The organism is Pseudomonas sp. QL9, assembly GCF_041409665.1.
GTDB classification, from domain to species: Bacteria; Pseudomonadota; Gammaproteobacteria; order Pseudomonadales; family Pseudomonadaceae; genus Pseudomonas; species Pseudomonas knackmussii.
Window position 1 is genome coordinate 4,197,447 of the sequence record NZ_CP166971.1, and the last position, 115,343, is coordinate 4,312,789.

70 protein-coding genes, 1 tRNA gene and 11 pseudogenes (2 of these 82 cut by a window edge) are annotated in these 115,343 nt (G+C 61.6%); 45 read left to right on the forward strand and 37 right to left on the reverse strand.

All coding sequences use genetic code 11. From position 1 onward, the window contains the following. Both ACA097_RS19700 and ACA097_RS19705 read left to right on the forward strand, forming a co-directional pair. Nucleotides 1–5,475: the 3' portion of a hemagglutinin repeat-containing protein gene (locus ACA097_RS19700; protein ID WP_371365415.1), read on the forward strand. Its footprint begins 4,464 nt before the window's first position; 5,475 of the gene's 9,939 nt are visible here — the last part of the coding sequence; the start codon falls outside the window, past its left edge; its stop codon occupies nt 5,473–5,475. After that, nucleotides 5,475–5,876 carry a hypothetical protein gene (locus tag ACA097_RS19705; RefSeq protein WP_371365417.1) on the forward strand — a complete coding sequence of 134 codons (402 nt, stop codon included), beginning with the start codon at nt 5,475–5,477 and terminating at the stop codon, nt 5,874–5,876. The genes ACA097_RS19700 and ACA097_RS19705 overlap by 1 nt, the downstream gene beginning before the upstream one ends. 213 nt (nt 5,877–6,089) lie before the next feature. Here ACA097_RS19705 and ACA097_RS19710 read toward each other — a convergent pair whose 3' ends face one another. Then, the gene (locus tag ACA097_RS19710; protein WP_371365419.1) at nt 6,090–6,557 is read right to left on the reverse strand and encodes a Bro-N domain-containing protein; all 468 of its coding nucleotides are present in this window, start codon (nt 6,555–6,557) and stop codon (nt 6,090–6,092) included. Between the two features lie 359 nt (nt 6,558–6,916). Here ACA097_RS19710 and ACA097_RS19715 point away from each other — a divergent pair. Beyond that, nucleotides 6,917–7,825, forward strand: a pseudogene (locus ACA097_RS19715) (hemagglutinin repeat-containing protein); the annotation flags it as partial. Here the strand turns inward: ACA097_RS19715 and ACA097_RS19720 are convergent. From ACA097_RS19720 to ACA097_RS19730, 3 genes are all read right to left on the reverse strand, one after another. Next, complete coding sequence (locus tag ACA097_RS19720) at nt 7,713–8,159, reverse strand: VENN motif pre-toxin domain-containing protein (RefSeq protein ID WP_371370544.1); 447 nt, start codon at nt 8,157–8,159, stop codon at nt 7,713–7,715. The pseudogene ACA097_RS19715 and the gene ACA097_RS19720 overlap by 113 nt on opposite strands. A 43-nt stretch (nt 8,160–8,202) precedes the next feature. Continuing rightward, nucleotides 8,203–8,445, reverse strand: coding sequence for a hypothetical protein (locus tag ACA097_RS19725; protein WP_371370594.1), 243 nt, complete (start codon nt 8,443–8,445; stop codon nt 8,203–8,205). Nucleotides 8,446–8,590: 145 nt separating this feature from the next. Beyond that, entirely contained in the window at nt 8,591–8,965 is a 375-nt protein-coding gene (locus ACA097_RS19730) for a transposase (protein ID WP_371365421.1), read from the reverse strand. A 323-nt stretch (nt 8,966–9,288) separates the two neighbouring features. Between ACA097_RS19730 and ACA097_RS19735 the strand changes: the two genes are divergently transcribed. The 10 genes and pseudogenes from ACA097_RS19735 to ACA097_RS19780 all read left to right on the forward strand — a co-directional run bounded on the left by ACA097_RS19735 (nt 9,289) and on the right by ACA097_RS19780 (nt 38,143). Next, a complete protein-coding gene (locus ACA097_RS19735) occupies nt 9,289–10,926 on the forward strand; it encodes a TolC family protein (protein ID WP_371365423.1) in 1,638 nt (545 codons plus the stop codon). A gap of 62 nt (nt 10,927–10,988) precedes the next feature. Beyond that, nucleotides 10,989–12,194 carry an EAL domain-containing protein gene (locus ACA097_RS19740; RefSeq protein WP_371365425.1) on the forward strand — a complete coding sequence of 402 codons (1,206 nt, stop codon included), beginning with the start codon at nt 10,989–10,991 and terminating at the stop codon, nt 12,192–12,194. A 321-nt stretch (nt 12,195–12,515) separates the two neighbouring features. Next, nucleotides 12,516–23,471: an Ig-like domain-containing protein gene (locus ACA097_RS19745; RefSeq protein ID WP_371365427.1), complete on the forward strand. Its 10,956-nt coding sequence runs from the start codon at nt 12,516–12,518 to the stop codon at nt 23,469–23,471. A gap of 177 nt (nt 23,472–23,648) precedes the next feature. Continuing rightward, nucleotides 23,649–30,950: an Ig-like domain-containing protein gene (locus tag ACA097_RS19750; RefSeq protein ID WP_371365429.1), complete on the forward strand. Its 7,302-nt coding sequence runs from the start codon at nt 23,649–23,651 to the stop codon at nt 30,948–30,950. A 63-nt stretch (nt 30,951–31,013) separates the two neighbouring features. Further along, complete coding sequence (locus ACA097_RS19755; protein ID WP_371365431.1) at nt 31,014–31,907, forward strand: OmpA family protein; 894 nt, start codon at nt 31,014–31,016, stop codon at nt 31,905–31,907. A 441-nt stretch (nt 31,908–32,348) separates the two neighbouring features. Further along, nucleotides 32,349–33,041 carry a response regulator gene (locus tag ACA097_RS19760; RefSeq protein ID WP_371365433.1) on the forward strand — a complete coding sequence of 231 codons (693 nt, stop codon included), beginning with the start codon at nt 32,349–32,351 and terminating at the stop codon, nt 33,039–33,041. After that, complete coding sequence (locus ACA097_RS19765) at nt 33,041–36,727, forward strand: ATP-binding protein (protein ID WP_371365435.1); 3,687 nt, start codon at nt 33,041–33,043, stop codon at nt 36,725–36,727. Before ACA097_RS19760 ends, ACA097_RS19765 begins: the two co-directional genes overlap by 1 nt. A 110-nt stretch (nt 36,728–36,837) precedes the next feature. Beyond that, nucleotides 36,838–37,095 (forward strand): annotated as a pseudogene (locus ACA097_RS19770) (transposase); the annotation flags it as partial. Nucleotides 37,096–37,688: 593 nt separating this feature from the next. Next, nucleotides 37,689–37,945: pseudogene (locus ACA097_RS19775) on the forward strand (DDE-type integrase/transposase/recombinase). Nucleotides 37,946–37,960: 15 nt separating this feature from the next. Beyond that, a complete protein-coding gene (locus ACA097_RS19780; protein WP_371365437.1) occupies nt 37,961–38,143 on the forward strand; it encodes an integrase core domain-containing protein in 183 nt (60 codons plus the stop codon). Nucleotides 38,144–38,238: 95 nt separating this feature from the next. Here the strand turns inward: ACA097_RS19780 and ACA097_RS19785 are convergent, their stop codons facing one another. Further along, nucleotides 38,239–38,907, reverse strand: coding sequence for a serine protease (locus tag ACA097_RS19785; RefSeq protein ID WP_371365439.1), 669 nt, complete (start codon nt 38,905–38,907; stop codon nt 38,239–38,241). 361 nt (nt 38,908–39,268) lie between these two features. Between ACA097_RS19785 and ACA097_RS19790 the strand changes: the two genes are divergently transcribed. The 4 genes from ACA097_RS19790 (at nt 39,269) to ACA097_RS19805 (ending at nt 44,058) form a co-directional block, all read left to right on the forward strand. Then, nucleotides 39,269–40,410, forward strand: a protein-coding gene (locus tag ACA097_RS19790; protein ID WP_371365441.1) for an IS3 family transposase whose coding sequence is annotated in 2 segments (ribosomal slippage) — nt 39,269–39,521 and nt 39,521–40,410 — 1,143 coding nt in all. Because the reading frame shifts where the segments join, the coding sequence is not laid out codon by codon here. A gap of 1,546 nt (nt 40,411–41,956) precedes the next feature. Continuing rightward, nucleotides 41,957–42,313, forward strand: a complete 357-nt coding sequence (gene tnpB / locus ACA097_RS19795) for an IS66 family insertion sequence element accessory protein TnpB (protein ID WP_371365443.1) — start codon at nt 41,957–41,959, stop codon at nt 42,311–42,313. Nucleotides 42,314–42,332: 19 nt separating this feature from the next. After that, entirely contained in the window at nt 42,333–43,757 is a 1,425-nt protein-coding gene (locus ACA097_RS19800; RefSeq protein ID WP_371365446.1) for an IS66 family transposase, read from the forward strand. Nucleotides 43,758–43,809: 52 nt separating this feature from the next. Further along, nucleotides 43,810–44,058 (forward strand): transposase family protein, encoded by a 249-nt coding sequence (locus ACA097_RS19805; protein ID WP_371370545.1) that lies wholly within the window; start codon nt 43,810–43,812, stop codon nt 44,056–44,058. Between the two features lie 153 nt (nt 44,059–44,211). On the opposite strand, the gene ACA097_RS19810 is transcribed toward ACA097_RS19805, so the two are convergent. Both ACA097_RS19810 and ACA097_RS19815 read right to left on the reverse strand, forming a co-directional pair. Further along, nucleotides 44,212–48,504 carry an autotransporter domain-containing protein gene (locus ACA097_RS19810; RefSeq protein WP_371365448.1) on the reverse strand — a complete coding sequence of 1,431 codons (4,293 nt, stop codon included), beginning with the start codon at nt 48,502–48,504 and terminating at the stop codon, nt 44,212–44,214. A gap of 1,376 nt (nt 48,505–49,880) precedes the next feature. Continuing rightward, nucleotides 49,881–50,842 (reverse strand): annotated as a pseudogene (locus tag ACA097_RS19815) (IS5 family transposase). Nucleotides 50,843–51,096: 254 nt separating this feature from the next. Here ACA097_RS19815 and ACA097_RS19820 point away from each other — a divergent pair. Next, nucleotides 51,097–51,183 (forward strand): annotated as a pseudogene (locus ACA097_RS19820) (hypothetical protein); the annotation flags it as partial. Nucleotides 51,184–51,261: 78 nt separating this feature from the next. Here the strand turns inward: ACA097_RS19820 and ACA097_RS19825 are convergent. Both ACA097_RS19825 and ACA097_RS19830 read right to left on the reverse strand, forming a co-directional pair. Further along, complete coding sequence (locus ACA097_RS19825) at nt 51,262–51,627, reverse strand: C40 family peptidase (RefSeq protein WP_371365451.1); 366 nt, start codon at nt 51,625–51,627, stop codon at nt 51,262–51,264. A 902-nt stretch (nt 51,628–52,529) separates the two neighbouring features. Continuing rightward, a complete protein-coding gene (locus ACA097_RS19830) occupies nt 52,530–52,859 on the reverse strand; it encodes a transposase family protein (protein ID WP_371365453.1) in 330 nt (109 codons plus the stop codon). Nucleotides 52,860–53,028: 169 nt separating this feature from the next. Between ACA097_RS19830 and ACA097_RS19835 the strand changes: the two are divergent. Next, a pseudogene (locus ACA097_RS19835) lies at nt 53,029–54,233 on the forward strand (ISL3 family transposase). Nucleotides 54,234–54,427: 194 nt separating this feature from the next. On the opposite strand, the pseudogene ACA097_RS19840 reads toward ACA097_RS19835, so the two are convergent. Beyond that, nucleotides 54,428–54,834 (reverse strand): annotated as a pseudogene (locus tag ACA097_RS19840) (transposase); the annotation flags it as partial. A gap of 544 nt (nt 54,835–55,378) precedes the next feature. Between ACA097_RS19840 and ACA097_RS19845 the strand changes: the two are divergent. After that, on the forward strand, nt 55,379–63,973 hold the full coding sequence (locus ACA097_RS19845; RefSeq protein ID WP_371365455.1) for an Ig-like domain-containing protein: 8,595 nt from the start codon (nt 55,379–55,381) through the stop codon (nt 63,971–63,973). Nucleotides 63,974–64,271: 298 nt separating this feature from the next. Here ACA097_RS19845 and ACA097_RS19850 read toward each other — a convergent pair. Both ACA097_RS19850 and ACA097_RS19855 read right to left on the reverse strand, forming a co-directional pair. Next, a pseudogene (locus ACA097_RS19850) lies at nt 64,272–65,528 on the reverse strand (IS66 family transposase). Nucleotides 65,529–65,758: 230 nt separating this feature from the next. Beyond that, nucleotides 65,759–65,860, reverse strand: coding sequence for a hypothetical protein (locus ACA097_RS19855; protein WP_371365457.1), 102 nt, complete (start codon nt 65,858–65,860; stop codon nt 65,759–65,761). Nucleotides 65,861–67,071: 1,211 nt separating this feature from the next. Here ACA097_RS19855 and ACA097_RS19860 point away from each other — a divergent pair. The 4 genes and pseudogenes from ACA097_RS19860 to ACA097_RS19875 all read left to right on the forward strand — a co-directional run bounded on the left by ACA097_RS19860 (nt 67,072) and on the right by ACA097_RS19875 (nt 69,264). Beyond that, nucleotides 67,072–68,228 (forward strand): annotated as a pseudogene (locus tag ACA097_RS19860) (IS3 family transposase). A 35-nt stretch (nt 68,229–68,263) separates the two neighbouring features. After that, nucleotides 68,264–68,401, forward strand: a pseudogene (locus ACA097_RS19865) (integrase core domain-containing protein); the annotation flags it as partial. 162 nt (nt 68,402–68,563) lie between these two features. Further along, nucleotides 68,564–68,640, forward strand: a tRNA-Thr gene (locus ACA097_RS19870). 384 nt (nt 68,641–69,024) lie between these two features. Then, nucleotides 69,025–69,264 (forward strand): hypothetical protein, encoded by a 240-nt coding sequence (locus tag ACA097_RS19875; protein WP_371365459.1) that lies wholly within the window; start codon nt 69,025–69,027, stop codon nt 69,262–69,264. Nucleotides 69,265–69,376: 112 nt separating this feature from the next. Here ACA097_RS19875 and ACA097_RS19880 read toward each other — a convergent pair whose 3' ends face one another. Then, nucleotides 69,377–71,761: an autotransporter outer membrane beta-barrel domain-containing protein gene (locus tag ACA097_RS19880; protein ID WP_371365461.1), complete on the reverse strand. Its 2,385-nt coding sequence runs from the start codon at nt 71,759–71,761 to the stop codon at nt 69,377–69,379. A gap of 645 nt (nt 71,762–72,406) precedes the next feature. Here ACA097_RS19880 and ACA097_RS19885 point away from each other — a divergent pair. Continuing rightward, nucleotides 72,407–72,834, forward strand: a pseudogene (locus ACA097_RS19885) (TrlF family ATPase); the annotation flags it as partial. A gap of 107 nt (nt 72,835–72,941) precedes the next feature. Here ACA097_RS19885 and ACA097_RS19890 read toward each other — a convergent pair. Beyond that, the gene (locus ACA097_RS19890) at nt 72,942–74,243 is read right to left on the reverse strand and encodes a type II toxin-antitoxin system HipA family toxin (protein ID WP_371365463.1); all 1,302 of its coding nucleotides are present in this window, start codon (nt 74,241–74,243) and stop codon (nt 72,942–72,944) included. A gap of 587 nt (nt 74,244–74,830) precedes the next feature. Between ACA097_RS19890 and ACA097_RS19895 the strand changes: the two genes are divergently transcribed. Next, complete coding sequence (locus tag ACA097_RS19895; RefSeq protein WP_371365465.1) at nt 74,831–75,868, forward strand: diguanylate cyclase; 1,038 nt, start codon at nt 74,831–74,833, stop codon at nt 75,866–75,868. A gap of 90 nt (nt 75,869–75,958) precedes the next feature. Here ACA097_RS19895 and ACA097_RS19900 read toward each other — a convergent pair whose 3' ends face one another. Beyond that, complete coding sequence (locus ACA097_RS19900) at nt 75,959–76,291, reverse strand: hypothetical protein (RefSeq protein WP_371365467.1); 333 nt, start codon at nt 76,289–76,291, stop codon at nt 75,959–75,961. Between the two features lie 12 nt (nt 76,292–76,303). Then, nucleotides 76,304–76,885: a hypothetical protein gene (locus tag ACA097_RS19905; RefSeq protein WP_371365469.1), complete on the reverse strand. Its 582-nt coding sequence runs from the start codon at nt 76,883–76,885 to the stop codon at nt 76,304–76,306. A 412-nt stretch (nt 76,886–77,297) separates the two neighbouring features. On the opposite strand from ACA097_RS19905, the gene ACA097_RS19910 reads away from it, so the two are divergent. The 4 genes from ACA097_RS19910 to ACA097_RS19925 all read left to right on the forward strand — a co-directional run bounded on the left by ACA097_RS19910 (nt 77,298) and on the right by ACA097_RS19925 (nt 79,193). Further along, on the forward strand, nt 77,298–77,639 hold the full coding sequence (locus ACA097_RS19910; protein WP_371365471.1) for a putative holin: 342 nt from the start codon (nt 77,298–77,300) through the stop codon (nt 77,637–77,639). A 1-nt stretch (nt 77,640) separates the two neighbouring features. Continuing rightward, a complete protein-coding gene (locus tag ACA097_RS19915; RefSeq protein WP_371365473.1) occupies nt 77,641–77,919 on the forward strand; it encodes a phage holin family protein in 279 nt (92 codons plus the stop codon). A 228-nt stretch (nt 77,920–78,147) separates the two neighbouring features. Continuing rightward, nucleotides 78,148–78,669, forward strand: a complete 522-nt coding sequence (locus tag ACA097_RS19920; protein ID WP_371365475.1) for a DUF2778 domain-containing protein — start codon at nt 78,148–78,150, stop codon at nt 78,667–78,669. A gap of 335 nt (nt 78,670–79,004) precedes the next feature. Further along, nucleotides 79,005–79,193 (forward strand): type VI secretion system tube protein Hcp, encoded by a 189-nt coding sequence (locus ACA097_RS19925; protein WP_371370546.1) that lies wholly within the window; start codon nt 79,005–79,007, stop codon nt 79,191–79,193. A 105-nt stretch (nt 79,194–79,298) separates the two neighbouring features. Here ACA097_RS19925 and ACA097_RS19930 read toward each other — a convergent pair whose 3' ends face one another. The 5 genes from ACA097_RS19930 to ACA097_RS19950 form a co-directional block, all read right to left on the reverse strand. Continuing rightward, the gene (locus ACA097_RS19930) at nt 79,299–79,586 is read right to left on the reverse strand and encodes a hypothetical protein (protein WP_371365477.1); all 288 of its coding nucleotides are present in this window, start codon (nt 79,584–79,586) and stop codon (nt 79,299–79,301) included. After that, the gene (locus ACA097_RS19935) at nt 79,583–80,287 is read right to left on the reverse strand and encodes a peptidoglycan recognition family protein (RefSeq protein ID WP_371365479.1); all 705 of its coding nucleotides are present in this window, start codon (nt 80,285–80,287) and stop codon (nt 79,583–79,585) included. The genes ACA097_RS19930 and ACA097_RS19935 overlap by 4 nt, the downstream gene beginning before the upstream one ends. Beyond that, complete coding sequence (locus ACA097_RS19940) at nt 80,284–80,880, reverse strand: PAAR domain-containing protein (RefSeq protein WP_371365481.1); 597 nt, start codon at nt 80,878–80,880, stop codon at nt 80,284–80,286. The genes ACA097_RS19935 and ACA097_RS19940 overlap by 4 nt, the downstream gene beginning before the upstream one ends. Beyond that, complete coding sequence (locus ACA097_RS19945) at nt 80,877–81,368, reverse strand: PAAR domain-containing protein (RefSeq protein WP_371365483.1); 492 nt, start codon at nt 81,366–81,368, stop codon at nt 80,877–80,879. The genes ACA097_RS19940 and ACA097_RS19945 overlap by 4 nt, the downstream gene beginning before the upstream one ends. Nucleotides 81,369–81,653: 285 nt before the next feature. After that, nucleotides 81,654–81,899: a hypothetical protein gene (locus ACA097_RS19950; RefSeq protein WP_371365485.1), complete on the reverse strand. Its 246-nt coding sequence runs from the start codon at nt 81,897–81,899 to the stop codon at nt 81,654–81,656. Between the two features lie 241 nt (nt 81,900–82,140). Here ACA097_RS19950 and ACA097_RS19955 point away from each other — a divergent pair, with 241 nt between their 5' ends. Both ACA097_RS19955 and ACA097_RS19960 read left to right on the forward strand, forming a co-directional pair. Then, complete coding sequence (locus ACA097_RS19955; RefSeq protein ID WP_371370547.1) at nt 82,141–82,359, forward strand: DNA-binding protein; 219 nt, start codon at nt 82,141–82,143, stop codon at nt 82,357–82,359. A 22-nt stretch (nt 82,360–82,381) separates the two neighbouring features. Then, complete coding sequence (locus ACA097_RS19960) at nt 82,382–82,648, forward strand: DNA-binding protein (RefSeq protein WP_371365487.1); 267 nt, start codon at nt 82,382–82,384, stop codon at nt 82,646–82,648. An 82-nt stretch (nt 82,649–82,730) separates the two neighbouring features. Here the strand turns inward: ACA097_RS19960 and ACA097_RS19965 are convergent, their stop codons facing one another. Genes ACA097_RS19965 through ACA097_RS19975 form a run of 3 tightly spaced genes read right to left on the reverse strand, consistent with a single transcriptional unit; the run spans nt 82,731 to nt 86,054 of the window. Further along, nucleotides 82,731–83,609, reverse strand: coding sequence for a metal-dependent hydrolase (locus tag ACA097_RS19965; protein ID WP_371365489.1), 879 nt, complete (start codon nt 83,607–83,609; stop codon nt 82,731–82,733). Nucleotides 83,610–83,652: 43 nt separating this feature from the next. Next, nucleotides 83,653–84,486 carry an SDR family NAD(P)-dependent oxidoreductase gene (locus ACA097_RS19970; protein WP_371365491.1) on the reverse strand — a complete coding sequence of 278 codons (834 nt, stop codon included), beginning with the start codon at nt 84,484–84,486 and terminating at the stop codon, nt 83,653–83,655. 41 nt (nt 84,487–84,527) lie between these two features. After that, nucleotides 84,528–86,054, reverse strand: a complete 1,527-nt coding sequence (locus tag ACA097_RS19975; protein WP_371365493.1) for a flavin-containing monooxygenase — start codon at nt 86,052–86,054, stop codon at nt 84,528–84,530. Nucleotides 86,055–86,198: 144 nt separating this feature from the next. Between ACA097_RS19975 and ACA097_RS19980 the strand changes: the two genes are divergently transcribed. Both ACA097_RS19980 and ACA097_RS19985 read left to right on the forward strand, forming a co-directional pair. Beyond that, nucleotides 86,199–87,458, forward strand: coding sequence for a CdaR family transcriptional regulator (locus ACA097_RS19980; protein WP_156958057.1), 1,260 nt, complete (start codon nt 86,199–86,201; stop codon nt 87,456–87,458). A 90-nt stretch (nt 87,459–87,548) separates the two neighbouring features. Continuing rightward, the gene (locus ACA097_RS19985; protein WP_371365496.1) at nt 87,549–89,006 is read left to right on the forward strand and encodes an ArnT family glycosyltransferase; all 1,458 of its coding nucleotides are present in this window, start codon (nt 87,549–87,551) and stop codon (nt 89,004–89,006) included. Between the two features lie 13 nt (nt 89,007–89,019). On the opposite strand, the gene ACA097_RS19990 is transcribed toward ACA097_RS19985, so the two are convergent. From ACA097_RS19990 to ACA097_RS20005, 4 genes are all read right to left on the reverse strand, one after another. Then, nucleotides 89,020–90,309 (reverse strand): MFS transporter, encoded by a 1,290-nt coding sequence (locus ACA097_RS19990; RefSeq protein WP_371365498.1) that lies wholly within the window; start codon nt 90,307–90,309, stop codon nt 89,020–89,022. 168 nt (nt 90,310–90,477) lie between these two features. Beyond that, entirely contained in the window at nt 90,478–90,648 is a 171-nt protein-coding gene (locus ACA097_RS19995) for a hypothetical protein (protein WP_160288049.1), read from the reverse strand. Between the two features lie 82 nt (nt 90,649–90,730). Then, a complete protein-coding gene (locus tag ACA097_RS20000; protein ID WP_371365500.1) occupies nt 90,731–91,861 on the reverse strand; it encodes a helix-turn-helix transcriptional regulator in 1,131 nt (376 codons plus the stop codon). Nucleotides 91,862–91,961: 100 nt separating this feature from the next. Further along, nucleotides 91,962–93,011 (reverse strand): Rieske 2Fe-2S domain-containing protein, encoded by a 1,050-nt coding sequence (locus ACA097_RS20005; RefSeq protein WP_371365502.1) that lies wholly within the window; start codon nt 93,009–93,011, stop codon nt 91,962–91,964. A 246-nt stretch (nt 93,012–93,257) separates the two neighbouring features. Between ACA097_RS20005 and ACA097_RS20010 the strand changes: the two genes are divergently transcribed. The 4 genes from ACA097_RS20010 to ACA097_RS20025 are packed head-to-tail and all read left to right on the forward strand — an operon-like array spanning nt 93,258 to nt 97,335. After that, nucleotides 93,258–94,076, forward strand: a complete 819-nt coding sequence (locus tag ACA097_RS20010) for an SDR family NAD(P)-dependent oxidoreductase (protein WP_371365504.1) — start codon at nt 93,258–93,260, stop codon at nt 94,074–94,076. Nucleotides 94,077–94,085: 9 nt separating this feature from the next. After that, nucleotides 94,086–95,003 carry an alpha/beta hydrolase gene (locus ACA097_RS20015; RefSeq protein ID WP_371365506.1) on the forward strand — a complete coding sequence of 306 codons (918 nt, stop codon included), beginning with the start codon at nt 94,086–94,088 and terminating at the stop codon, nt 95,001–95,003. 12 nt (nt 95,004–95,015) lie between these two features. Further along, nucleotides 95,016–96,122: a 3,4-dihydroxy-2-butanone-4-phosphate synthase gene (locus ACA097_RS20020; protein ID WP_371365508.1), complete on the forward strand. Its 1,107-nt coding sequence runs from the start codon at nt 95,016–95,018 to the stop codon at nt 96,120–96,122. A 1-nt stretch (nt 96,123) separates the two neighbouring features. Continuing rightward, a complete protein-coding gene (locus tag ACA097_RS20025; protein ID WP_371365510.1) occupies nt 96,124–97,335 on the forward strand; it encodes an NADH:flavin oxidoreductase in 1,212 nt (403 codons plus the stop codon). 296 nt (nt 97,336–97,631) lie between these two features. On the opposite strand, the gene ACA097_RS20030 is transcribed toward ACA097_RS20025, so the two are convergent. The 3 genes from ACA097_RS20030 to ACA097_RS20040 all read right to left on the reverse strand — a co-directional run bounded on the left by ACA097_RS20030 (nt 97,632) and on the right by ACA097_RS20040 (nt 101,704). Beyond that, nucleotides 97,632–98,615, reverse strand: coding sequence for a 5'/3'-nucleotidase SurE (locus ACA097_RS20030; protein ID WP_371365512.1), 984 nt, complete (start codon nt 98,613–98,615; stop codon nt 97,632–97,634). Between the two features lie 64 nt (nt 98,616–98,679). Beyond that, nucleotides 98,680–100,056: a DUF1329 domain-containing protein gene (locus ACA097_RS20035; protein ID WP_371365514.1), complete on the reverse strand. Its 1,377-nt coding sequence runs from the start codon at nt 100,054–100,056 to the stop codon at nt 98,680–98,682. A 22-nt stretch (nt 100,057–100,078) separates the two neighbouring features. Further along, entirely contained in the window at nt 100,079–101,704 is a 1,626-nt protein-coding gene (locus ACA097_RS20040; RefSeq protein ID WP_371365516.1) for a DUF1302 domain-containing protein, read from the reverse strand. Nucleotides 101,705–101,946: 242 nt separating this feature from the next. On the opposite strand from ACA097_RS20040, the gene ACA097_RS20045 reads away from it, so the two are divergent. Together ACA097_RS20045 and ACA097_RS20050 are read left to right on the forward strand one after the other, a co-directional pair. After that, entirely contained in the window at nt 101,947–103,704 is a 1,758-nt protein-coding gene (locus ACA097_RS20045; protein WP_084166683.1) for an FAD-dependent oxidoreductase, read from the forward strand. Further along, entirely contained in the window at nt 103,697–104,575 is an 879-nt protein-coding gene (locus tag ACA097_RS20050) for an SDR family NAD(P)-dependent oxidoreductase (RefSeq protein ID WP_371365519.1), read from the forward strand. Before ACA097_RS20045 ends, ACA097_RS20050 begins: the two co-directional genes overlap by 8 nt. A gap of 619 nt (nt 104,576–105,194) precedes the next feature. Here the strand turns inward: ACA097_RS20050 and ACA097_RS20055 are convergent. The 3 genes from ACA097_RS20055 to ACA097_RS20065 all read right to left on the reverse strand — a co-directional run bounded on the left by ACA097_RS20055 (nt 105,195) and on the right by ACA097_RS20065 (nt 107,473). After that, a complete protein-coding gene (locus ACA097_RS20055) occupies nt 105,195–105,950 on the reverse strand; it encodes an SDR family NAD(P)-dependent oxidoreductase (protein ID WP_371365521.1) in 756 nt (251 codons plus the stop codon). A 25-nt stretch (nt 105,951–105,975) separates the two neighbouring features. Then, a complete protein-coding gene (locus ACA097_RS20060; protein WP_043254299.1) occupies nt 105,976–106,677 on the reverse strand; it encodes an EthD domain-containing protein in 702 nt (233 codons plus the stop codon). A gap of 142 nt (nt 106,678–106,819) precedes the next feature. Then, complete coding sequence (locus tag ACA097_RS20065; protein WP_371365523.1) at nt 106,820–107,473, reverse strand: peroxiredoxin; 654 nt, start codon at nt 107,471–107,473, stop codon at nt 106,820–106,822. A gap of 306 nt (nt 107,474–107,779) precedes the next feature. Here ACA097_RS20065 and ACA097_RS20070 point away from each other — a divergent pair, with 306 nt between their 5' ends. Next, nucleotides 107,780–108,070: a GYD domain-containing protein gene (locus ACA097_RS20070; RefSeq protein WP_043254294.1), complete on the forward strand. Its 291-nt coding sequence runs from the start codon at nt 107,780–107,782 to the stop codon at nt 108,068–108,070. Nucleotides 108,071–108,156: 86 nt separating this feature from the next. On the opposite strand, the gene ACA097_RS20075 is transcribed toward ACA097_RS20070, so the two are convergent. Next, nucleotides 108,157–109,287 (reverse strand): LLM class flavin-dependent oxidoreductase, encoded by a 1,131-nt coding sequence (locus ACA097_RS20075; protein ID WP_043254292.1) that lies wholly within the window; start codon nt 109,285–109,287, stop codon nt 108,157–108,159. A gap of 236 nt (nt 109,288–109,523) precedes the next feature. Continuing rightward, nucleotides 109,524–110,708, reverse strand: coding sequence for an acyl-CoA dehydrogenase family protein (locus tag ACA097_RS20080; RefSeq protein WP_371365526.1), 1,185 nt, complete (start codon nt 110,706–110,708; stop codon nt 109,524–109,526). Between the two features lie 223 nt (nt 110,709–110,931). Between ACA097_RS20080 and ACA097_RS20085 the strand changes: the two genes are divergently transcribed. From ACA097_RS20085 to ACA097_RS20100, 4 genes are read left to right on the forward strand one after another with little or no spacing between them, the layout of a single operon-like run. Then, nucleotides 110,932–111,450 (forward strand): flavin reductase family protein, encoded by a 519-nt coding sequence (locus ACA097_RS20085; RefSeq protein ID WP_043254288.1) that lies wholly within the window; start codon nt 110,932–110,934, stop codon nt 111,448–111,450. 4 nt (nt 111,451–111,454) lie between these two features. Continuing rightward, the gene (locus tag ACA097_RS20090) at nt 111,455–113,116 is read left to right on the forward strand and encodes an FAD-binding protein (protein WP_043254285.1); all 1,662 of its coding nucleotides are present in this window, start codon (nt 111,455–111,457) and stop codon (nt 113,114–113,116) included. Between the two features lie 12 nt (nt 113,117–113,128). After that, nucleotides 113,129–113,884 (forward strand): glucose 1-dehydrogenase, encoded by a 756-nt coding sequence (locus tag ACA097_RS20095; protein WP_043254283.1) that lies wholly within the window; start codon nt 113,129–113,131, stop codon nt 113,882–113,884. A 13-nt stretch (nt 113,885–113,897) separates the two neighbouring features. Then, nucleotides 113,898–114,977, forward strand: coding sequence for a 2Fe-2S iron-sulfur cluster-binding protein (locus tag ACA097_RS20100; RefSeq protein WP_371365529.1), 1,080 nt, complete (start codon nt 113,898–113,900; stop codon nt 114,975–114,977). A gap of 85 nt (nt 114,978–115,062) precedes the next feature. On the opposite strand, the gene ACA097_RS20105 is transcribed toward ACA097_RS20100, so the two are convergent. Beyond that, nucleotides 115,063–115,343: the final stretch of a type II toxin-antitoxin system HipA family toxin gene (locus tag ACA097_RS20105; RefSeq protein ID WP_371365531.1), read on the reverse strand. Its footprint extends 991 nt past the window's final position; only the last 281 of its 1,272 coding nucleotides appear in the window; its start codon lies off the right edge, out of view; it ends in the stop codon at nt 115,063–115,065.

The following is a 115,343-nucleotide window of genomic DNA, read 5'->3' on the forward strand; positions in this document are numbered from 1 at the left end:
GTCGGCACGCTGAACAACCAGCGCGTGGTGCTGGTGGTCGACAACGCCGGCAAGTACACCGCGCAGATCATCGAGGTGGACTGCTACAAGTACCTCAACGACTCCATCGCCGACTGCTCCGGCAAGCGCAACCACGTCTGGGAAATCACCGAGCGTGACAAGCTCGAAGTGCTGCAGGCCAGCGCCGCGTCGTCGATCAACGCCGGCGGCAACCTCAGCATCAGCAGCGACTCGCTGAACAACGCCAGCAGCGTGATCAGCGCCGGGCAGAACATCTACGCCAGCGTCGGCACCCTGACCAACCAGGGCGTGGTCACCGGCGAGACCGAAACCTTCCGGGTGTTCAAATCCGAGCGGACGCGCGACGCCTCCAGTTGGGTCAACGAAGCCAACGCCTTCACCGACCAGTACTGGATCGAGAGCCCCAACTACGTCAACGATCCCCAGGGCCTGGCCAATGCCCTGAGCCACTTCATCTCGACCACCGAAACCGACCTGCCGCAGTACGGCACCGTGACCCAGCTGGGCAGCGATGACCAGACCTACGCCGGCATCATCCAGGCCGGTGGCAACGTCAGCATCACCGCGCGCAACGAGATCAACAACAGCGTCATCCGCAACAACTACAGCTACGTCAACCCGGGCCAGCAGACCGCCAACACCGGCGTCGGTGCCAGCGGGGTGCAGACGGTGGTGCCGATCAACGCGCAACTGCCGCCGGAGCTCGCCCAGCAGCACGTCAACCCGCTCACCCTGCCGGGCTTCAGCCTGCCGCAGGGGCAGAACGGCTTGTTCCGCCTGAGCGGCCAAGGCGGCAGTGGCGGCAGCGCGGAAAGCGTGAATGGCGCGGGCAATGGCGCCCTGGCGGGCACCGGCAACGCGCTGTCGGTGGGCGGCCTGAGCGCCCAGCGCGTGCAGGGTTTGCCCAGCAGCGCGGCGCCGAGCAACAGCCACAAGTACCTGATCGAGACCAACCCGGAACTGACGAGCCTGAAGAGCTTCCTCAGCTCCGACTACCTGCTCGGGCTGCTGGGCTACGACCCGGACAAGTCGCAGAAGCGCCTGGGCGATGGGCTGTACGAACAGCGCCTGCTCCAGCAGGCGGTGGTGGCGCGCACCGGCCAGCGCTTCATCGACGGCATGGCCAGCGACGAGGCGTTGTTCAAGCACCTGATGGACAACGCCATCGCCTACAAGGACAAGCTGCAGCTGAGCCTGGGCGTTGGCCTTTCGGCCGAGCAGGTGGCGGCACTGACGCACGACATCGTGTGGATGGAAGAGGCGGTGGTGAACGGCGAGAAGGTGCTGGTGCCGGTGCTCTACCTGGCGCAGAGCAACAACCGCCTGGCGCCCAACGGCGCGCTCATCCAGGGCCAGGACGTGAGCCTGATCAGCGGCGGCGAACTGAACAACGCCGGCACCCTGCGCGCGAGCAACAACCTCAGCGCCACGGCGAGCAACCTCAGCAACAGCGGCCTGGTCGAAGCGGGCAACCGCCTGGACCTGCTGGCCCTGGACAGCATCCGCAACAGCGCCGGCGGCATCATCAGCGGCCGCGACGTGAGCCTCACGGCGCTGACCGGCGATGTGCTCAACGAACGCAGCGTCACCCGCATCGACAGCGCCCAGGGCAACCGCAGCTGGACGGCGAGCTTCGCCGACAGCGCGGCGCGCATCGAAGCAGCAGGGCACCTGGACATCAGCGCGGGGCGCGACATCAGCAACCTCGGCGGCGTGCTGCAAAGCCGCGGCGACCTGGCGATGAGCGCCGGTCGCGACGTCAACATCGCCTCGGTACAGGTGGTCCAGGGGCAGGTCAACGGCAGCCGCTCCGCGAGCCAGAGCGTCCAGCAACTGGGCGCGCAAGTCAGCGCCGGGCGCGACCTCGACATCAACGCCGGCCGCGACCTCACGGCCGTGGCCAGCCAACTGAACGCCGGCCGCGACGCGCTACTGAGCGCGGGCCGCGACGTGACCCTGGCCTCGGCGGCGAACGAGAGCCATCGCTACGGCCATACGAAGAAGGTGACGGCGCAGGAAGACCATGTGCAGCAGCAGGGCACGTCGCTGAATGCCGGTGGCAATGCGTATGTGGCGGCCGGGCAGGACCTGACGCTGCAGGCGAGCACGCTCAGCGCCTCGGGCGAGGCCTACCTGTATGGCGCGCGCGACGTGAACCTGGTCTCCGCGCAGGACAGCGACTACAGCTACTACCGCAAGACCAAGACCAGCAGCTCCGGGCTGTCCAGTTCCTCGAAAACGACCATCGACAGCAGCAGTAGCACGACCCAGGTCGGCTCGCTGGTGAGTGCCGACAGTGTGGCCATTCGCGCCGGCCAGGACATCGGCGTGCGTGCGAGCGACGTGGTGTCCACCCACGGCACCAGCCTGCTGGCCGGGCGCAACGTGGTGATCGACGGCGCCACCGATACCTTCGAGAGCAGCCACGCGCAGTCGAAGAAGAAATCTGGCGTGATGAGCAGCGGCGGACTGGGTTTCAGCGTCGGGACGGCCAGCACCAAGGCGACCCAGACCGAACACACCGAGCAGACCCGCGGCAGCACCCTCGGCAGCGTGCTGGGCAACGTCGATATCCAGGCCGGCAAGGACCTGACCATCCGCGGTTCGGATGTGGTGGCCGGTCGGGATATCAACCTCATCGGTCAGAACGTCAGCATCCTCGCCGCGCAGAACGAGAACCGCAGCGAGCAGACCCACAAGAGCAAGAGCAGCGGCCTGACCCTGGCGTTGTCCGGCAGCGTCGGCAGCGCGATGGATGCGGGCTACCAGACCGCCAAGCAGGCGCGGGAGGAAGACGATAACCGACTCGCCGCGCTGCAGGGCATCAAGGCCGGGTTGACCGGCGTGCAGGCCTTGCAGGCGGCGCAGCAGGGTGGCATGACCGCGGCCAACGCCGAGCAGTTCTTCGGCGTCAGCGCCTCGCTCGGTTCGCAGAAGTCCAGCTCGAAGCAGACCCAGGAGCAGAGTGTCAGCCAGGGCAGCAGCCTGACGGCGGGCAACAGCCTGAACATCCTCGCCACCGGCGCGGGCAAGGTGGGCGAAGACGGCGACATTCGTATCCAGGGCAGCCAGCTCAAGGCCGGCAACGACATGCTGCTGGCGGCCAACCGCGATATCACGCTGGAGGCGGCGGCCAACACCCAGAAGCTCGATGGCAAGAACAGCAGCAGCGGTGGATCGATAGGCGCCAGCGTCGGTGCGGGGCCGCAAGGCGCCGGGCTCAGCATCTTCGCCAGCGCCAACCAGGGCTCGGGCAAGGAGAAGGGCAACGGCACCACCTGGAGCGAAACCACGCTCGATGCGGGCGACAGGGTCAGCTTGATCAGTGGCCGCGACACGACGCTCAAGGGGGCGCAAGTCAGCGGCGAGCAGATCATCGCCAACGTGGGCCGCGACCTGACGCTGCAAAGCCTGCAGGACAGCGACTACTACGAGTCCAAGCAGAAGAACGTCAGCGCCGGCGGCAGCGTGAACGTGGTGGGCGCCGGCGGTGGCGGTGCGAACCTGAGCGCGAGCCAGAGCCAGATCGACTCCCACTACAAGAGCGTGCAGGAGCAGACCGGCCTGTACGCCGGCAAGGGCGGCTTCCAGATTGAGGTGGGCAACCAGACACAACTGGACGGCAGCGTGATCGCCAGCACCGCCGACGCCGACAAGAACCGCCTGAGCACCGGCACGCTGGGCTGGAGCAGCCTCGACAACAAGGCCGACTACACCAGCCAGCAGCAGAGCGTCAGCCTCAGCAGCGGCAACACCGGCAGCGGCGAATTCGTCGGCAACCTGCCCAGCGGCATGCTGGTGCCATACAACCACGGCGACAGCGCGAGCGGCACGACGAACTCGGCCATCTCCAACGGCACCCTCGAGATCCGCGACAAGGCCAACCAGCAACAAGACGTGGCCAGCCTGAGCCGCGACGTGGAACACGCCAACGGCAGCATCAACCCGATCTTCGACAAGGAGAAAGAGCAACAGCGTCTGCAGCAGGTGCAACTGATCAGCGAGATCGGCACCCAGGCGATGGATATCGTGCGGACGCAGGGGGAGATCAAGGCAGAGGAAGCGGCGCGCAAGGAACTGGCTAACGCCGGGAACCGCAATCCAACGGCGGACGAAATCCGTAACAGTGCGATCTACCAGCTAGAGATGTCGCGCTATGGAACTGGCAGTGACTATCAAAAAGCCGCCCAGGCGGTAACGGCTGCCCTCCAAGGGCTTGTGGGCGGCGATATCGGTTCGGCCTTGGCGGGCGCGTCCGCCCCCTACTTGGCTGGCGTCATCAAGGCGCAGGCGGGCGATAACGATACCGCGCGGTTGATGGCGCATGCGGTGCTCGGTGCCTTGGTCGCGCAAGCGCAGGGCAATGCTGCAACGGCCGGAGCGGCAGGGGCGTTTACCGGCGAAGCGTTGGCTCCGCTGATTGCACAGCAGCTCTACGGCAAGAGCAGCGGTGAGCTCAGCGAATCGGAGAAACAAGCCGTCGTAGCGCTTTCGTCTCTTGCGGGCGGCTTGGCCGGTGGCTTGCTTGAAGGCGATTTCGCAGGAGCCGTCGCGGCCGGAAAGGCCGGGCAAAACACGGTCGAGAACAACGAATTCGGGGGCAGGGTTTATGCCGATCGGATGTTCGAGGCCTATGTGCAAGGCGGCGGCTGTGGCGGCGCAGCACGCCAACAGTGCCGCCAGGAATACGAAAACAAGGAACTCGCCAATGGCGGACTTGAAGTCGCCCTCGCCTTTTCACTCTTGCCGGTAGCCATCGTAGGTGCAGCAAGCACGCCAGCAGTACTCGCTGCAGCCAGAGTGGCGGTAGAGGCATGCAAGCGGGACCCGATTCTGTGCGTTAACGAAACCAGCAATGCCGTCGGCAGCCTGGCCGTCGGTGAAGCCTTGCCCGCAGGGCTTGTTGGTACGGCGGGGGTAAAACTCACCCTCGAGCAGGCGCAGAAGGTCCGTATTGCGCAGGAAGTGGAAAAGCAGATGGGGCAGAAGCTCTCAGCGGATGCTTATGAGGCTATGCTGGGGGGCGTTCCAAAAGGGGCTGCGCCTGTTGTAACTGCCGAAGGAAAAATCGGTAGCTCTGTATTTACCGATGTCAACCAGACTGCCAGACCAGCGGCTCAAGCGAATCCTAATCAGCCGACATTGATTTCGGATCGAATAGATGCAAAGACAGCTACTAGCGGGAAAATCTATCCGAACGGAAATATGGCAGATGCCCACGCGGAAATTGGTGTTATTCAGAAGGCATTCAGTGAGGGGAAAACAGCAGGCTCGGATATGTCTATGACCGTAGTGGGTAAGGACGTTTGTGGATATTGCAGGGGTGACATTGCTGCGGCAGCTGATAAGGCCGGGCTGAAGTCTTTAACTGTTCAAGCCAAAGATGACATTACTGGGCTTCCAAAAACTTACTATTGGGAGCCTGGAATGAAATCTATTAGGGAGAAGCAGTGATGGTTGTACTTGGCGGGTACCTGACTGCTTGTGAACATGGAAGAGCTCAGTTTCCTGTGATATACGACCCAAGTGAGCACGAAGTTCTGTCGGCTCTTTCTGATCTACGTTATAGCTCTGGGGTTTTAAGTTTGCAGATTAGGCCGGCGCCTGAAGTTGGAGCATATGAAGTGGTGCTTCACTCAGAGGGTGGGCGTTTTCTTGTGATGCTTAGTCAATATTTGGAAGATGGAGAGCATGGAGTCTCTACAATAAGAGGAGGCGGGATAGGAAGTGGGTTGGTTAGTTTTTCTGGCGAAATGTATCCTGCACAAGCAATCACAGATGATTTTGATTTGGTGTGCAAAGCCTTTAAGAGCTTCTTGCAGTTAGAGACCCCCTCTCCTGATATCTGGGTTTGATTAATAAACGAAAAGGGGACAGATTTATTTTTCGTGCTCTAAGGATGATCTGAAATAGCGGTATGATTTACGCGGCCAACCCGACTGACTGTACCGCGCGTACCCGTTTCTTCATGCATGGCTACGACCGTGTCGTGCCGGCGCCCATCAGGCTCCAGAGTTACAGCGCTCAAATAGATCTGCCCCCAATCCCCAGTTACTACATCCACCCACTCACTCAGCCATTTCCATCATCCGCACTGCATCGCCCAGCCGCCCCCACAGCGAGCCCTGCCAATCCAGCAGCCCCATCTCGCGGCCCAGCGCCTGGCTGATGCGTCGGCGGGGCAGGTAGGGGTTTTGCTCTTGCGCGTCGCGTAGCAGTGGCACCACTTCGTTGCTCAGCCATTGGCGCAGGCTGCGGTTTTCCGGGGGGTAGAAGTTGACCGCCAGCAGGGCGTAGACGCCGCTTTCGCTGATCAGCAGTTCTTCCTCGGTTTGGCCGTGGTAGGTGCGCAGGAGAGCCTTGCGGTGTTGGTCCGGGTCGAGCCTGTGGATGACCCGTTCGGTGACATGGCTGTTGGTGAGGCGTGCCAGGTCGCGGGCGACGAACCAGGCTTGGCGCTCGATCAACAGGGCGCGCAACTGGCGGTGGTGACGAAGGAAAAGGGACGGGGTGAGGACGGAATCGGAAGGGCTCATGCTGTCGCTCCTTGCTGCATCCAATAAGCCGCCACCGGGATTGCCGAGAGTAGGGAGGCGGACCGTGCAAGGGTGGAAAACCGGGTGTGTATAGGCACCGGTCGGACCGAAGTCCGCCTTGCACGGTTTGCCATAGACAGCCAGAGCCGATCCGGCTTGTTACAGCCGGACCTTCTCTGCTACCGCGCTTTCTTAACTGCAGGTTTCCACACCTGACCGCGAAAATCGCGGCGGGCGAAAACTACGCAAGAGGCGTGTAGGACCGCAACGCCGACGCAGTGTAGGAAACTTCCGGGCGCGTAAGCGCAAGTGGGCAGCGAGTTTATTTCTCGGCTGCTCCGATTGGCCTTCCTGCGCCTCGCACCGGCCAGCGCTTCATCGACGGCATGGCCAGCGACGAGGCGTTGTTCAAGCACCTGATGGACAACGCCATCGCCTACAAGGACAAGCTGCAGCTGAGCCTGGGCGTTGGCCTTTCGGCCGAGCAGGTGGCGGCGCTGACGCACGACATCGTGTGGATGGAAGAGGCGGTGGTGAACGGCGAGAAGGTGCTGGTGCCGGTGCTCTACCTGGCGCAGAGCAACAACCGCCTGGCGCCCAACGGCGCGCTCATCCAGGGCCAGGACGTGAGCCTGATCAGCGGCGGCGAACTGAACAACGCCGGCACCCTGCGCGCGAGCAACAACCTCAGCGCCACGGCGAGCAACCTCAGCAACAGCGGCCTGGTCGAAGCGGGCAACCGCCTGGACCTGCTGGCCCTGGACAGCATCCGCAACAGCGCCGGCGGCATCATCAGCGGCCGCGACGTGAGCCTCACGGCGCTGACCGGCGATGTGCTCAACGAACGCAGCGTCACCCGCATCGACAGCGCCCAGGGCAACCGCAGCTGGACGGCGAGCTTCGCCGACAGCGCGGCGCGCATCGAAGCGGCAGGGCACCTGGACATCAGCGCCGGCCGCGACATCAGCAACCTCGGCGGCGTGCTGCAAAGCCGCGGCGACCTGGCGATGAGCGCCGGTCGCGACGTCAACATCGCCTCGGTGCAGGTGGTCCAGGGGCAGGTCAACGGCAGCCGCTCTGCGAGCCAGAGCGTCCAGCAACTGGGCGCGCAAGTCAGCGCCGGGCGCGACCTCGACATCAACGCCGGCCGCGACCTCACGGCCGTGGCCAGCCAACTGAACGCCGGCCGCGACGCGCTACTGAGCGCGGGCCGCGACGTGACCCTGGCCTCGGCGGCGAACGAGAAGCGCCACTCTGGATCATCTGAGTCCCAAGGCTCGTCACCGAGGCCCCATATCCAGGATCCACCGGGAACCATCCCATGTCATTGTTTTCAGAAGCGTTCTTACCTGCCTGAGCCCCTGCGACCAGACCGCTGGAATCTCCCCCTGCCAAGCCGCCGGCTATGCCACTGGCCAATGCAGCAAGCGCAGATACAGTCTGCTTCTGGCTCTCGTTCAACTCATCTGGATTGGCCGTGTGATACAAGGCCTGCATGATGTAAGAGGTGCCTACCGCAGCGATCGAACCACCAACAGCACCTGCAGCCGACGAATTCCCCTGCGCAGAAGCAACCAACGCTCCTATTACGGCGTGCGCCATCACACGGGCCGACTCATCTTTACCGGCATATTCATGGATGGCACTAGCTAGGTAGGGAGCCTTGCCAATCCAGCAGCCCCAACTCGCGGCCCAGTGCCTGGCTGAAGCGTCGGCGGGGCAGATAGGGGGGTTGCTCTTGCGCGTCGCGTAGCAGTGGCACCACTTCGTTGCTCAGCCATTGGCGCAGGCTGCGGTTTTCCGGGTGGTAGACGTTGGCCGCCAGCAGACCGCCAACACCGGCGTCGGTGCCAGCGGGGTGCAGACGGTGGTGCCGATCAACGCGCAACTGCCGCCGGAGCTTGCCCAGCAGTACGTCAGGTGTTCCAGAACCATGCGCACAGCACGTTCGCGGACTTCGGGAGAGTAGGTCGTAGTCTTTTTCATGGCCTCATCTTCTCAAGAGTTGAGACCTCCACGAAACCCGGTGCGATTCAGCTTTTTGACGGGGACGGAGCCTCCCAAAAGCCGACGACCGCTGTCCAGCGGGGGCAGTGTAGTGGGCGTGTTTCTAACCCAATGGGTCGCGGAGTGCCGGGGAGGCGGTTTATTAAAACGTGAGCCAATTGCTGGCGTAGCCGACGCAGCTCCGCACTCTCGCCACGCTGCTTGCCGTTACCCGGAAAAGCATCGTCACCTTGCTGCTCGTATTGGCGCTTCCATTTGCCCAGCAGACTTTCGGCGATGCCCAGTGTCTGTGCCACATAACGAAGCGGTATACCAGCAAGCACCTGGACTACCGCCTCGCGTTTGAAGGATTCGGGAAAACTCGTTTGGTCTAGGTCATGAACATCCCTTGCGATGGACATTATCCACCATAAGTCGGTGTCCACTCAGTCCGGGACATACCACAGCATCCAATTCCTTAAGTCTTCGATGCCGCGTGAGACAAGCTTGTACGTTTCCCTGAGCTTGGGGCGTGCGGCTCGGCTTTTGGGACAAGTCTTGTTCATGGTGTCCTGCCTGCTCAGCAAAATTGTTTGTGTGCCAAGACCGAGGAGGTCAGGGCGCGATCAAGGTCGTCCGGCAGTGTCGAGGGGGACTTAAAGTCTGGCAGGCCCTGGGGCTTGCGCTGCGTTGTGAAATGTTATGCCTCCCTTCCTGTGCGTGGGGTGGTTTTGTTGAGGTGAGTATGAGCAATCTTCGGCGAAGAAATACGCTCGATGAAGGAGTCGCGATAGGGAAGTCGTTCTATGCCATTTCAGCCATCGCATTGGCTTTCATTGGGCTATTTAGCTCCAATAGTGTTGCTGGGGAGGCATTGCAAAAAGTCGAGAAGAGGTCTTCGGCCAGTGTCGGCAAGCCTGCATCTCAGGCTGTTGGTGCGCAGTTGGAGATTGGCGCCAATGCCGCTCAGTCTCCTTCCGCGCGAATCGTGCAAGACGTACGCAGCAGTGTGCCTCCGTTACCGGTTCAGAAGACTGCTGCCCCCGAGTTGGTACTTGAAAGGGCTTCTGTGGATGGCGCTGTATCTGGTGGGGTGCCGGCGGTTTCCGCACTGGCCTACGGCCGGGCGCGCGGCACAATCGTCACTGGTGAGCCGCTCTCGCACTCTGAGGTGGAGTTGCGGGAGATCTTTCTTCGGGTAGTACAGAAGGCGGCCGAGCGCAGTCCTGCTGTGAGGCGTGCGCTGGCTGAGCAATCAGCGTCACAAGCGGATATCGATGAGGCAAAAGGGCAGCGGCTACCCCAGATCGATATTTCCACGCAGAGCAAATCGATGGAGTTCGGTTCCGGGCATCGTAGTGAGGCCAATGGGCAAGCGCTTAGCGTCGGTATTAATACGCCAATATTCGACTGGGGGCGTATCCGAAAGACCATCGAGAGCCGTTCGTTCCTGGCCTCGGCGGCTGGCTCGGCTCTCGAGGCGGAACTTGAGGCGTCAGCCTTCGATGTGACGTCCAACCTCATCGAACTGGGTAAGCAGCGCATTATCGTCGATATTAGCCAAAAGTACGTAGATCGTATGGCGGAGTTGGTGAAGATGCTTCAGGGGATCGTTGTGGTCGATACCGGTCGGGTTAGTGAGTTGACCCAGGCGCGTGCTCGTTTACTTAATGCAGAGGCTTCGCGCAGCGCGGCGGAGTCCAAAGTTCGCGATATCGAGATCAGCTTGCGCAAGATGGTTGGCGACAGCCCCTTGCCGGCGTTACCTCGTTCGACCTATTGGCAATTGCGACTGCCAGAATTGGATTTGCTGCTGGCAGAATCAGTCGTACATCCGGTGGTTCGGCAGGCACAGGCGCAGGCAAGGTCCGCTGATCTGGAGGCTGAGGTGGTGCGCTCGGCGTCACTGCCTCAGTTGAATTGGACAATCAGCAAAAGCACGGGGGAGGATCTTTACGGGCGTGAGTCCCCCTGGCAGACGAGTTTGAACATATCCTGGAGCGCCTTCCGAGGTGGTTCCAGTCGTGCTGCGGAAAGGGCTGCTCGGGAACGCGCCGAAGCTGGCCGGCAAAATACCGAGCAGCAGGTGCAGGATCTTGAGTACCGTGTTCGGGCAGCGAGCCAGGATGCGCAGGCGTTTATCGATCGTGCCGAACTCTATCGTGGACTTTCGTTGGAGACGGACAAGGTTCGTAGCGCATTCTACGAACAGTGGTATCACCTGGGGCGTCGTACGCTGCTGGATGTTCTTATCGCGGAGGCGGATCACTACAACAACCAGGTGAGCGAGATCGTTAACCGCTTCGACGGTTATGGGGCTGTTATGCGGCAGTATGCCAGCTCTGGCACGCTATTGCGCTGGCTCGGTGTGGGGCGGCAGTAGGGCGAATTGCAGTTGGCTGACATGCCAGCGGGCGCCTTGGCTTTGGCGTGAGGGGGTCGCAAATGACTGAGCTGCGTTTTCTGGTGCTAGAGGATCATGCCTTTCAGCGAGTGGTGACGGTGCGGGCGCTGCAGCAGATCGGATATTGGGATGTTCTGCAAGCATCCGATGGTGTCGAGGCGCTGGCGCAGCTCCGCGCTGGTGGCGCGGTGGACGTTGCCCTCTGTGATCTACGTATGATTGGAATGGATGGCCTGATGTTCCTGCGCAAGGCGGGTGAAGAGGGTTTGGTTCGTGCTGTTGTCATCGTAAGCGAACTGGCGCCAGATTTACTTGAGGTGGTGGAGCGCATTCTGCTTCTGCAGGGATTTCAATTGCTGGGAAGTATCGAGAAGCCCCTTCGGCTGGCGCGCCTCAGGGCTGTGCTGGAGGGCTATCAGTCCTGTGCGAAGTCTGTAGATGAGATGGTTCTTGATCGTCTGAGGCGGCCTTCGCTGGAAGAGATTCTGGTGGGGCTTAGGCGTCAGGAGTTCCGGGCCTACTTTCAGCCAAAGGTGCATTTGGAGAGCGGCGAGAGCAACGGTGCTGAGGTGCTGGTGCGTTGGGTTCGTGATGATGGGAGTGTGCTTTCGCCCGGTGCGTTCTTGCCTCTTATCGCGCGCAATGGCTTGCTCGATGTGATGTTTGCCGGGTTGTTGGACCAGGGATTGGCTATGCTGCGGTTGATCCGGTCAAATGGGCGGTGTTTCCGCATGGCATTCAATCTTGATGCGTCCCAGATGGCCGATCACGGTCTAGTGAGCTGCATTCGTGCTGCTCTGGAGCGACATGGGCTTTCAGCATCCGGGCTCATGTTTGAGTTGACCGAGGCGGCATTGATTGAGGTGCCTGCAGCTAGTCTGGAAAACATGGTGCGCTTGCGCATGATGGGCTGCGGATTATCTATCGATGACTTCGGTATTGGGTATTCGTCACTTGAGCGCTTATGTCGGATGCCGTTCACTGAAATCAAGCTGGATGCAGGATTTATTCGCAATATGGTGCAGCACGATCGCTGCCGGGTAGTGGTCAGCAGCGCCTTGAAATTGGCTCACGATCTCAACATGGCGGTCGTCGCCGAAGGGATCGAGTCCGAAGAGCAGCTGAATTGCCTGAAGGCGATGGGGTGTGATGTAGGTCAGGGCTACTACTACGCCCGGCCAATGTCCTGCGTCGACCTTATGGCCTGGCTATTCAAGGGCGCGCGCGCGGCGTGCTGGCAGGTTTGAATCCTATCTGCCGAGCGTCCTGCTACGCCTTTGTTCTGGCTCGCAGAGCTCTCTGAGCCAGCGATCCTTCCACTGCATTTTTAGGCCTCTTTGGCCTCGCCCCCCCCCGGCAGGTGGTGGGCCTTACGGTCCTGTGCCTCCAAATATTGCGTCGCTCAGATCGCGCAGTCCTTTTGGGACAGTTCCTATGTCTCGTCTATCGATCGGAAAAGCATACTTTCCGAGTTTAGGGGTCCGTGTTTGATCGGCTTGGGCTCCTATCTCCATGCGCCGGCGACGAGAGGTCGGTGAGTCCAACATGTAACTTCAGGTGCTAGAGCAATGCGCGTAAGCGTTTCCGTCGTTGACGGTAATAAAGTCATATTGAGCTTGGATCTACCAAATGCCAAGCCACGTGACCCAGTTCGTGTCAAGGCCATTAAAGGTGGCAAATACATCCTTGCCGAGGCGGGTAAGGACTTTGCGCCCGAGAATATTACTGTCAAGCGCGTCGGTAAAGACCTTCATGTGGCGCTTGAGGGCTTCGACCCGGATCAGCCGCAGCTGATTATCGAAGATTTCTACGAGTACGAAGGCCAGTTGATCGGTATGGCTGAAGACTCTTCCTACCATGAGTACGTTGCAGTTGATGGCGATGACGACAGTGCCGTCGCCTTCTTGATGGATGGTCGATCCTCGCCGCTGGCCTTGGGAGGTGCAGAGTTGGCCGGCTTGGCTAGTTTGGCTATGTTGGCTGGTGGTGTTCTGCCCACTGCATTGCTGGGGCTGGGGGCGTTGGGGCTTGCCGGCAGCGCCTGGGCGTTGGGGCATGACAAGGGTGGTAAGGACCATAGTGGTAAGGGGGCGGTCGACCGAACTCCACCGGGGAACAATGGGATCGGTAGCGTCTTTGATGGACAAGGCACCATTCAAGGTGAACTCAGTAGTGGTGATGTTACCGACGACGGCCGCCCGGTCCTCAGCGGTGGCGGTCAGGAGCCTGGCGATAAGATCATCATTATCGACAACGGTAATGTGATTGGTGAGGTGGTCGTCGACGATGATGGAAATTGGACTTTCACTCCCGAGGTCGAGCTGGAAGACGGTGAGCATGAGCTAGTGGTGGTGGTTGAGGATCCGGACGGTAACTTCAGCGAGCCGTCACCTCCCACTGTCATCACCGTTGACACCACCGCCCCGGCTAAGCCGTCGATCGACTCGATCAGTGACGACGTGGGCAGCGTTCAGGGCGTACTGAGCAATGGCCAGTCTACCGATGACACCACTCCGACTCTGGCGGGTAAAGCAGAGGCTGGAAGCACCATTAGCATCTACGACAACGGCAGCCTGCTGGGTGAGGTTGTGGCCGATGCCAACGGTAACTGGAGCTTCACCCCGACCACTCCGCTGAACAACGGCGAGCACAGTTTCACCGTGATCAGCGAAGACAAGGCCGGCAATGTGTCCGAGCCGTCGGAAGAGTACGTGGTCATTGTTGACACCGTTGCTCCGGAGAAGCCGAGCATCGGCGATGTCGAAGACAACGTGGGTGAGATCACTGGTCCGGTAGACAGCGGCGAAAGCACCGACGACAACCAGCCGACTCTGTTCGGTGAGGGTGAGCCGGGTGACACCGTTACCATCATCGACAATGGCAATGTCATTGGCGAAGCGGTTGTGGGTGAAGATGGCACCTGGTCGTTCACGCCTGAAGAGGCGCTGGAAGATGGCGAGCACGTGTTCGAGGTCGTGGTCACCGATCCGGCTGGCAATGTGTCCGAGCCGTCGGAAGAGTACGTGGTCATTGTTGACACCGTTGCTCCGGAGAAGCCGAGCATCGGCGGTGTCGAAGACAACGTGGGTGAGATCACCGGCCCGGTGGGCAATGGTGAAGTCACCGACGACAACCAGCCGACCCTGTCGGGTGAGGGCGAGCCGGGTGGAAGCGTCACCATCATCGACAATGGCAATGTCATTGGCGAAGTAGTGGTGGGCGAAGATGGCACCTGGGTCTTCACGCCTGAAGAGGCGCTGGAAGATGGCGAGCACGTGTTCGAGGTCGTGGTCACCGATCCGGCTGGCAATGTGTCCGAGCCGTCGGAAGAGTACGTGGTCATTGTTGACACCGTTGCTCCGGAGAAGCCGAGCATCGGCGGTGTCGAAGACAACGTGGGTGAGATCACTGGTCCGGTAGACAGCGGCGAAAGCACCGACGACAACCAGCCGACTCTGTCCGGTGAGGGTGAGCCGGGTGACACCGTTACCATCATCGACAATGGCAATGTCATTGGCGAAGCGGTTGTGGGTGAAGATGGCACCTGGTCGTTCACGCCTGAAGAGGCGCTGGAAGATGGCGAGCACGTGTTCGAGGTCGTGGTCACCGATCCGGCTGGCAATGTGTCCGAGCCGTCGGAAGAGTACGTGGTCATTGTTGACACCGTTGCTCCGGAGAAGCCGAGCATCGGCGGTGTCGAAGACAACGTGGGTGAGATCACTGGTCCGGTAGACAGCGGCGAAAGCACCGACGACAACCAGCCGACCCTGTCGGGTGAGGGCGAGCCGGGTGGAAGCGTCACCATCATCGACAATGGCAATGTCATTGGCGAAGTAGTGGTGGGCGAAGATGGCACCTGGGTCTTCACGCCTGAAGAGGCGCTGGAAGATGGCGAGCACGTGTTCGAGGTCGTGGTCACCGATCCGGCCGGCAACGAGTCCGAGCCGTCGGAAGAGTACGTGGTCATTGTTGACACCGCGATGCCGTCGATCCCGACTATCGACAGCGTGTTCGATGATCAGGGCAACCTGACCGGTAATCTGACCTCCGGTGACGAAACCGATGATGCCAAGCCGACCATCAGCGGTACTGCCGAAGCCGGCAGCATCGTGGTGATCAAGGACAAGGGCGTCGAGATTGGTCGTGTGCAAGCGGACGAGAACGGCCAGTGGAGCTTCGAGCCGACCCTGCCGCTGAGCAGCGGTGACCATCAGCTGACTGTCGAGGCTATCGATGCTGCTGGCAATGTCAGCGCACCGTCCAACCAGTTCGACCTGGTCGTCGTGAGCGACGCACGGCCGACTGCGCCGGCGATCACCGCGGTCATGGACGATGTGGGCTCGATTCAGGGCAACGTGCAGAAGAACAGCGTCACCGATGACGCGCGTCCGACCATTGTGGGTACCGCGCAGCCGGGTGTGACCGTCTCCGTGTACATCGATGGCGCGCTTGCGGGCACCGTTCTGGCTGATGCCAAAGGTGACTGGAACTTCACGCCGTCTGCCGATCTGAGCGATGGTCTGCACAACATCACCGCCACCGCGACCAACTCGGTAGGCAACGTGAGCCCGGAAACCGGTGCGTACCCGATCGTGGTCGACACCGTTGCCCCGGTGACCCCGGGTGATACAGCTGCTGATCTGCTCGACGATGTGGGACAGATCCAGGGCGAGATCGTTGATGGTACCGTCACCGACGACAACACCCCGACCTTCGAAGGTACGGCTGAGCCGGGCGCCGTCGTTGTCATCTATGACAACGGCCAGGAAGTTGGCCGCGTGCCGACCGACAGCGAAGGCAACTGGAGCTTCACTCCGTCCACTCCGCTGGTCGATGGCGAGCACAGCCTGAACTACGAAGTGATTGACCCGGCTGGCAACGTCAGCGAGAAGTCCGATCCGATCGACTTCACCGTTGATACTGCGGCAGTGGAAGTCACTATCGAAGGCGTCAGCGACAACGTTGGTGAAGTCCAAGGTGTAGTTGCCAAGGGCGGCGTGACCGATGACGCGACCCCGACCCTTTACGGCAAGGCCACAGTGGGCGGCACCGTCAAGATCTATGACGGCGCAACCCTGCTGGGCGAGACCGTGGTTGGCGCTGATGGCAAGTGGAGCTTCACCCCGCCTGTTGAGCTGAGCGAAGGTCTGCACAGCTTTACTGCAAGTGTGACCACCGAAGCTAAGGGCGAGAGCGAGAAGACCGCGATCTTCGACCTCACCGTAGACCTGAGCGCCCCGGTCAAGCCGTCGATCGACTCGATCAGCGACGACGTGGGTAGTGTTCAGGGCGTACTGAGCAATGGCCAGTCGACTGACGACACCACTCCGACTCTGGCAGGTAAAGCAGAGGCTGGAAGCACCATTAGCATCTATGACAACGGCAGCCTGCTGGGCGAAGTTGTGGCCGATGCCAACGGTAACTGGAGCTTCACCCCGACCACTCCGCTGAACAACGGCGAGCACAGCTTCACCGTGGTCAGCGAAGACAAGGCCGGCAATGTGTCCGAGCCTTCGGATGCATACGTGGTCGTTATCGACACCATTGCTCCGCAGCAGCCGGGCATCGGTGGTGTCGAAGACAACGTGGGTGAGATCACCGGCCCGGTGGGCAATGGTGAAGTCACCGACGACAACCAGCCGACCCTGTCGGGTGAGGGCGAGCCGGGTGGAAGCGTCACCATCATCGACAATGGCAATGTCATTGGCGAAGTAGTGGTGGGCGAAGATGGCACCTGGGTCTTCACGCCTGAAGAGGCGCTGGAAGATGGCGAGCACGTGTTCGAGGTCGTGGTCACCGATCCGGCTGGCAATGTGTCCGAGCCGTCGGAAGAGTACGTGGTCATTGTTGACACCGCGATGCCGTCGATCCCGACTATCGACAGCGTGTTCGATGATCAGGGCAACCTGACCGGTAATCTGACCTCCGGTGACGAAACCGATGATGCCAAGCCGACCATCAGCGGTACTGCCGAAGCCGGCAGCATCGTGGTGATCAAGGACAAGGGCGTCGAGATTGGTCGTGTGCAAGCGGACGAGAACGGCCAGTGGAGCTTCGAGCCGACCCTGCCGCTGAGCAGCGGTGACCATCAGCTGACTGTCGAGGCTATCGATGCTGCTGGCAATGTCAGCGCACCGTCCAACCAGTTCGACCTGGTCGTCGTGAGCGACGCACGGCCGACTGCGCCGGCGATCACCGCGGTCATGGACGATGTGGGCTCGATTCAGGGCAACGTGCAGAAGAACAGCGTCACCGATGACGCGCGTCCGACCATTGTGGGTACCGCGCAGCCGGGTGTGACCGTCTCCGTGTACATCGATGGCGCGCTTGCGGGCACCGTTCTGGCTGATGCCAAAGGTGACTGGAACTTCACGCCGTCTGCCGATCTGAGCGATGGTCTGCACAACATCACCGCCACCGCGACCAACTCGGTAGGCAACGTGAGCCCGGAAACCGGTGCGTACCCGATCGTGGTCGACACCGTTGCCCCGGTGACCCCGGGTGATACAGCTGCTGATCTGCTCGACGATGTGGGACAGATCCAGGGCGAGATCGTTGATGGTACCGTCACCGACGACAACACCCCGACCTTCGAAGGTACGGCTGAGCCGGGCGCCGTCGTTGTCATCTATGACAACGGCCAGGAAGTTGGCCGCGTGCCGACCGACAGCGAAGGCAACTGGAGCTTCACTCCGTCCACTCCGCTGGTCGATGGCGAGCACAGCCTGAACTACGAAGTGATTGACCCGGCTGGCAACGTCAGCGAGAAGTCCGATCCGATCGACTTCACCGTTGATACTGCGGCAGTGGAAGTCACTATCGAAGGCGTCAGCGACAACGTTGGTGAAGTCCAAGGTGTAGTTGCCAAGGGCGGCGTGACCGATGACGCGACCCCGACCCTTTACGGCAAGGCCACAGTGGGCGGCACCGTCAAGATCTATGACGGCGCAACCCTGCTGGGCGAGACCGTGGTTGGCGCTGATGGCAAGTGGAGCTTCACCCCGCCTGTTGAGCTGAGCGAAGGTCTGCACAGCTTTACTGCAAGTGTGACCACCGAAGCTAAGGGCGAGAGCGAGAAGACCGCGATCTTCGACCTCACCGTAGACCTGAGCGCCCCGGTCAAGCCGTCGATCGACTCGATCAGCGACGACGTGGGTAGTGTTCAGGGCGTACTGAGCAATGGCCAGTCGACTGACGACACCACTCCGACTCTGGCAGGTAAAGCAGAGGCTGGAAGCACCATTAGCATCTATGACAACGGCAGCCTGCTGGGCGAAGTTGTGGCCGATGCCAACGGTAACTGGAGCTTCACCCCGACCACTCCGCTGAACAACGGCGAGCACAGCTTCACCGTGGTCAGCGAAGACAAGGCCGGCAATGTGTCCGAGCCTTCGGATGCATACGTGGTCGTTATCGACACCATTGCTCCGCAGCAGCCGGGCATCGGTGGTGTCGAAGACAACGTGGGTGAGATCACCGGCCCGGTGGGCAATGGTGAAGTCACCGACGACAACCAGCCGACCCTGTCGGGTGAGGGCGAGCCGGGTGGAAGCGTCACCATCATCGACAATGGCAATGTCATTGGCGAAGTAGTGGTGGGCGAAGATGGCACCTGGGTCTTCACGCCTGAAGAGGCGCTGGAAGATGGCGAGCACGTGTTCGAGGTCGTGGTCACCGATCCGGCTGGCAATGTGTCCGAGCCGTCGGAAGAGTACGTGGTCATTGTTGACACCGCGATGCCGTCGATCCCGACTATCGACAGCGTGTTCGATGATCAGGGCAACCTGACCGGTAATCTGACCTCCGGTGACGAAACCGATGATGCCAAGCCGACCATCAGCGGTACTGCCGAAGCCGGCAGCATCGTGGTGATCAAGGACAAGGGCGTCGAGATTGGTCGTGTGCAAGCGGACGAGAACGGCCAGTGGAGCTTCGAGCCGACCCTGCCGCTGAGCAGCGGTGACCATCAGCTGACTGTCGAGGCTATCGATGCTGCTGGCAATGTCAGCGCACCGTCCAACCAGTTCGACCTGGTCGTCGTGAGCGACGCACGGCCGACTGCGCCGGCGATCACCGCGGTCATGGACGATGTGGGCTCGATTCAGGGCAACGTGCAGAAGAACAGCGTCACCGATGACGCGCGTCCGACCATTGTGGGTACCGCGCAGCCGGGTGTGACCGTCTCCGTGTACATCGATGGCGCGCTTGCGGGCACCGTTCTGGCTGATGCCAAAGGTGACTGGAACTTCACGCCGTCTGCCGATCTGAGCGATGGTCTGCACAACATCACCGCCACCGCGACCAACTCGGTAGGCAACGTGAGCCCGGAAACCGGTGCGTACCCGATCGTGGTCGACACCGTTGCCCCGGTGACCCCGGGTGATACAGCTGCTGATCTGCTCGACGATGTGGGACAGATCCAGGGCGAGATCGTTGATGGTACCGTCACCGACGACAACACCCCGACCTTCGAAGGTACGGCTGAGCCGGGCGCCGTCGTTGTCATCTATGACAACGGCCAGGAAGTTGGCCGCGTGCCGACCGACAGCGAAGGCAACTGGAGCTTCACTCCGTCCACTCCGCTGGTCGATGGCGAGCACAGCCTGAACTACGAAGTGATTGACCCGGCTGGCAACGTCAGCGAGAAGTCCGATCCGATCGACTTCACCGTTGATACTGCGGCAGTGGAAGTCACTATCGAAGGCGTCAGCGACAACGTTGGTGAAGTCCAAGGTGTAGTTGCCAAGGGCGGCGTGACCGATGACGCGACCCCGACCCTTTACGGCAAGGCCACAGTGGGCGGCACCGTCAAGATCTATGACGGCGCAACCCTGCTGGGCGAGACCGTGGTTGGCGCTGATGGCAAGTGGAGCTTCACCCCGCCTGTTGAGCTGAGCGAAGGTCTGCACAGCTTTACTGCAAGTGTGACCACCGAAGCTAAGGGCGAGAGCGAGAAGACCGCGATCTTCGACCTCACCGTAGACCTGAGCGCCCCGGTCAAGCCGTCGATCGACTCGATCAGCGACGACGTGGGTAGTGTTCAGGGCGTACTGAGCAATGGCCAGTCGACTGACGACACCACTCCGACTCTGGCAGGTAAAGCAGAGGCTGGAAGCACCATTAGCATCTATGACAACGGCAGCCTGCTGGGCGAAGTTGTGGCCGATGCCAACGGTAACTGGAGCTTCACCCCGACCACTCCGCTGAACAACGGCGAGCACAGCTTCACCGTGGTCAGCGAAGACAAGGCCGGCAATGTGTCCGAGCCTTCGGATGCATACGTGGTCGTTATCGACACCATTGCTCCGCAGCAGCCGGGCATCGGTGGTGTCGAAGACAACGTGGGTGAGATCACCGGCCCGGTGGGCAATGGTGAAGTCACCGACGACAACCAGCCGACCCTGTCGGGTGAGGGCGAGCCGGGTGGAAGCGTCACCATCATCGACAATGGCAATGTCATTGGCGAAGTAGTGGTGGGCGAAGATGGCACCTGGGTCTTCACGCCTGAAGAGGCGCTGGAAGATGGCGAGCACGTGTTCGAGGTCGTGGTCACCGATCCGGCTGGCAATGTGTCCGAGCCGTCGGAAGAGTACGTGGTCATTGTTGACACCGCGATGCCGTCGATCCCGACTATCGACAGCGTGTTCGATGATCAGGGCAACCTGACCGGTAATCTGACCTCCGGTGACGAAACCGATGATGCCAAGCCGACCATCAGCGGTACTGCCGAAGCCGGCAGCATCGTGGTGATCAAGGACAAGGGCGTCGAGATTGGTCGTGTGCAAGCGGACGAGAACGGCCAGTGGAGCTTCGAGCCGACCCTGCCGCTGAGCAGCGGTGACCATCAGCTGACTGTCGAGGCTATCGATGCTGCTGGCAATGTCAGCGCACCGTCCAACCAGTTCGACCTGGTCGTCGTGAGCGACGCACGGCCGACTGCGCCGGCGATCACCGCGGTCATGGACGATGTGGGCTCGATTCAGGGCAACGTGCAGAAGAACAGCGTCACCGATGACGCGCGTCCGACCATTGTGGGTACCGCGCAGCCGGGTGTGACCGTCTCCGTGTACATCGATGGCGCGCTTGCGGGCACCGTTCTGGCTGATGCCAAAGGTGACTGGAACTTCACGCCGTCTGCCGATCTGAGCGATGGTCTGCACAACATCACCGCCACCGCGACCAACTCGGTAGGCAACGTGAGCCCGGAAACCGGTGCGTACCCGATCGTGGTCGACACCGTTGCCCCGGTGACCCCGGGTGATACAGCTGCTGATCTGCTCGACGATGTGGGACAGATCCAGGGCGAGATCGTTGATGGTACCGTCACCGACGACAACACCCCGACCTTCGAAGGTACGGCTGAGCCGGGCGCCGTCGTTGTCATCTATGACAACGGCCAGGAAGTTGGCCGCGTGCCGACCGACAGCGAAGGCAACTGGAGCTTCACTCCGTCCACTCCGCTGGTCGATGGCGAGCACAGCCTGAACTACGAAGTGATTGACCCGGCTGGCAACGTCAGCGAGAAGTCCGATCCGATCGACTTCACCGTTGATACTGCGGCAGTGGAAGTCACTATCGAAGGCGTCAGCGACAACGTTGGTGAAGTCCAAGGTGTAGTTGCCAAGGGCGGCGTGACCGATGACGCGACCCCGACCCTTTACGGCAAGGCCACAGTGGGCGGCACCGTCAAGATCTATGACGGCGCAACCCTGCTGGGCGAGACCGTGGTTGGCGCTGATGGCAAGTGGAGCTTCACCCCGCCTGTTGAGCTGAGCGAAGGTCTGCACAGCTTTACTGCAAGTGTGACCACCGAAGCTAAGGGCGAGAGCGAGAAGACCGCGATCTTCGACCTCACCGTAGACCTGAGCGCCCCGGTCAAGCCGTCGATCGACTCGATCAGCGACGACGTGGGTAGTGTTCAGGGCGTACTGAGCAATGGCCAGTCGACTGACGACACCACTCCGACTCTGGCAGGTAAAGCAGAGGCTGGAAGCACCATTAGCATCTATGACAACGGCAGCCTGCTGGGCGAAGTTGTGGCCGATGCCAACGGTAACTGGAGCTTCACCCCGACCACTCCGCTGAACAACGGCGAGCACAGCTTCACCGTGGTCAGCGAAGACAAGGCCGGCAATGTGTCCGAGCCTTCGGATGCATACGTGGTCGTTATCGACACCATTGCTCCGCAGCAGCCGGGCATCGGTGGTGTCGAAGACAACGTGGGTGAGATCACCGGCCCGGTGGGCAATGGTGAAGTCACCGACGACAACCAGCCGACCCTGTCGGGTGAGGGCGAGCCGGGTGGAAGCGTCACCATCATCGACAATGGCAATGTCATTGGCGAAGTAGTGGTGGGCGAAGATGGCACCTGGGTCTTCACGCCTGAAGAGGCGCTGGAAGATGGCGAGCACGTGTTCGAGGTCGTGGTCACCGATCCGGCCGGCAACGAGTCCGAGCCGTCGGAAGAGTACATCATCACCATTGACAGCATGGCGCCGGCCAAACCGTTGATTATTCAGGTGATTGACGATGCGAACCTCGTAACCGGTGACGTAGGCCATAACGGCGTGACCGATGATGTGCGTCCGCAGTTGAGGGGTACGGCGGAGGCTAATAGCACTGTGACTATTTACCTCAACGGTGCTAGGAACGGCGAAACCCAAGCCGATGCTGCTGGCAACTGGAGCTATACGCTTCCGTGGGACCTGTCGACTGGGTGGCACAATTTCACGGTCGATGCGACCGACGCGATGGGACACACCAGTGAGCTCTCCGATCCTTACCGCATCGAAGTGGACTCTGTGCAGCCCAGCCCTCCTGTCATCACGCAAGTCACCGATAGCGTGGGCAGCGTCACTGGTGCGCTGGAAAACGGCGAGACGACCGACGACAACCGGCCGACGTTCGCAGGAACCGCTGAAGCACATGCGACGGTGGAAATCTGGGGCGATATGGGCGAAACGCTGATCGGCAGCACCAAGGCCGATGCCGATGGCAACTGGTCCTTCACGCCGGCGAGTGCGATGCCTGAAGGTTGGGATCTGTTGTACGCGGTGGCGATCGATCCGGTCGGCAATCGAAGCGAGTTGTCCATGCCGTGGGAGATCGTCATTGAGTCGGCGCCGGTCGTTCGCAGCATGATGCATAGTGAAAAGATCCAAACGTCGGAGCTGAGCGAAACGGAGTCCGTGGTCGACCTGATCACGAACGCTGAGACGCATTCAGATTTCGAGATTGCCGATAGCGAAACGGGCGGCAGCAACCTCACGCTCACCGTGGACGACGTTCTGGCTCATGGTGGCAAGGACTTGTTCCATGACAGCGGGTATATCCAACTGTTGGTAAAGGGAGATGCCTCAGACACCGTCACCCTGGAAGACTTGATAGGCGACGGTTCGGACTCGACGGATTGGGCGAAGGCCACTGACGTGACGGTGCACGGCGTGACTTATGCCATCTACCAGCACTCCCTTGCGGATGCCGAATTGCTAGTCCAGCAGGGTGTTTCCATCAACCTCGTCTGATTGAGTCGATAACTTCAACAGCGCAGGCTGGAGATCCAGCCCCGCGCGGAGCCTTACCCCCGGCATGAGATGGGTCGGTGCACTCCAGAACTTTCTTGCCGGTTAAGACATGGGCCGAACTTGTGGGTGCACGTACCCGCCCGGCTCGTGTCTTCTTTTTCCCATTGAGACATAAAGATGACTTCTGAAACTTCCTCCTCCCGTTCCAACACCCGTAACGATGTGTATCTATCACAGATTCAGACGAGCGATGCGATTACCCCAGCGGCTGAGATGACTCGGCCTCAGGTCGGATCGGTTTATGACGACAAGGGTTCGATTACCGGCGACATTGCGCATGAAGGTCATACAGATGACACAATGCCGCTCATCCGCGGGGCTGGTGTGCCTGCCGGAGCGCTGGTTATCGTCTATGACAATGGCGCGGAAATCGGCCGTGTCTACGCTGAAGAGAGCGGAGAGTGGGCGTTCGCGGTGCAATCGCCGTTGGCCCAGGGGCGTCACGCTATTACCATCGAGTATGAGGAAAATGGTCAGCTGTCCGGTCGTTCGGAGGAGCATGTTTTCTACCTCGATGACCAAGCGCCGAATAAGCCGATCATTACGGCTGTGATAGACGATGAGGGTGTGCTGACCGGTAACGTTACACACAATGGGCGAACAGACGACTCGCGTCCGCAAATTGAAGGCACGGCGGAAGCCGGCGCGACTGTGCGCGTGTATGACGGCGCCAAGCTATTGGGTGAGACTGTCGCCAACGCGTCCGGCAACTGGAGTTTTACTCCATCTACCGACCTAGCTGACGGCAAGCATTATCTGCTTGTTGAAGCCCTTGATGAGGTGGGCAACAGCAGCGGCAAGACCACGCCGTACATCATCACGGTAGACACCGCAGCGCCGAACGTACCTGCCATCACCGCGGTACTGGATAACGTGGGCGAGATTACCGGCAATCTCGCCAACAACGGCACCACCGATGATGCGCGTCCGGAACTAAAGGGTACGGCTGAAGCCGGCAGCACCGTTAGTATTTACGACGGTGGCACGCTGCTGGGCCAGACCACGGCTGACGCCTCGGGTAGCTGGAGCTTCACCCCGGCGTCTGACCTGGACAACGGTGCGCATAGCTTCACCGCCGATGCACGCGATGAGGCGGGCAACACCAGCGGCAAGAGCGCTGCGTGGACCGTCACCATCAACACGACCGCTCCGACCGTGAGCATCACCCACGGTTACGACGATGTGGGTGGCACGCAGGGTACGTTCGTCAGCGGCACCACAGTGGATGACGCCACCCCGACGCTGCACGGCAAGGCCACGGCCGGCGGTACAGTGAAGATTTACGAAGGCACCACGCTGAAGGGCAGTGTCACCGCCGATGCCTCGGGCAACTGGAGCTTCACGCTGCCGGCGCTGAGCAATGGCCATCATGGCTTCACTGCGACGGTGACTACGGCGGCTGCTGGCGAGAGCGCCAAGACCACGGTGTTCAACGTCACCGTGGATACCGTCGCTCCGACCACGCCGTCCATCACGTACACCACTGAGAATGCGGGGCCGGTAACGGGCAAGTTTGCTCCCGGCGCCACTATCGATGATGACACTCCGTACTTCCAGGGCCGCGCGGAAGCCGGCGCTACGGTGAACGTCTATGACCACATGCAGACGCTGCTGGGTTCGGTTGTGACTGACGCCGATGGCATCTGGCGTCTCACGCTGCCTTCGTTAAGCGATGGCCTGCATAATGTGTCCGTCCGCGCGGTAGATGCGGCGGGCAATGTCAGCAGCTGGAGCAACAACGTGCAGTTCACGGTGAACACCTCGGTGCCAACCGTGAGCATCACCCACGGTTACGACGATGTGGGTGGCGCGCAGGGTACGTTCGTCAGCGGCACCACAGTGGATGACGCAACCCCGACGCTGCACGGCAAGGCTACCGCTGGTGGCACGGTGAAGATCTATGAAGGCACCACACTGAAAGGCAGTGTCACGGCCGACGCCTCGGGCAACTGGAGCTACACGCTGCCGACGCTGAGCAATGGCCTGCATAGTTTCACTGCGACGGTAACCACCCCGGCTGCGGGTGAGAGCGCGAAGACGGCGGTGTTCAACGTCAACGTCCAGGTCGACATCACCGCCCCGAACGTCCCGGTCATCACCTCTGTGCTGGACGACGTGGGCGCGGTGACCGGCAATGTCGCCAACAACGGCACCACCGATGATGCGCGTCCGGAACTAAAGGGTACGGCTGAAGCCGGCAGCACCGTTAGTATTTACGACGGTGGCACGCTGCTGGGCCAGACCACGGCTGACGCCTCGGGTAGCTGGAGCTTCACCCCGGCGTCTGACCTGGACAACGGTGCGCATAGCTTCACCGCCGATGCACGCGATGAGGCGGGCAACACCAGCGGCAAGAGCGCTGCGTGGACCGTCACCATCAACACGACGGCTCCGACCGTGAGCATCACCCACGGTTACGACGATGTGGGTGGCGCGCAGGGTACGTTCGTCAGCGGCACCACAGTGGATGACGCAACCCCGACGCTGCACGGCAAGGCTACCGCTGGTGGCACGGTGAAGATCTATGAAGGCACCACACTGAAAGGCAGTGTCACGGCCGACGCCTCGGGCAACTGGAGCTACACGCTGCCGACGCTGAGCAATGGCCTGCATAGTTTCACTGCGACGGTAACCACCCCGGCTGCGGGTGAGAGCGCGAAGACGGCGGTGTTCAACGTCAACGTCCAGGTCGACATCACCGCCCCGAACGTCCCGGTCATCACCTCTGTGCTGGACGACGTGGGCGCGATTACCGGCAATGTCGCCAACAACGGCACCACCGATGATGCGCGTCCGCAGCTGAAGGGTACGGCTGAAGCCGGCAGCACCGTCCGTATTTACGACGGCGCCACGCTGCTGGGCCAGACTACGGCTGATGGCTCGGGCAACTGGAGCTTCACCCCGTCGTCCGATCTGGGCAATGGTGCGCATAGCTTCACCGCCGATGCACGCGATGAGGCGGGCAACACCAGCGGCAAGAGCGCTGCGTGGACCGTCACCATCAACACGACCGCTCCGACCGTGAGCATCACCCACGGTTACGACGATGTGGGTGGCACGCAGGGTACGTTCGTCAGCGGCACCACAGTGGATGACGCCACCCCGACGCTGCACGGCAAGGCCACGGCCGGCGGTACAGTGAAGATTTACGAAGGCACCACGCTGAAGGGCAGTGTCACCGCCGATGCCTCGGGCAACTGGAGCTTCACGCTGCCGGCGCTGAGCAATGGCCATCATGGCTTCACTGCGACGGTGACTACGGCGGCTGCTGGCGAGAGCGCCAAGACCACGGTGTTCAACGTCACCGTGGATACCGTCGCTCCGACCACGCCGTCCATCACGTACACCACTGAGAATGCGGGGCCGGTAACGGGCAAGTTTGCTCCCGGCGCCACTATCGATGATGACACTCCGTACTTCCAGGGCCGCGCGGAAGCCGGCGCTACGGTGAACGTCTATGACCACATGCAGACGCTGCTGGGTTCGGTTGTGACTGACGCCGATGGCATCTGGCGTCTCACGCTGCCTTCGTTAAGCGATGGCCTGCATAATGTGTCCGTCCGCGCGGTAGATGCGGCGGGCAATGTCAGCAGCTGGAGCAACAACGTGCAGTTCACGGTGAACACCTCGGTGCCAACCGTGAGCATCACCCACGGTTACGACGATGTGGGTGGCGCGCAGGGTACGTTCGTCAGCGGCACCACAGTGGATGACGCAACCCCGACGCTGCACGGCAAGGCTACCGCTGGTGGCACGGTGAAGATCTATGAAGGCACCACACTGAAAGGCAGTGTCACGGCCGACGCCTCGGGCAACTGGAGCTACACGCTGCCGACGCTGAGCAATGGCCTGCATAGTTTCACTGCGACGGTAACCACCCCGGCTGCGGGTGAGAGCGCGAAGACGGCGGTGTTCAACGTCAACGTCCAGGTCGACATCACCGCCCCGAACGTCCCGGTCATCACCTCTGTGCTGGACGACGTGGGCGCGATTACCGGCAATGTCGCCAACAACGGCACCACCGATGATGCGCGTCCGCAGCTGAAGGGTACGGCTGAAGCCGGCAGCACCGTCCGTATTTACGACGGCGCCACGCTGCTGGGCCAGACTACGGCTGATGGCTCGGGCAACTGGAGCTTCACCCCGTCGTCCGATCTGGGCAATGGTGCGCATAGCTTCACCGCCGATGCACGCGATGAGGCGGGCAACACCAGCGGCAAGAGCGCTGCGTGGACCGTCACCATCAACACGACGGCTCCGACCGTGAGCATCACCCACGGTTACGACGATGTGGGTGGCGCGCAGGGTACGTTCGTCAGCGGCACCACAGTGGATGACGCAACCCCGACGCTGCACGGCAAGGCTACCGCTGGTGGCACGGTGAAGATCTATGAAGGCACCACACTGAAAGGCAGTGTCATGGCCGACGCCTCGGGCAACTGGAGCTACACGCTGCCGGCGCTGAGCAATGGCCTGCATAGTTTCACTGCGACGGTGACCACCCCGGCTGCGGGTGAGAGCGCGAAGACGGCGGTGTTCAACGTCAACGTCCAAGTGGACACTACAGCCCCGAACGCTCCGACCATCATCTCGGTGCTGGACAACGTGGGTGCGGTGACCGGCAACGTGGCCAACAACGGCACCACCGATGATGCGCGTCCGGAACTAAAGGGTACGGCTGAAGCTGGCAGCACCGTCCGTATTTACGACGGCGCCTCGCTGCTGGGCCAGACTACGGCTGATGGCTCGGGCAACTGGAGCTTCACGCCATCGTCCGACCTGGGCAACGGTGCGCACAGCTTTACCGCTGAAGCCCGTGACGCTGCGGGCAACACCAGCGGCAAGAGCGCTGCGTGGACCGTCACCATCAACACGACCGCTCCGACTGTGAGCATCACCCACGGTTACGACGATGTGGGTGGCGCGCAGGGTACGTTCGTCAGCGGCACCACAGTGGATGACGCAACCCCGACGCTGCACGGCAAGGCTACCGCTGGTGGCACGGTGAAGATCTATGAAGGCACCACACTGAAAGGCAGTGTCATGGCCGACGCCTCGGGCAACTGGAGCTACACGCTGCCGGCGCTGAGCAATGGCCTGCATAGTTTCACTGCGACGGTGACCACCCCGGCTGCGGGTGAGAGCGCGAAGACGGCGGTGTTCAACGTCAACGTCCAGGTCGACATCACCGCCCCGAACGTCCCGGTCATCACCTCTGTGCTGGACGACGTGGGCGCGATTACCGGCAATGTCGCCAACAACGGCACCACCGATGATGCGCGTCCGCAGCTGAAGGGTACGGCTGAAGCCGGCAGCACCGTCCGTATTTACGACGGCGCCACGCTGCTGGGCCAGACTACGGCTGATGGCTCGGGCAACTGGAGCTTCACCCCGTCGTCCGATCTGGGCAATGGTGCGCATAGCTTCACCGCCGATGCACGCGATGAGGCGGGCAACACCAGCGGCAAGAGCGCTGCGTGGACCGTCACCATCAACACGACCGCTCCGACCGTGAGCATCACCCACGGTTACGACGATGTATTGGCGACTACAGCCATCGGCAACTTCCTCAGCGGCGATACGGTGGATGACGCCACCCCAACGCTGCACGGTAAGGCCACGGCCGGCGGTACGGTGAAGATCTATGAAGGCACCACACTGAAAGGCAGTGTCACGGCCGACGCCTCGGGCAACTGGAGCTACACGCTGCCGGCGCTGAGCAATGGCCTGCATAGTTTCACTGCGACGGTGACCACCCCGGCTGCGGGTGAGAGCGCGAAGACGGCGGTGTTCAACGTCAACGTCCAAGTGGACACTACAGCCCCGAACGCTCCGACCATCATCTCGGTGCTGGACAACGTGGGTGCGGTGACCGGCAACGTGGCCAACAACGGCACCACCGATGATGCGCGTCCGGAACTAAAGGGTACGGCTGAAGCTGGCAGCACCGTCCGTATTTACGACGGCGCCTCGCTGCTGGGCCAGACTACGGCTGATGGCTCGGGCAACTGGAGCTTCACGCCATCGTCCGACCTGGGCAACGGTGCGCACAGCTTTACCGCTGAAGCCCGTGACGCTGCGGGCAACACCAGCGGCAAGAGCGCTGCGTGGACCGTCACCATCAACACGACCGCTCCGACTGTGAGCATCACCCATGGTTACGACGATGTGGGTGGCGCGCAGGGTACGTTCGTCAGCGGCACCACAGTGGATGACGCCACCCCGACGCTGCACGGCAAGGCTACCGCTGGTGGCACGGTGAAGATCTATGAAGGCACCACACTGAAAGGCAGTGTCATGGCCGACGCCTCGGGCAACTGGAGCTACACGCTGCCGGCGCTGAGCAATGGCCTGCATAGTTTCACTGCGACGGTGACCACCCCGGCTGCGGGTGAGAGCGCGAAGACGGCGGCGTTCAATATAAACATCGCGGCATTTTCGAAAATGATAGTGGACTTTGAAGAGATCGGCTCATATGACGCCCACTATTTGTCCACCGGGGAATCCTACTCGCTGGGCGGGTTGACGTTCACCTCAGTCGCAGACAATGGCGGTTGGGGGGGGCGTCCATATGCATATCCGTCCGGGGTGCTTGGTCGCGACGTTTGGACTGCAGAAGATGTGCCCGCGAACAGCGATGCCTTGCACATCGCTGGCAAGATGAAGATCTCATTGCCGGCCGGTAAGGTCGCCAACTCGGTCAAGTTCAATGCGGGCGACGTGAATAACGGTTTCACCCTGCTTCTGCTTGATCAGGCAGGAAACGTTGTTCATAAAGAGGTTTATGGCGCCTTTCCGGGAACAAAGGGGGTGGTCGACATCGATCTTTCTTCGACTGGGAAAACGTTCAGTAGCTTCCAGATACACACGGAGTACAACTATGGTCAAAACGGTAGTGATGTCATCTGGGTCGATAACATTGAACTCAATGTGTCGGCTGTGACTTCGACTTCGTTGTTGTTCAGTGCTCCAAGCTTGGATTGCAATGACACGTTCAATGTGCTGGATGCTTCTGACATCACGGGCATGCTCACCGGCGGTGAAGGAACCGATACCCTCAAGCTTGTTGGTTCAGGCGCGATGCTGGACTTGACCGCTCTTGGCGATAAGCTCAGTTCAATCGAAGTTATCGACCTCACCGGTACGGGCAACAACGCGTTGAAGTTGTCGGTAAGCGATGTGCTGGAACAGGGGGGCAAGGACTTGTTCCGCGTCAGTGGTGAAGTCCAGATGATGGTCAATGGCAATGCCGGCGATACTGTCAATTTGGACGACTTGCTCGGCAACGGCATGGATGTCGGTGATTGGGCCAAGGGCAGCAGCGTGACAGTGGACGGTGTGACCTACGTCAGCTATCAGCACTCAGGTTTGGATGCTGAGCTGTTGGTGCAGAGCGGCGTGACCGTCAACCTCGTCTAACCCCATCTCACAAAAACCGAAGAGGAAAGCGGGCTGGAGTTCCAGCCCGCTTCGAGGCTTATCATGAAAAATAAACTGATCGGCGCTTTGTGCGCAGTGCTTGTCCTGCCATCGGCCGCGATGGCGGCACGTATCCAACAGACGGATTTGTTCGGCGAGCCTTATCGCGCGGCTCTCCAGGTCGGCAGCGACCAAGCTCAGGTCGTCTACTACCGCCTGGGCGTGCCGGGAGAGAAGTTCGGAGCGGCGAACATCTATATCGACGAAGAGTTTCATACTGGGTTGTTGCCCGGAGGTTACACAGTGTTCTGCCTGGCGCCAGGTAGTCACGGGATGAGCGCCGTCCTGCGGGACGCTCCAGCGTACGCGGGCAAACATGACCAGCCGAAGCTGCAGTTCGAGGCGGGTAAAACCCAGTTCTTGCGGGTCGGCGAGAATGGTGAGAACCAACCGCTTGCCGTTCCACGCGAGCAAGCAGAGCAGGAGCTTGCCAACAATCTCCGTCAGGTTCATGTGCTTTCGCGCGCATCCGCCGTGCAGAGCTGCAAGTATGTCCATCAGCCTCAGGAGCGCTCCTACTCGCTGTCCAGTGACGTGCTCTTTGGTTTCGGCAAGGCTAGCTACGAAGACATTCGTGAAGATGGGCGCCGGGATGTCGGGAGCCTAGTACGTCGTCTGCACAAGGAAAATGTGCGTATCGACAAGATCGAGGTAGTCGGCCACACGGACCGTATCGGCAGAGGTGCCGCTAATGAGGCCTTAGGGTTGCGTCGTGCGCAGACCGTGCGTCAATTGCTGATCGATAACGGTTTGGCGCCGGAGAGTATTTCCGCCCGTTCGGCAGGTAGCCGCATGCCGGTCACGCAGGGTTGCCGAGGCGATCGGAAAGCGCTGATCGCATGCTATGCGCCGGATCGCCGTGTGGTCATTCATCTGAAAGGCTTGAGCGAGCAGTGATTGGTACCCGGAGTGACGGCAGCTATGCCGTCACTCCAGGCGGGGCGCAGGAACCGAACTAGCGCCCAAGGATAGTCGGTATGCGCAACTGGTCTGGGGCGACGGATCGATTGGTCGTTTTTAAAATTGGCAGGCGCTGAGGTCAGCCAAAATGCATGTGTACTTCAGACAGTTTTTAAGACGGCTTGGCTGCGCAACTAGGGGGGCGGGATGGCGGCTTGCGATGGGGGGCGTTATTTTTGATCGGACGTAAAGAATCAGGCAAAGATACAACCTCCTCCTATACTTGTGCTTTCCAAGGGGCTGAGACTGCGTAGGTATTACTAGCTCAGCTTTTTAGTGGCAGCAGTTACATGTCGCCGGATCTCTACTCCGGTGGGATTTGCGATGTGTTTGATTTGCTTGGCTAGGTAGACTCATTTTAGACATGGAGGAGCAGCGTTGAAGTGGTCAGTCGTGTCGCCATTGCGAATCGCTGTGTTGGATGATCACTCGCTCATCCAACTGGCGCTGAAGCTACGTTTGTCCCGCGAAGCGGATTTCAAGGTCGTTGGAGTCTACTCCAACAGTCGCGACCTGCTTACTGCGCTAGAAAACATCGAAGTCGACCTGCTCATACTTGATTACGTCCTAGGGGATAGCGAGCTGGATGGTCTGAGTCTTGTGCGCATGATTCGGCGGCGATTCCCCGATCTCTACATTCTGATTGCATCCTCGGCGGAGAAGCCGTCGGTGGTAAACCTGACTCTGAACGCGGGCGCCAATGGCTTTTTTGGTAAGTCCGAGCATGTTGAGTTGCTGCTGGAAGCGGTGCGCAAGGTTGCTGCAGGCGAGCCTTATGTTTCGCCCATGTTGGCCTACGAATTGGACCGTGGTCCGAGCGTTAACCGCGAAATAATCGATAGCGCAGAGGCTCAGGGGGTAGAGATTCTGCTAAAGGACCCCTTGCTTTCGCCGAAGGAGCAGGAAGTCTTGCGTTGTTGCCTTGAGGGAATGTCGGTGTCACAGATCGCCCGGAAGTTTTCCAGAAGTATGAAGACAATCAGCGGGCAGAAACAGTCCGCATTCCGAAAGCTCGGTGTCCGTACCGATGCCGAATTGTTCAAGCTTAAGCAGAACCTGAAGGATTTTTGATGAGGTTCGCCCCTGGGTTTGTCAAGATGTTGTGTTGCTCTCGTCAATGCTGTGTTGCTCTTTTGTTCCATTTTTTTTTATTTCTGTTGTCCGGCGCTCAGCCTGTACTGGCTTCCCCCGAGTTGGAAAATACCAGTACTTTGAAGCTGATTGGCCGTTCCGAGCTCGAAGATTTGCCCCTGGAATTATCCGCCGATGACTGGAAATGGGTACGAAGCAAGCGAGTGATTGTGCTGGGGACGGCTACGCCGAGCTTCGTTCCGCTTGAGATCATCTCCAATGGTATGTACTACGAGGGCGTAACCGCTGATGTAATTGATGTTGTTGGGAAGTTGCTTCACGTCGATATACGGGTAGTTCAGTTTCCTAATCGGGCCGCTGCGCTTAACGCCTTAGCGCAGGGCCTAGTTGACATCGTAGGGAGCGCCAACAACTACGAACCGATCTCATATCGAGTGCAACTCACGCAGAGCTATGTCAGCGACCAGCCAGTGCTCTACGTCCGTAAGTCGGAGGGGCGCTCGATATCGCCCCGTTTAAATGGCATGCGTGTCGCCGTCGCCGATGACTATCTTCCGCTCGAGCAGTTGAAGGCTGCGTATCCCGCAGCCGAGTTCTTAGCGTATAGTTCTCGCGAACAGGCCGTAGCAGCGCTGGCTTTCGGTAAAGCTGATCTCTATCTCGGCGACGCGTTATCTAGTAATTACTTTGTCAACCTCAACTACTTCAATGACGTGCGTGTGCTGTCGCGGTTGGACATCTCAACTGGGGGGTTTGCCTTCGCCGTGCGTAAGGACGCTGGCCGTTTGGGCTCAGTGCTCAACAGTGCACTGAAGGTCGTACGCAGCGAATACTCAGCTGGAATTCTGAAGCGTTGGTCCGGGGGAGGCGGTTCTATCGGTTTTTCCATGATAGACCTTTCGCCAGCGGAGCAACGTTGGATCACGAAGAATCCCATTGTTCGCTTTGTGGTTACGAGCGATACCGCACCACTTTCATACTTCGATACTTCGGGGCAGTTCAGCGGAGTTGGTGCCGATGTACTCAAGGCTATTTCTTTGCGCACCGGGTTAGAGTTTGAGCCAGTGGTGGCGGATGATTTGGTCGATCATCTCGATTACGTACAAAACGGCAAAGTGAACCTCAGTACACTGGTTCCCACTATTGGGCGTGAGGAATTCTTGCGCTTCACCCGGCCGATTCTGTCTACCTCTTACGCCATCATTACCCGAAACGAGCTCGGCCAGCCTGCCAGTTTGGAAGAACTGAAGCACAAACGCATCGCGTTGCCCCGCGGCCATGCTTTGCGGGAGTTGCTGCAGCCGTCCGCGGACTACAGCTATGTCGACGCCGCGACCCTGATCGATGCAATGGAGATGGTCAGGAGTGGACGGGCCGATGCTACCGCGACATTTCTTCCTGTGGCGCAGTACTACACCATGACCTTCCACAGCAGTGAGCTGAAGATTTCCAACATCATTGAGAATATTGTGGCCCCGCTGGCATTTGCTGTTCGCAAGGAGGATACCGAGCTCGCCACGATTCTCGACAAGGCTCTGTTGCGAATTCCGCCCGACGAGATTGATGTGTTTCAGAATCGTTGGCGACCCAGGGCTGAAGTTTCGCAGGGGTCGTGGGTGGACTATCGAGGTCTGATTTTCAAGATTGGCGGGGTAGCCTTTATCTTCATCTTGTTATCCCTCGCCTGGAATTTCTACATTCGCTCGCAGTTCAAGCGTCGGCAGCAAGCCGAGGCCGCCTTGAGTGAACAGGTGGACTTCATGAGTTCACTGATCAATGGTATTCCGCATCCGATATACGTCAGGGACCATGAGGGGCGCATGGTTACCTGCAATGCTAGTTATCTAAAGGTGTTCGGCAAAACGTTCGACGAGGTCATTGGCAAGACGTCGCTGGAAGGCACCAAGGTCAACCGCCAAGAGGCCCTCCAATTCTACGATGACTATATGCGGGTCATGCAGACTGGCGAACCTCTGGAGGTCGATCGAATTCTGCACCTGACTGGAGGCGAGCATAGTATCTATCACTGGATCTACCCTTACTACGGCTTTCAGGGACGGGTCAAAGGTGTGATATGCGGCTGGATCGATATCAGTGATCGTCGCCAGTTGACGGAGGACCTGCGGGCCGCTCTCGAAGCGGCGGATGAGTCGAGTCGCGCCAAGACCACCTTCCTCGCAACCATGAGTCATGAAATCCGCACGCCGATGAGTGCGGTAATCGGCATGCTTGAGCTGGCAATGAAGCACGCCGACCAGGGGCGATTCGATAGGCCGGCGATCGAGGTCGCCTACGACTCAGCCAGGGGCTTGCTGGAGCTGATCGGCGATATTCTCGATGTGGTACGTATAGAGTCTGGTCATATCAGCCTCAGTCCGAAGCGAGCGAACATCCGGGAGCTGGTTGAGTCAGTCGCGCGCGTGTTCGATGGCCTGGCCCGGCAGAAGGCTCTCATCCTAACCTTGCAAATAGATGCCAATGTCAATCGCGACGTTCTCGTCGATCCCATGCGTTTCAAGCAGGTGCTGTCCAATCTGGTTGGCAACGCCATTAAGTTTACCGACACTGGTGAGATAAAAGTGGTCATCAATGGTGAACTCGTCGAAGATGATCGGCTACGCGTGCGACTAAGTGTCGAGGACACCGGCATCGGTATTTCTGCTGAGGAGCTGACCAAGCTATTCCAGCCCTTTGTTCAGGCCAACCATGGGCGCACCTTCCGGGGCGGGACGGGGCTGGGCCTGGCGATTTGCAAGTCGCTTTGCGAGCTCATGGGGGGGGAGTTGAAGGTACGTAGTGATGTGGGCAAAGGCACCTGTGTGACATTGGATATCCCTTTCAATGTCCTAGCCGTTGTACCCGGAGTAATCCAGTCCGAGGGGGATGAAGGGGAGAAGAATTATCCTGCGCTCAATGTCTTGGTAGTCGACGATCAGCAGGCGAATCGAGTGCTGCTGACGCAGCAGTTGTCCTTCTTCGGTCAGTCGGTTAAAAGTGCAGAAAATGGCGAGCGTGGACTGGAGTTGTGGCGGTCGAATGCTATCGACCTCATTATTACCGATTGCAATATGCCGGTGATGAGTGGTTACGAGATGGCACGTGTCATTCGCGAAGAGGAGGAACAGCGTTCGTTATCTCGATGTGTCATCATCGGCTTCACAGCGAACGCCCAGCCGGAAGAGAAAACTAAGTGCCTCGAGGCTGGGATGGATGATTGTTTATTCAAACCTGTGAGTCTGAGGGGGTTGTCCAGTGTGTTGTCATCGCTCGTTGTTCAGCGGCCGGTGAGCGAGCGGGCTGTGGTCGAGTCAGTCGGGGGCGATAATGAAATAATTGCCGCGATACTGCGCGACTTGACTGGGGGGGACCCGGTGATGATGCAGACGCTGATCACCGAGGCGTGTGGTAGTTATACTCGCGATCTCGCTGAGCTGAAATCTCAGCTGCTCAGCTTCGTGCCAGAGTCTCTGGGTGATTTGATGCATCGTATAAAGGGAGGGGGGCGCATATTGCAGGCAGAGAGAATCATCGAGGCTTGCGAGCGAGTTGAGAATCTTTGCCAGAAGATGCCCATTGATCGAGATGCAATCATGGCGCATGCCGCTATAGTCCAGTCCGAGCTGGAGCGGCTAATTGTACAAGTGAGCGCTGTCAGATGTATCTGAATGAGGGCGCTGAAGCTAATGTGCCGCAGCGCTTCAATGATATCTGAAGTGGCCTAATGATTCTGGACACCCCGATCGGGCATTAAGCTTCGCCCACAGCATAGGTGTTCATGAGCAGAAGATCATTCAGTCCGGATTTCAAACTGGAAGCCGCCCGCCTTGTGGTGGATCAAGGCTATACGGTGCCGGCCGCCTGCAAGGCGATGGGAGTGGGGCCCACGGCAATGCGTCGTTGGGTGGCGCAGTTGCAACTGGAGCGTGGCGGTCAAACACCGGCGCATAGCAAGGCGCTGACAGAGGAGCAGCAGCGCATTCAGGAGCTGGAGGCGCAAGTCCGTCGTTTGGAGCGGGAGAAAGAGATTCTAAAAAACCGCCTCCCTGGCACTCCGTGGTGCATGGGGTTAGAAACACGCCTACTACACTGCCCCCCCCCTGGACAGTGGTCGTCGGCTTTTTGGAGGCTCCGTCCCCGTCCCAAAAGCCTGACCCAGGGGAAGCGGCGGACCCGTTAGTGGTGGCGCGTTTCGTGACCCCGTTTAGGAGTGTGATTTGATCCGAGTCCCCGTCCAGCACTTCCGGTGAATGGAGGGAACTCATGAAAACGTCCAAAGCGCAGCGTCATGACCGGCAGGCCGGCATCGATATCGGCTCACGCTTCCATGTGGTGGCGGTGCCTGCGACATCACAGAAGAGGTGGTGCAAACCTTTAACGCGTTAACTGCCGACCTGGAACGCATGGCCGCTTGGCTGGTTGATCTCGGGATCACTACCGTCGCATTGGAGTCGACTGGGGTGTACCGGATCCCGGTCTACGAGATTCCGGAGTCCCCTGGTCGGTAGGTTGTGTTGGCCAATGTCAGGGGGGGGCGCCGTGCCCGGGCGTTAAAGCGCCATCGTTGCCAATGAGCTGGAGCGTCGGTTAAATGTGAGCAGCCCTAACCAGGTGTGGTGCGGCGATGTGATGCACATCTGGGCCGGTGGCCGTTGGATCTATCTGGCTGCGGTGATGGGCCTGTATGCGCGCCGGATCGTCGGCTGGGCCATGTCCACCGGCCCGACTCACAACTGACCGGACGGGCTCTGCGGGTGGCCTACGAAGCTAGGGGCGTGCCTCAGCAACTGATGTTTCACTCCGACCAGGGCTGTCATTACACCAGCCTCGAATTCCGCCAATCGATCTGGAGCTACCGCATCCGGCAAAGCATGAGCGGTCGATGAAACTGTTGGGACAATGTGCCGATGGAGCGCTTCTTCAGAAGCCTCAAGTCGGAGTGGGTGCCAGCCTCTGGCTATGTCGATCAGGCCCAGGCGAAAGCTGACGTGCTGCGTTACGTGACCGACTACTACAACCATCAACGGCCACATAGCCACAACGATTATCAAACACCAGCGCGGCGCGAAGAGCAGGCTGGATAGACCTAAACCGGTGTCCAGTTGTACTTGACCACTACAATCCCGGTCCCTTTGCGACGAGAGTAGAATCGATAGGGTGTTTTCTCTTTTTATCGTACTCAGGTTCTCTCTTCTTCCGTTTTGCCTCGGTATTTTCGCTGAGCTTCGGCCTGGCGCTCCGAGAACAACCGCCATTCCCGTTGAATGATGTCATACGGCACATAGACACTGAGACTTCGGCTGCTTTGCAAGGAAGGTGGTAGTGGCGAATGCGGGAGAAAGATGCCGATCGTCATGCCTATTACCGCACCATCGGCAGCGTACACCGGCCCCCCCGACATACCTATCACCACGGGGGCATCGTTGAGCCCATAGGCGGTGTTGTCGCCGCTTCGGTCAAGATTGACCCGCAACGCCTTGTTTGTACCAGCCCCTTTGACCGTGATCAGCAGAGGGCTCAGTCCGACTGTCTTCAGCTCTTCGTCCGGAATTGGGGCGCGCCAGTCTGGTACTGGCCCTTCAGCGTCATGCCGAATAAATACTAGGTCGCAGCCTGTGCTGCAGCGATAGACGACGTTCTTCAGCAGAGGGATGTGTGCGGCGCTGACCGCGTACTGCTGGTTCCATTGCACTGCGCTGCCCTGAAACAGGTAGAAGGCCGGAGCACCGGAGCTGACCTTGAAGTAGCCAGGGAGCAGTTCGTTTGATGAGACCGGTCGCAGGGTTCCGTTGCAGCCGACGAGTAGGGAGCACATGATTCCCATTGTGATTGCTCTGAAAAGTCGCATGGCTCGTCCCTCATGATTATTTACGGTAGAAGAATAGGACGTATCTCATGGTAATTTCTGTCAACTAGTTCCGGGTTGGTGAAACTATTGATGGCTAATTACAAGGTGTTCCGGGAGGGGGGAGGTGCCCGATTTGATAGAGGAAAGTCCACCAAAGAGTGGTGGCCCGTAAGACCGGGGGCGGTCGTGCGTCGCATGTTTTTTGCGCAGTTGCGGACCGGGGGCATGCAGCTCATTGGGGCATGACGGCACCGCCGATTTTAGGTGAGTGCCGGGAGGGATGAGTCTGGCGCTTTGAAGTGGCCTAATGATTCGGGACACCCCGATAGGGCGTTAAGCTTCGCCCACAGCTGAGGTGTTCATGAGCAGAAGATCATTCAGTCCAGATTTCAAACTGGAAGCCGCCCGCTTGGTGGTGGATCAAGGCTATACGGTGCCGGCCGCCTGCAAGGCGATGGGGGTGGGGCCCACGGCGATGCGTCGCTGGGTGGCGCAGTTGCAACTGGAGCGTGGCGGCCAGACGCCTGCGCATAGCAAGGCGCTGACAGAGGATCAGCGGCGCATTCAGGAGTTGGAGGCGCAAGTCCGCCGCTTGGAGCGGGAGAAAGAGATTCTAAAAAAGGCTACCGCTCTCTTGATGTCGGACGCCCTCGACTAGTCAGGCTGGTCGAGGCATTGGGCGAGCAGTATTCGCGTACGGAACTGTGCCGGTTATTCCAGGTAAATCGCAGCAGTGTTTATGCGGCCCGAAAGCGGCAGGCACGCGTCTGCAGTCGACGAGAAGCGTTACGCCAGCGCGTGGTGGAACTGCATGCCCAGAGCCGCAGCGCGGCCGGTGCCCGAACGCTATCGGCCGCCTTGCGCAACGAGGGCTTTCCTGCAGGCCGTTACCTTGCCGCCCGGTTGATGAAAGAGGCCGGGCTCGTCAGTACACAACGCCGTAAACATCGCTACCGGGTTGCCAAGGAGCACAGTGCCATCGCGGCCAATGAGCTGGCGCGCCGGTTCAATGTGAGCCGCCCCAACCAGGTGTGGTGCGGGGATGTGACGTACATCTGGGCCGGTGGCCGCTGGATCTACCTGGCCGCCGTGATGGATCTGTATGCACGTCGGATCGTCGGCTGGGCCATGTCCAACCGGCCCGACTCACAACTCACCGGGCGCGCTCTGCGGGTGGCCTACGAAGCCAGGGGCATGCCACAGCAACTGATGTTTCACTCCGACCAGGGCTGTCATTACACCAGCCTCGAATTTCGCCAAATGCTCTGGCGCTACGGCATTCGGCAAAGCATGAGCGGTCGAGGAAACTGCTGGGATAACGCGCCGATGGAGCGATTCTTCAGAAGCCTCAAGTCGGAATGGATACCGCCCTCCGGCTACGTCGATCAGCCCCAGGCGGAAGCCGACGTGCTGCGTTACGTCACCGACTACTACAACCACCAACGGCCACACAGTCACAACGATTACCAGACACCGGCACGGCGTGAAGAGCTGGCTGGATAGACCTAAACCAGTGTCCAGTTTTACTTGACCACTTCACTTCTATCCTTGCTGAGTTCGGATAGAGCGGTCTTTGCGACTCGCAGTTCGTCCGAGCCCTATCTCATCTGCCCGTAAAGGGGGGGGCAGTCAGAACGTCGGAGCGGTTGAGCTCGGGGGGGGGGGCGCCTTTGTCGGTGATGCTGCCGGCCGCGCTCCCGGACGTCCCGCCATTGCCGATGTGCGGCTGACCGTTGTTTTCAATGGTTGTGTCGCCGTTCTGGCTATCGAGCAGGCCGGTACCAGCTTCTTTTGCTCAACGTGACTGCTTTGCCTCTGGTCTCGCAAGTGTCCTCCTGAGCGTCTCTTTGGGACTATTCCCATACCGCTATCCTGTGCGGAGCAGTAAGTTCCATTCATCCTCAGGGCTTCCAATGCATGCTGATGCAGCGCTGTGTGGCTGTTATCTGGCCTTAACTTTTAGTAATTACTGAGTGAGCGCAATAGCAATGATCACAGTATCTGTTTTGGACGAGAAGACCGTAACCACGACCAAGTCCTTGGGTAAGGCGGCAAATGCGTCTGTTCGTGTTCAAGCGATCTCGGGAGGCGGGTACATTATGGCCGACAGCCATGCTGGTTTTGCGCCTAAAGAAAATCACCGTCAAACGAGTCGGTAAGGACCTGCCCGTATCCCAAGATGGCGAGTGTCCAGATCGACCCGTCCTTATCATTGAGGAGCCTTGAGTGCGAAGGTCAATTGATTGGCAGGGCGGAGGATTCCAATTATTACGAATATATCTCTGTAATTTAGAATGATCGTGATCTGGAATTTTTGATTGATGGAGAAGCGACATCTGGAGTGCTGCAAGCGGACTCAGTCAATGCTTTTTGCAAAGGCCAAGTGCAAGGTCTTGAGCAATGGACTGTGTGCCTGCGGGAGTGGCTGGTAGGAGTATTTTTATATTGGTTAATTCCTTGATGTGCGTAGATGGAGCGGTTTTGCGCCAGTTCTCGATGCCGGTTTCTTGTGCTTAAGATTTTGATTAGATATGTTTAGATCAATTCTCTCGAACTTCTTGCCGTACTTTTGGGTTGGCAGCGTTGCTCTTGTGGGGTTCTATCAGCTGTTTAGCTCTGCCGGTATTAAATCTGAGCAGATTGCGGGCTTCCTCGCTATCTTAGTGGCGGTTATGGTGGTTTTCTTTTCTGGTGACCACTGATATGGAGTGGTGTGCGGACTAGGCTCTGTGAGTTCAGCAGCCTACTGTCTCTTAAATTAGGTTGTTCACGGAATACCGGGGTATCCCCAAAAAAGAACGGCGATCTGGTTAAAGATGTTTGTGCGACCAAACCTCTAAACCAGCACCGCCGTTCTGATGCCAAATGCTACTGCTTTCCCTCCGTTTTGGGAGGGGTTTTCTGCTGTCTCGATCGATTCCGATACCGACACCCTGCGGATCGAATTAGAGCCCGCCCCGTGGCATCGTAAGCGCTCCACGAACCCCATCTTCAACTGAGTTGTCCGCATCCTGATGCTGTGCTTCCGTTTTCCCAGTGGAGCCCCGTCATGATGCGTCCGGACGCCAAGGTCAAAGCCGTCTACCTCTATCCGAAGCCCGTGGACTTCCGTAAGTCCGTTGATGGCCTGGCGGCGCTGGTGGAATTGGATATCAAGGTGGCCGTGTTCGACCCCGTGTTGTTCGTCTTCCTCAACAGAACCCGCAACCGAGTGAAGATCCTCTACTGGGAACGCAATGGCTTCTGCCTGTGGTTCAAGCGCCTGCAGGCCGAGCGCTTCAAGACCAAGCCCGATGCTGAAGAGCCCATCGTGTTGACGGTGCGGGAGCTGAATCAATTGCTGGCAGGTTTCGACCTCTGGGGGAACCGGCCACACAAGGTGCTGACCCCGCGTTTCGTGAGCTGAGCCGGTATAATCCGGCGCCATGAAAATTGGCGCTGATTCTCTTCCCGACGATCCCGTCCTGCTCAAGGCCTTGGTTCTGCAATTGCAGGAACAGATCGCGCTGCTGCGCCACAAACTGTTTTCGCCAAAGTCCGAGCGCAGCCCCGAGGATGCCGAGTCCCCTCAACTGGCCATGTTCAACGAAGCTGAGGAGTTGCTCGAAGAGGCTGCTGGCGGATCGGGTGAGGCTGAAGTCGAAGAAGTCGTCGCCCCCGTGAAGCGTCGGGGCAAGCGCAAGCTTCTTCTAGCCGAGCTGCCGCGCGTTGAAATCGTCCACGAACTGCCCGAGCCCGAGCGCACTTGTGCCTGCGGCGCTTGCAAACAGGCCATCGGCGAGGAAGTCAGCGAGCAGCTCGACATTATTCCGATGCAGGTGCGGGTGATCCGGCATATCCGCAAGACCTACGCCTGCAAGGCCTGCGAAAGCGCACCGGTGACCGCCGACAAGCCAGCCCAACTGATCGAGAAAAGCCTGGCCAGCCCCAGCGTGCTGGCCATGCTGCTGACCACCAAGTACGCCGATGGCATCCCGCTGTATCGTTTCGAGAAGATGCTCAACCTCCTGCGCGACCAACTACTGGGCTACCCGGTGTTGCACTGCGACGAAACTCGGCTGCAGGTATTGCATGAGCCTGGGCGAGATCCCGCCGCGCAGTCCTGGATGTGGGTGCAAAGCGGCGGCCCACCGGGGAACCCCGTCGTCCTTTTCGACTACAGCACCAGCCGTGCGCAGGACGTGCCGTTGCACCTGCTTGCAGACTATCGCGGCTACCTAATGACCGACGACTATGCCGGCTACAACGCCGTGGCCGCGCAAGACGGCATCGAGCGCCTGGCTTGCTGTGCCCACGCCCGCCGCAAATTCATCGAGGCGCAGAAAGTGCAGCCAAGGGGCAAGATCGGCCGCGCCGACATGGCCTTGAACCTGATCAACAAGCTCTATGAAATCGAGCGCGATCACAAGGGCAGCGGCGACCTGGAACGCCATGCCGTACGACAGCAGCGCAGCCTGCCGATCCTGGAGCAGCTCAAGGCCTGGCTGGACAAGACCCAGCCGCAGGTCACCGCCCAGAACGCCCTGGGTAAGGCGGTGAACTACCTGGCCAGCAACTGGAGCCGGCTCGTGCGCTATGTCGAAGGCGGGCATCTGCCCATCGACAACAACCGCGCCGAGAACGCCATCCGCCCCTTCGTGATCGGCCGCAAGAATTGGCTATTCAGCGACACCCCCAAGGGCGCCACGGCCAGCGCGCGGATTTACAGCCTGATCGAAACCCCCAAGGCCAATGGGCGAGAGCCCTATGCCTGGCTGCGCCACGTGCTGGAGCGCCTGCCGGCTGCCAACAGCATCGAGGATTACGAAGCGCTGTTGCCGTGGAACTGCCCGCCGATAAGCGCATCCTGATTGCAAGGTCTCGTCAAAGGAAGACGGGGTTTATGGAGCGGATACGTGGCATCTGCCCCGCTGCGGCACTTGCCAGCAACCTTGTTCGTCAGTCCATGAGTACTGCACACGGCGGATCCGCGACCTGCCGATACTGGGGCGTCCGGTTGTGCTGCAGGTCCGTTTGCGGCGGCTGGTCTGCTCCCGTTGCGGTCAGCGCATGGAGTGGGTCAGTTGGCTGCAGCGGCATGCCCGTTTGACGCGACGCCTGGCCGACGCCGTGGCGCTGTGGTGTGCACGTTTATTCGTCTTGATGCTTTAGGACTAAGCGAGCCGTCCGCTATAGTTTTTTGATGATTATGAGTTAATGCCTTCGTCGCTCAATTCTCTCGGTTGGCACCTTTGGAGTAATTCCATCGCTGAAATTGGTGTTCTCTGTAAAAGACATGTACGATCTTGAATATATGAACTATCACTAAAATTTTTTCTCCAAGACGACAGTCGCACCATGCTCGTTCGCAGAGTTCGATAGCTGTCCTTGATAGGAAATATTCAGTGTCATCAGCGATGTTGGTTGCATCTCCAGCCCCAATTCGATCAGAGCGGCATTCTGTGCAATGGGAGCTCCGGACACGGTAAAGTCATCACCGCCGGTAAAGGCGTGGGTGGAGTGCGGCTTGATGTCGCCAAACGCATGGCGCCAACCCAGCATGCCGCGCACTTTATAGGTCGACTCATTGTGCTTGAAGCTCGAAGACTCACGCATACCGATGGTCGAGAACGTGACCTGGGTGTCTTGCGCGCTCGAGTGAATCGATGCCGGCGAGTCACCCTCGTCGAAGCTGTCATTGCGCATCCATATATTGGCTACGTTCGCAAAAGGCTCCAACTCATGCGAACCCTGTTCCCAGCGATAGGCTGATTCCACGAATAGCTGTAGGGAATCTGAGTCGTATTGACTTTTAAGTTGCGAGTGCAGGTCCGAGACGACAATGTTCCTGGTGGTGTTTGTTTTGTGGTGGCCATAAATCGCGGCAGACCGCAGATAGAGTTGATCCCAATGCGATCCCGCATAGAGACCGGCATAGTAGCTGTCGATGTCCGCGTCCGAGTCGCGCTGATTGAGATCCAGATTCGAGTTGCTGTATCCGGTCATCACCCCTACGCGCCAGTCACCAACCGGAGCATCGCCCCCGAGCATCACACCGCTGGTATTTCGTTTGAGTCGTGCGGAGTTGTTCGTTCCATCCAGTTCGCCCTTCGCTCCAAACCCTTTTACCCATATAACTGCGTCACGGGTCGAAGGATCATCGAGCTGCAGCACGCCCGCACTTTTATAGCTAATGACATTGGCTGCAACTGTAGAGTTGTTGCCCGATGAAGCCAGCAGACGATCACCGATTGCATCGCGAGCGAAATGACTGTCTTCGATCACGGCAGACTTTAGCGACGCATGCATCTCGCCGGAAATCTGATCGAGTGCATTGCGAATGCGTACCGGGTCGTTGGGCAAGCTGGCAATGGCATCGTATAGCGGATTGCCTTGTCCCAGACTTTCTGCTCCTCCAGCACTGGCAATCTGGTTATCGGTCAAGCCGAACTGTCCGAAACTCACGGTGTTTCTTGCCAGTGTTAGATAGGCGTGCGTGGGATCGTAAGACAGGCCGAGATCTATGAATGCATAGTCTGCTATGAGGCTGCCGAACTGACCGTTTACCCCGCCGTCGCTCGAAAGGATCGTGTACGAACTCAGATGCGAATAATCGCCAGGTAGTGCGGAAACTTTGACGCTCCCCCCCTGTAGGCTGGTGGTCCCCTTGACCACGAGTTGATCGGCCTGTCCGTTCGGCAGGATCTCAGCTGAGTACTGAGATGAGCCGGACAGAAGCAAGTCCCCTCCAATGGTCAAGTTACCCACTGACTCGCCGCCGGGTGCGATGGAGCCATCCTGAACGTTGACACGTCCCCCTAGTACGCCATTACCTCCAAGAGTGCCGCCGTTGAGTACATTCAGGGCGCTGGCAGCGTTGCCCAATGTGCCATTGACCAAGAGCGTGCCGAGCGTGGTGTTGGTGGTGCCGGAAAATGTGCCGCTGTTGCCCGTCAGCATTGTGGTGCCAGCGCCTTGCTGCAACAGCGTGCCGCTACCGGAAATGGCGCCCGCGAAGCTGTAGGCATCGGAACGATTGAAGGCCAGCGTAGCGTTGTTGGTAACATTGCCCTGGATGGAGCCGCTGCTGCCGCCGTTACCCAGTTGCAAGGTGCCGGCGCTGACGGTGGTGCCGCCGCTGTAGGTGTTGTTGCCCGCCAGGACGAGCGTGCCCAGATCGGTCTTGTCGATACCGCCAGCGCCGATCATGTCTGCCGCTATGGTCGCCACGTACCCCGCCCCTGGTGTGGTTCCATCCCCCACGCGCAACACATTGCTGCCAGCGGCCAAGGTGAGCGGCTGCCCGCCCAGCACGTAGCCATTGGCGGCGAACTGCATGCCCGCCGACACCACGTTGCCCAGGCTGTTGTCGATGGTCACCGTACCCGGGGTCGCGGCAAAAATCGCAAAGGTCCCATCGGCATACGAGGTGTTGAGAATACCCGAGGTATCCGTCCAGTTCTTATTGCCCGCCGAGGCCTGCCAGACACCGCTGCCGCCGTCCACCACGCCATTGTTGAGCACCGAACCACCGCCGTCCCAGAACTCCATGGTCAGGCCGGCGGTATTGAGCAGGTTGACCTGGCCGGCGATCGACGTCTGGATGGTATTCACACTGCCTGCCGGCTGGCTGCCCAGAAGCAGCCCGTTGTCCGTCAGGGTGCCCGAATAGTTGATGACCCGATAAAGCCCTGGCGCAAAGTTACCGCCTGCCGATTGCATTACGTTCAAGGTGCCATCGAGTGTCAGGTTGCCGCCTACGGTGAGCCAGTCGTTGAGTGGTCCGCCGACGACGCCAGCCTGCCCGAACTCGAAATTCAGTGCCGAGGCACTGGCCAGCGAGAAATCTCCCCCGATGGTCAGGGTGCCAACCGAGGCATTGCCGGGCGCGACCAGGCCATCGCTAACCACTACGCTCCCGCCAATGCTGCCGCTGCCCCCTAATGTGGCGCCGCTGGCGACATTCAGCGTGCTGGCCGCATTACCCAACGTACCGTTGACCAAGAGCGTGCCGAGCGTGGCATTGGTGGTACCGGAAAATGTGCTGCTGTTGCCCGTCAGCAGCGCGGTGCCAGTCCCCTGTTGCAACAGCGTGCCGCTACCGGAAATGGCACCGGCGAAGGTATAGGCATCGGAGCGATTGAAAGCCAGCGTAGCGTTGTTGGTGACATTGCCCTGGATGGAGCCGCTGCTGCCGCCGTTACCCAGCTGCAAGGTGCCGGCGCTGACGGTGGTGCCGCCACTGTAGGTGTTGGTGCCAGTCAATATCGTTGTACCGGCGCCCTGCTGCAGCAGAGCGCCGGTGCCGGAAATGGCGCCCGCGAAGCTGTAGGCATCGGAACGATTGAAGGCCAGCGTAGCGTTGTTGGTAACATTGCCCTGGATGGAGCCGCTGCTGCCGCCGTTACCCAACTGCAAGGTGCCGGCGCTGACGGTGGTGCCGCCGCTGTAGGTGTTGTTGCCCGCCAGGACGAGCGTGCCCAGATCGGTCTTGTCGATACCGCCAGCGCCGATCATGTCTGCCGCTATGGTCGCCACGTACCCCGCCCCTGGTGTGGTTCCATCCCCCACGCGCAACACATTGCTGCCAGCGGCCAAGGTGAGCGGCTGCCCGCCCAGCACGTAGCCATTGGCGGCGAATTGCATGCCCGCCGACACCACGTTGCCCAGGCTGTTGTCGATGGTCACCGTACCCGGGGTCGCGGCAAAAATCGCAAAGGTCCCATCGGCATACGAGGTGTTGAGAGTACCCGCGGTATCCGTCCAGTTCTCATTGCCCGCCGAGGCCTGCCAGACACCGCTGCCGCCGTCCACCACGCCATTGTTGAGCACAGAACCACCGCCGTCCCAGAACTCCATGGTCAGGCCGGCGGTATTGAGCAGGTTGACCTGGCCGGCGATCGACGTCTGGATGGTATTCACACTGCCTGCCGGCTGGCTGCCCAGAAGCAGCCCGTTGTCCGTCAGGGTGCCCGAATAGTTGATGACCCGATAAAGCCCTGGCGCAAAGTTACCGCCTGCCGATTGCATTACGTTCAAGGTGCCATCGAGTGTCAGGTTGCCGCCTACGGTGAGCCAGTCGTTGAGTGGTCCGCCGACGACGCCAGCCTGCCCGAACTCGAAATTCAGTGCCGAGGCACTGGCCAGCGAGAAATCTCCCCCGATGGTCAGGGTGCCAACCGAGGAATTGCCGGGCGCGACCAGGCCATCGCTAACCACTACGCTCCCGCCAATGCTGCCGCTGCCCCCTAATGTGGCGCCGCTGGCGACATTCAGCGTGCTGGCCGCATTGCCCAACGTACCGTTGACCAAGAGCGTGCCGAGCGTGGCATTGGTGGTACCGGAAAATGTGCTGCTGTTGCCCGTCAGCAGCGTGGTGCCAGTCCCCTGTTGCAACAGCGTGCCGCTACCGGAAATGGCACCGGCGAAGGTATAGGCATCGGAGCGATTGAAGGCCAGCGTGCCGTTGTTGGTGACGTCGCCCTGAATGGAACCGCTAGTGCCGCCGTTGCCCAACTGCAAGGTGCCAGCGCTGATGGTAGTGCCACCGCTGTAGGTGTTGGTGCCGGTCAATGCTAAAGTTGCTGCTCCCTGCTTTGTTAGCGCGAGCATGTCCATGGTGCCGGCATACTCGGAATTACTAGTGGAATTAAGAATGAGCGATTGCCCAGAAGTTGTACCGGTTATCGTGGCGCCTGCTACACCACTAAGGTTTCCAATACTTGCCGTACGACCGGCCCCTAGCAGTGATACTAGACTGCTGGAAGAGCTCATTGATAGGGTGGCGTTTGGGTTATTCCAATTTCCATTCAGGTTGATTAGTGAGTTAACTCCAACATTGACTCCTCGCAGAGAGTCAATACCTCCGTTCACCGAGTTTCCTAGTAATGACGATGTCAAGCTGACTGTTCCAGTGCCCAAAGCGTTCACTGCTCCAGCGTATAGAGCGCCCAGCCTGCTTCCGGGAGATATATTGGTAGAGGATACGTTCCAGTTGCCAGCAAAGGCATTGTTCGCACTATCGATTCTCAGGTATTTTCTATTTAGGCCGTTCTGGCCTAGGGCGTTTATGGATAAATCTATATTTGCCCCGCCCGTCAATGAAGCCGATGGGGACAGTGTCAGCGAGTTTGTATAGCTAGCCGATACTGATCCAATGTCAATTGAAATATTTCCCGAGTTGGAGACCGTCACGGGTGAGGTCAGAGTGCGAACTATGTTTCCCATGCCGCTTATCGGTAAAGAAAGCTTGGAGTTATTGTCGAAATTTAGGCCGGATATATTGTAGCTAGCTGTAGCATTGCCCCCGGCGCTACTACTCGGAAAGCTAAGGGTGCCACCACTGGCAACGAATAGCGAGTTTCCACCAAATGAGTAGGTGTAATTTCCATTCAGTGAGATGGTAGGGGCTCTTATTGTAAATAAATTACCTATTATATAGTCGTTTGTATTGCTAGGGGGAGTGCCGTTGCTCCAGGAGCTACCTATATCCCATTGCCCGCTAGTAATGGCGTTGACAATGGCTGCATTGGCGGCAGAGCTCAGAGCGACTGATGCGATGGAGATTGCCAATGTGGAAGGTTTGAAATATTTAAGTCCAGGAGTAAAGGGGCGAGAGTGCATGGCGGTTTCCACTTCTTACGATGCGGGGTTCGGAAAATCGAAGAATTATTAATTTATAACTTAATGGTGGATTTTGTCCACTCGCTCCGGTTTCGTAATCATTAGGGGTGGTGTTAATTGTTTGTGATTAATATTTTATAATTAATCCTTTGGTGCTGAAGCCAGTCGCCTGCGAAATGGTTGGCCAGAAACTCACGTGGTTGTTGAATCTCGTTTTTTGACGGGGGCCTTTTCAGATCATTCTTGGGGAGCCCCCGAAAATGACTTCGCGAATCTGGTGAGATATGATTCGCCCAGGCTTTCCTAGGGATGGTCTGAAATAGCCCCATGTTTTGGCCATCGCGAGCACCGCGCGGTGGCTATATCCCGTATTACAGGCGCACCTCGCCTGCGCTGGCCAGCAAATGCCGGCGTGCCATCCACAGGTTCGACAGGGCAAATAGCGTCACCATTTGCGCGGCATTCTTGGCCAGTCCACGAAAGCGCACCTTGGTGTAGCCGAACTGCCGCTTGATCACCCGAAACGGATGCTCAACCTTGGTCCGTACCTGCGCCTTGGCCTTCTCGATCTTGCGGATCGCCTTGTACAAGACGCTGCGCTTTCCATGCTTTTGTAGGTGCTGCGCCGGGCGGCGATCTGCCAGATGACCTGGCGCCCTGCATGCTCTTCGCGCTTCTCAACCCCGGTATAGCCGGCATCGGCGCACACCACGTTTTCCTCGCCGTGCAGCAGTTTGTCGACCTGGGTGATATCCGCGACATTGGCAGCGGTCACCACCACGCTATGCACCAGACCCGATTCTTCGTCAGTACCAATGTGCGCTTTCGCGCCGAAGTAATACTGGTTCCCCTTCTTAGTTTGGTGCATCTCCGGTTCGCGCTTGCCGTCCTGGTTCTTGGTCGAACTGGGCGCATGGATCAACGTGGCATCGACGATGGTTCCCTGGCGCAGGGACAAGCCCCGGTCACCCAGATAGCCGTTGATCACCGCCAGAATCCCTACTGCCAACTCGTGCTTCTCCAGCAGGCGCCGGAAATTGAGGATGGTGGTTTCGTCGGGGGATGCGCTCCAGGCTCAGACCGGCGAACTGGCGCAGGATGGTCGTCTCATAAAGCGCTTCCTCCATCGTCGGATCGCTGTAACCGAACCAGTTCTGCAGCAGATGCACGCGCAGCATCGCCATCAACGGATAGGCCGGACGACCGCCTTCGCCCTTCGGGTAATGTGGCTCGATCAGGGCAGTCAAACCCTGCCACGGCACAGGAACAACTCCTTGCGGGTCTGCTTGCGCTTGCCGGCGTACTCGGCGTCGGCGAAAGTCATCTGCTTCATCGGGAAACTCGGGCAACGGGATCTGCGTATTTCAACAGATTCAGGAAGTCTTATTCAGAGTTTCCCAAAAGGAAGAATTGCCGCCACACTCTGCGGCAGTCCATGCTGCGCGTACGCCTACCAAGCCTTACTTTGGCGCCATCAAATCGTGCCCAGCGATCTCGTCCGGTGAACTGCAGGGCGCCGGGCTTGAAGGCTTCTTCCGCTCGCCCAAGACCGAGCGGGTGTACCTGACTTAGTATGCCAGCTACCAGGGGACGAATACCGAACTGTTCGACTACATCCGCGTTTACCCCCACCTTCGTCGCCACTCGACGATGGGCAATTTCAGTCCGATGTAGTTTGAGCGGTGCTGTGCGGCCAGTAACTCTAAACTATATGCCCAACAGTTCCGGCAATGCTCCTAACAAATCTCCTGGTCAGTCGCCAAAATTGCGAGCTGTGAGATAGCTGCGTCGCCAATAGGACTCCACAAGCGAGCTGATACGGATGTGTTTTCCAGCTCTTGGCGCATGGATAAAATAATTGTTACCAATATATAGGCCGACATGACCGACCTGGTCGGTGCCGTTACGGCTAAAGAACACAACATCGCCTGGCTGGAGTTCATTCCGAGAGACAGTGGTATCATGCTTCGCAAGCATGCCTTTAGTAGTGCGTGGTAGCTTTAGGCCCGCGACACTTTTGTAGAGATATACCAATAAGCCGCTGCAATCGAAACCTGTTTCTTCCGACATGCCACCTTTTTTATAGGGACGACCAATAAGCTCATAGGCTCGATCCACGATACGCTGCCGAAGGATAGACGCTGGTAGCGGCTGCGTATTTATAGCTGTAGGTTGGTAACGACGCCAATCTGGCGTGCCAAACTCATCCGCTAGCAGGCAAGGAACGAATATCAGGCTAAAAAGGGCTATTGCGAGTGGTTGAAATGGGGCGCGCACGGGACTACCACAGAAAGAAATGTCAGAGATATGGTTAGCCTAATGGGGCGAGACGCCACTTTATTTAGGAGTTGTCTGTATTCTGCTGGCAGTAACTGAGCGATTGACGAATGGATTGGCCTGGGCGAGCTTTATATCTCGCACCACAGGCTTCAACAGCACTCGCCCCTAGCGGCTTGGCTGTAAGCTACAGATCGGCCTCCAGGACAATACTTCGAATGGTGAAACAGCGGTTGTCTGCTTATGCGGCCTGAGTAGCTCTCAGACCAGCACTTCCGGCGAGTAAGGAAAATTGATGAATACATCCAGGCCACAGCGTCATGGCTTCCCGGCCACTCACGGCCGGGCAGCCAGCATTCATAACGGATCGACCTTGCATGTAGCGGCAGTGCCCGCCGGCATCATAAGAGATTCTGTAGAAACCTTCAGCGAGTTTATTGAGGACCTGCAGCGCATGGGCGCTTGGTTGGCTGATCTCAGGAATACCACCGTGGCGATGGAGTCGACCGGTGCGTACTGGACTTCGGTCTACGAGATTCTGCCTACCAGGGGCTGCAGGCCTTGCAGGCCAACACCAGGCATGCCCGCGCCTGGGCGCAAGACCGACTCAATGAAGCGCAACGAATCCAGCACGTGAATGCCTGTGATTTGCTGCGAGCCAGCTTCCATAAAGATCGCGAGATCGCGGTGTTATGGAGCTACCTGAGCTTACGAGAGCGCCACCTCGATCACGCCCCCGTACATTACCAGCACATGCAAAAGGCACTCAGGCGGCGCGTCATACGGGCACGACGCTGTAACCAACTGACCCACTCCTGGCGCTGACCGCAACGGGAGCAGGCCATCCGCCGCAAACGGACCTGCAGCACAACCGGACGCCCCAGTATTGGCAGGTCGCGAATGCATCGTGTGCAGTATTCATGGGTTGATGAGCGGGGCTGTTGGCAACTACCGCAACGGGGCAGATGCCACCGATCAGGCTCCAACTCAATCCGCAACGTGTCGGCTTCGGAGTCCATCGAGACAACAGAATAACCCTCCCCAAACGGAGGGAGAACAGTAGCATTTGGCATCAGAACGGCGGTGGTGGTGGTTTAGAGGTTTGGTCGCACAAACATCTTCAACCAGATCGGCGCTCTTTTTTGGTTCTTCGCGGACTCTGGGGGAAGAGCGGGTTGACAGTCAGGGAAGCGGGTAGATTGGCAGTCGCCAAACGAACCAACCCCCACCCCTGCTGTCGCCGTGCATCCTATTGATCTTGCTTCCTTCTGGTCAGGCTATGAGGTCGTCGCCTGCCGCCCATCTGCTGACAACACTCTGCTGATCGAACTCAAGCCTCAAGCGGGCTCTGTCCTCAAATGCGGGCGCTGTAGCCAGGCCTGTCCGCTGATCCACGCGCGGCGGGTTCGCCGGGTGCGTGATCGAGATCTGTTCGACCAGCGCGGTCCTGCTCCAACTGCCGGTGCGCCGCGTCGACTGCCTGCACTGTGGTCGGGTGACCGAGCGGATCGACTGGCTGGAGCCAGCGTCGCGCTTGACCCAGCGCTTGCGCATCTGGCTCGAGGCTTTGCTGCAATTACTGCCCATCAGCCACGTCAGTCGCCTCGTCGGCCTGCATTGGCACATGCTCAAACAGCTCGACAAACGTCGCCTGGAGGCCGCAGTCGGTTCTTTCGAGCCGGGCGATGCTCGCTGCCTGGTGATGGATGAGTTTGCCCATCACAAAGGACATCGTTACGCCACCGTGATCATGGATGCGGAGCGGACACTCGTGCTGTGGGGTGGGCATGGCAACAGCCGCGAGGCGATTCGCCCGTTCTTCGAACTGCTCGGTGAGCGCTGTCAGCAGATCGAGGTCGTGGCGATGGACATGAGCACAGCCTCCGATCTGGAAGTAAAACAGCATTGCCCCGACGCCAAGGTGGTCTATGACCTGTTCCATGTGGTGGCCCGCTATGGCCGGGAGGTGATCGATCGCATCCGTGTCGATCAGGCCAACGCGCTACGGCAGGACAAAGCGGCACGCAAGGTGATCAAGCAGAGTCGTTGGTTGCTGCTGCGCAATCGCGAAAACCTCAAGGATGAGCAAGCAGTGCAGTTGCAGGAAATCCTCGAGGCCAACCAGCCACTGGCCACGGTCTATGTACTCAAGGATGCGCTCAAGGAAATCTGGTACGCCCCTAGCCTGCGAGAGGGCTGGCGGCGCTGGCGGGACTGGTTGCGCCACGCCAGGGACAGTGGCTTGGCCCCGCTACAACGCTTCGCTCGCAATCTGTGCAAATACGCCCGAGGCATTCTGGCCAGCGCTCGCTTCCCCATGCACACCAGCCTGCTGGAAGAAGCAAAACAACCGCATCAAGGTGATCAAGCGCGTGGCCTATGGCTTCAGGAGCTCAGCTTACTTCTTCCTGAAGATCAAGGCCGCCTTCCCCGGGAAAGCGCGATGAACCTCTTTTTTGGGTACCCCGGTATGCGTGAAGAACCAAAAAAAGGCGGGGCACGAGGGCGCCCCGCCGAACTTTGCAGAAGAAAGGAATTACTGCGGAAGTTATTAGACGCTGGATGTAGCCTGCTGAATATAAGAATTGTCTCGAATTGAGATATGTAGCTTTCGAGTTGACGCAGAGCAGCTGATGGCGAGCTGGCGCAGCGATAGACCGCGGTCACCCAGGTAGCCATTGATCACCGCCAGAACCCCAGCCGCCAGCTCGTGTTTCTCCAGCAGACGCCGGAAGTTGAGGAAGGTGGTTTCGTCGGGGATGCGCTCCAGACCCAGGCCGGCGAACTGGCGCAAAATGGTCGTCTCATAGAGCGCTTCCTCCATCGCCGGATCGCTGTAGCCGAACCCGTTTTGCATCAGATGCACGCGCAACATCGCCATCAGCGGGTACGCCGGACGGCCCCTTTTCCCTTGGGGTAGTGCGGCTCGATCAGGGCGACCAAGCCCTGCCACGGCACCACCTGATCCATCTCGATTAGGAACAAATCCTTGCGGGTCTGCTTGCGCTTGCCGGCGTACTCGGCGTCGGCAAAGGTCATCTGTTTCATCGGACGGCTCGGGCAACGGGATCGACGTATTTCAACAGATTCAGGAAGTCTTCTTCAAAGTTTCCTTAGGATGTCTCGCACATCGACTGTTCATACAGAGCCCAGCGGCCGCATTGACACTGCTCTCGTGAGCGTCCCTTTTGAGAGCATTCCCATACTGCCGACCTAAACGGAGCTGTACGTTCTCTACACCCCGAGACTCGCTAATGATTGTTTATGTGGTTTCGTACACTGCTTTCAGCGGGCCTTGATATTTTGTACTTACTGAGAGAACGCAGCAGAAATGATCACAGTCTCTGTCCTGAACGGAAACACCGTTTCCACGAGCCACTCCTTGGGTAAGACGGGAGCTGCACCAGTCCGCATTCAAGCGATCAAGGGAGGCAAATACATTCTCGCCGACAGTCGCACTGGCTTCGCTCCTGAAAAAATCACCGTCAAGCGCATGGGTAAGGATCTGCATGTATCCCACGACGGCGAAGACCCCGATCAACCCGTACTCATCATTGAAGAGTTCTTCGAGCACGAAGGCCAATTAATCGGTATGGCGGAGGACTCCAATTATTACGAGTATATCGCTGTAAGTGAGAATGATCGTGATCTGGCATTTTTGATTGATGGAGAAGCGACATCTGGAGTGCTGCAAGCGGACTCAGTCAATGCTCTTGCATTTGACTCGGGGCTCAGTCCACTTTCCGGCAAAGTGCTCCCCACCGCTGCTATTGGTCTTGGGGCGTTGGGGCTTCTTGGTATCGGAGCTTTCGGTGGTAGTGGTAGTGGTAGTGGTAGTGGTGGCGGCAGTGTAAATCCAGCGCCCGCGGACAAAACACCTCCCGCCGCGCCATCGATCTCGGTGAACACCGAAACGGAGCTGGCCGGCACGGCCGAGCCGGGTTCGACGGTGACCATCACTGATCCGAGCGATGGCTCGACAATCACCGTGGTGGTCGATGCAAGTGGCAATTGGAGCGTGCCGAACCCGCTGGAGCCGGGTGATACCGGCGCGACCGTTACTGTGACCGACCCGGCGGGCAACGAGTCGTTGCCGACCGTGATTGACGGTCCGGTCGACGTTACGGCGCCGAACGCGCCGAGCGCGGTCATCACCGACAACGGCGACGGTACCATCACCGTCAGCGGCAGCAGCGAGCCGGGTGCCACCGTGAACGTGACCTTCCCGGACGGCAGCACGGGCTCCGTGGTGGTCGACGAGTCGGGCAACTACACCATCGACAGCCCGGCCGGCGTGGTTCAGCCGGAAGGCGAGCTGGTGGTCAACGCCACCGATAGCAACGGCAACGGCCCCAGCGACAACACCGTCGTGGCCTACGACGACAGCGTGGCGCCGAACGCGCCGAGCGCGGTCATCACCGACAACGGCGACGGTACCATCACCGTCAGCGGCAGCAGCGAGCCGGGTGCCACCGTGAACGTGACCTTCCCGGACGGCAGCACGGGCTCCGTGGTGGTCGACGAGTCGGGCAACTACACCATCGACAGCCCGGCCGGCGTGGTTCAGCCGGAAGGCGAGCTGGTGGTCAACGCCACCGATAGCAACGGCAACGGCCCCAGCGACAACACCGTCGTGGCCTACGACGACAGCGTGGCGCCGAACGCGCCGAGCGCGGTCATCACCGACAACGGCGACGGTACCATCACCGTCAGCGGCAGCAGCGAGCCGGGTGCCACCGTGAACGTGACCTTCCCGGACGGCAGCACGGGCTCCGTGGTGGTCGACGAGTCGGGCAACTACACCATCGACAGCCCGGCCGGCGTGGTTCAGCCGGAAGGCGAGCTGGTGGTCAACGCCACCGATAGCAACGGCAACGGCCCCAGCGACAACACCGTCGTGGCCTACGACGACAGCGTGGCGCCGAACGCGCCGAGCGCGGTCATCACCGACAACGGCGACGGTACCATCACCGTCAGCGGCAGCAGCGAGCCGGGTGCCACCGTGAACGTGACCTTCCCGGACGGCAGCACGGGCTCCGTGGTGGTCGACGAGTCGGGCAACTACACCATCGACAGCCCGGCCGGCGTGGTTCAGCCGGAAGGCGAGCTGGTGGTCAACGCCACCGATAGCAACGGCAACGGCCCCAGCGACAACACCGTCGTGGCCTACGACGACAGCGTGGCGCCGAACGCGCCGAGCGCGGTCATCACCGACAACGGCGACGGTACCATCACCGTCAGCGGCAGCAGCGAGCCGGGTGCCACCGTGAACGTGACCTTCCCGGACGGCAGCACGGGCTCCGTGGTGGTCGACGAGTCGGGCAACTACACCATCGACAGCCCGGCCGGCGTGGTTCAGCCGGAAGGCGAGCTGGTGGTCAACGCCACCGATAGCAACGGCAACGGCCCCAGCGACAACACCGTCGTGGCCTACGACGACAGCGTGGCGCCGAACGCGCCGAGCGCGGTCATCACCGACAACGGCGACGGTACCATCACCGTCAGCGGCAGCAGCGAGCCGGGTGCCACCGTGAACGTGACCTTCCCGGACGGCAGCACGGGCTCCGTGGTGGTCGACGAGTCGGGCAACTACACCATCGACAGCCCGGCCGGCGTGGTTCAGCCGGAAGGCGAGCTGGTGGTCAACGCCACCGATAGCAACGGCAACGGCCCCAGCGACAACACCGTCGTGGCCTACGACGACAGCGTGGCGCCGAACGCGCCGAGCGCGGTCATCACCGACAACGGCGACGGTACCATCACCGTCAGCGGCAGCAGCGAGCCGGGTGCCACCGTGAACGTGACCTTCCCGGACGGCAGCACGGGCTCCGTGGTGGTCGACGAGTCGGGCAACTACACCATCGACAGCCCGGCCGGCGTGGTTCAGCCGGAAGGCGAGCTGGTGGTCAACGCCACCGATAGCAACGGCAACGGCCCCAGCGACAACACCGTCGTGGCCTACGACGACAGCGTGGCGCCGAACGCGCCGAGCGCGGTCATCACCGACAACGGCGACGGTACCATCACCGTCAGCGGCAGCAGCGAGCCGGGTGCCACCGTGAACGTGACCTTCCCGGACGGCAGCACGGGCTCCGTGGTGGTCGACGAGTCGGGCAACTACACCATCGACAGCCCGGCCGGCGTGGTTCAGCCGGAAGGCGAGCTGGTGGTCAACGCCACCGATAGCAACGGCAACGGCCCCAGCGACAACACCGTCGTGGCCTACGACGACAGCGTGGCGCCGAACGCGCCGAGCGCGGTCATCACCGACAACGGCGACGGTACCATCACCGTCAGCGGCAGCAGCGAGCCGGGTGCCACCGTGAACGTGACCTTCCCGGACGGCAGCACGGGCTCCGTGGTGGTCGACGAGTCGGGCAACTACACCATCGACAGCCCGGCCGGCGTGGTTCAGCCGGAAGGCGAGCTGGTGGTCAACGCCACCGATAGCAACGGCAACGGCCCCAGCGACAACACCGTCGTGGCCTACGACGACAGCGTGGCGCCGAACGCGCCGAGCGCGGTCATCACCGACAACGGCGACGGTACCATCACCGTCAGCGGCAGCAGCGAGCCGGGTGCCACCGTGAACGTGACCTTCCCGGACGGCAGCACGGGCTCCGTGGTGGTCGACGAGTCGGGCAACTACACCATCGACAGCCCGGCCGGCGTGGTTCAGCCGGAAGGCGAGCTGGTGGTCAACGCCACCGATAGCAACGGCAACGGCCCCAGCGACAACACCGTCGTGGCCTACGACGACAGCGTGGCGCCGAACGCGCCGAGCGCGGTCATCACCGACAACGGCGACGGTACCATCACCGTCAGCGGCAGCAGCGAGCCGGGTGCCACCGTGAACGTGACCTTCCCGGACGGCAGCACGGGCTCCGTGGTGGTCGACGAGTCGGGCAACTACACCATCGACAGCCCGGCCGGCGTGGTTCAGCCGGAAGGCGAGCTGGTGGTCAACGCCACCGATAGCAACGGCAACGGCCCCAGCGACAACACCGTCGTGGCCTACGACGACAGCGTGGCGCCGAACGCGCCGAGCGCGGTCATCACCGACAACGGCGACGGTACCATCACCGTCAGCGGCAGCAGCGAGCCGGGTGCCACCGTGAACGTGACCTTCCCGGACGGCAGCACGGGCTCCGTGGTGGTCGACGAGTCGGGCAACTACACCATCGACAGCCCGGCCGGCGTGGTTCAGCCGGAAGGCGAGCTGGTGGTCAACGCCACCGATAGCAACGGCAACGGCCCCAGCGACAACACCGTCGTGGCCTACGACGACAGCGTGGCGCCGAACGCGCCGAGCGCGGTCATCACCGACAACGGCGACGGTACCATCACCGTCAGCGGCAGCAGCGAGCCGGGTGCCACCGTGAACGTGACCTTCCCGGACGGCAGCACGGGCTCCGTGGTGGTCGACGAGTCGGGCAACTACACCATCGACAGCCCGGCCGGCGTGGTTCAGCCGGAAGGCGAGCTGGTGGTCAACGCCACCGATAGCAACGGCAACGGCCCCAGCGACAACACCGTCGTGGCCTACGACGACAGCGTGGCGCCGAACGCGCCGAGCGCGGTCATCACCGACAACGGCGACGGTACCATCACCGTCAGCGGCAGCAGCGAGCCGGGTGCCACCGTGAACGTGACCTTCCCGGACGGCAGCACGGGCTCCGTGGTGGTCGACGAGTCGGGCAACTACACCATCGACAGCCCGGCCGGCGTGGTTCAGCCGGAAGGCGAGCTGGTGGTCAACGCCACCGATAGCAACGGCAACGGCCCCAGCGACAACACCGTCGTGGCCTACGACGACAGCGTGGCGCCGAACGCGCCGAGCGCGGTCATCACCGACAACGGCGACGGTACCATCACCGTCAGCGGCAGCAGCGAGCCGGGTGCCACCGTGAACGTGACCTTCCCGGACGGCAGCACGGGCTCCGTGGTGGTCGACGAGTCGGGCAACTACACCATCGACAGCCCGGCCGGCGTGGTTCAGCCGGAAGGCGAGCTGGTGGTCAACGCCACCGATAGCAACGGCAACGGCCCCAGCGACAACACCGTCGTGGCCTACGACGACAGCGTGGCGCCGAACGCGCCGAGCGCGGTCATCACCGACAACGGCGACGGTACCATCACCGTCAGCGGCAGCAGCGAGCCGGGTGCCACCGTGAACGTGACCTTCCCGGACGGCAGCACGGGCTCCGTGGTGGTCGACGAGTCGGGCAACTACACCATCGACAGCCCGGCCGGCGTGGTTCAGCCGGAAGGCGAGCTGGTGGTCAACGCCACCGATAGCAACGGCAACGGCCCCAGCGACAACACCGTCGTGGCCTACGACGACAGCGTGGCGCCGAACGCGCCGAGCGCGGTCATCACCGACAACGGCGACGGTACCATCACCGTCAGCGGCAGCAGCGAGCCGGGTGCCACCGTGAACGTGACCTTCCCGGACGGCAGCACGGGCTCCGTGGTGGTCGACGAGTCGGGCAACTACACCATCGACAGCCCGGCCGGCGTGGTTCAGCCGGAAGGCGAGCTGGTGGTCAACGCCACCGATAGCAACGGCAACGGCCCCAGCGACAACACCGTCGTGGCCTACGACGACAGCGTGGCGCCGAACGCGCCGAGCGCGGTCATCACCGACAACGGCGACGGTACCATCACCGTCAGCGGCAGCAGCGAGCCGGGTGCCACCGTGAACGTGACCTTCCCGGACGGCAGCACGGGCTCCGTGGTGGTCGACGAGTCGGGCAACTACACCATCGACAGCCCGGCCGGCGTGGTTCAGCCGGAAGGCGAGCTGGTGGTCAACGCCACCGATAGCAACGGCAACGGCCCCAGCGACAACACCGTCGTGGCCTACGACGACAGCGTGGCGCCGAACGCGCCGAGCGCGGTCATCACCGACAACGGCGACGGTACCATCACCGTCAGCGGCAGCAGCGAGCCGGGTGCCACCGTGAACGTGACCTTCCCGGACGGCAGCACGGGCTCCGTGGTGGTCGACGAGTCGGGCAACTACACCATCGACAGCCCGGCCGGCGTGGTTCAGCCGGAAGGCGAGCTGGTGGTCAACGCCACCGATAGCAACGGCAACGGCCCCAGCGACAACACCGTCGTGGCCTACGACGACAGCGTGGCGCCGAACGCGCCGAGCGCGGTCATCACCGACAACGGCGACGGTACCATCACCGTCAGCGGCAGCAGCGAGCCGGGTGCCACCGTGAACGTGACCTTCCCGGACGGCAGCACGGGCTCCGTGGTGGTCGACGAGTCGGGCAACTACACCATCGACAGCCCGGCCGGCGTGGTTCAGCCGGAAGGCGAGCTGGTGGTCAACGCCACCGATAGCAACGGCAACGGCCCCAGCGACAACACCGTCGTGGCCTACGACGACAGCGTGGCGCCGAACGCGCCGAGCGCGGTCATCACCGACAACGGCGACGGTACCATCACCGTCAGCGGCAGCAGCGAGCCGGGTGCCACCGTGAACGTGACCTTCCCGGACGGCAGCACGGGCTCCGTGGTGGTCGACGAGTCGGGCAACTACACCATCGACAGCCCGGCCGGCGTGGTTCAGCCGGAAGGCGAGCTGGTGGTCAACGCCACCGATAGCAACGGCAACGGCCCCAGCGACAACACCGTCGTGGCCTACGACGACAGCGTGGCGCCGAACGCGCCGAGCGCGGTCATCACCGACAACGGCGACGGTACCATCACCGTCAGCGGCAGCAGCGAGCCGGGTGCCACCGTGAACGTGACCTTCCCGGACGGCAGCACGGGCTCCGTGGTGGTCGACGAGTCGGGCAACTACACCATCGACAGCCCGGCCGGCGTGGTTCAGCCGGAAGGCGAGCTGGTGGTCAACGCCACCGATAGCAACGGCAACGGCCCCAGCGACAACACCGTCGTGGCCTACGATGACAACGTGGCGCCGAATGCGCCGGTGATCACGGTGAACACCGAAGCCGAGCTGGCCGGTACGGCCGAGCCGGGCTCGACCGTGATCATCACCGATCCGAGTGATAGCTCTACGATCACCGTGGTGGCGGACGCCAGCGGCAACTGGAGCGTGCCGAACCCGCTGGAGCCGGGTGACACCGGCGCGACAGTGACGGCGACCGATCCGGCTGGCAACGAGTCACTGCCTGTCCTGATCGACGGCCCGATAGACATCACCGCGCCGACAGCAGTTGCCACCCTTACTTACATCGGCAAGGACAGCGGCTTTAGCGATACCGACCTGCTCACCAACGACGGTAGCGCAGGACGCCTGATGTCCGGCACGCTCAGCTCAGTTTTGGGCGCAGGAGAAAAGGTGCAGGTGTCCATCGACGGTGGCTCGACATGGGTGGATGCCGAGACGAATGGTGCCGACTGGTTTGTCATGGACAACAACACGCACTCCGAAGATTGGACGATCCTCTCGCGCGTGGTGGATGCCGCTGGCAACATCGGGGTCGAAAGTTCAGTGACGGTCACGTTGCTGGAGGCGGCAGCCCGCCCTGCGATGCCGCAATCGCTCAAGCAAACCGTTGATAGCAAGGTCGCGGTCACGTTCGACCCGCAGAAGGTGGTAGCGGGCGATCGGGTTGTCGTCACGCACTATGGTGTGCGCTATGAGCACGTGCTCACCGAAGCGGAAGCTGCCGCAGGCACCGCCGCAGTCAAGACTGCGCATGCGCCTGAGCTGATCAGCTTCACGGATTTTACCTACAGTAGTACTGAGGCCTCCAGCAGCGTCGACTTTCATGGCATGACGATGCATTTCGAGGGTCAGGTCTCTGCGGGCCCCGTGCTCAAGGGAGCTACGGGGGGCGGTCACAGAAAGACGACCATCGACATCGACGGCGGTACGAAGTCGGTATCCCTCAAGTTGGGCGGTATCGACAATGGCGCGCAGACGACGATATACAAATTCTATGACCTTGAAGGCCAACTCATCGGCACGGTGGACAAGACGGGCAGTACCTGGGGTGTAGCTTCGGGCTCTTTAGGCACTACCTACGGGCATACTATGGACTTCGTTGCGCCAGAGGGGGGCACAATTGGCAGCTTCACGATTGAGACACCAGAGGACTACGGTGGTGGTATTTACCTCAACTCCATAACACTGGGCATGGGCGCCGGGTCTGATGTCATGTCTGCGTCCATTGTTGACCAAGCGGGCAACTCATCGGATTTGCTGTGGCAGCAACAGCTCACGATTGCGGAAGACTTTGAGTGGCTCTCCGCGCAAAGTCTTGCTATCGGCCAAAGCAGGGATATCGGCTCTATGACGATTACCGCGCTGAAGAAGGCGTTCGATCCGATCTATAAAACTGCTGCTGGGGCCCGCTATTGGGGAACCGAGGGCGACTCATATTTGCTGCAGGCGACCGCGGGTGCCGCTGTCGGTGTTGACTTTAAAGGACACGCCGCTTTCCGTTTTACAGCGGACTTCTTTGATATCAATACGGCGCAGTCCGGGCAGGCCCTTCGTTTCTACGATGCCTATGACAATCTGATCCTGAGCGTGGATCTGAAAACAATTGGCGCTAATGCGGATTGGAAGGCAAACGGCACCCATACATGGGAGATGCCCGAGGGGACATCCTTTACTCGCTTCGAGTTTGATGCCGGCACGGACTGGATCCTGATGGATAACATCCGCATCGACTGGGCTGGCGAGCCGTTTATTACACCGGTGGAGATCTATCATGAAGTGCACAACGGAGCGAGCTATCAGGGTGGCGGGGAAGACAACATCTTCAACATGGCGGATGTCTCGTACTTCCTGAGCAGCGCCCCCAATCTTGATGGCGGTGCGGGCATCGATACGTTGGTGCTGAGCGGTGCCGACCAGTTGCTCGACTTCTCCGCGTTGAACGGCAAGATCAACTCGGTAGAGGTGATTGACATGACCTCCCCGGGCAACAATGCGCTCAAGCTCTCGTTGGGCGACGTGCTGGATCAAGGCGGCAAGGACCTGTTCCATCTCAATGGCGACGTCCAGATGATGGTTCGTGGCAATTCCGGCGATACAGTTACGCTTGATGATCTGCTGCCCAACGGTATGGATCCGGGCGACTGGGCCAACACCGGTACCATCAGCGTGGACGGCGTTACCTACGTCAGCTACCAGCACTCCGCGCTGGATGCCCAATTGTTGGTCGAACAGGGCGTCACCGTTACCCTCGTCTAACCCTTACCCCCCCAAAAAACGCGGGCTGGCTTACCAGCCCGCACGGAGCCCATATCGTGAGCTACAAGCTCAAAAGCGCGCTGTGTGCGCTCATCATCATTCCGCTAACCACCCTGGCTGAACAGCTACGGCAGATGGAACGTATTCGCTCAATAAACCCCGTCTTTCATTGACGAGACCTTGTGATCAGGATGCGCTTGTCGGTGAGCAGTTCCACGGCAACTGCGCTTCGATATCCTCGACGCGGTTGGCGGCCGGCAGGCGCTCCAGCACATGCCTGCAGCCAGGCATAGGGCTCTTACCCGTTAGCTTTCGCGGTTTCGATCAGGCTGTAAATCTGCGTGCTGGCCGTGGCGCCTTTGGGTGTGCCGCTGAATAGCCAATTCTTGCGTCCGATCACAAAGGAGCGAATGGCGTCCTCGGTACGGTTGTTGTCGATGGGAAGATGCCCCCTAGACATAGCGCACGTGCTTGCTCCAGTCGCTGGCGAGGTAGTTCACCGCTTTGCCCAGGGCGTTCTGGACCGTGACCCGCGGCTGAGCCTCCTCCAGCCAGATCTGGTGCTGAGGATCGACAGGCTGCGCCGTTTTTTTACAGCTTGGCATTCCACGTCGCCGCTGTCCTTATGATCGCGCTCGATGCCATAGAGCTGGTTGAGCAGGTTCAAGGCCATATCGGCGCGTTCGATCTTGCCCTTGGGCTGCACTTTCAGCTCCTCGAGGAATTTGCGGCGAGCGTGGGCCCAGGAGGTCAAGCGTTCGATGCTGTCTTGTGCTGTCACCGCGTTGTAGCCGGCATAGTCATCGGTCATCAGGTAGCCGCGATAGCCTGCAAGCAGGCGCAGCAGTACCTCCTGCGCACGGCTCGTGCTGTAGTCGAAAAGGACGACAGGGTGCCCCGGTGGGCTGCCGCTTTGCACCCACATCCAGGACTGCGCCGTGGGACCTTGCTCGGGGCCATGCAATACCTGCGGCCGGGGTTCGTCGCAGTGCAACACCGGATAGCCCAGCAACTGGTCACGCATGAGGTTGAGCAGGGGCTGCACCTGTTCGCCGGCCTGGATCACTCAGTGCGCCAGGGGCTGGCGGGGGATGTCGATGCCATGCCGGCTGAGCATTTTCTCGAAGCGATACAGCAGGATGCCATCGGCGTACTTGGTGGTCAGCAGCATGGCCAGCACTCTGGGGCTGGCCAGGCTTTTCTCGATCAGTTGGGCTGGCTTGTCGGCGGTCACCGGGGCGGTTTTGCAGGCCTTGCAGGCGAAGGTTTTGTTGATATGGCGGATCGCCCGTACCTGCATCCGGATGATCTCCAATTGCTCGCTGGTCTCTTCGCCGATCACCTGCTTGCAAGCGCCGTAGGCACAGGTACGCTCGTGCTCAGGCAGTTCGTGGACGATTTCAACGCGCGGCAGCTCGACTGAAAGAGGCTTGCGCTTGCCACGTCGTCTCACTGGGGCGACGACTTCTTCGACCTCGGTCTCAATCGATTCGCCAGCAGTCTCGTCGAGCAACTCCTCAGCCTCGTTGAACATGGCAAGTTGAGGGGACGGCATCCTCGGGGCTGCGCTCGGACTTTGGCGAGAACAGTTTTTGGCGCAGCAGAGCGACTTGGTCCAGCAATTGCCGGACCAGGTCGTATAGCAGGACTGGACCGTTGGGAAGGTAGTCTGCGCCAGATTTCATGGAGCCGGATTATACCGGCTCAGCTCACAAAACACAGGGGCAGCTCCTGGTGTGGCTGGATCCCCCGGAGGTCGAAACCTGCCAGCAGCTGATTCGGTTCCTACACTGTCAACACGATGGGCTCTTCAGCATTAGGCTTGGTCTTGTGCAGGCGCTTGAGACTGAGACAGAGGCCGTTGCGATCCCAGCAGACAATCTTCACACGGTTGCGTGTTTTGTTGAGGAAGACAAATCAACACTGGATCGAACACGGACACTTTGATATCCAACTCCACCAGGGCCGCCAGACCATCGATGGACTTAGAGAAGTAGAGGTAGACGACATTGACATTGGTGTCCGGACGCATCATGACAGGAGTTCACTGGCAAAATGGGAGCCCAGCATCGAAAGCGGATCGTATAGTTGAAGGGGGGGCTGTGGAGCGCTTACAAAGATAAAATCTGCAATTTTCGAAGGTTTGAGATAAGTCTTGTTTGCCCGCAACGCCTCACGCTCTAATCTGCACTCCATGGTTCGAAATCAGGGGCTCATCAGTACCGCATAACCGGGCCAGGACTGCAGAGCGATCTTGCTGACCTTCGCAGCTTGCGTTCCAACTTTTTGCGAGAGTGAGCAATCCGCTGTCTTTGATCTCGGGCGCTGTGGCTGGCGACGACTCTGTCCATATTGACAAGTGCTGGCCCCGCCCAATCTTGCCGTTCTTCCGAGATCCGGGTTTCCAATAGTATAGGATAGGAAGAGTCATTGGCTTTGGCCCAGGTAATAAAGCTGCTTAACGAGAATGTGCCGTCGGCGGCTGAATTACGCTTTGGTTGGCCACGGGGAATTGCAATCGTTTAGATACGATTGTTGACCAATGAGCGCTGCTATGCCGGTCAGAAATGTTGACCCAAAATGAGGAAATCTCCTTGCAGTTTGGATTGCATGCGGCGCCTGCATATTCAGGCGCTCCCCCCGCCAGGCATTGCTTACCTTTTTCAGAAGGCCACGGTGGCCCTAGGTATTGAGAAGTTTCACGCAGGAGCAGCAGCTCTTTTAAATTGTTCTAAGAGAAAATTATCTATGAATCGTCCGACCTTCTGTCGAAGCACCGGCAAGCCCATTCCCTGCGGCTGCATTCGGTGCTTGCCGACTTCTAAGAACACGACTTCGCTCGGCCGCAATGCTTCTACTTGCCTAATCAGTGTAAGGCGTGACCGGTTGCATCCACCGTTGGTAGTGGGGAATTAGGTCTCAATGATATATAGAAATATCCTCGGTTTGTATCCATCGCAGAGAGCTTCCTTTCCAGCTTTCGGTATTGCTTCAGCGCAGCTCAAGGATCGCAATTTATACTTATTAGTCTGTCTGGTCTGTCCCGGGCTGAGTGGACACTGACTTAAGGTGGATAATGCCCACCGCAAGGAGTGTTCATGACCCAGACCAGACGACGTTTTCCCGAATCCTTCAAACGCGAGGCGGTAGACCAGGTACTTGCCGGTACGCCGCTTCGTCATGTCGCCGAGTCGCTGGGCATCGCTGAAAGCCTGTTGGGCAAATGGAAGCGCCAGTACGAGCAGCAAGGTGACGGTGCCTTTCCGGGCAATGGCAAGCAGCGGGGCGAGAGCGCGGAGCTGCGTCGCTTACGCCAGCAACTGGCTCAGGTCACCATGGAGCGCGATGTTTTAAAAAAGGCGCTCGCCATCTTCTCGCAGCTCACGAAGTGAAGTTCCGCGCCATCGAGGCGTTGGCCGGTCGCTATCCCGTAGCGCCGATGCGCCGGCTGCTGCGGGTATCCCGCAGCGGCTTCTATGCCTGGCAGCAGCGGCCACCTTCGGCGAGAGTGATGGCGAATCGGCGTCTGAGCAAGGAGATCCGCACCATCCACCATGAGGTGAGTGGGATCTATGGCCATCGCCGAATCAAGGCCGAGTTGGCGGCCATGGGGCATGCCTGTGGTCGACACCGGGTTGCTCGACTGATGCGCGAAGCCGGATTGCGAGTTCGCTCGCGCAAGCGCTGGCGGCTGGTTTCCAGCAGTCGTCACGCACTGCCGATTGCCCCAAATCATCTGGATCGCCAGTTCGCCTCGGATCGCGCCAACCGGCATTGGGTCTCGGACATGACCTACGTGCGGACGGCCCAGGGCTGGTTGTACTTGGCCGTCGTGCTCGATCTCTATTCACGCGCCGTCGTCGGTTGGGCGATGCACCACCGCATGCAGCAGGCCCTGGTACACGCCGCACTGGAGATGGCCGTGGCACGCCGACAGCCGCAGGAAGAGGTACTGCTGCACTCGGATCGCGGCAGCCAATACTGCGCGTACGACTACCAAGCCTTGCTACGGCGGCATCGCATCGTGCCCAGCCACTCGCGGCGGGGAAACTGTTGGGACAATGCGGCGATGGAGAGCTTCTTCCGTTCGCTGAAGGCTGAGCGGGTGTACCTGACTCGCTACGCCAGCTACCAGGAGGCGAAAACCGACCTGTTCGACTACATCCGCTTTTACAATCACCGCCGTCGCCACTCGACGTTGGGCTATCTCAGTCCGATGGAGTTTGAGCGGCGAAATGCGAGCAGTAGCTCTTAACTACCTGTCCACCAGTTCCGGGACAGACCAGCCACATGCCCAAGTCCGATCGAGCGACGGCCCTGCGCAACCTGGCCATCGCCTTCGAGCATTACAACGAGGAACATCCGCACAGCGCACTGAACTACCGTTCGCCTCGGGAGTTCAGGCGCCTGGCTGAGGCATCAACCTAACGGGAGGCCGGTTTCCGGTTTGATAGCGGCAAGTCAACCCTATTGCTCTTACTCCGCAAAGATAGGCTTAATCGATAAGTCCCCAAGTTTATAGTCGCTCTGTGTCGGGTAGACCGCTCCGCGGTATGGCACAGCATTCTTTATTCCCTCCTTCAACTTTACGCCGATATAGCTACAGCAGGTAGATCAATTGACTTGTAATCAGTAGGCCCCGGGTTCGATTCCTGGTGCCGGCGCCATCTCCTTCAGCCTCCAAATGTTAGCGGTCAGCGTGATAGTGCCTCTACGCCAATATTGGCTCAGCGTCCCGCGCAAATTGGTGTCGACGATGAGATGAATTCGACATGCAGCATGGTTAGCACAGCAGAAAATGTCGCCAATGTCGCCAATGTCGCCAATGTCGCCAATGTCGTCCAGGGGCACAAACTGCTGCGAGGCCTACCCTCGTGGCGCTCTTGTGCCTGCTGCAGCTCTCCATGCCGCTTCGTAATGGCGATGGCTGTTGCCCTCCACTCGGTCTCGCCAAACATCGCTCGACGCGAGCGCTTTCTGTCAGAGATAGCAGGTAGTGTCATGGGTAATGCTGGTGGTACTGATCGAGCTGTTCTATCCCAAGGAGGGCAATGGTCGTCCGCCATAACTGCTTGAGCATTCAACTACAGCAAAACTGGTTCGCCCTCAGCCGCCCGGCGATGGCGGAAGCATTGCATGAGATCGCCTCGCAGCGTCAGTTCGGCTGCACGAAGGTATGCTTTCGTTGCTTGTCCAAGAACACCGTCCAGCTGGTCAAGATGTTAGCTTTCTCGAACCTGTGGATGGCCCGCCTACATTTTCTGGCGAATGTGGGACAGGTGCGCCTGTAAAAGGCAGAAGCCCGAGAAAAGCCCGGGTTTCTGGATATTTGCCATTGGCGGTTGGGTTGATGGCGCATTGAACAGGCTATGGCTAGGTTGGCGGTGAATTGTTCGGATATTTTTAGAAGTTGTAACTTATACCAAATGCCCCGCTAGTCTCACTGTAATGGTCATCACCAGCCCTACCGCTTATACTTCCCCATATGCTAAGTTGCTCAGTAAGCATCCCATTCACACCTATTTTCATCTCGCTAGTATTCTTTGCCCCACCCATGTACTGAGTGGTGTGGTCCATCCTCACTCCATAGTTTTGGGTGTTGTGAAGCCAGTTCGCTGAGATATACGGTGCCCACAGGATATCCGCATTCTGGGGCCTGATTTTCACGAAAAGCTTCGCACCAAGTCTGCTGTTGAGGTTCTCTTCATTCGGGGGGGAAATGACGGTGCCGTTGGTTTCTCGGAGCTTGGAAGTGTCTATATTGTCCCATACTAACTGGGCTTGAGGTTGTATGTAAAGATTGCTGTCCGCGCCACCGAGTGGGAAGGTGTAACCTGACTCCACTGACGCTTGGTAACCATCGGAATCGTAGTTTTCCTTGGGGAGCCCCTGGCCCTGGACAGTGTTGTCAAACCAGGCATATTGAAGCCAAGTGTCTATATAAGCTCCGGTCTTAGATTGGCCGTCGTCGAACCAAGTTCCGTATATGCCGATGCTATAGCCGTCGACGTTGCCACTTGACTCATAGTGGGTTTGCAAAGAGTGGCTGCTACTATCGCTATTTCCATAACCAGCCATGAGTCCGAGGTGCCATTCGTCCCTTTGGAAGAAGCTACCCCGCGCCACATCGCCACCTAATTGAACTACGTAGCGATCCTCCTGGGTTTTCAACTGCTCATCCTGATCGCGGTTGTGAACGTCACGAGCGTCCGCACGTAGCCACATGCTGGTGACTTTCTTTTCGCCGCTAGTAGGGTCAATATAAGACCTGTCCTCTCCCCTATCTTCAAGGCGTAGCGTAAACATTTCGTGAGTGGCAGCCTGATTGGTCATGTAGCTGCCAGCCTCTGGACGGTTGATATTCACTTCTGGAGCGGGCGGCGGAGGCGGAGGCGCCGGAGTCTCGGGATCAATTGGGTTTATTGGATTCACCGGGTCTGGAGGATTTATCGGTTGGGCCGTACTCGTCAGATACCAACTTTTCGCGTCGCCACCATTCCCTCCTCGCACCAAACGATAATCGTAGGCTCCGGCAACGATCCGGTTGATCTGGCGGAACTCTGTTCCACTGGCGATGTTACCGCCGACGGAAATGAGCTTAATCCCCTCTACGGTTTCAGCGCCTTGCCCGCCCATGTTCTTGACGCTTACGTTCGTTCCACCATCTGCATTGCCAGTAATATGCAATCTGTCAGTGATAGAGTTGTCTCCTGCCAGTATGCCATTAAACGTCAGCGTGCCTCCCGAGCCGTGATAGTCACCAATGACAGTGAGCGTTGTGCCGGCGCGGGTTGCTTGCTTGTCAAAGTAGACCGTCCCGGTATTATGCAGTGTGCCCGTGCTTTGATCGATGCCATTAAGGTCCAGGGCACCGGATGAAGTTACGTAGTATACAGAGTCCGGGCTGAATACGTTTGCTGAGCCGGCGCGAAGAAGGCCAGAGCGGACGACAGTATATCCGCTGTAGGTATTAGGCATGTTCAGTTGAGTTGTTCCGCTGAGAGAGTAGAGGCTACCGATACCTGTCGTGCTCCAGTTTGCATTATAGTTGGTACTTAGGTGATTTAGTACGAGAAAGGAATTTGCTGAGTTTAGCTCTATCTTCGGTACGATAATCTCGCCGGGTTGAGTTGGCTGATTAGCTGATCCAATAATTAACCAGCCGTAGTTTTTGTCGGATACGGAAATCAGATTGGCTTTCACGGTGGCGGAATTTGATACATTGAGTACCGCCTTGCCGTTCTCCCCGCCAAAGCCGAGAGAAATTTTGTTGGCAGTCCATTCGCTGCCGGCACCAGATACCGAAACAATTCCTGTACCTCCTGCGATTGCCATCAGATCACCAATGGGCGAGACGGCTGTATTCGCATGTGCGCCCTCAGAAATATCGACAACTCCTTCTCCAGGCTCATAGGCGCCGATATTAAGGCCGATCGCTGAAATAAGATTCGTCCCGGTGCCTTTCAATTGAACGATGCCTGTGTTATCTGGCTCATCGCTGCCGCCAACCAATATTAGTCCACCCGCGAGAGTTCCGCCGTTGATAACGGTGACGACGCCCGGTGCCTCATGGCTTCCTTTGATTTCCAGGCCTGTGGTTCCTAAATTCGCCCCACTTATAATGAGCCGCCCTCCATCCACCAGTACTGTGTCGTATTGCACATTTTCAGTTATTGAGATCGAATTTCCCGAAATGCTTAAGGAAGCAGCTCTTGCAGTGCATATAAGGCTGAAAGGTAATGATAATAGGATAAATATTTTCGCGGACTGCTCTTTGATTTTTTTCATATTACCACCTCCTGTATTGTTTGAATTTTCAAAGCGCCATGAATAGGCGGAAAGTAAAAATCCATCACATCTGCCCCGTGCGGGGCATGCGATACACTGACACTTCAATGGTGGGGGTGGTCCAAAATATCTCCTTTTGTGCTGGTTCAGATTTAATAGGGCATTAAAGCCTTGTTTTTACGCACGGTTGATGTTGAGAGCATGAAATCCAAAGGCTTGTTTCAGCCTAGCAGGAGAATTAAATTTCTGTCCAATTACAGATCAGGATAGTTCTCAAATGGATGGTCGCGCTCCCGCTTGTGCTGCAGCCTGAACCGCTGCTAGCCTCACCGCGGAAGAGTTCGCCTCCCCACGACTAGACCTGGTAGGGGAGCTCAAGTCCCGACCGATCTGCTGAAATAGCGTCCCGCTATACCTGAGCCCAGATTAGCTTTTCCAACGCCGAGTACGTCGGTAGACGCAATCAGACCAGGCACGAGCGCTTTATGTCAGAGATTGTAGGTAGTGTCATGGACAGTACTGCTGGCGCTGATCGAACCGTTCTATCTCAAGGAGGGTAATGGTCGTCCGACATACGCGAAGCACCAGATGGACAATTCTCGCTCACCGATCCGGATGCACGCTCCATGACCACCAGCGGCAAAGGCAGCCGCTCGTAATATCGATGACTTCAAGTTGCCAGGGCTTTTGGCTCTTGAGGTGACGAGTTATCCAATGCCCGAGAAGTATCGCTCGATCTTGGAGGGGAGGAATAAGGACTAGTCGCGTGTCGGACGGCAGCCTGCCTACGTGCAGTCTTCTGATGCAAAGTCGCTGATGGCTGACGATGAAGGTCATTCTCTCCAAAATGCTTTGGTTATCGGAAAACGTGGGTCAAGTCATCAAAGCCTTCGATTAGCTCGCTTCGCCAGGCTTTTCTCGACGGTAAGTCGCGACTTTGCCTACAACAAGAGGCACGCCTCTCGGACGAGCAAACACATCCGAGAATCGTTTTCCTGAAATGCAGTGGTTTTAAATTTCTCGCTGACCAGGAGATTTATGTTTCTCCGAATCTCAATACGTTGATTGGCGGGGAGCTAAGAACTCGCGCTCAGTCCATGGTGGTAGGTATCCACGTCGATCTTGACTCACCTTTGGCCGATGGCGATGAGTGAACCGATTGCAGTCGCTTGCTGCACAACTACAGCAGACTTCGCAAATTGCTCCGTTGGCTCATTTGCGCTAAGACAATGGCCGGGTGGTTGCTTACGGAGGTTGGGAGTCCGATTTGGCTTAGCAGGTCAGGTAGTGCGATCAAGCGCTGTGCCTCGCGTCTTAACCTCTCAAATAGCTGCTCTGGATGTGCCCACCGAGACACCGCCGCACATGCCTGTCGCCAGTCGACAACTCCACCTTGCTCAATCGCTTTAGGCCAGCGCATTGCTCGACTGATGCCTTCCTCGTCCATGACCATAGGGGCTAGGTCGTAAATCGGGGCTAGGCGTAGTACTGGCGCACGGATTATCGATGTGTTGCGGCCGTGGTTATCACTGTTTCCCAAAACCAGGTTAATCAAGTCGCGTCGTACGTACTCGGCGACGAGCTCCGGAATTTGCGCCGATTGCCCTGCAGCAAGCCACAGCTCCGCTAGAGAATCGAGCACTGAGACATGATCCAGACGGGTGCCCGGGGTGGTCACGCCCATGACGGAATAGACCGACTCGACTGGGTGCCTGAGAACTTGCCCCGCTGTCGCATTTCGATCAAAGCGCCTCATCCACAGGCAGGGCTCAGGGCCTTCCTCTAGGCGCATGTCGTCTGAGTATACCGTTTCTATTCCGAGCTGATGCAGGGCTTTGTAGTAGCAGTACTCCGCTCGAAGGATGTCCCGATCCGTTGCCGTTTTACGGTTACGAGCGAATTTGATGAGCCAGTGGTTTTTCGCCTCTGCATCGTTAACCAGCCCATCTGTACTGAATTGATCGTCGGAGACCTCCGTCAGTAGCAGCTTAGGCGCTTCACCATTTGCTCCTAGACCGTATGCGAGGACGCTTTCTGGCAGCGGCCACGGGGTACCCCATTGGATGATCTCTTCACGCCGATACGTCGGCTGTGGCAACCCTGGGTTTGGCTCAGAAGGTTTCGCTCGAAGGTGGCCTATCGAGTGCGCTGTAAAATGCTGCAGTAGGAATACGTTTGTTGATTGTGTCTGCCTCGTTACCTGGTGCGACAGGTTGAGCAACGATCTGCGGGCCGCTCCAGATGGAGCCAGATCGTGGAGGAACGCAGGGGCGCTACTTTCAACATGGACATTCCAGTCCAAGGGGAGGTTTGCGCTGACAGCCGCAGCAGGGGGACTCGCATCGCTCGCGAACTCTATGAGGTATTCGGGCAGGTAGTGAAAGCTGCACAGCCCCATTAATCCTCGCTGCGAGTCCAGTGTGATTTTCATGGCGTCATGCCAATCGCCGTTCAGAAAGGTCTGCAATGTCAGATGGCTCACCAGCACTCCTTAGCGATCTGCTGAGTGGTGGGACGGCAGTTCATCGGTCGGATATGGCGCCAACGCAGGCTAGTTGGGAGTTGCTGCATATGCTCCTCGGCCCCGGCTGAAAATTTTCGCTGTCGTGGGGCTAGACTATATCTGAATTTCAGATATTCTGATTCGGTGGCTGAGCTAGTCAGCTCCTGATAACCTCCGCATCCATATTTCGTGGGAAAGGCGGTTGTTACGGGGGAAGCGAGAAATGGCTCCATTTCCCTTCGCCCGCTCCAGAACACCCTGCCAAGCCCCTGAAATGCCTAGCGTTTCGGGGGCTTTGCTTTTCTGGGGGCGGAAAGGTGTTGGTGCAGGCCGGCCTTCCAAACGCTGGCCAAGATTCTCGCTCGCTTTGGTTTCCGAGGGGCTCCCGTGCAATGCGCGAGCTTGAGCGACTTCGCCTCTGGCATGCCTGCTGTATTCGGTCGCTGGCAGCAGTTCCCTGCTAGGGAAATGTCCTGATTGACCGTCAGCCAAAGCGCTGGTGAAGCTAGCGCGCAAGCTTCGCGTTGATGATGATTGGCAGGCACGCCCACCCCAGAGAGTTCTTCATGGATCAACTGCTTTCGTTCCTTTCCACGACCGTTCCGCAGGCCAAGAGCCTGGAGCAGCTGACCCGGCCGCTGCTGGCCTTGCTGGGTCAGGTGACCGGGATGGAATCGACCTACCTGACGACCATCGACCTGGAGCAGGGCGTGCAGCGCGTGGAGTTCGCCCGCAATGACGGCGACATGGAAATCCCCGAAGGGCTGCAGGTGCCGTGGGAGGACACTTTGTGCAAGCGTGCGCTCGACGAGGGGCGTGCCTACACCGACGATGTTTCCGGATGCTGGGGCGATTCGGATGCGGCCCGCGCGCTGGGCATCCGCACCTATGTCAGCGCGCCGATTCGGGCGCAGGACGGTCGCGTCCTGGGCACCGTGTGCGCTGCGAGCGCGATGAAGGTGGCGCGCAATGAGCAGATGGAGCCGATGCTCTCGCTGCTGTCCGGGCTGCTGGGTTATTCGCTGGAGCGCGAGGTCCTGGTCGATCGCCTGCAGGTGCTCAACTCCGAGCTCGCCCAATTGGCCCTGACAGATGCACTGACCGGGCTGTACAATCGCCGCGCGATCCTCGGCGAAATCCCGCGCCTGCTGGCGATGGCCCGGCGAGAGCGGCGCTTCATCCTGGTCGCTGTCATCGACCTCGATGGCTTCAAGCAGATCAACGACAACCATGGCCACCAATCCGGCGACCAGTTCCTCAGCCAGATTGCCGAGCGCCTGAAGGATTGCCTGCGCGGTAGCGACGTCCTTGGGCGCACCGGCGGCGACGAATTCGTCGTCTGTGCGCTAGGCAACCTTGCCGGGCAAGGCACGCTGGCGGAGGACATGGAGCTGGCTGCCAGGCTGTTGCAGGGCCGGCTGGCGAAGGCCACGGTGGGGCGCTATGCACTGGCCAGCGGCACGGACATCCAGTACGGCGGCGCCAGTGTCGGGGTCGTGGCTTTGCTGGCGGATGGCATCGATGCAGACGAGGCGATCAAACTCGCCGACCGCGAGATGTACCGGGTCAAGCAACAGCGCAAGCGCGGGGCTTCGGTGGCCTGATTGCGGCGCGGGCATCCGGTGTATCAAGTGCCCTGAGGCCAGCCATTGAGGCTGGCCGTGCAGCGCAAGGAACTCCCGTAGCGACGACAGCTACAACAGGATGAAGCCGAGCGCTCCATTGATGATGTCCTTGATCGCGTCCAGCGCTGCATTAAGGGCCGCCTCAACCAGAATCGCGGACATGCCCTTCACTGCGAGCATTACCGCTCGCGCCGTGTTCCTTTGCATCTCAAGCAGAACGCTGGCTTCGCCTTCGCTGATTTGCCCGGCCGCCCGCAAGGTTTCGATCTGCGCCAGGGTTTGCGCAAGTTTGCGCAGTTCGGCTTCGGCATAGCTCTTGATCGCCGGCCATTTCTGGCTGAATTCCGCTTTCGCAGCCGCGGTCATGCTGGGAAGGATGTTGTCGACTTCGATCTTGGCCATGACGGCTACTCCTTACTTGGCTGACGCCGTGCCGTCGCCGCGCTTCTTGGCGAGTTCAAGCGCCATGATTGCGCCGAGGTGCTGGTTGAAGAGGGCTTGAACGGGCGGGATGACGAAGCGATTGAGTTGATGCTCGCCCTTGGCGTTGGCATTGCTGGTCGCACCATTTTCAACGTGGCAATCCATCGACAGGTCGATGCCGTTCGCCTCCACCTTGGCTATCTGCGCGCTGGAGAGTGGTGCTTCGACGCAGCCCTTGTTCAGGAGTACCAGGTAGGCGAGGTTGGTCTTTGCCAGCTCGATCTGCTTGAGGGTCGGTTGGTTCTGGTAAATCGCGCTCGCGCGCACGCTCATGGCATTCAGGTCGGTGAGCGCATCTCTGTAGAAGTCCTGGTTCGCTTGGTATTTGAGTTGGTAGTCCGCGGCGAAACGCAGGGAAGTCAGTTTGCTATCTATCTTCTTCTGCAATTGAAGTGCCTGGCTGTCGATCACTTCGTCGTAGTCGGAAATCAGTTTTACCGAAGTGCAGGCAGCCAGGGAGAGTAGTGCTGCAAATAGCAGAATTCCTCGATACGTACTTTCAGTCCTCTCCATGTTCAATCTCCCGGTTAATTTCTCGATGAATCTACTGCAAGTTGCGTGGTAGCGCCTTGCAATTGGATTAATTCTGCTCAAGAAACGGTTTGGGAAGTTCCCTCCCTCGCTCTGGAGAATGCCCCTGTAACTGGCTCCACGCGCCAAGCAAATTTCTCGGCGAGACGTGCGACAACCTGGGGCTACCGTAGGGGTGACATCACAGCAGTACGAATCCGTCGGTGGCCGTGCGCTTACAGCGTCAGCGGCCATCTCTCTGGCGTAACTGTGGCGTGTCCGATTTCCAGTCCGGACGGGCTGAGCATGCCGCAGCGCTGCCGCAGAGCTTGCCGACGTTCATGCGCGGCGCCTTGCACGCCGCGTGCACAGCAGGCCCGTGCCTGCGGGACCGATCGGAAAAAGGGCTGCCGCCATGCCAGACATCACACTCACCTCAACTGCCCTGGGCCAGGGCGTCGCGACCGCACTCTCGGTCGACGGCGCCGCCCTGTTCGGCGCCATCCTCGGGGCCTGGCTGGTAGCCAGCGTCAAGCGCGACCTCAAACCCTGGCAGCGCATCGGCTCGATGACGCTCTCCACGGGCATGGGCTACCTGTTCGCCGAGGTGATGCAGAAGGCCTTTCCCATCCTGGGCAGCGGCCCGGCGGCGGCATTGGGCGCCGTGGTGATCGTCCCCATCGGCATCAAGCTCATGGTCTGGGTCGAGAAATCCAGCCTATTCGACATCCTCGGCCGTGTGCGTGGAGGGCAATAGCATGGACATCTTCGATCCGTTCGTTCAGCTGCTCGCCGCCTGCGCCTACCTGGCCGGCGCCACCCGCATGATCTTCTACCGCCGCGGCGACTCGCAGTACCGCCGGGGCATCTCGCTGCTTGCCAGCCTGCTGGGCGCCAGCATGGCCATCAGTGGCCTGGAGATCATTCTCTATCAGCAGCCGGTAAGCGTTTGGCGGGCAATCGGCGCGTGTGCGCTTTGCGTGCTGATCTTCCGGTCGCGGGGGAATATTGCTGCTTTGCTGAGGCCGTCGCCGTGACTCCTGCATATGTCTTTTGAGTCAGCCGGCCGTTCCTATCGAGCCTGGCACGTCTATATGAGGTTCAGATTTGTTCTTGGCTCCAAAGCTGCCTGAGTTACCAAAATTACGGTGGCTAATTAAATCTGCGCCTCTTTTTTTGATTTCTTTAGGTGCGGCATTAGGACCAATTGATCGCCAGTGGTTTGGAGTAGAAAAATAAGTACGTCCACTCTTTGGGTTGGTTGAATGGCTCTGCACGGAAAGCTGGTTCTAAGTGGTGCTGATTACGCTCCGTTTAATCTGTACGGCGTTGGTGTATTTGCGGCGTTCTCTGGTAATGGGGTTTACCGGAATAAAGGTGCATGCGCGGCCATACCCAACGATAGTCCATTACCGCCCGGTAAGTATTGGATCGTAGAGCGTGGGGCGGGTGGTATTGGCTCCTGGGTTAAAGCTCAATCTCAAGATTTATACAATAAACTCTTCCATGGGGCTGAGTTCGGGCGTGGCGAGTGGTTTGCCTTGTACAAGGATGATTGGAGTATTGATGATAGTGCCTGGATTAATGGTGTGAAGCGTGGGCTGTTCAGGCTTCACCCTGGCCGAGTCTCCGAAGGGTGCATAACCATTGCGCATAACTCGGATTATGCACTCATCAGAAATGCCTTGATGAGAACAACGCCCATGCAAGTCCCTTGCATGAAATCGCTAATGGCTCGTGGATGGGTTGAGGTGATAGCCAGTGGCGATAACAACACTTGTCCGTAGAGTTTCCAAGGTTGCACTCTATCTACTTCTGTCTCTGCTTGTCGGGCGCATATTGGGGAGTCCAGAAGTATGGCTTGACCATGATTTGGCGCTCTGGATAGGTCATGTGATTTATGGCGCTGGCGAGATAGGGGTGGATAATTTCTATGATCTGTATTTTTATACCTCGATAATTTCTGTTTTTTCTATTGCGACTGCAATTTACATTTTGCTGATATGGTTACTCGAAAAGGCAAGGAGCAAGTGAAATGCCAATTCCTCCGTATATGTGGCTAAAAGATGATGGTGGCGCGGATATTAAAGGGGCTGTGGATGTCCATGACTGAGAAGGCAGTATAGAGGTCATCGGATTAAACCACGGTGTTAACTTACCCGTGGACAGCGCCAACGGTAAGATTACTGGCACACGCCAGCACTCATCCATGATGATAGAAAAGGAAGTGGATTGCTCCACTCCCTATTTCTATAAGGCCGCTGCGACTGGTGAGAGGAAGAAAGGGGATAGATTTATTTTTCGACGCTAAATCTTTCTGCGTGATCAGGATTGGAAGGCTCAAATAAATCTGTCCCCTTTATCGTCCAAAAGTAGATTCGGTGGTTCTGGAAGCCAAAGCCGAGTCCGCCGAGCGCTATCGCGCCTTGCAAGCCTCTAGCGCCGCCTGCGTCTCAAGCTGCGTGTCGATCCCCAGCCGGTACTTGCAGTACGCACGAACCGTGGCCCGCTCCAAGGGGCTCAACTGCTCCAATGGCTTGTCATCCGCATCGCTGGCAAAGAGATTCACGAATTCGATTTGCAGGGTTGGATGCTTCTTGATGAAGAAGACCTTCTTGTTGTCCTCGGCCCAGCGGGTTTCGTAGAAGCCGATGTAGAGGTGTGCAACGCAAAGCAACGCCAGTAGAAGTGTGAGCTTCTTCATGGGGCAGGCGGGGGGAGAAGGGCTGTCTGGATGCGGATGTTTCTAACCAATTCCATACCGACATTTCCCGGGCAGATCTTTCCCTCGGATAGCTGGTTCGGATATTCCCGGTGGCCGCCGAAATGCTTGATCAAGAACACACTTTTCAGTGCAGATATAAGGGTTAGTACGGACTCAATTTGGAGGGCTGGAATGGTGTTCGTTGTGTTCACACCAACGAGCTCCAAACCTCGGCGGCCCAAGGCAACGATGTCGCCTCCTTCTTCGGCTGTACTTAGATTGTTCAAAAGCACAATGCCAATCACACCGGTGTTGTACTGTCGCACGTGCGAGCCTTTTAGCCGTATGTCTCTACCTTCGTAGATCACACCATCGCAACTAATTCCGAAGTGATACGAAAAATCCTCGAACTTATCGATTTGCTCGTCTTGCGTCTCGCGCATTTGCTCTTCTCCAACACCACACGAATAGCTGCGTCCGGCGTGATGAAGCGCGATCATCGTATAGTCCCAATCGAACGCAGTGGCCTTGCCTTTAACTGCTCCCCATTCGGAGCGCTCGACAAATAGGGCTCCAAGTTGGCGGACCTTCCCGATAAGTGCTTCCCGAGTGGCAGCGCGGTCGTTCACAGTTATGGAGACTGGTTGTGCCGGTTGCCCTGGCTTGATCTCCTGAGCCTTGGCAGTGGTTCGGAATTTCATTTACTGGTCTCCATCATCTCGTCCAGCGTACGTGCTGGAGCCTTGAATTTCACATGTATCGAAATCTCGGCGTTTTTCGAGGCTGCGTCGATATGGGCCAACCCTCTCGAGTCCGTAACGCCCACCTGCCGACTCCCATCTACCAAGGCAACAAACTCACGGTATGCAAGTGGCTTTCCGCTCTCACTGTCTGTGATGCTGAATGAGCTTGCATATCTCCTTTGGGGTTGGAGTAGAGCGGAATCAGTCAAGGATGCTGCTGCGGGCGACACGTCAGGGGGCGTGGATTTGGTGGACGACAAGGAGCCAAGCGGGGCGATTATTCGATTAGTACCGAGTGGACAACCACAAGCCACTATATTTCCGTCGACTGCAATAGGTGATCCCTCCCATGTCACTCTGTGATCGCCTTCAGCTACAACACCTGGCTTGGCGCACTTAGGACATGTTGTGGTGATATCGCCGAGACGAACCATTCCCCTACCATCGCAAGTCGCAAAATAGGCGATGCTGCTGATAAGTAGCGCGCCTGTGGTAGTTTCATCGCCATGCAATGCTTGGCCCTTACCATGGACGTTGGGGCGACGCATCATTCATCCGCACTGCCAGGCAAAAAGTCACCCTCTAAAAGGGTATGTTGTCGGATGGTTATCAGTGCGACATCTTGAGGTGTATTTACTATCTCATCGCCATTCTCCAAGCGGCTTCCGACCAAGGCGACATTGAAGTTTTCTCTCCCGGCACCAGTCGTAATTCGTGCAGTCTTTCCGTTTGGATATTTGACGCGGTCGCCAACGGTGGCGACGGTGACCTTTGTCCCATTTCTTAGTGTTATTGTGAGTCCTGAACTGCCTTTCAGAATTGTTCCGCCAAGTTTACTTTGACTGCCTTCCGCAGCCATTCGTCTAATAGCCACCACTGGGTTGGAGGCTAAATCAGTCTGGTTGCTTCTGACTGCTACTGCGATCTCCGGGGAGAATGTTGAAATCTCATTATCTGTAAATTGTGGTGTGTTAAGTTTCTGCAAGAGATCAATGCTGGCTTCGTTGTTGTATGGCGAGTCAAATGCTTCTGGCTTCATAATTAATGCTCAGAGTTAATGGAGGCTATTTATTGCGCCCAGATGTTGGGTAAAGCAGGCGGCGATGGCCGCCTGTTGAAACGAAGATGCACGCTAGACTGCGGGTTAAAAATACGTAGTGGGATTTTTCTGAATAATTGGCCGGGTGCGTCTGGCCTGGCGTTGAGGAGGGGCCATTACGAGGCTGTTCAGTACCTCGTGAATCAGCGTTTTTCGGTGCTTGTGCGCAAAAAGTCAGCCCAGTAATGGTGCTGACGCATGGTGATCGGGTGGTTGCTTCTGCCACTACGACTCATGAGTTACCCGCAACCCCCGAATCTGCGACCAAAACAACTCTTCCGGATAGCGCGACGGATCGTCGATATCCACGGTGAGGAAGTGCGGGTGTTCGTAGATGCCTTCCACTTTTATCGCCAGGCCGACGATGCGGGTTTGGCAGACCAGAGGTTGCGGGTCTTCTTCCCAGGTGAGTTCGACTTCTACGGTTTTGCCCAGCAGGGCGATGGCGGTGGGGAGTTCAAAGTGGGCCATGGATTTCCTCCTTGATGGGGTTGGCTATCCGTGCGGCAGGCATGACTGGGCCGCAGGTGAAAGGCTTTCGCCCTTCCCGTAACAGGTTCGTTCCGTCACTATTCGTCGCTTGGCCATGCGCGGCTAGGGGAATAATGTCTCTGGAGAAATTATTTCCCTTTTATCGAGTTGGGGCAACAATTTCCCTGGAATAGATTTCTATATGAGCACGGCAGCTGATAGGGCGAGGCTATTGATCAAGATGATTGGCCCAAAGAAGGCCAGTCTTCAGGGCGGCGACTACGAGCGCTGGAAGAGTGTCAGCAAGGGCGCCGTTCGGGTCAGCACGGAAGAGATCGATGTGCTCGTGCAGATTTATCCGCAGTACGCGCTGTGGCTCGCCAGCGGCAACATTGCGCCTGAGATCGGCCAGACCAGTCCTGACCATGACGCTGCCCAGCCGGTGGTTGAAGGGGAATAGTGGCCGACTGATGCCGGTTGCAATGATCGAGCACCGCCTAAGAACACTGGTTCGTTTCCTTGGCGCTACGAAGCTGGCCGGTGCTACCAACATCGAGCGTCAGCGCTGGCAGACCGTGGCCACGAACAAAAAGGTGAAAGCCCGCATCGAGGACCTGGAGGAACTGCTCAAGGCCTTCCCCGAATACGATCTCTGGTTGTGGAAAGGCGAGGTCGATCCCACGAACGGCCAGATCGCCCCGGACCTCGAAGACGCCGCCGGCAACTCCGCCAGTCCCGACGCGAAATAAAGAAAGCCGGCACGATCTCTCGTGCCGGCTTCATTCCTTGAGCGCAAACGCAGCGTTCATCCCGAACGACGAAACCCCCGCTTCAATAAGCCGCCGCCACCATAGCCTCGCAAGCCTCCCCCGGATCGCCATTGCGCGCATACGCCTCGACCCACTGCGGGTAGTTGTGCACCACCGGGATGTCGTCCGGGTGGAAGCCCGGTTTCAGGTACTGGATGATCTTGCCGGTGAAGGTGCTGTACACGCCCTTGCGGCCGTACATCCAGGGCAGGTGGGCGATGTACATGCGCTTTCTTTGCAGCCAGCTGAAGCCGTCCGCTTTCAGCAGGGCGTCTGTGGTGCGGTAGGTTTCGTGGGTCATGTCCCAGGTGGCGTGGAGCATCGCCGCGCAGCGTTTGAAGTAGCCGACTTTCGCCACCGTGGTCATCACGTTGAAGACCACCGCCTTGTGTTCCATCTCTTCGATCGCATGCCAGGCGAACAGGGCTTTCACGCGCTTGTCCGCGCCGGCCATCACCTCCTTGCGGGTGAAGAAGCCTTCGGCGAGCAGGGCGGTGAAGTGTTCGAAGGCGGCGGTCAGCGCCAGGTTGTACTCCTTCGAGAATTTGCTCAGGCGGCGCTGGTTGCGCGCCTCCTGGAATTCCAGCATGCGGTCGACCGGCAGGCCCTGCTTGCGCAGCAGTTCGTTGAACTGGGTGTGGGCGATGCCGTGCTGGCCTTCCTGGCGGGTGAAGTCCTTCACGTGCTTGGCCAGCACCGGGTCGGTGATCATGCCGCGATAGGGGCGCACGCAGGTGATGAAGTAGCGCTCGCCGTCGGGGAAGTACATCTGCATGCCGTCCATGAGCCGGGTCTTGTACGGGTCGTTCTCATACCAGTAGCGCGGAATGCTGGCGTCCAGGCGGAAGTCGATGTGCTCGCGTGGGGTGATGCGGTCCGGGTCGCTGATCTTGGCGTTCATCTGGGCTTCTCGTTCTTGTGGTCTGGACGTGGCGTGTTCTGTTTCAGGAGGCGCGGCGGCGCACGCGGTCGTACTGGCCGGGGTCGAGCATGCCCTTGAGCATCCGGTAGAGCAGGCGGTTGCGCCTTTCCAGCGACAGCGCCCAGGACAGCAGCCATACCTGGCCTGATTGGTGGCCCAGGACGATGCGCTGCTTGCCGCTGCGGATGCAGCGGATCACTTCGGTGGCGACGTAGGCCGGGTCGGTCTTGAGGAACTTGCGGGTGAACTCCTCGCCGTTGGGCGCGCCCTTGGCGATGTTGGTGCGGATGCCGCCGGGGTGGACCAGGTGCACGCTGATCGGGCTTTCCTCCAGCTCGACCATCAGCGATTCGGTAAAGCCGCGCACGGCGAACTTGGAGGCGCAGTAGTCCGAGGCGCCGGGCGTGCCGACCAGGCCGAAGACGCTGGAGATGTTGACGATCGCCCCTTCGCCGTTGGCCAGCAGCTGCGGCAGGAAGGCGCGCGTGCCGTGGACCACGCCGAAGAAGTTGATGCGCAGGGTGCGTTCGTAGTCGGCGTCGGTCATCGCCCAGACCGGCTGGCCGCCACCGCCGACGCCGGCGTTGTTGATGATCACGTGGGCGTTGCCCAGTGCCTGCTTCACGTCGGCGGCGAAGGCGTACATCGCGTCGCGGTCGCCCACGTCGCAGGTCTGGCTGAACACCGCTTCCGCAGCGGAGCCCTGCAGCAATTGCACGGTTTCCGCCAACCCATCCGGGTCGTAGTCGTTGAGCGCGAGGCGCGCGCCGTGGCGGGCGAATTCCAGCGCGTAGGCGCGGCCCATGCCCGACCCCGCGCCGGTGATGACGATGACCTTGTTGGCGAAGCTTTTCATTGTTGTTGTCCTGGCCGTTAAGGAGGTGCGTTGCGCCGGGGTCAGGCCGGGGCGGGCTGGAAGCTGGCGTTGTCGGCTGGGAAAACCGGAGTGCCGGCCACCGCGAAGCGCAGGTTGGGATCGAGCACCGGGCCGCGGCGCAGCACCTTGGCGTCTTCCAGGTAGTTCATCGACATCAGCCAGGGCGCGCCCATGCCTTGCCGCGGCAGCATCGGCAGCGCGCGCTGGACGTAGCCGGCGCCGAAGTCGAGCAGCGGGCGGGTGGGCATGTCGGGGCTGGGCAGCTGCGGGTAGCAGAAGGCGTAGCCGTGCTCGTCGAGATAGTCCACCAGGCGGCAGAAGTGCTCGCACAGCAGGCCGACCTTGAGCGTCCAGGAGGCGTTGGTATAGCCGACCGCGAAGGCGAAGTTGGGCAGGCCGTCGAGCATCATGCCCTTGAAGGCGACCTTGTTCGCGAAGTCCACCGGCTCGCCGTCGACCGCCATCTGCATGCCGCCGAACAGCTGCAGGTTGAGCCCGGTGGCGGTGATGACGATGTCCGCTTCCAGTTCCTTGCCGGATTCCAGGGCCACGCCGCGCGGGGTGAAGGTGCGGATGCGGTCGGTGACGATATCGGCCGAGCCCTCGCTGATGCACTTGAACAGGTCGCCGTCCGGCACCGCGCACAGGCGCTGGTCCCAGGGGTTGTAGGGCGGGTTGAAGTGTTCGTCCACCGGGTAGCCTTCGGGCAGTTCGCGCTTGTTGAGGAAGCGGATCAGCCGGCGGGCGAAGCGCGGGTATTTCTGGCACAGCAGCCAGATGCCGCGGGTAAGCAGCACGTTCTTGTAGCGGGTGAGCTGGTGCGCCTGCTTGGCCGGCAGCAGGCGGCGCAGGAGGAGGGCGATGGGGTCCTTCTGCGGGATGTTCATCACATAGGTGGGCGTGCGCTGCAGCATGGTCACGTGGGCGGCCTTGGGCGTCATCGCCGGCACCAGGGTCACGGCGGTGGCGCCGCTGCCGATCACCAGCACGCGCTTGCCGCTGTAGTCGAGGTCTTCCGGCCACTGCTGCGGGTGGATGACCTGCCCGGCGTATTGCTCGATTCCCTCGAAGCGCGGGGTGAAGCCTTCGTCGTAGCGGTAGTAGCCGGCCGCCGAGAACAGCCAGGTGCAGGTCAGGCACTGCTGCTCGCCGGTGTCCGTGCGCTCGACGGTGACCGTCCAGCGCGCGCTCTGGCTGCACCAGTCGGCGCTCTTCACCTTGTGCTGGTAGCGGATGTGCCGGTCGATGCCGTTTTCCTGGGCTGTCTCGCGCAGGTAGTCGAGGATCTGCGCGGCGTCGGCGATGGCCTCGTCGCTGCGCCAGGGTTTGAATTCGTAGCCGAAGGTGTACAGGTCGGAGTCGGAGCGGATGCCGGGGTAGCGGAACAGGTCCCAGGTGCCGCCGCTGGCGGCGCGCCCTTCGAGGATGGCGTAGCGCTTGCCCGGCAGGTCGCGCTGCAGGTAGTAGGCCGCGCCTATGCCGGAAAGTCCGGCACCGATGATCAGGACATCGAGATGCTCGATGGCTGGGGACTGCTGGACCGTCATGGGCTACTCCCGTAGCGGGTTCAGGATCACGAGAGTGTTTTTGACAATCCCCTTGTGCAGCAAGGTATAAAACGAACCAGAATTGATCGTTGATGGTGCTTTTTGCACCAGAATCCTGCGCTTTCCTACAGCGAGGTCTTGCGAATGCAGCTGACTTTTCCCAGCCCACAATCCGGCCAATGGCCGGCGCAGACGCCTCGGGTGCGTGAGTTGCTGCGCCGCGGCGCCGAGCATGTACTCACCGCGCCGGCCGAGTGGCTGGAGGAGATCGACCTGGCCGGCCTGTCGCCCAGGAGCATGAAATCCCTCACCGACGACCCGGTGCTGATGTCCGCTTCGCGGCGAGCGGCGCGCTTCAGTTTGATCCACTGGGCGCGGGCAAACATCGAGCGGCCCGGCGAGCCGGTGCCGCCGTACATTCCCGCCGACGAGTTCAACGTGGCCCGCGAGCTGTTGCAGCGTGGCCAGACCGAGCTGCTGTTCAACGCCTCGCGCGCGGCCCAGGCCACGGCCTGGCAGCAGTGGATGGGCGTCGCCTTCGAGCTGACTTCGGACCCTGCGGAATTACGCGGGTTGCTGGAGGTGTCTTCGCGCTCGATCAGCGACTTCATCGGCGCCAGCCTCGAACTGCTCGCGGAGTTCCTGAACAACGAGCGCGAGGCGCTGCTGCGTGACTCCCATGTCGAGCGGCGCGATCTGGTCACGGCGATCATCGAGGGCCGGCCGGTCAACGTCCCGCAGGCCGGCCGCCAGCTGGGCTACGGCCTGGAGCAGGCCCACCACGCGGCGGTGATCTGGAGCGAGGAGGCCGATACGGAGCTGGCGACCCTGGAAAGCGCGGCCGCCGCGTTGGTCCGCTGCGCCGGGGCTCGGCGTTCGCTGACCGTGTTCGCCAGCGCGGCCACGCTCTGGGTGTGGATTCCCGGGGCGCAGCCCATCGACCAGGCGATGCTGCAGGCGGCGATCCGCAAGCTGCCCGCCGTGCACCTGGCCATCGGCAGCGGCGGGGAGGGCATCGAGGGCTTCCGGCGGGCGCATCTGGACGCGTTGACCACCCAGCGCGTGCTTGGCCGCCTGCAGTCGCGCGCGAGGGTGGTCAGCTTCGACGACATCCGCCTGGTCTCGCTGATGACCCGCGATCCCAAGGCCAACCAGCGCTTCGTCGCCCATACCCTGGGCCAGCTGGCCACCGCCTCGCCCCAGTTGCGGCGCAGCCTGCTGACCTTCCTCGCCTGCGGCAGCAACGCGACGCTGGCCGCGCAACGCCTGCACACCCACCGCAACACGCTGCTGCGCCGCCTGGTGCGGGCGCAGGAGCTGCTGCCCCGTCCGCTGGACGACAACCTTGTGCACGTGGCTGCTGCGCTGGAAGCGCTGAACTGGGCGCAGGAGGCGGAGGGATAAGGGCGCACAGGGAGCACGGCGTTCATCTGGCATTAATGTGGCGGGTGACAGACTCGGGCTCTTGCGAACACGCTCCCGAGGCACGCCCCCATGCACCAACGTCGGACCGGACTGGTCCTGCTTCTGTTCTGCGCGGCCCTGTTCCTGATCGCCCTCGGCAACCACCAACTGCAGGGCTCCACCGAGCCGCGCGTGGCGGGCATCGCCATGGAGATGCAGCTTGACCACGACTGGGTGACGCCACGGGTGAACGGCCAGCCGTTCCTGGAGAAGCCGCCGCTGAGCCTGTGGCTGGACGTGACCGCCATGCGCCTGTTCGGCCCCAGCGAGCTGGCGGTGCGCTTGGCCTCGGCGCTGGCCGGGCTGGCGTGCGTGATGCTGTTCTACGGGATGTTGCGCTATCTCGGCCGTTCGACGGCCCTGGCGCTGCTGGCCGCGCTGATGCTGGCGACCATGGCGAGCTTCTGGGGCAACGTGCGGCAGGTGGGCGAGGACGCGCTGCTGTGCCTGGGCGTCAGCCTCGCACTGCTTTCGTTCCTGCGCGCGCACTTGGATCAGCGTGACGACTCTTCGGCCTGGCCGCTGTTTTCGCTCGGAATCGCCATCGCCAGTCTCAGCAAAGGCCTGCTGGGCCTGGCGCTGCCCGGCGTGGTGATCTTCGTCTACCTGCTCGTCGAGAGCGTGCAGCAGGGCCGGCTCCATCCGCGTGACTGGCTGCGGCCGTTGAGCTGGACCTTCCTCGGCGTGCTGCCGCTGCTGTTCTGGCTGGGCGCGCTCTATCGCCAGCAGGGGCTGGCGGGGCTGCACGAGATCCTCTGGGCCAACAGCGTCGGCCGCTTCAACGGTTCCTTCGTCGATGCCGGGCATTTCGAGCCCTGGTACTACTACCTGGGCAAGCTGCCGGAAGCCTTCCTGCCGTGGAACCTGCTCACCTACCTGGGCCTGTGGCATTTCCGCCGGCGCGTGCGCGGTGACCGCCAGCTGCTGTTCTTCTACGTCTGGCTGCTCGCGCAGTTCCTGTTGCTGACCCTGGCCTCCAGCAAGCGCATGGTCTACCTGATGTCGCTGAGCCCGGCCGCTGCGGTGATCGCCGCCGAGTACGGCAGCCTGTGGCTCGCCCGCTGGCGCGAGCGGCGCTACCTGAGGGCCGCGCAGGTCGGCGTCTTCGCCCTGGCGCTGCTCGTCTACCTGGGCGTGGCGGTGAAGGTGCAGCCGCGTGAGGATCGCGAGGAAGGCTTCGTGCCGCTGGTGACGCAAATCCAGCAACGCGAGGCGCAAGGACAGTCCGTGGTGCTCTACCAGCCCAGCGAACGCCTGGCCGGCGCGGCGGTGTTCTATATCCGCAGTCGCTTGCCGGCGCTGGACGATCCGTCGGCGCTGCTGAGCTTCCTGCGCCAGTCGCCCACGCATGTCGCGGTGATGGAGAGCCTGAGCCCGCCGGCGGCGCCGCTGAAGATTCTCGACAAGCAGGTGGTGGGCAAGCGCGCCTATTACATCCTGGGCGCGCAGGCCGCCGAAGCATTGCAGGCTGCCAGCGGCCATTCGTGAGCGGCGAGTTGCACTAGCTCGGGGTCGAGCGCTGCGTGGCGATCGACGGCAGCGCGGCCAGCATCAGCGCGACGCAGGCCAGAATCGCCAGGGTGTAGGAGTGGGTGACGTCGACCAGGTAGCCGACCGCTTCCGGGCCAAACGCCGCTACCAGGCCGGAGACCAGGTTGCCGATGCCCAGCAGGCTGCCGAAGTTGCGTTGCCCCATGGCCTCCACCAGCAGCAAGGGCGCGAGCTGGTTGACCAGGTTGAAGGTGCCGCCCCAGAGCAGGGCGAAGAGGGCGATGGCGCCGATGCCCAGCTTCGACAGGGGGGCGCCCAGCAGGCAGAGGAGGCCCGCCGCGCCGACGAGCGTGCCGAGCAGCAGGATGTTCCGGGCGTCGAAGCGTGCGCTGAGCAGGCCGAAGAAGAAGTTGCCGAGCATGGCCGCGCCGCTAGTGGCGGCGAGGATGGCAGCGGCACTGGTCGCCGAGTAGCCGGCGGACACCAGGTAGGGCACCAGGCCGATGAAGATCCCGATGCTGCTCAGGATCAGCAGGGTCTGCATGGCCACCCACCACCAGTAGCGCGACGTGCGCAGGGCTTCTGCGATGCCCAGCCCCTGTTCGGCGCTTCTCGCTTGATGATGCCCCGCAGCCGGCGCAGCGGGATTTCGCGCCAGCCAGAGCAGCAGCGGCAGGCAGACGACCAGCAGCAGAACCGCGATGGCCTGCATGGCGCCGCGCCAACCCTGGGCGGCGATGGCTTCGGTGAGCAGCATGGGAAACAGCACCGCCCCCACCGAGGCGCCCGCCAGCAGGACGCCGAAGGCCAATCCCTGGCGCTGGGGGGTTATCCAGCGGGTGGCCAGGGTGACGGCCGGTACGTAGGTCGAGGCGCCGATGCCGACGCCGCCCAGGGCCATGGCCAGGGTCAGTTGGCCGATGTCCGCACTGCGCGCGCCGAGCAGGTAGGCCAGCGCGGCTATCGTGGCGCCGCTGACCATCACCGCGCGTGGCGCCACGTGGTCGAGTAGCCAGCCGGCCACGGGGGTGGCCAGGGTCATGCTGAAGATGAAGGCGGTGGCGAGGAGCCCGGTCTGTGCATTGCTGCTGCCGAAGGTCGTGGCGATCGGCAGCATGAAGACGCTGAGCGAATTGAGCGTGGTGCCGAAGGCGACGCATAGCACCAGCGCCAGACCCAGGACCAGGCGCCAGGCTTGGCGCTGGTCGGGGGCCGTCGCCGAGCTGTCGTGGCCTGGGGGCTGGGCGGACGTCGCCAGCGCCATTTCCGCTTCCGCCGTGGTGTTCTGCGAGCGTTGCATGCGGCAAACCTCTTCGCTAAGGGGGGAGGCGCAGGCTAGCCGGCGGGAGGGGGCGTCGAATCGTCCGATGGGAGTAGTCCGCAGATGTCCGGGCGGCACGAAGCAGATCGGGGGGCGCGGGGCGGCAGACAGCGTGCAAAGGCTATCGCCGCCGCTTGCGGCCCAGCGTCACGGCAACAGGCGAGGGCTGCCGCCCGGAGCGCAGGGAACGCCGTAGGCCTGGCGCGCGTTGAGCATGGCCAGCTGTTCGGCCTGCTCGTGCACCAGCAGGGTCAGGTGGGCCCCGGCCAGGCTGGCGCCGAGGACGAACAGGATCAGCAACGGAGCGAATTTCGACATGACGGCGGACCTCGCCAGGCAGGCTTCGGTCCTCACGCTAACGCGGGTATCGCTGCGGTAAATCGTCCACATGGACTAGCCCTCAACCCAGGGTGGCGACGCTGCGCAGGATCAGCCGCACCAGCATGGTCTGGCGGGTCACGCCGGTCTTGGAGAAGGTCGAGCGCAGGTGCGCACGCGCCGTGTTGCGGCTGATGCCGAGCTCGTCCGAGGCCTCGTCGAGCGTCAGTCCGTTGGCCAGGAGCATGGCCAGCTGCGCCTCCGCCGGGGTCAGGTCGAAGAGCGCCTTGACGATCTCCTGGGGCGCGCGGGACTCCTGTTCCGGGTCGCTGACGAAAATCACCACCGAGGGGCAGGCCTTGCCTTCGTTCCATTCGCTCAGCGGCACCGAGCGCACGATGATGCCCAGGTCGGCGCGGCCGGACGGTCGCTGTACGCGCATCGCCTCGACCACCGAGGGCTGTCCGCCCTTCTGCGATTGCAGGGCCTGCTTCACCAGCCGGCGGAATTCCTGGCAGTCGCGCGGGGTGCCGACCTGCAGGCTGTCGGCGCTGATCTTCAGGCCGTCCTTCTCGCGCAGCAGCTGGTCGGCGACCTGGTTGGTCTGCAGGATCTTGCCGGCCTCGTCGAGGATGATGGTGCCGACGGCGAACTGGTCCACCGCGCCGGCGTAGAGATTGCGTTCGGTCTCGATGCGGTTGATCTGCGTATGCAGCGCCACCGAGCGTTCCAGGTGCGGCACGAAGTGCGCCAGCAGGGCCTTGTCGGCATCGACGAAGCCGGGCGACTCGACGCCGCGGCTGACGCGGATGCGGCAGAGGGCGCCGTCGCTGGTGCGGATATCCGCGCCGAGGATGTGGAACACGCCCACCGGTTCCATGAAGTTCCTGTAGAACTCGGAATTCAGCCATTCCTCGCGGGAGACGAACTCCTCCAGGGTCACCACCTGGCCGTTGGGCAGGTCGACGAAGGGGTCGAGGTTGAAATAGTACTGGTTGTAGGACGCCACCACCTCGGAGGAGCTGCCGTTGCTGTTGACCATCAGGCCGACATCTTCCTGGCTGGGCGGCCGAAGGATGAAGGTGACGTACTTGGCATCGAGGAACTGGTTGAGTTCGTTCAGGAAGGATTGCCACGGCGTGGGTTCGAGCGGGCCCTGGTAAAGGTTGCCGAGCATCCCACTGAATTTGTCGAGGGAAAGCGAATGTGCCATCGGTAAACCATTTCTTATTTTTGTAGTGGAAAGCGCCCCGGAGAGTAAGCGGCGCTTTTGGCAAAAGGCAATGTTCTCCACCCGCGCGGAGACGGATGGCTCAGGCCGGTTCGGCCTGTCTCTCGAGGACGATGAAGTCCTTGCGCTCGGCAAGGCCGGCCGGCAGTTCGGCGACGTCGGTGTAGAACTGCTCGTACCACTTGCGCAGCTGGTACACCGGGCCGTCGCCGTCGCACAGCAGGGGGTTGTCCACGCGGGTCTTGCTGTGCCAGATCTCGACGTCCTCGTAGAAGGCCTCGCGGGCCTGCTGGACGTAAGCCTGCGCCACCGCGCGGTTCTGTTCGGCGGACAGCCCCGGCACTTTTTTCACCAGCACGCCGTAGCGCAGGGTGAAGCTGTGCTGGTCGATGGGCACGTGGCAGTTGAGCAGGATCGAGTGGATCGGCTGGCCGTTCATGGCACCGGTCATTTCGGTGATCTGGTAGGCCGGGCCGTAGTAAGTGGCCACGGTTCGCAGCTCGCTGTCGCCGGACAGGCGCGCGCTGCGGCCGCGCATCACCTGGGTCGCCGTGTGTGCCTCGAAATGGTTGCTGAAGAAGTCCAGCGGGGCGCCGTGGACGCTGTCGAAGTGCGCCATGTCGGCCACGTTGTCCACCAGCTCGCGGCAGTTGGTATCGATCTTCAGCTCGGCCAGTTCCCACTCGGCCCACTCGCCGTCGTAGCAGGCTTCAAGGCGCGGAATGGCCTGCTCGGCGATCGGCGGGTTGCCTTCGGGGTCGTTCCAGACGAACAGCAGATGATTCTGTTCGATCACCGGCCAGGATTTGATCTTCGCCCGCGGCGGGATGCGCTTGGCGTAGGGAATATCGTCGCAGACGCCGTCGGCGCCCCAGCGCCATTCGTGGAAGGGGCAGCGCAGGCCGTTGCCCTCGACGCAGCCGCCGCTGAGGTCGGCGCCCATGTGCGGGCAGTAGCCGTCGAGAATCCGCAACTGGCCATCTTCGCCCTGGAAGGCCACCAGGCGGGTGCCGAAGACGTCCAGGCGGTGCGCCTTGCCGTCGCGGTACTGGCTGGCCAGGCCCAGGCAGTGCCAGCCGCGCGCGTAGCGGTCCTGTAGCGGGCGGACTTCGATTCGGTGCAGCGTGCTCATTGTTGTTCTCCCGTCGGTTCGCCGCAGGCAGAGGGTGGGTGGCGGCAGAGCCTGCGAGCGATTCTCCAAGCCAGGGCGGCGGCGGCATCGTCTGAATGGACGAGGTGCAGTAGGGCCATCTCCCGCTTCGTCGCGGCTTGCGACGAAGCGGGAGATGGCCCTAGTCCGGGTGGACGATGCCCGCAACCAGCCTGGCTGCGATAAGTGCCGGCAGCCGAACCGACAAGAACGACAAACGGAGTACAGATGAGCGAGCAGCAAGCCGGCCGCGTGGCGGTCATCACCGGCGCCGCCAGCGGCATTGGCCGTGGCCTGGCGGAACACGCGGCGGGCCTGGGCCTGCGCCTGGTCCTGGCCGACCGCGACCCGCAACGCCTCACGACCCTGGCCGGAGAACTGCGCGGCCGGGGTTGCGAAGTGCTGGCGCGTACCACCGACGTGGCCAACGCGGCTCAGATGGAGGGGTTGCGCGATGCGGCCCTGGAGCGTTTCGGCGGCGTCGACCTGCTGTTCAACAACGCCGGGGTGATGCAGACCGGCGCCAGCTGGGAGCTCAGCGAGGCGCAGTGGCGGCGCATGCTCGACATCAACCTGCTGGGCGTGATCAACGGCCTGCGCGCCTTCGTCCCGACCCTGCTCGAGCAGGGCCGCCCGGCCCATGTGATCAACACCGCGTCCATGGCCGGGCTGGTCGCCAGCCCCTTCCTCGCCGCCTATACGGTGACCAAGCAGGCGCTGGTGGCGCTCTCCGAAGTGCTGCACCACGAGCTGGCCGCGCTTGGTGCGCCGGTCAGCGTGTCGGTGCTCTGCCCGGGGCCGGTGGCCAGCCGCATTATGGCCTCCGACCAGGCCGGCGCGGGCGCCGCCGCGGCGCTTGGCGCGCAGCTGGAGCAGAGCATCCGCGAGGGCATGCCGGCCGCCGAGCTGGCCGCCCTGGTGTTCCAGGCGATCGCCGAGAAGCGCTTCTGGATCCTGCCGCACCCGCAGTTCAAGCCGGGCCTGCAGGCGCGCACGCAAAGCATCCTCGACGGGACCAATCCGGTCTTCCAGTTCGCCGACGTCTAAGGAGCGCCCATGGCCCTCGATCCGCACATGCAAGGTCTTCTCGATCAGTTCGCCGGCGCCTTCGCCCTGGACTTCGCCCAGCTCGACGCGCCCACCTATCGCAGCTTCGCCGATCAGGGCCTGGCCCAGGGCGAGCCGCTGGCGCTGGCCGAAGTCCGCGAGCTGTCCGTGGCCGGCGACCTGCCGGCGCGCCTGTATCGCCCGTCGGCGGCGGCCGATCTGCCGTTGCTGGTGTTCTTCCACGGCGGCGGTTTCGTCGCCGGCACCCTCGACACTCATGACGACCTTTGCCGGCGCCTGGCCCTGGGCAGCGGCGCTGCGGTGGTCTCGGTGGCTTACCGGTTGGCCCCGGAAGCGCCCTTCCCGTCGGCGCCCGAGGATTGCCATCGGGCCACCTGCGAACTGGTCGCGCGTGCCGCCGAACTGGGCGTGGACGCCAGCCGCCTGGGCCTGGCCGGCGACAGCGCCGGCGGCAACCTGGCCATCGCCGCCAGCCGGCTGCTCGCCCGCCGCGGTGGCCCGCAGGTTAGCGCGCTCTGCCTGTTCTATCCGGTGACCGACCAGGCGTGCGACAGCGCTTCCTACCGCGACTTCGCCAAAGGCCATTTCCTCGAGGCGCAGATGATGCACTGGTTCTGGCGCCAGTACTTGGGCCAGTGGCCGGCGCCGTTGGATGTGCTGGCGTCGCCGCTGCACGCAGACGACCTCGGCCGCCTGCCGCCGACCCTGTTGTTAAGCGCTGAATGCGACCCGCTGCGCGACGAGGGCGAGGCCTTCGCCGAGCGCGCCCGTGCGGCCGGCGCCGACGTCCGCCTGGTGCGCGGCGAAGGCATGCTGCACGGCTTCGCCAGCTTCGCGCCCTTCGTGCCGCGCGCCGCCGCCTACCTTGGCGAAGCCACGGCCTGGCTGCGCGCCGCGCTGGCCTGAGGAGAACCGCCCATGACCCTGGATAGTCCGCTGCACCTGATCGAAGCCTTGCGCCGCGGCCAGCCGGTGGTGCTGGTCGACGGCGAGGACGAGGGCGGCGACGGCATGCTCTTGCAGGCCGCCGAGTTCGTCGACGATGCCGCCGTCAACTTCTTCGCCCGCGAAGCCCGCGGGCTGATCTGCCTGGCCCTGACCAGCGAGCGCTGCGCGGAGCTGGGCCTGGAGCCCATGACCGCTGCCACGCGTGGCGAAGGGCAGGGCTTCATGGTCTCCATCGAGGCCACCCACGGCATCACCACCGGCATCTCCGCCGCCGACCGCGCGCGCACCGTGCAGGTGGCGGTGGACCCGGCGAGCCGCGCGGGCGACCTGGTCAGCCCCGGCCACGTGTTCCCCGTGCGCGCCCTGCCGGGCGGGGTGATGAGCCGCGCCGGCCACGCCGAGGCGGCCTGCGACCTGGCGCGCCTGGCCGGGCTGAAACCGGCGGCACTGCTCGCCGGCATCCTCGACGAGGACGGCGACAACGCCCGCGGCGAGACCCTGCGCGCCTTCGCCGCGCGCCACGACCTGCGCATGGGCGGCATTGCCGAGCTGATCCACCACCGCATCCTCCACGAGGGCACCATCAGCCGCAGCGCCGAGTACCGCATCGACACCCGCCACGGCCCGTTCCGCGTGTGCGCCTACCATGACGACTTCAAGGACGTGCTGCACCTGGCGCTGGTCCGTGGCGAGATCGACCCGGCGCGTCCGGCGCTGGTGCGCGTGCAGGCGGTGGAAACCCTGCGCGACCTGCTCGCCGGCGAGCCGCCGCGCGGTCCCCAGCAGTGGAACCTGGACCGCTCCCTGGCGCGCATCGCCAGCGAAGGAGAAGGCGTGCTGGTGCTGCTCGCCCAGCAGGAAAGCGCCGCCGCCATCCTCGACCAACTGGCCCAGGGCGCGAGCCTGCGGCATCCGCACTTCCCGCAGCGCACCCTCGGTGTCGGCGCGCAGATACTGCGCGACCTGGGCGTGCGTAGAATGCGCCTGATGAGCTTCCCTGGCCCCTACAAGGCGGTATCCGGCTTCGAGCTGGAGGTCGTCGAATTCGTCCCTTTCACCGATCCCCTGGAGACCTGAGATGACCCCGAGTGCTGCCCTGGACAAGGTCTTCGGCCCCGCCAGCCTGGCCGGACTGCAACTGCGCAACCGGGTGATCAAGACCGCCACCTTCGAGGGCATGTGCCCCGGCGGCATGCCCGGCGCCGACCTGGCCGAGCACCACGCGCGCATGGCGCGCGGCGGCGTCGGCCTGACCACCGTGGCCTATTGCGGGGTGTCGCCGGACGGCCTGACCTTCGCCGACCAGATGTGGATGCACGAGGGCGTCTTCGCCCAGTTGCGCCACCTGACCGCGGCGGTGCATCGGGAGGGTGGCGCGGTGTCGGCGCAGCTCGCGCATTGCGGTTTCTTCAGCCGCACCAAGCCGCTGAATATCCCGCGTCCGCGTGGGCCAAGCGCCTGCATCAACCAGTACGGGCTGTTCTCCGGAGTGCCGTTCTCCGGCGCCATGGGCGCCGCCGATATCCGCAAGACCCTCGACGAATACCGTGCCGCCGCTGCCTTCGTGAAACGCGCGGGCTTCGACGCCATCGAGATCCACATGGGCCATGGCTACCTGCTCAGCCAGTTCATCTCGCCGGCCACCAATAGGCGCAGCGATGCCTATGGTGGCTCGCTGGAGAAGCGCATGCGCCTGCCCCTGGAAGTGCTCGCGGCGGTGCGCGAGGCGGTGGGTGACGACTTCCCGATCCTTGCGAAGCTCAATCTCAGCGACGGCTTCAAGGGCGGCCTGGAGATCGAAGAATCCTGCCGCGCCGCGCAACTGCTGGCGGCCGGCGGCCTGAACGCGCTGGTGATGAGCGGCGGCTTCACCAGCCGCGCGCCCATGTACCTGTTCCGTGGCGAAAGCCCGCTGGCGCAGATGATTCCGCTGGAGCGCAACCCGCTGCAGCGCACCGCCATGAAGTGGTTCGGCGGCAGTATGTTCGCCAGCATGCCGTACGAGGAGCTGTACTTCCTCGAACAGGCCCGGCGCATGCGCCAGGCCACCGACATGCCGCTGGTGTACCTCGGTGGCGTGAGCAGCCGCGACAGCCTGGCGCAGGCCCTGCAGGAAGGCTTTGATTTCGTGGCGATGGGGCGTGCGCTTTTGCGCGATCCGGACCTGGTGCGAAACCTTCAGGCGCAGGGCGAGCACTACGAGAACGGCTGCACCCACTGCAACCAGTGCGTCGCCAGCATTGCGCGGCCGGGCGGTATTCGCTGTGCGTTGAATATCGCGGGGGCGTGACTGCCGGTGGTTGGCGCGGCGGTAGGAGCCCCTGTTTTTTGGGCTATTCCCCTTCGGGCCAGCGCAAGCGCTGTTCGCGATGAAGGTGCGTCCCGCGTTCGCGGGGAAGACGGGACTGCGTAGGAGCGAGGGGAACGCCTAGTTCTTGCTCGCGAACCGCACGGCACGAATGCCGGACCTGTAGGGCGAATAACCCCGAAGGGGTTATCCGCCGTTTTTGTGCCGGGTGGCGGCGCATAACCGCGAACGCGGTTATGCGCCCTACCGGAGAATTGGCGCGGGGATTTTACGCGGCGTTACGGCTTCACGCCCTCCACCAACGCTTTCGCCCTTTGCTCTCCGGCGCCTGCGCCATTCAGATTCGTCCCCACCACGCTTAGCACCGCATAGCCCTGGCTCAGTAGATAGGCGTCGCCGTGGCGCTGGCGCTCGTCCGGTGTTGCCGGCTGGGTCAGCTCGACCCTTGCCGAGCCTTCCTGCTCGCCACGCACGGCGAAGACGATGGGCGACCAGTCGCCCACCGGCGCGTAGACCAGGCCGCGTACTTCGGCGGGCTTGCGGGCCGGGTAGTTGAGGTTCAGGCCCTGGCCTGCCGGCAGGCCGAGCAGGTTGAGTTCGCAGGCGGATTTGTCCTTGCCTTTGGCGCAGCGCTCATGGGCCTGCTTGCCGGCAATCAGGGCGCGGTCCAGAACGCGCACCGCTAGTTTCGCGCTGTCGGCCTGTGCGGCGAGTGTGAGCTGGATGGCGGCCTTCTGATCGCGCTGCATCAGCGGCAGGTCGATGGCGGTGGACACGGCCAGCGCCGGCACGCCCCGGCGCATCGCCCAGAGCGCGGCGTTGAGCGTGCCGGACAGCTGGATCAGCGGGCCGGTGTTGTCGCCGAAGTTGCTGCCGGAGACCACCAGGTCCGGCGGGTTGTCCTTGAGCAGCAGGTCGAGGCCGACGTTCACTGCGTCCACCGGCGTGCCGATCGCCATGTTCTTTCCTGCAGCGAGCTTGTAGCCGGCGGGCGCGCCGACGCAGTACTGGCGGTCGGCCAGGCGGGTGACGGCCAGGGCCTGGCCGGGGGCGACCACGCTGGCCGCGCCTATGCCGCTGTTGTCGGTGTCCGGAGCGATGAGGGTGACCTGGTGGCCCGCGGCCGTGAGCGCCTGGTAGACGGCGGCGATGCCGGGCGCGCGGCAGCCGTCGTCGTTGGTCAGGAGGATGTTCAGGGCGCTGGCCTGGCTCGCCAGGCCCAGGCCGGCGAAAACGATGCCGGCGCGCAGCAGTGCTTGCATGGGGAAATTCCTTTGGCAAATGAAAAAGCCCGCGCGGTGTTCCCGCGCGGGCTTCGGTAGGGCCTTACTGGCCGAGCTTGCGCATGTTGGCGGCGCTGAAGTAGTCGGCGTCGTACTGGGCGGTGTTCAACTGCGCCGGCTTCTCCTCGTTGCTCATGCGGTCGGCCAGGTAGGAGCCGGCGATGAGGTCATGGAAGAGCGCGATGCGGGCCTGGTTGAGCTGGATGTCGTAGGCGTACAGCGAGGTCTGCATGTTGGTGCGCCAGAGTTGGCCACGGTTGTCGTAGTTGTCGGCGAGGGCGGCGGACCAGCTGTCTTCGTCGATGTACAGGGTGCGCTTGCCATAGATGTGTCGAGCCCCCGGCTTGAGGGTCGCCTCTACGATCCAGACGCGGTGTTTCTCGTAGCGCATGAAGTCGGGGTTGACGTGGTTCGGCGTGAGGATCTGTGCGTACTTCAGGCTGGGATCGTCCAGCTTGTAGTTGTTGTACGGGATGAAGACCTCGCGCTTGCCGATCAGCTTCCAGTCGTAGCGGTCGGGGGCGCCGTTGAACAGGCGGTCCTCGTCGATGGTGCGGAAGCCGCCGGCGCCGATCGGGGTGTCATAGCCGACGGTAGGCGCGCGACGCACCCGGCGCGTGCCGGGCAGGTACTGCCAGCTCTGCCGCGGGCTGGCCACCGGGTCGAAGAACTCGTTGCCGCCGATGATCTCGCCCTTGGCGCGCACGGGCTTCAGGGTGGTGATCATGAAGTGGCTCATGACCCCGCCGTCGTAGCTCTGCAGCGAACCCTTCGGGTCGCACCAGGGCGCGAGGATCTGGTAGTGCACGGTCTGCAGCGCCTGGTTGCCGTTGGAGTAGATCACGGCCTGGTCGTAGATCGCTTCCTCGCTGTTGGGGCGGGCCTGCAGGGCATGGTTCCACATCAGCTCGTAGCCGTTCTTCGGGATCGGGAAGGGCGAGGCGCCGAATGCGTTGCGCACGGCGTTGCCGCCTTCGACCAGTTCGGCGTTGAGCGCGTTGGCCTTGATGTTGGCCTCGGCCTTCTCGCTCATGCGGAAGTCGCGGTGCGAAGGGTAGATCGGCATGCGGAAGGTGGTCGGGTAGCGCTTGAGCAGGGCGCGTTCGCCGTCGGTCAGGAACGAGTCGTACTGACCCATGTTCTGCGCGGTGATGACGAACAGCGGCTTCTCGTCGGCGTAGGGATCGGGATAGGCGTTGCCTGGACCGGCGTACTTCACCTGCGGCGGCGCGCCGCGCCACTTGCCGCTCCAGGCAGGGATGCTGCCGTCGGCGTTGCCGGCCTTTTCGGCGCCCATGGGGGTGAGCTCCTGTCCAAGGCGCGCGGCTTCTTCCGGGCTGACCTTGGCCTGGGCTGCGCCGGCCAGGCAGGCCAGCCCGGCGCTCAGTAACAGGGGAAACAGATAGGGTTTGCGGTTCATGTGCGGGCTCCTTCGGGCGGGGTCAGAAGCTGTATTTCGCGCTGAGCGAAACGTTGTCGCGGTCCGCCAGCGCGGTTTCGCTCGGGGAGCCGAGGAACACGTTGTAGCGGGCTTCGATGGTGAAGTTGTTCAGGTAGCGCCAGGTGGTGCCGACGGCGAAGCGGTCGTCGCCTTCGCCCAGGCCGAAGCTGCCGGGCATGGACGAGCTGCCGTTGACCGCCTGGCTGTAGATCAGCGGAACCGACAGGTCCCAGCCGTTGAACACGTTGTTGTAGTCCAGCGTGGTCATGAGGGTGTAACCCCAGGCGGAACGGTCGAAGTAGAGCTTGTCGGTGTTCGCCGTCTGGATCTGCGCGAAGCCGCCGGCGCCGGTGGGCACGAAGACGTCGAAGCTCGGCGCCTTGTCGTTGTCCATCACGCGGTTGTAGCCGACCTCGCCGGTCAGGGTGGTGTTGTCGGCGATCGGCAGGTTGCCGAAGGAGTGGATGAAGGACACCAGCGCCTGGGCGGTCTTGGCGCGCACCGGCTGCGGGGTCAGGCCGGTATCGACCAGCACCGGCTGGCCGTCGCGGTAGCTCAGTTCGCCGCTGACGTTGGTGTCGCCGATCATGCTCGAGAAGCTGGCGCCGTACAGGTGGATGTCGTCGAAGTAGCGCGCGCGGTAGCCGCCCCGGTTCCAGTCGGTGAGGAAGTCGATCTGCGGGTTGTGCTCGTTGAAACGCAGGTAGTACAGGCCGAACTCGGTGTTGTTCAGTTGCTCGACGCTGTAGGTCAGGGCCACGCCGTACTGGCCGGTGCTGCCGGGGGTGTCGTCGCCCTCGCGGTGCTGCAGGCCGGTGGAGTCGTTGAAGCCGCCCTTGTCGATGAAGTCGGTGGTGGAGAAGTAGCTGCCCACCGGCGACAGCTCGGTGCGCTTCCACTGGTACTGGTAGTACAGCTGGATGCCCAGGGCATCGGTGAGGCTGTACTGGGTGAAGACCTGGCCGACCGGCAGGAACAGTTCCTTCACCTCGATACCGGGGGTGTTGGCCTTGGTGGCGTCCACCGGGCTCATCGCGCCGGAAATGCCGAAGCCGTTGAACAGGCTCTCACCCCAGGCCACCACCTGGTTGCCAACCCGCGCGTTGAGCGGCTTGCCGTTCAACTGCCAGGTGCCGTAGACGTAGGTGTCGAGCAGGCGCAGGTCGTCGCCGAGCTGGTCCTTGGTTTCGTCGGAGAAATGGTCGGGCTCGGAGCAGCGGCCACCGACGAAGCAGTTGGAGGTGCCGGTGTCGTTGTCGTTGCTGCGGTGGTAGACGTCGTCGTAGAAGCCGGTGGCGCGGACGAACAGGCCGTAGTCGTCGCGGAACTTGAAGTCGGCCTCGGTGAGGAAACTGGCGCGGTTGTTGATCAGGCTGCCGCGGTCGAAGGCGTTGTCGCCGTCGTCGCCGTTGGCGATCGCCGGGTTGCTGCCGCCGTTGGACAGCGCGTGGTCGCGCTTCTCGGTGCGCCAGGCCAGGCCGTAGGTGAGGGTGGTGTCCCAGTTGATCTTGAGATCGTCGCTCGGCTGGAACGACAACGCCTGGGACTGGCCAGCGAAGAGCAGGCCCAAGGCGGACAGCGGCAAGGCGAGGGTGATCCTCGGAACGGGGGTTTTTGTTCTTGTCATCTCATCCTCTGCGCGGGGCGGCAGGTCGCGCCCGCCCCGGAATCTTTGTTGGCGGGGGGTGTGGCGGCCTGACTATGTGGTCGCGGGCAAGCGCCAACATCGTCCAAAGGGACTACGCGCAAACCGGCGGCCCACGGGGCTTGCGCGCTAGTCCCTTCGGACGATGCCGGCCGCTCCGCACGCCGCGAACAATCGGTTCGGATGCGTGGGCGTGGCCTGCGCCGGGTGCTGGAGATGCGCACATGAACACAAGGGTGAGCGGCCCGCAGAGCCGCGAGTGGGACCACGAGTGCGACGTCCTGGTGGTGGGCAGCGGGGCCGGCGGCATGACCGCCGCGCTGCGTGCCCGCGACCTCGGCCTGGACGTATTGGTGGTGGAGAAGAGCGACCGTTACGGCGGCACCTCGGCGGTGTCCGGCGGCGGCATATGGATTCCCTGCAACCATCGCATCGCCGCGCTCGGCGGCAGCGACTCGCCCCAGGAGGCGATCCGCTACATCCGCACCGTGACCCAGGGCGTGGTGGACGACAGCCGCATCGAGGCCTACGTCGAGAACGGCCGACGCATGGTCGAATACCTCGAGCGCAACAGCCGGGTGCGCTTCGAGGCGCAGCCCGAATACGCCGACTACTACCCAGAGACGCCCGGCGGCAAGCCGGGCTATCGCTCCATGGACCCGATGCCGTTCGATGCCCGCCTGCTGGGCGAAGAGTTCGCCCGGATGCGCGCGCCTTCGCCGGGCACCCTGATGATGGGCCGCATCGGCATGACCATGAAGGAAGCCCGCGTGCTGCTCTGCCGTGGTCCCGGTTGGGTCGGCCTAACGATGCGCATCCTCTGGCGCTACTGGCGCGACCTGGGCGGCCGCCTGCGCTCGCCGCGCGACCGCTTCCTGACCCTGGGCAACGCCCTGGTCGGCGCGCTGCGCCTGTCGCTGCTCGACCGCAACGTGCCGCTGTGGCTGGAGGCACCCTTGCAGACGCTGGTCGAGGAGAACGGCCGGGTCGTCGGCGCCGAGCTGATCCACAAGGGCCGCGCCCTGCGCGTTCGCGCACGGCGCGGCGTGGTATTGGCCGCCGGCGGCTTCGAACGCAACCAGGAGATGCGCAGCCAGTACCATCGGCAGCCATCGCAGGCGAAGTGGAGCGCGACGCCACCCTACAACAGCGGCGACGGCATTCGCGCCGGCCAGGCGCTGGGCGCGGCCACCGCGCTGATGGATCACAGCTGGTGGGCGCCGACCACCCACGTGGAGGGCGAGGAAAAGGCGCGCGCGCTCTTCGTCGAGCGCACCCTGCCGGGGTGCGTCCTGGTGGACTCCGCCGGGCAGCGCTTCGTCAACGAAGCCGCGCCCTACACCGACATCGTCTACGCCATGTACGGCCATGACAGCGAAACCGCGCGCAGCGTGCCCTGCTGGATGATCTTCGACGCCGAGTTCCGTCGCAAATACCCCTGCGGCGCGCTGCTGCCCGGCTACGCGCAGCCCGACAGTCGCCTGCCGAAGAACCTGCGCAACTATTTCCAGAAAGCCGACAGCATCCAGGAACTGGCAGCGACCATCGGCGTCGACGGCGCCGGCCTGGCTCGCACGCTGGAGCGCTTCAACCGCTATGCCGCGCTGGGCCAGGACCCGGACTTCCACAAGGGCGAGTCGCTGTTCGACCGCTACTACGGCGACCCTACCGTGCAGCCCAACCCGTGCCTGGCGCCGCTGCTCAAGGCACCCTTCTACGCGGTGCGCATCGATGCCGGCGACATCGGCACCAAGGGCGGCCTGCTCACCAACCCGCACGCCCAGGTGCTGCGCGAGGACGGCAGTGCCATCGCCGGGCTCTACGCCATTGGCAACAGCTCGTCGTCAGTGATGGGCACCACCTACCCGGGTGCCGGCGCCACCATCGGCCCGGCAATGACCTTCGGCTTCCTTGCCGCCGAACATCTCCAGCAACACGCTGGCGTCGCACCCGCTCCGCACGAGGTTACCCAGAATGCCTGAACACGCTCCCCGTATCGCCCTGGTCACCGGCGCCAGCCGTGGCGTCGGCAAGGGTATCGCCGAGGCCCTCGGCGCGGCCGGCATGACCGTCTACGTCAGTGGCCGCTCGCTGCAATCCGGTGGCGCGCAGCTGCGTGGCCAGGTCATGCACGGCAGCATCCATGAAACCGCCGCGGCGATAGACGCCGCCGGCGGCAAGGGCATCGCGGTGCAGTGCGACCATTCCGACGACGCCCAGGTGCGCGCGCTGTTCGCACGCATCGAGGCCGAGCAGGGGCGCCTCGACCTGCTGGTGAACAACGTCACCTTCATCCATGACCAGCTGATCGATCCCGGTCCCTTCTGGGAGAAGCCGCTGGACCTGGTGAACATCCTCGACGTCGGCCTGCGCTCGGCCTACGTCGCCAGCTACTACGCCGCACCATTGCTGCTGCGCGCGCCGAATGCGCTGGTGGCGTTCGTGTCCTCGTTCGGCGCCGGCTGCTACATGCACGGCCCGGCCTATGGCGCGCAGAAGGCCGGCGTGGACAAGTTCGCGGCGGACATGGCGATCGACTTCGAGGACACCGCGGTGGCGGCGGTCTCGCTGTGGCTAGGCCCGCAACTGACCGAACGCACGGCCATCGCCGGCCAGGCCCGCGCCGAGCAGTACGAGGCTTTCCTGGCCATGGCCGAGACCCCGCAATTCAACGGCCGCATCCTCAAGGCGCTGCTGGAGGACCCGGAGCTGCCGAAGCTCTCCGGGCAGACCCTGGTCAGCGCGGAGCTGGCGCTGCGCTACGGCATCCAGGAAGCCGGCGGCCGCCAGCCGCCGTCCTGGCGCGAGCAACTGGGGGCGCCGCGGGTGCAGCATCCGGCGCGGGTGGTCTGAACGGGGGAGGCGGATAACCGCGTTGCGGTTATTCCCTACGGGTGGTCGGCAACGCCGCATCGTGTAGGAGCAACTGTCTTCTGGGCTCCCGCGTTCGCGGGAGTGACGGGATCAAATTTCGCTTTCTCCTGCGTCATCCACGCGAACGCGGGACAGCGCTCGCGCTGAACGCGCTTCAGCGCGGCCCGAAGGGCGAGCGAAGCGAGTCACCCAGCATCTTGTTTGGGTGTTTCTGCGCCGCTTCGGTGTGCTCGGAAAGTCTTTGTTTCGCCCCCTCGGGCGAGTCACTTTCTCAAACGCAAGAAAGTAACCAAAGTGCTTGCCCCGAAATACGGGTCCGGCAAGCCGGACTTCCCTCGCACATTCCCACGCACCCGGAGGCACGCCGTCGAGAGCACGTCCCTGTACTCACGACGGCTCTTGCGACATCCATGTCGCATGACCTCCTCTGCGTGGGCTTAGCTCGGCCTCCTGTAAGGGGCGTTCGGCGCGTGCGGATATTTCTCTGGAAGTCCCAAGAGCGAAGCGCGCTTACGCTTTTCGTAGGAGCGAGCTTGCTCGCGAACCCATTCGGTAAGCGGCTGTTCGCGAGCTTGCTCGCTTCTAAGTTTTTTTCCCGTCAGCCCCAATACGCCTGGCCACCGTCCAGCGGCAGGGTGGCGCCGGTCAGGTAGCCGGCCTCGTCGCTTACCAGCCAGGCCACGGTGCGGCCAATGTCGTTTTCGCAGTCGCCGACGCGGCGTAGCGGAATGCCCTGGACGAAGGCCCCGGCTTCCTCCGGGTTGGCCTGCATCCAGCCGGCCAGGCCAGGGGAGAGCGCATGGGGCGCGATGACGTTGACGCGGATGCCGTCGGGCCCCCATTCGCAGGCGGCGGCGCGGCTGAGGGAGCGGATCGCCTCCTTGGTCGCTGCGTAGGCGCCGTAGCCCGAGGCGTCCCAGCGTACCGCCGCGGACGATGCCAGGTTCACCACCACGCCGCCCCCCTTGAGGTGCGGGTGGCAGGCGCGCATCAGCCGCAGGGTCGCCAGCGGTCCGGAGTCCCAGCCTTGCTGGAAGGCGTCTTCGCTGACCTCGAGCAGGCGCCCGAGCGGGACGATGTGAGCGTTGTTGACCAGGATGTCGAGGCCGCCGAAGCCTTCCAGCACCTGGGCGACGCAACGCTCTATGTGCTCTGCGCGGGTCACGTCGCAGACCACCGCCTGCGCCTCGCCCCCGCGCCGGCGGATCTCGGCGCAGGTGCGTTCCAGGGATTCCAGGGTGCGGCCGGCGACGGCCACGCGGGCGCCTTCGGCGGCGAGGGCGTAGGCGATGCCCTGGCCGACGCCCTGGCCGCCGCCGGTGACCAGGGCGGTCTTGCCTGCAAGTCTGTTCATGCTCGTGCTTCCTCCGGGGGGCGGATCACAGGGGGTACTGGCTGGTGGGCAGCACGTCGATGCGGTCGAAGTCGATGAAGCGCCGGCAGCTGTCCATCATCTCGGCCAGGTTGCGCTGGAACTTCGCCTCGTCGCCCGGAGCGTCGAAGAACGCTTGTGGATCGCTCATGGCGGCGGGCGGGAAGCACTCCTCGACGATCGCCGAGAGCGGCGCGGCGCCGTGGGTGAGGACCTGCACCACGAGGTTCTGCACGTAGAGGAAGTTGTCCTGGGTATCGATGGCCACGCGGGTGTGGTGGTTCTGCCAGACATCCAGCCAGGCCTCGTGGGTCAGGCGCGGCGGGCGGGTGAGGAAGGCCATCTGCGAGAAGCCGTGGGTGCGTTCGCCGGCCCGCGCGGGGAAGCGCGTGTTGGGGATCGGCACCGATTCGCAGACCAGGTACGCAGCCATGCGTGCGCAGAACGCGGCCACGGCCTCGTCGATGGCCTGGCGGAACAGGCGGTTGGCGCTGTGCAGCCAGAACGACAGGGTGGCGTCGGGCAGCGGCCGGTTGTTCTCCTGGCGCAGGCCGGCTGCCGGCGCCACGGCGGCGTCGGCGAGGTTCAGCTGCAGTTGCTGCGCGCCGAGCGGGTTCAGTTGCGCAGCCAGCTCCGTGCGCAACCGGTGGAAGAAGTCCTCGGCGCTGCTGCGGTTGTCGCGCCAAAGTAGGTAGATGACCTTCTGCATGGCAAAGCTCCTCGTTCTCGGCATGACCCGTTTGGGTGAAGAGGTGCAACCATGCAGGGGGCGCCGGCGGGTGCCATCGTCTGTGTGGACTAGCCGGGAGCGGGGGCGCCTTCCTCCCCGCGCGGGGAGGAAGGGCGGGGCGTCACTTGGGCTGGGCGACTACGCGTAGGTACGGCTTGAGGGTCTTGAAGCCCTGCGGGTATTTCTTCTGCGCGTCTTCGTTGGACACCGAGGTGGGGATGATCACGTCGTCGCCCGGCTTCCAGTTCACCGGCGTTGCCACCGTGTGCATGGCGTTGAGCTGGATGGCGTCGAGCAGGCGCAGGATCTCGTCGAAGTTGCGCCCGGCGCTCATCGGGTAGGTCAGCGTGGCCTTGATCTTCTTGTCCGGGCCGATGAGGAACACCGAGCGCACGGTCGCGTTGTCCACCGCCGTGCGCGGGCCGCTGCTGGCGTTGGGGTGGATCATGTCGTAGAGCTTGGCCACCACCAGGTTCTCGTCGCCGATCAGCGGGAAGTTCACCGCGTGGCCCTGGGTTTCGGCGATGTCGCCGACCCATTTGTTGTGGTCGCTGACCGGGTCCACGCTCAGGCCCACCACCTTGGTGTTGCGCTTGTCGAATTCCGGTTTCAGGCGGGCCACGTAGCCCAGCTCGGTGGTGCACACCGGGGTGAAGTCCTTCGGGTGGGAGAACAGGATCGCCCAGCTGTCGCCGATCCATTCGTGGAAGTGCAGGGGGCCTTCGGTGCTGTCTACGGTGAAGTCGGGTGCTTCATCGCCAATTCGCAGGGACATATCTGTTCTCCGTGAGGTTGCCAGGGGGCGCCCGGGTCGCCGGGCCATTGGAAAGGGGCTGCGTGGGCGTGAAGTATAGGTGCGCGTTGGCGGGCTGCCGGGGCGGCAGCGGATCAGCGGTCGTGCAGGGCTTGCGGGGGCTGCTAAGCCTGTTCTGAGGAGGTCGTCGGATTCGTGATGGTCGACGCGGCTCGCGGTGTTTCGGGGCGCCGCGCGCATGCATGTCGGGAAGGGCGGCGGTCTTCTTCCGGTGCAGTGGCTTCCGCCCCATCGACCGTCGCCTCTCGATACGACAGGAGCTGAATCATGGCTACCTTCATTTCCCTGGTGAGCTTCACCGACCAGGGCATCCGCAACGTCAAGGACTCGCCCGACCGCTTCGTCGCCTTCAAGGCAATGGCCGAGCAGCTTGGCATCTCGGTCAAGGCCGCCTATTGGACGACGGGCAGCTACGACATGGTGCTGATCGTGGAAGGCGCGGAGGACGTGGGCACCGCGCTGCTGCTCAAGGTGGCATCGCTTGGCAACATCCGCACGCAAACCCTGCGCGGCTTCTCGGAACAGGAGTTCCGTGGGTTCATCGCCGCCATGCGCTGAGGTCCAGCGCAAAAGGGGCGGCCCGAAACCGGCGCCGCCCCGTGGAAGCCTTGCCCGACCCGTCACGAGCGGGTCGGGACGCCGGCTCAGGCCTTCTGCTTGTTGCGGAAGTACGGAATGACCTTCTCGCCGATGTTCTTCAGCGTTTCCAGCTGCGCCCACTGCGGAACCGTGCCCATCTGGCAGATGAACAGGATCTCGTCGGCGCCGGCGTCGATCAGGCGCTGCACGTAGCCGATGCAGTCGTTCACGGTGCCGTAGGCGTGGTTGGGGTTCATCATCGCCATGGTCGGGTCGGAGAAGTCCACGGTGACTTCCTCGGAGGCGAAGCGCGAGCGGATCACCGCCTGGCCGTTGCCGTCGACGAAGGTGTCGTCCTGCCACTTGGCCGGGTCCGGGCGCTCGCCGCCGGCGTACCAGTAGGCCAGGGATTCCATGAAGTAGCGCTGGCCGCGGATGCCGATGGCGCGGGCCTGCTCGTTGTCATCGAGGACGATGGCCGGGCACAGCGCGGCGATGTGGCGGTTGGGGCGGAAACCGACCTGCTTGCTCTCGTCGCGGTTGTCCCAGGCCTCGTGGTACACGGCGACCTTCTTGGCGATCTCTTCCGGGCCGCCGAAGCCCAGCACCAGCGCACCCATGCCGCGGCCGCCGGCGTTCTTCAGCGATTCGGTGTTGGTGCAGGCCAGGTACATCGGCGGGTGCGGGTCCTGGTAGGGCTTGGGATGGATCGGCCGCTTGGGGATCTTCACGAAGTCGCCGTTATGCTCGATCTCGTCCTGCACGAACATCTTCGGGATCAGGTACATGGCTTCGTCGATCTGCGGCTGCAGGGTCGCCAGGTCGTAGCCGAAGGTGCCGGCTTCCTGCTGGGTGCCGCCCTTGCCCACGCCGAAGTGCACGCGGCCCTTGGACAGCAGGTCGAGGGTGGCGATGCGCTCGGCGACCTTCACCGGGTGGTTCATCGCTGGCGGCAGGCAGACCACGCCGTGGCCGATGCCGATGCGCTCGGTCTTGCCGGCGACGAAGGCCAGCATGGTCTCCGGGGCGGACATGTGCGAGTAGTTGGTCAGCGCGGTGTGCTCGACGCACCAGAAGGTGTCGAAGCCCAGCTTGTCGGCCAGCACGGCCTGTTCGACGGTTTCGTCGAAGACGCGGCGGTCGCCTTCGCGGCTGCTGTCCAGCGTCTGCGCTTCATAGATCAGAGAGAATTTCATGGGGTTCGTCCCTTGTCAGGTATGGCGGGCCGACGGGCTCTGCCTCGTGGGCCATGTTCCGTGTTCGCCGGCGTCGCGGAATCGACCGAACGGACTACGCCGAAACGCCGGGGGAAATCGGAGAGCCGTAGGATGGGGGGAGCCTGCGAACCCCATGCGGTGGGCGTCGACCTCCGCGCGGGGGCTTCATGCAGCATGGGTTTCGCTCAACCCATCCTACGAATCCGGGTGATTCGTCAGAGGAAGAAGTCGGTCGAGTCCATCCCCATGCTCACGCCGCCGAGGTTCCAGGCGTATTTCGCCGGGCTGTTGGCGACGTGCGCGCGGCCGGTGTGGATATCGCGGAAGGCGCGGTTGATCGGGTGTTCGCGGAAGATGGTCGAGGCGCCGCTGTTGAACATCAGCGCGCCAGTGGCGCGGGCGCACTTGTCGCCGACCACCGCCGAGTCGTAACGCATCTTCACCCGCTCGGGGATGCTCAGCGGTTGCTCGTCGCGGGCGCGCTGCACCATCAGCTCGAAGTTGCGCAGCAGCAGCGTGCGGCATTCGTCGACGCAGAGCATCGCGTCGGCCAGCGCCTGCTGGGCGCCCGGGTCCTGGCCCATCTTGCGGCCGTCGTTGACGCCGACGCGGGCGCGGTTGTGCTCGATGAATGCATCGACGGCGCCCTGCAGCGCGCCAATGGCCGAGGACGACACTGCGCGGACGAAGATCTGCCCGAACGGCAGGCGGAACAGCGGGGCGGTGTTCACCGCGTTGCCCGGGCTGTTCTGCATGAAGCCGTCGATGGAGCGGTGGGTGCGGTACTCGGGGACGAAGGCGTCTTCCACCAGCACATCGTGGGAGCCGGTGGCTTCCAGGCCCATCACGTTCCAGTTGTCGAGTATCTGGTAGTCGCTGCGCGGCACCAGGAAGGTCCGGTAGTCCGGCGCGCCCCCCGGCTCGCTCGGCGGCACCATGGCGCCGAGGAAGGCCCACTCGCAGTGCTTGCTGCCGCTGGAGAAGCCCCAGCGCCCGGACAGGCGGAAGCCGCCCTCGACGCGGGTGACCTTGCCCACCGGCATATAGGAAGAGGAGATCAGCACGCTGGAGTCCTTGCCCCAGACGTCCTGCGCGGCGCGGTCGTCGAACAGCGCCAGCTGCCAGTTGTGGATGGCTACGACGCCGAGCACCCAGGCCGAGGACATGCAGCCTTCGGCGAGGGTCATCTGCACCTCGAAGAAGTCCTTGGGCTCCAGTTCGTAGCCTTCCCAGCGCGCCGGCTGGAGGATGCGGAAGAAGCCGGCGTCGTGGAAATCGCGAATGGTCTCTTCCGGCAGCCGGCCCGCGCGCGCAGCCTCGGCGGCGCGTTCGCGCAGCACCGGCACCAGTTCGCGGGCGCGCTGGCGCAGGCGCTGACGGATCAGGTCTTGGTCGAGCATCTTGTTGTTCTCCTGTGATAGCCCCGCAGGGCTGCGCTCGGGGCCGTGTCGGTCCCTTCGCGAGGCATTGGAGCAATGCCGGCACGGGGCGGCATCCTTCAAACGGACCATATCCCCGCGCGCCGCGGACGCCGGGCCGACTAGTCCCCTCGGACGATGTTGCGCAGGCGGGCCCGCCAGAGAATCCATCGCACAACAACGAACCCCAGCGAGGTCCCGTGCGATGAGCCAAGACAATCTGAAAGCCGACATGCTCCAGGCCATGCGCCGGCTGGCCAAGTCGGTGACCATCATCACCACCAGCGACGGCAAGGAACGCTTCGCCATGTCCGCCACCGCGGTCGATTCGCTGTCCACCGAGCCGCCGTCGCTGCTGATCTGCGTGAACAAGACCGCCTCCCTGCACCGCGTGCTGGAGGCCGGCGCCGACTTCTGCGTGAACATCCTCGGCCAGGAGCAGGAGCACCTGTCGCACCTGTGCAGCGGCCCGGTGAAAGGCGAGGGCCGCTTCGCCAGCGGCGACTGGCGCACCGCCGAAGGCGGCGTGCCCTACCTGGGCGATGCCCAGGCCAGCCTGATCTGCGAGCAGGACGGCCGCTTCGCCTACGGCACCCACACCATCTTCATCGGGCGCATCCGCGAGATCCGCCATACCCCGAGCATCACGCCGCTGATCTACGTGAACGGCACCTACACCACCGCCGTCGCCGCCCAGGCGCCGAGCATGGCGGCGGCGGGCTGACGCCATGGCCGCCACGCAACCGCTGCAGCCTCTGCGCCTGGGCGTCGGGGAAACACCGAACTGGGATGCCGAGACCGACCTGCTGGTGGTCGGCTTCGGCGGCGCCGGCGCCTGCGCCGCCCTCGAGGCGCGCGAGCGCGGGCTGGCAGTCGTGGCCCTGGACCGCTTCGCCGGCGGCGGCGCCACGGCGCGCAGCGGCGGCGTGGTCTATGCCGGCGGCGGCACGCCCTACCAGGCGCAGGCCGGCTATGCCGACGACCCGGAGACGATGTTCACCTATCTGCGCGAAGAGGTCGGCGACGCGGTGAAGCCCGAGACCCTGCGCGATTTCTGCCTGCGCAGCGTCGAGCAGCTGGCCTGGCTGGAACGCCAGGGCGCGCGCTTCGAAGCCAGCGTGCCGCCGCACAAGACCTCCTACCCCAGCGACCGCTACTACCTGTACTACTCCGGCAACGAGTCGGTGCCGGCCTACGCCAGCCTGGCCAAGCCGGCGCCGCGCGGGCATCGCACCAAGGGGCGCGGCATGTCCGGCGCCGCGCTTTTCGCCGCGTTGCGCAGCAGCGCAAAAGCCAAGGGCGTGCTGCTCTACAGCCAGTGCGAGGTCCGCCGCCTGGTGCTCGACAGCGAAGGCGCCGTGGTCGGCGTCGAAGCCTGGCGCCTGCCACCGGGCAGTGCTGCCGCGCGCCGACACGCACGCCTGGCACGCTGGGCCACGGCCATCCATCCCTATGCACCGCCGCTGGCCGAGCGCATGAGCGCCAACCTGCGGCGCATCGAAGAGGAGCATGCGCGGCCGCTGCTGCTGCGTGCTCGCAAGGGCGTGCTGCTCAGCGCCGGCGGCTTCGTCTTCAACCGCGAGATGCTCGGCGAGCACGCGCCGCGCTACCTGCCGGCGCTGCCGCTGGGCACGCCGGGCTGCGATGGCAGCGGCATCCGCCTGGGCGCCGGCGTCGGCGCGGTGCCGGCGCGCATGGACAAGGTCAGCGCCTGGCGCTTCATCAACCCGCCGCTGGCCTGGGCCCGCGGGGTCGTCGTCAACGCCGCCGGCGAGCGCTACTGCAACGAAGAGGTGTACGGCGCCAAGCTCGGCCACGCGATGGTCGAGGAGAACGGCGGCCGCGCCATCCTGATCCTCGACCGCACCCTGTTGCGCGAGTCGCTGCGCCAGGTCGGGCCGGGCAAGGTGTGGTCGTTCCAGCGCCTGCCGGTGCTGCTCAACCTGCTGTTCAACCGCCGCCGCGGCGACAGCGTGGAGGCCCTTGCCGAAGCCATCGGCGTCCCCGCCGGCAACCTGCGCCGCACCCTGGAGGAATACAGCCGGGCGGCGCGCGGCGAACACACCGACGCCTTCGGCAAGTCGCCGGCGATGCTCGCCGACCTCGACGACGGCCCCTGGTACGCCCTCGACCTGTCGGTGGACAGCCAGCTCTATCCGTGCCCGGCGATCACCCTCGGCGGCCTGCGCGTGTGCGAGCGCAGCGGACGCGTGCTGGACGACTCCGGTGAGCCGATACCGGGGCTGTACAGCGCCGGACGCAACGCCGTGGGGGTCGCTTCCAACCTCTACGTATCCGGTCTGTCGATCGCCGACTGCGTGTATTCCGGCCGCCGCGCCGCCGCCCATGTGGCGACGCAGGCTCATGCCGCCACTCCCGAAACCGCCTGAAGGAAAACAAGCATGAACCGTATGCAAGGCAAGGTCTGCATCGTCACCGGCGCCGCCAGCGGCATCGGCCGCGAGGACGCCAAACTGCTGGCCGCCGAGGGCGCCCGCGTGGTGCTCACCGACCTCAACGAAGAGGCCGGACGCGCCGCCGCAGCGGAAATCGGCGACAACGCCCTGTTCATCCGCCACGACATCGCCAGCGAAGACGACTGGAAGCAGGTGATCAAGCTCACCCTGGAGCGTTTCGGCCGCCTCGACGTGCTGGTCAACAACGCCGCCATCTTGGCCATGGCCAACATCGAGGACACCAGCCTGGAGCTGTGGCGCAAGGTGCAGACCATCAACGGCGACGGCTACTTCCTCGGCTGCAAGCACGCCATCGCGGCGATGAAGGACAGCGGCGGCGGCTCCATCGTCAACATGTCCTCGGTGGCCGCGCTCGGCGGCATGGCGGAGTTCTGCGCCTACTCGGCGTCCAAGGGCGCGGTGGCCGCGCTGACCCGCTCCATCGCCATCCACTGCAAGAACCACGGCTATCGCATCCGCTGCAACAGCGTGCACCCGGACGGCGTGAACACCCCCATGACCCAGGCCCTGGCCGGCGGCCAGGCGATTCCCCAGGACGTGCTCGATGCCGATCCGAAGAACCGCATGTGCGCCCCGCGCGATATCGCCAACGTGGTGCTGTTCCTGGCCTCGGACGAGTCGCGCTTCATCAACGGCGCCGAGATCCGCGTGGACAACGCGCAGCTGATCGGCGGCGTCTGAGCGAGGAATGGACATGGGCAGTGCGCAGACCCTGATCCCGATGCCGCCGGTCGAGGGGGGCGGCGCCTTCCGCCTGCGGGTCGCCGAGGTGATCGAGGAAACCGCCGACGCCCGCTCGCTGGTGCTGGAGGTCCCGGCGGAACTCGCCGGGCGCTTCCAGTACCGCGCCGGGCAGTTCCTTGGCTTCCGCGTGACGGTGGACGGCAAGCGCCTGACGCGCTGCTACTCGATGTCCAGCACGCCGGGGCTGGATGCCCGCCCAAGGGTCACCATCAAGCGCGTGGCCGGCGGGCGGGTGTCGAACTGGATGAATGACCGGGTGCGTCCCGGCGACGAACTGGAGGTCCTGCCACCGGCGGGGCACTTCCACCTCGGTGATGCCAAGCGCGACCTGCTGCTGTTCGGCGGCGGATCGGGGATCACCCCGGTGTTCTCCATCCTCCGCGCGGCGCTGGCCGATGGCGATTGCTACATCCGCCTGGTGTACGCCAACCGCGACGCCGACTCGGTGATCTTCCGCGAAGCCCTGCGCGAGCTGGTGCGCGAACACGGCCAGCGCCTGCAGGTGATCCACGTGCTGGACAGCCTGCAGGGCTTCCTCAGCGCCGCCGAAGTGCGCCACCTTCTGCGAGGCTGGGAAGAGGCCGAATGCTTCATCTGCGGGCCGGGTCCGTTCATGGACACGGTGGAGAACACGCTGCTGGACGTCGGCGTCGAACCCGCACGCATCCACGTCGAACGCTTCGTCTCGCCGGCCGACCCGGACGAACTCGCGGCCGCCGACGAGCAGGCGCGCAGTGCGGCTGCGGAAGTCACGGTGGAAAGCCTGCGGGTCCACCTGGACGGCGCCGAGCACGAAGTGCCCTGCAGCGCCGGAGACACGTTGCTGGAAAGCTTCCGCAAGGCGGGGCTGGCTGCGCCGGCCTCCTGCGAGGAAGGCTTCTGCGGCGCCTGCATGTGCAAGGTGGAGCAGGGTGAAGTGCTGTTGCCGCGCAACGACGTGCTGAGCGCCGCCGAACTGGCCGAAGGCTGGACCCTGGCCTGCCAGGGCCGCCCCGGCAGCCGCGAGGTGCGGGTGCGTTTCCCCGACTGAAGAGACGGATTGAAAGAGTTGCTCTCGAGTGTGGGGCTTGTGCCGCCCCCTTTTGGTACCCGGCTTCGGCCGGGTTTTTTTTGTCTCAGCGCCCGGCCAGGCGGAAGGCCGGTGCCATGGCTTGCTGTTCGCGCGTCGACACGCCCAGGTGATCGGCCAGGATGCGCCACTGGCCGACTACCTGGCGGAAGGCGTCGATGCGTTCGTCCGCTTCCGCGAGCGACACGCGGAAGTAGCCGGCCACCGAGCGTGCGAGGTCGAGGTCGAGTTGGTTGTCGGCTTCGCTGACGTTCAGTTTGAGGCCCTGGGCGAACGGCACGGGGTTCATGTCGTAGGCCGGCGACAGACGCCAGCCACGGCCCGGCT

Coding starts and splice junctions, on each gene's coding strand:
- ACA097_RS19980 (WP_156958057.1), top strand. CDS start 86,199: ATGCAGCTGACTTTTCCCAGCCCACAATCCGGCCAATGGCCGGCGCAG.
- ACA097_RS19710 (WP_371365419.1), bottom strand. CDS start 6,557: ATGAGCCCTTCCGATTCCGTCCTCACCCCGTCCCTTTTCCTTCGTCAC.
- ACA097_RS20015 (WP_371365506.1), top strand. CDS start 94,086: ATGGCCCTCGATCCGCACATGCAAGGTCTTCTCGATCAGTTCGCCGGC.
- ACA097_RS20060 (WP_043254299.1), bottom strand. CDS start 106,677: ATGCAGAAGGTCATCTACCTACTTTGGCGCGACAACCGCAGCAGCGCC.
- ACA097_RS20010 (WP_371365504.1), top strand. CDS start 93,258: ATGAGCGAGCAGCAAGCCGGCCGCGTGGCGGTCATCACCGGCGCCGCC.
- ACA097_RS19810 (WP_371365448.1), bottom strand. CDS start 48,504: ATGGACATGCTCGCGCTAACAAAGCAGGGAGCAGCAACTTTAGCATTG.
- ACA097_RS19750 (WP_371365429.1), top strand. CDS start 23,649: ATGACTTCTGAAACTTCCTCCTCCCGTTCCAACACCCGTAACGATGTG.
- ACA097_RS19945 (WP_371365483.1), bottom strand. CDS start 81,368: ATGAAGCCAGAAGCATTTGACTCGCCATACAACAACGAAGCCAGCATT.
- ACA097_RS19970 (WP_371365491.1), bottom strand. CDS start 84,486: ATGAAAAGCTTCGCCAACAAGGTCATCGTCATCACCGGCGCGGGGTCG.
- ACA097_RS19905 (WP_371365469.1), bottom strand. CDS start 76,885: ATGGAGAGGACTGAAAGTACGTATCGAGGAATTCTGCTATTTGCAGCA.
- ACA097_RS19705 (WP_371365417.1), top strand. CDS start 5,475: ATGGTTGTACTTGGCGGGTACCTGACTGCTTGTGAACATGGAAGAGCT.
- ACA097_RS20090 (WP_043254285.1), top strand. CDS start 111,455: ATGGCCGCCACGCAACCGCTGCAGCCTCTGCGCCTGGGCGTCGGGGAA.
- ACA097_RS20055 (WP_371365521.1), bottom strand. CDS start 105,950: ATGAACAGACTTGCAGGCAAGACCGCCCTGGTCACCGGCGGCGGCCAG.
- ACA097_RS20075 (WP_043254292.1), bottom strand. CDS start 109,287: ATGAAATTCTCTCTGATCTATGAAGCGCAGACGCTGGACAGCAGCCGC.
- ACA097_RS19720 (WP_371370544.1), bottom strand. CDS start 8,159: ATGGCGCACGCCGTAATAGGAGCGTTGGTTGCTTCTGCGCAGGGGAAT.
- ACA097_RS19930 (WP_371365477.1), bottom strand. CDS start 79,586: ATGAAGAAGCTCACACTTCTACTGGCGTTGCTTTGCGTTGCACACCTC.
- ACA097_RS20005 (WP_371365502.1), bottom strand. CDS start 93,011: ATGAGCACGCTGCACCGAATCGAAGTCCGCCCGCTACAGGACCGCTAC.
- ACA097_RS19875 (WP_371365459.1), top strand. CDS start 69,025: ATGGTCGTCCGCCATAACTGCTTGAGCATTCAACTACAGCAAAACTGG.
- ACA097_RS19975 (WP_371365493.1), bottom strand. CDS start 86,054: ATGACGGTCCAGCAGTCCCCAGCCATCGAGCATCTCGATGTCCTGATC.
- ACA097_RS19845 (WP_371365455.1), top strand. CDS start 55,379: ATGGCGGAGGACTCCAATTATTACGAGTATATCGCTGTAAGTGAGAAT.
- ACA097_RS19900 (WP_371365467.1), bottom strand. CDS start 76,291: ATGGCCAAGATCGAAGTCGACAACATCCTTCCCAGCATGACCGCGGCT.
- ACA097_RS19785 (WP_371365439.1), bottom strand. CDS start 38,907: ATGCGACTTTTCAGAGCAATCACAATGGGAATCATGTGCTCCCTACTC.
- ACA097_RS19895 (WP_371365465.1), top strand. CDS start 74,831: ATGGATCAACTGCTTTCGTTCCTTTCCACGACCGTTCCGCAGGCCAAG.
- ACA097_RS19730 (WP_371365421.1), bottom strand. CDS start 8,965: ATGTCCATCGCAAGGGATGTTCATGACCTAGACCAAACGAGTTTTCCC.
- ACA097_RS20040 (WP_371365516.1), bottom strand. CDS start 101,704: ATGACAAGAACAAAAACCCCCGTTCCGAGGATCACCCTCGCCTTGCCG.
- ACA097_RS20085 (WP_043254288.1), top strand. CDS start 110,932: ATGAGCCAAGACAATCTGAAAGCCGACATGCTCCAGGCCATGCGCCGG.
- ACA097_RS19955 (WP_371370547.1), top strand. CDS start 82,141: ATGATTGGCCCAAAGAAGGCCAGTCTTCAGGGCGGCGACTACGAGCGC.
- ACA097_RS19935 (WP_371365479.1), bottom strand. CDS start 80,287: ATGAAATTCCGAACCACTGCCAAGGCTCAGGAGATCAAGCCAGGGCAA.
- ACA097_RS19740 (WP_371365425.1), top strand. CDS start 10,989: ATGACTGAGCTGCGTTTTCTGGTGCTAGAGGATCATGCCTTTCAGCGA.
- ACA097_RS20050 (WP_371365519.1), top strand. CDS start 103,697: ATGCCTGAACACGCTCCCCGTATCGCCCTGGTCACCGGCGCCAGCCGT.
- ACA097_RS20065 (WP_371365523.1), bottom strand. CDS start 107,473: ATGTCCCTGCGAATTGGCGATGAAGCACCCGACTTCACCGTAGACAGC.
- ACA097_RS19940 (WP_371365481.1), bottom strand. CDS start 80,880: ATGATGCGTCGCCCCAACGTCCATGGTAAGGGCCAAGCATTGCATGGC.
- ACA097_RS19755 (WP_371365431.1), top strand. CDS start 31,014: ATGAAAAATAAACTGATCGGCGCTTTGTGCGCAGTGCTTGTCCTGCCA.
- ACA097_RS20035 (WP_371365514.1), bottom strand. CDS start 100,056: ATGAACCGCAAACCCTATCTGTTTCCCCTGTTACTGAGCGCCGGGCTG.
- ACA097_RS20030 (WP_371365512.1), bottom strand. CDS start 98,615: ATGCAAGCACTGCTGCGCGCCGGCATCGTTTTCGCCGGCCTGGGCCTG.
- ACA097_RS19910 (WP_371365471.1), top strand. CDS start 77,298: ATGCCAGACATCACACTCACCTCAACTGCCCTGGGCCAGGGCGTCGCG.
- ACA097_RS19965 (WP_371365489.1), bottom strand. CDS start 83,609: ATGAACGCCAAGATCAGCGACCCGGACCGCATCACCCCACGCGAGCAC.
- ACA097_RS19800 (WP_371365446.1), top strand. CDS start 42,333: ATGAAAATTGGCGCTGATTCTCTTCCCGACGATCCCGTCCTGCTCAAG.
- ACA097_RS19995 (WP_160288049.1), bottom strand. CDS start 90,648: ATGTCGAAATTCGCTCCGTTGCTGATCCTGTTCGTCCTCGGCGCCAGC.
- ACA097_RS19745 (WP_371365427.1), top strand. CDS start 12,516: ATGCGCGTAAGCGTTTCCGTCGTTGACGGTAATAAAGTCATATTGAGC.
- ACA097_RS20045 (WP_084166683.1), top strand. CDS start 101,947: ATGAACACAAGGGTGAGCGGCCCGCAGAGCCGCGAGTGGGACCACGAG.
- ACA097_RS19960 (WP_371365487.1), top strand. CDS start 82,382: ATGATCGAGCACCGCCTAAGAACACTGGTTCGTTTCCTTGGCGCTACG.
- ACA097_RS19985 (WP_371365496.1), top strand. CDS start 87,549: ATGCACCAACGTCGGACCGGACTGGTCCTGCTTCTGTTCTGCGCGGCC.
- ACA097_RS20025 (WP_371365510.1), top strand. CDS start 96,124: ATGACCCCGAGTGCTGCCCTGGACAAGGTCTTCGGCCCCGCCAGCCTG.
- ACA097_RS19765 (WP_371365435.1), top strand. CDS start 33,041: ATGAGGTTCGCCCCTGGGTTTGTCAAGATGTTGTGTTGCTCTCGTCAA.
- ACA097_RS19920 (WP_371365475.1), top strand. CDS start 78,148: ATGGCTCTGCACGGAAAGCTGGTTCTAAGTGGTGCTGATTACGCTCCG.
- ACA097_RS19915 (WP_371365473.1), top strand. CDS start 77,641: ATGGACATCTTCGATCCGTTCGTTCAGCTGCTCGCCGCCTGCGCCTAC.
- ACA097_RS19950 (WP_371365485.1), bottom strand. CDS start 81,899: ATGGCCCACTTTGAACTCCCCACCGCCATCGCCCTGCTGGGCAAAACC.
- ACA097_RS20020 (WP_371365508.1), top strand. CDS start 95,016: ATGACCCTGGATAGTCCGCTGCACCTGATCGAAGCCTTGCGCCGCGGC.
- ACA097_RS19735 (WP_371365423.1), top strand. CDS start 9,289: ATGAGCAATCTTCGGCGAAGAAATACGCTCGATGAAGGAGTCGCGATA.
- ACA097_RS20000 (WP_371365500.1), bottom strand. CDS start 91,861: ATGGCACATTCGCTTTCCCTCGACAAATTCAGTGGGATGCTCGGCAAC.
- ACA097_RS20070 (WP_043254294.1), top strand. CDS start 107,780: ATGGCTACCTTCATTTCCCTGGTGAGCTTCACCGACCAGGGCATCCGC.
- tnpB (WP_371365443.1), top strand. CDS start 41,957: ATGATGCGTCCGGACGCCAAGGTCAAAGCCGTCTACCTCTATCCGAAG.
- ACA097_RS19830 (WP_371365453.1), bottom strand. CDS start 52,859: ATGCCAAATGCTACTGTTCTCCCTCCGTTTGGGGAGGGTTATTCTGTT.
- ACA097_RS20095 (WP_043254283.1), top strand. CDS start 113,129: ATGAACCGTATGCAAGGCAAGGTCTGCATCGTCACCGGCGCCGCCAGC.
- ACA097_RS20080 (WP_371365526.1), bottom strand. CDS start 110,708: ATGCTCGACCAAGACCTGATCCGTCAGCGCCTGCGCCAGCGCGCCCGC.
- ACA097_RS20100 (WP_371365529.1), top strand. CDS start 113,898: ATGGGCAGTGCGCAGACCCTGATCCCGATGCCGCCGGTCGAGGGGGGC.
- ACA097_RS19990 (WP_371365498.1), bottom strand. CDS start 90,309: ATGCAACGCTCGCAGAACACCACGGCGGAAGCGGAAATGGCGCTGGCG.
- ACA097_RS19880 (WP_371365461.1), bottom strand. CDS start 71,761: ATGAAAAAAATCAAAGAGCAGTCCGCGAAAATATTTATCCTATTATCA.